We start from the raw sequence: 112667 nt of genomic DNA, 5'->3' as shown, positions 1-112667 counted from the left end.
CTCGCGAGGCACTAGAGGTTTACCCTGAGCCGGTCTGCGCAAAAAGCTCAGTGACAATTCCTTTACACCCCTTCGCAGACAGGTCACGACCGGTTCACAAAGTGGTATGTGACTTGCTCGAAAGCCGGGGCTGGCGATCAACCTTCTTTCAGGAGTCTCCGATGCTGAGAAGAACGGTCCTTTCGAAGAGTCTGCTACTCGCCTTCAGCGGAACAGCGGCCCTGTACGGCACCCCCGGACTTGCACAGGATGCGCCGACAACGGAACTGCAACGCGTCACGGTGACCGGTTCCAACATCAAGCGCACGGATACCGAGACAGCGTCGCCGGTGCAGGTGGTCACTCGCCAGGACATCGAAAAGTCGGGCAAGACCACGGTTGCCGACGTCGTCCTCGGCTTGAATGCCAATAGCAATGGTTCGATCCCGATGTCGTGGAGCGGTTACGGCTTTGCGTCGGGCGCCTCAGGCGTGTCGCTTCGCGGTCTCGGCTCGAACGCCACCTTGGTGTTGCTCAACGGCCGTCGCATGGCGCCCTATGGCTTGGCCGATGACGGACAGCGCACCTTCGTCGACCTGAGCACCATTCCGCTCGAAGCGGTCGATCGCATCGAAGTCGTGAAGGACGGGGCTTCGGCAATCTACGGATCCGACGCGATTGGCGGTGTGGTCAACATCATCACCCGCGTCGACTTCCGCGGTGTCATCGCCAACGTCTCCTACGGCGTCACTCGATACGGCGATGGCCGCACGCCGAAGGCCTCGGTGACTGCCGGCTTCGGCAACCTAGGTAGCGACAAGTACAACGTCTTCTTCACGCTCGAGGCGCAGAAGATCGGCGAAGTCCGGCAGAGTGATCGCGCCGACCGCGGCGACATTGGCAATCCGAACGCACTTGCGCAAGGCTACGGCTTCGAGTCGGGCGAAATCCTGGGCTATGGCCGTCCCCGCGCCGGTGGCCCCACGAGCGTCAGCTCGAGCATCTGGGGCTGGGCCCGTGCCGTCACCGGCCGCAACAGCCCAGATCCCGTGCCCGGGTCGGTGTACAAGCAGATCGCAGTGCCTGCCAGCGGATGTCCGTCGAATTTGCCAATGCCCACTGGCTACACGGGCTGCCCGTGGGACTCGCTGGCCTACCAGCAATTGCAGCCGCAGGAAGAGAAGGTCAATTTCGTCACGCGTGGCACGCTGGAGATCAACCCCAGCCTCACGGCGTTCGGCGAGGTCGGCCTGTTCAGCTCGAAAGTTTTCGCGACGATTACACCGAACAATCCTGCCTTCACATGGCCAGACGCCCAAAACAGCACGATCAAGGACAACACGTTCATCACGATCGGGCCTAATCATCCGGACAACCCGAACCCGGGTAGCTACTCGCGCCTGCGCTATGTCACGGCCGACTTGGGCGGACGGACGACGAAATCCGACACCTTGGTCAGCCGCTTTCTCGGCGGCCTCAAGGGCAATGCAGCCGGATGGGACTGGGAGGCCGGCCTGCTCTACACCAAGAGCAAGACCGATCAGATCAATAACGGACAGTTGCGTGACAGCGTTCTGCAAGACTTCTTGAACGCGACCAACGACAGCGGAATGAACCCGACGCTGACGTACTACCGCCTCGGGGCGAACGCTGGATTGAACAGCCAAGCTACACGCGACGCGATCTCACCATCTTTGAAGGACTCGCCGACAGCGTCGGTCACTTCGCTGGATGTCAAGGCGAACAGGGAGCTGATGCAGTTGAGTGGCGGCCCGTTGCAGTTGGCGCTCGGCGCCGAGTTTCGTCGCGAGAAGGCCGATCGACCGGCAACACCGTTCACCGACACGGCCGACATCATCGGCCTGGGATTTTCTGCCTTCAAAGCGTCGCGAAACATCACGGCGGCATTTGCCGAAGTGTCTGCCCCGGTGCTCAAGAACCTCGAGTTGAGCGCCGCGCTGCGTGTCGACCGCTACTCCGATGTCGGCACATCGACGACGCCGAAGTTTGGATTCAAGTACACGCCGATTCGGGAGGTGGCCGTGCGCGGCACCTATGCGCAAGGATTCCGTGCGCCTGGCCCCGCCGAGAATGGCAACAGCGCCTCGGCGGGCTTCACTTCCTATGTCGATCCGCTTCGCTGCCCGATCACTGGCGCAGACGCGGACTGCGGCTCGGGGTCGGCGGTGATCATCACTTCCGGCAGCCCGAGCGTGAAGCCCGAGAAGTCCAAGAGCTACACGGTTGGCCTGATCATCGAGCCGACGAGGGACACGAGCCTCTCGATCGACCTGTGGGAAATCCGCCGCAAGAACGAAATCCTGCAGGCCGACTTGTCGGCCATTCTCGCGAACCCGAGCGGCTTCCCCGATGCCAAGATCGTTCGTCAGGTCAATGACGATCCGATCGACGCCGTGACCGGACTCCCGGTCGTCGGTGGCCCCGGGACGCTGCTGGCGGTTTCGACGCCCTATGTGAACGGGCCGAGCACGAAGACCAACGGTGTCGACATTGACCTTCGCCAGCGTTTCAACCTCGGCGAGGTTGGCAAACTGACCGGTAGCCTGACTTGGTCGCATGTCAATTCGTTCAAGCGCACGCTGGAGGACGGGTCAGTGCGCGAATACGCTGGGACATACGGGCCGACCTCGCTGAGCAGTTCATCCGGGATGCCCAAGGACAAGGCAACGTTCGGCGTCACGTGGGATCGGGGGCCGCTCTCGGTGACAGGTCTCGTGAACTACGTGTCCGGATTGAAGAACGTCGAATACAAGGACGACCCGCTCGGGTGCTTGCTGACCTTTGACGATGGCACGGACGCCCCGGCGGGTTGCAAGGGCGCTTCGTTCACGACGTTCGATCTGAGCGCGAAGTACGACTTCACCAAGAACTTTCAGCTCTACGGCTCGATTCTCAACGTGTTCGACCGCATCGCTCCCTACGACAAGTCGGCCTTCTACGGTATCACTCACTACAACGCCAGCTACAACCAGATTGGTGCTCTGGGCCGGACGTACAACGTCGGCATGAAATACACGTTCTGATTGAGGGTCGACTGCCTGCCCATGGTGCAAACCAAGATGGAGCCGACCAATTCAATCTGGTCGCTTCTTCCGCGACGGAGCCCATGACGAGCGGCCAAATTGTTGTGCTCTGCCAACAGCGGAAGCCTGAGCGCGAATTCTGACCTCGTCCCGGATCTGATGTCGCGAATGCTCTGAACCCTGATGAATGCTTGCTTTGCGGTCGATCGAGGCGGCCAGGGAACGCGCCGGCATTCGTGGTCAGGAGGAAATCCCTAGCGGGCGCGGTTGTTGCATTCAATGACAATTCCTCGACATGTCTTCGTAGATGAGACATACCCAGTTCACAAAGCTGGTATGTGCCTTGCTGCAGGACTTGGTCTTTACCTCCAGATCAACCTTCCCCCCAACAGGAGTCCCGATGTTGAACAGAACTATGCTGGCCAAGAGCCTGCTCATTGCATTTGGCGGAACCGCCGCTCTTTCCGGAACTGCGGTTTTCGCGCAGCAGGCGCCCGTTCAAGAATTGCAACGCGTCGAAGTGACCGGCTCGAACATCCGGCGAGTTCAGTCGGAGACGGCCGCGCCAGTTCAAACACTGACGCGCGAAGACATCGATCGTTCGGGCAAGGCAAGCGTTGCCGAGTTGCTGCAGACTCTGTCGGTAGACAACCAGGGCTCAGTGCCAACGACCTTCGGCAACGGATTCGCCTCTGGCGCGTCTGGGATCTCACTGCGTGGTCTGGGCACCGCCTCGACCCTGGTGCTGGTGAACGGCCGGCGCGTGGCGCCCTACGGATTGGCCGATGACGGCCAAAAGGTCTTCGTCGACCTGAACATGATTCCGCTGGAAGCGGTCGAGCGCGTTGAAATTCTGAAGGACGGTGGCTCGGCGATCTATGGCTCCGATGCGATCGCCGGCGTGGTCAACATCATCCTGAGGAAGGATTACAAGGGCATCGCCGTCAAGGCCACCTACGGTCGTTCCAGCTATGGCGACGGCATCGAGAAGCGCGGCTCGATCACCGCGGGCTTCGGTGACCTCGACAAGGACCGCTACAACATCCTGTTCAACCTCGAGGTCGCGAGGAAAGGCGAAATTTGGAACCGCGATCGCGCCGGGCGTGACCAAATTGGCCGGGCCGATTTGCGCGACCTCGGTTTCAGCGCGCAGGAAGCCCTGGGTGGCACCGGTGCCATCACCGGCAACAATGCGGCCGGCAGTGCCATCAACGGCAACGTGCGCCAGCCCGGAACCAACAACTACTATGGGCGTGGCAATACAGACCCGCTTGCAGCGTTCACCCGCCCCCAGCCCGGTGCGGCTTGCGCCAACTTCACCAGCCACCAGCAAGGCGACCCTGGATTCGCTGGCGGTACCGGCTGCCTGATCGACGCCCCGCAGGTCTATAGCCAGATTCAGCCCAAGCAGGAATCGGTCAATTTCTTTACCCGCGGCACCTTGCAACTGTCGAGTAATCTGACCGGGTACGCTGAGGTTAACCTCTACAACAACAAGTCGGTCTCGTCGACCACGCCGTCTGGCGTCAGCGCCTCGACCGGGTATCCGGGCGGGCCCGTGGCGAACAACGACATTCGCCTTGGCGGAGCGCACCCTGATAACCCGTACACGTCATCTGCGCGTTTGCGCTATCTGGCTGCGGATGTTGGCCCGCGAGTCAGCAATGTGGATTCGACGTTCACGCGCGTGGTGGCCGGGGTCAAAGGCACCGTCGACGTTTGGGATATCGACAGTGCCTTCCTGTTCTCGCAGAACAAGGTGTCGAACGAGCGCACCGGGTATCTGCAACGCGACGTGACCTTTGCGCTGTTGAATCCGACCGGCTTCAATGTGCCCAATCAGCCGACCGTCTCCAATGCCGCATGGGCAGCGCAAAACAGCGCCGCCTACGCCGCACTTCCGGCCGGCAGTCTCTGGCGCATTGCCGAGAATGCGGGGCTGAATTCGGCCGCGCTGTATGCGGCGCTTTCTCCCATGATCTCGAACGACGCGAAGTCGCAAACCACACAGGTGGATTTCAAGGCTTCGCGCGAGCTCGGCAATCTCGAAGGCGGGCCGTTGGGCCTGGCTTTGGGCACCGAATTCCGGCACGAGTCGGTGAAGCTCGAGCCGACGTCTGGAACCGACAGAGGCAACATCATCGGCTTGGGCTATTCCGCCTACGATGGTCAACGCAACCTGTTCGGTGCCTATGCCGAACTGGCGATGCCGATCACCAAGACTGTCGAACTGAGCACGGCGCTGCGCTATGACTACTACTCGGACGTCGGCTCCTCGGTGACGCCCAAATTCGGCGCCAAGTGGACCCCGTTCAAGGAGTTCGCACTGCGCGGCACGTACTCCCAAGGCTTCCGTGCGCCTAGCCCCGCGGAGAACGGCAAGGGTGGATTGGCGGCCTTCACGACCTCCGACGATCCGGTTCGCTGCGCTCTCGGGATCGCAACGGCCTGCGCCCCGGCCAACGTCGCCATCATCACGTCACCCAATCCTGATCTGGTGCCGGAAAAGTCGCGAACCTACACGCTGGGCCTCGTCTTCGATCCGACGCCGACGACCAGTATTGCCGTGGACCTGTTCCGTATCGTTCGCGAGAACGAAATCAATCAGGAAGAGTCGGGTGCGGCGATCGCGGCCGGCCACGTCGCGCGTGACCCGGGCAGCGCTACGACCACTCCGGGCGATCCGGGGCCGATCGTCGCGATCCTGGCCAAGTACGTCAACTCGACCAAGACCACGGTTCAGGGTTTCGACATCGATGCGAAGCAGAGTTTCGCTCTGGGGTCCGCTGGCAAGCTGACACTGGATGCGAAGTGGACCCACTTGCTCAAGCTGGAACGCCAAGAAACGGACGGGACCCGGCATGACTTCGCTGGTACCCATGGCAACTGCGATGTGACCAACTGCATCGGCACTCCGGCAGATCGCGTGAACCTCGGCGCGACGTGGGAACTCGGCCCGGTGAAGGTCGCTGGCGTGGTGAACTATCGCGCCAGTATCGAGAACCGGAACTTCAAGGGCGAGGAGGGCTGTGCGTCCACGTTTGCCGACGGTACCGATGCGCCGGCCGGTTGCAAGATCGCGTCCTTCACGACGCTGGACCTGACCTTCCGTTGGAAGGCGACCAAGCAGCTCGAGGTGTTCGGCGGTGTTCAGAATGTCCTGAACCGCGTGGCCCCGCTCGACCCGCTGACCTACGGCGCCGTCTCCTACAACCCGCTTGACTACAGCGGTGCGGTCGGTCGCTTTTACAGCCTGGGCGCGAAGTACACGTTCTGATCCGGAGAAACTCCGCAACTAGAAGGTGGCAGCGCAAGCTGCCACTTTTTTTTGCGTGCGCCGCGAGCTGTGTCCTTCGGGTTTTCCTCGGTGTGAGGTGGGTCGGAACGACTCTTGCTCATGGCTAGAATGCGGGCCTGCACAATGGCGCGGTTCTCCAGATGCCGCCGCCACCGGTCACGAGCTGGCAGGTGCTAAGGTTCGCTGTTTTATTTTCTGTCCCCGCTCACCCAATCTGGAGATCCCAGACCATGAATTTTTCTCAGCGACAAGCGGACCCGCGCCGACATCTGGTGGGCCTATCGCTTGTCATCCTGTTCCACGCGTTGATTGTTTACGCGTTGATCACTGGCTTGGCCAAGAAGGTCGTCGATGTGGTGCGGGCACCGATCGAGACCAAGGTGATCGAAGAGATCAAGAAGCCGCCGCCGCCACCCGAAATCGTGCTGCCGCCGCCGCCGAAGCTCGAGGCGCCGCCGCCGCCGTACATCCCGCCGCCGGAAGTGCAGATCGCCACGCCGCCGCCGCCGCAACCGACGATCTCGGTGGCGCCGTCGCCAGTGCCGCCTCCGCCGACACCGATGACGCCGACGCCGCCGGTGGCCGTCGCCCCCGCCCCGCCTGCACCGCGCCCGACGACCGTGGCGATCGGGGTGGCCTGCGCAACGCAGGTTCAACCCATCATGCCGCCCAAGGCTGCCCGCGAGGGAATTACCGGAACCGTGCGAGCCCGCGCCACCATCAAGGGCGGCAAGGTCGTCGCCGTCGAAATCGTGTCTTCGCAGCCGCGCGGCGTCTTCGACTCGGCGGTGCGCAACGCGATGATGCAGTACGGATGCTCCGCCGCTGGCGACGAGGAGCTGAAGGCCGACCAGACCTTCGACTTCAAGCTCGAGTAACCCCTCCGCCGAGCGGATGCTCCCCGCGCAGCGGGGCATCTGCTCTGCTTCTTCAGAACAACCCGAATTGTTTTCAGAATTTTTGCCAGGAGTCCCTCAGATGACCACCCGTCTTCAAGCCCTCGTTGCGGCGATTACCCTCGCTGCCAGCCTCGTTGCCGCTCCGCAGATCGCCAGCGCGCAAGCCTCCGCTCCGGCTGCCGAAGCCTCGGCCGTGACCCCGGCGCCCGCCGCGGCCCCGGCGCCGATCGCCGATGCGGTTACCACGAAGGAAACCGTCGACAACCCTTATGGCCTCGGCGCCTTGTGGGCCCAGGGTGACTTCGTCGCCCGCGGCACCTTGTTCATCCTGGTCGTCATGAGCATGGGCAGCTGGTACATCCTGATCACGAAGCTCTACGAGAGCTTCAAGATCAGCAGCCAGGCCAGGGCGGCCCGGAACGGCTTCTTCAAGGCCGTGACGATCAACGATGCCGTCAAGACCCTCAAGGACGGCAGCGCCTTCCGCTTCATCGCCGAAAGCGGCATTGCCGCCAGCGACCATCATGAAGGCGCACTGACCGAGAACATCGACCGCAACACCTGGGTCACCAGCTCGGTGCAGCGCAGCATCGACGACGTTCAAAGCCGTCTGCAGGATGGGTTGGCCGTGCTCGCGACCGTCGGTTCCACCGCACCGTTCATCGGCCTGTTCGGCACCGTCTGGGGCATCCTGAACGCGCTGACCACGATCGCCGTGGCGGGTCAGGCATCGATCGACAAGGTTGCCGGACCGGTCGGCGAGGCGCTGTACATGACCGCGATCGGTCTGTTCGTCGCGGTGCCGGCGGTGCTCGGCTACAACTGGCTGGTGCGCCGCAACAAGGTCAACATGGAGTCGGTGCGCAACTTCGGCGCCGATCTGCATGGCGTGCTGATGGGCGCGCGCATGAAGGCGACCGCGCGCTGAGCGCGAGCCACTCCTCCATCGAGACAGGAATCCGGCCATGGCAATGAACCTAGGCGGTGGAGGCGACGAAGACGACGTCGTCTCCACCATCAATACCACCCCACTGGTGGACGTGATGCTGGTGCTGCTCATCATCTTCCTGATCACGATTCCCGTGGTCACGCAGACGGTGCAGATGAGCCTGCCCAAAGAGGTCAACATCGCGCGCAAGACCAAGCCCGAGAACATCGAGATCTCGGTCAACAAGGACGGCGACGTGTTCTGGAACGCGCAGCTGCTGCCCGACAACGACGCGCTGTTCAACCGCCTCAAGAAGATCGCGGTGCTCACGCCGCAGCCCGAGGTGCACATCCGCGGCGACGAGCACGCGCGCTACGAGTCGATCGGACGCGTGGTCTTCGCCTGCCAGCGCGCGGCGATTGCCAAGATCAGCTTCGTCACCGAACCTCCACCCAAAGGGTGACCCGTGGCCCTTACGAGGGCTCAAGGAAACATCATGGCAATGAACGTAGGCTCGGGCAGCGGCTCGGGCGAGCCCGAAGTGATGATGGACATCAACACCACGCCGTTGATCGACGTGATGCTGGTGCTGATCATCATGCTGATCATCACGATTCCGGTGCAGCTGCACGCGGTGAACCTGAACATGCCGGCAGGCAGCCCGCCGCCGCCGATCAAGGAGCCGGTGGTCGTGACGATCGACGTCGATTTCGACGGCACGATCCTGTGGAACGGCGAGGCGATGCCAAATCGTCAGGCGCTCGAGGTGAAGCTGCGCGATGCGGCGGCCATGCCCGATCAGCCCGAGGTGCACGTGCGGCCGAACAAGCTGGTCGAATACAAGTTCGTCGCCGAAGTCCTCGCCGAATCGCAGCGTCTGGGCGTGACCAAGCTCGGCATGGTGGGCAACGAGCAGTTCGTGAAGTGAGCGTATGAACAGACTGATGAATCGGCTGATCGTCGCAGTCGGCGCCGCGCTGATCTTCGGCGCTGCGCACGGGCAGGGCGGAATGCGCCCCGAAGTCGGCAAGCCGCTGCAGGCCGCCCAGGACATGATCAAGGCCGGCAAGTTCCGCGAGGCGCTGGCCAAAGTTCGCGAGGCCGACGCGGTGGGCGGCAAGACCGCTGCCGAGTCGACCATGGTCGAGCGCATGCGCCTCGCTGCGGCCTCCGGCGCCGGCGATGCCGACACCGCGGCGCGCGCGTTCGAGGCGGTCAGCGGCAGCGTCGCCGGCCCCGACAAGCTGCGCATGATCGAGTCGATCGCCGGCAGCTACTACCGCGCGAAGGAATACGCGAAGGCGCAGCAATGGTACGCACGCTACTTCAAGGAAGGCGGCACCAGCAGCGCGAACCGCACGCTGATGATCCAGACGCAGTACCTGTCCGGCGACCTGGCGGGGGCTTCGAAGGAACTGATGGCCGAGATCCAGGGCGCCGAACGCAGTGGCGCCGTGCCGGCCGAGGACCGCATCAACCTGCTGATGAACGCGGCGGTCAAGCAGAAGGACGTGAACGGCGAGACCTTCGCGCTCGAACGCCTCGTCACCTACTACCCGAAGAAGGAATACTGGGTCACGCTGATGAGCCGCTTGCAGAGCAAGCCGACCTTCTCGGATCGCCTGTCGCTCGACACCTACCGCCTTTCGCTCGCCACCGGCAGCATGAGCGCGGCAAGCGACTACTCCGAGCTGGCGCAGCTGGCGCTGCAGGCCGGCTCGCGCGCCGAGGCGAAGCAGGTGATCGACAAGGGCTTCGCGGCCGGCGTCCTTGGTGCCGGGCCGCAGGCCGAGCGCGACAAGCGTCTGCGCGACCTGGTCAACAAGCGCATCGACGAAGCGAAGAAGACCGAGGCCGACGATGAGAAGACCGCGCTCGCCGCGAAGGACGGCAACGAGCTGGTGACGATCGGCCTGAACCGGGTCTTCGAGGGCCAGAAGGCCAAGGGCCTGCAACTGATGCAGCAGGGCATCGCCAAGGGCGGCCTGAAGCGCCCCGAGGATGCGAAGCTGCACTTCGCGATCGCGCAGCTCAACGCCGGCGACAACGCCAAGGCGCAGGCCGTATTGAAGACGGTGTCGGGCAACGACGGCACCGGCGATCTGGCGCGCCTCTGGGCGCTGTACGCGCGGCGCGCGAAGGCTTCCTGAGGCGACGAATCGACGCAGGGTATCCCGAGCCCTCAACGAAAAACGCGGCCCTTCGAGGCCGCGTTGTCGTTCAGGCGTCGCCGTTCACTTGGGTGCGAGCCGGATCGCACCATCGAGACGGATCACCTCGCCGTTCAGCATCTCGTTGGTGACGATCTGGTGCACGAGCTTCGCGTAATCGGCCGGCGTGCCCAGGCGGCTTGGGAACGGCACGCTGGCGGCCAGCGCATCCTGCACCTCCTGCGGCATCGTGAACAGCATCGGCGTGCCGAAGATGCCCGGCGCGATCGTCATGTTGCGGATGCCATTGCGCGCCAGGTCGCGCGCGATCGGCAAGGTCATGCCGACGACGCCACCCTTCGACGCCGAATACGCCGCCTGGCCGATCTGGCCGTCGAAGGCGGCGACGCTCGCGGTGGAGATCAGCACGCCGCGCTCGCCGGTGGGCTCGGGGTCGTTCTTGCTCATCGCCTCGGCCGCGAGGCGGATCATATTGAAGCTGCCGACGAGGTTGACAGTGACCACCTTCGCGAAGGTGGTCAGCGCATGCGCGCCTTCCTTGCCGACCGTCTTCGCGGCTGGCGCGATGCCGGCACAGTTGACGAGCCCGACCAGCTTGCCGAGTGCGACTGCCTTCGCGACGACCGCCTGGCCATCGGCCTCCTGGCTCACATCGCACTTCACGAAGGCGCCGCCGAGTTCGGCGGCAAGCGCTTCGCCCTTGTCGACCTGCAGATCCGCGATGACGACCTTCGCGCCGTTCGCGGCGAGCATGCGCGCGGTGCCTTCGCCAAGACCCGACGCGGCGCCGGTGACGATGAAGACCTTGCCTGCGATGTCCATGGATTCGTTCCTCAGGCCAGCGCGGCGAGGGCGCGCGCGGTGATTTCTTCGACGCTGCCGGTGCCGCTGATCTTGCGGTAACGCGGCGCTGCGGGGTCTCCGCCGGCGGCCCAGCTCGAGTAGTAGTCGACCAGCGGGCGCGTCTGGTTCTTGTAGACCGCGAGGCGGTTGCGCACCGTCGCCTCTTCGTCGTCCGCGCGCTGGATCAGGTCTTCGCCGGTCACGTCGTCCTTGCCCGCCACCTTCGGTGGATTGAACTTCAGGTGATAGCTGCGTCCCGATGCCGGATGCACGCGGCGGCCGCTCATGCGCTCGATGATGGCTTCGTTGGGCACGTCGATCTCGAGCACGAGGTCGAGCTTGACGCCGGCTTGCTTCATCGCGTCGGCCTGCGGGATCGTGCGCGGGAAGCCGTCGAACAGGAAGCCGTTCGCGCAGTCGGGCTGCGCGATGCGTTCCTTCACCAGGCCGATGATGATGTCGTCGCTGACGAGCGCGCCCGCGTCCATCACCTTCTTGGCGGCAACCCCCATCGCCGTGCCCGCCTTGACGGCCGCGCGCAGCATGTCGCCGGTCGAGATCTGCGGGATGCCGAATCGCTCGCAGATGAAGGCGGCCTGGGTCCCTTTGCCCGCGCCAGGGGCGCCCAGCAGGATGAGTCTCATGGGTGTCCTCGTTCTCGTGTCTTGTGTACGCAGTGCGCGGCTCGCGCCACGGCGTGAATCGCATCGAGAATAACATGCGACCCCCACGTGACACTGACGCGAGGACCGGGGAAAACGTGTGCTCCGCGGGGCGGGAAATCAGGCGAAAAGTGCGCGCACGCGGGCCAGGTCTTCGGGCGTGTCGACACCCGGCCCGGGCCGCGAATCGCTGACGTGGACCGCGATGCGTTCGCCGTGCCAAAGCACGCGCAACTGTTCGAGCGCCTCGATGTGCTCGAGCGGGCTGGCGGCAAGCCGCGGAAAGCATCGCAGGAATCCCGCCTGGTAAGCGTAGAGCCCGATATGGCGCAGCGGCGCATCGCTCGGGATCGGCGAGGCGCCCGACGCGCGCGCGTCGCGCCACCATGGAATCGGTGCGCGCGAGAAGTACAACGCGCGGCCGGCGGCGTCGAGCACGACCTTCACGACGTTCGGGTTGTCGAGTTCATCGACCGCGTCGATCGGATGCGCGGCCGTGCTCATCACGCAGTCGGGGTGCTGGGCGAGCAGCGCAGCGCAGGCGTCGATCATCTGCGGGTCGAGCAACGGCTCGTCGCCCTGCACGTTGACGACCAGGTCGGCGCCGTCGAGCCCGAGCAGCGTGCAGGCCTCGGCGAGGCGGTCGCTGCCGGTCGCGTGGTCGGTGCGCGTCAGCAAGGCTTCGACGCCGTGTGCGGTGCAGGCTGCAACGATGCTCGCGTCATCGGCGGCAACGACGACGCGGCTGGCGGCCGAGCGCGCCGCGTTGCGCGCGACGCGCACGATCATCGGCAGCCCGGCGATGTCGGCGAGGGGTTTGCCCGGCAGGCGCGTCGACGCCAACCGAGCCGGCACCAACACCGTGAAGTTCATGCGCTGGGCGCGGCCGGCGTCGCGTCGAGCGAACGTGCCTCGGCCTCGAGCATCACCGGGATGCCGTCTCGCACCGGGAACGCCAGGCCATCGGCGTGGCAGACGAGCTCGACCTGCGCCTGCTGCGGCGGCCGCAGGTGTTCGAGCGGGCCCTTGCAGAGCGGGCAGACGAGCAGATTAAGCAGGCGTGTTTCCATGGCGAGGTCCGGGCGGTGGCAGCAGGGCAAGCAGTGCGGTCTCGAAGGCCGCATCGAGTTCGAAGTCTAGCGGCGCGACCCAGATCCGCGTCGTGCCAGCGATGCGCTGCGGGTCGAGCTTGACCGCGTCTTTCTCGGTCAGCACGACATCGGTCGTGTCGTCGGGCCAGGGCAGGGCGGCGTAGTCATGATGGTCGGGCAGCGGCTGCGGCGTGATCGTCAGGCTTTGCCCGCGCAGCATCTCGAAGAAGCGCTGCGGCCGCGCCAGCCCGGCCGCTGCGACGATTGGCCGGGCGCGCAGCGCCACGAGCGCGTCGGCGCTGGCCGGTTGGCCGCGCCACCAGTCGGCCAGTTCGACGACGCCGGCGAACGAGCGCCACGCCGTCGTGCCGGGCAGTGGGGTCGACGGCGTGGCGGCGTTGTACACGACGAGGCTGCGCGCCGGAACCTCGTTCGGCAGGCACTCGCGCAGCGGTCCGGCCGGCAACAGCCAGCCGTTGCCGGCGCCGCGCTCATCGAACACGATCACCTGCGCGTCGCGCGCCAGTGCGAGGTGCTGCAGCCCGTCGTCGCTGACGATCACGTCGGTGTCGGGATGCAACTCCAGCAAGCGACGCGCCGCGGCAACGCGTTTGCGGCCAACGACCAGAGGTGCGCCGGTGCGCAGATGGATCAGCAGCGGCTCGTCGCCACTGCGCGCGGCCGGCACCGCGCGCGTCACGTCGAGCAGGTCGGCATGACTGCCGCCGTAGCCGCGCGAGACGACGCCGGGTGTGTAGCCGCGGCGGCGCAGTGCCGCGACGATCGCGATCACGGTCGGCGTCTTGCCGGCACCGCCGGCGACCAGGTTGCCGACGACGATGACCGGCGCCGGCAGCGCATGCGTGCGCAGCAGGCCGATGCGATACAGCACGCGCCGCAACGCGGTGATCGCGCCGAACGCGGCGGCCAGCGGGAGCATCGCGTGCGCCAGTGCGCCTCGCCCGAGCCACGCCAGCTGCAGACGTTGCCCGAAGCCGGGGGCGGGCGCCGAGGCCAACGCGCTGCGCCGCACCCGACGTCAGCGCGCGTCGCCGCCGGCCGAGGTCTGGGTCGCGAAGGTCAGGCGCGGCAGGTTCGCGCGCCGCGCCGCGTCCATCACGTTGATCACGCTCTGGTGCGCCGCGGTCGCATCGGCCGAGACGATCACGACCGCGTCGGTCGCGCCGGCCGCCGCCGCGCCGAGTTCAGCGGTGAGGGCCTCGACGCTGCGGCCTTCGACCGGCTTGCGGTTCACCGCATAGCGCCCGTCGGCCGACACCGCGACGATCACTTCGCGCTGCCGGTCGCGCAGCTTCTCGGCGTCCGCCGTCGGCAGCGTGATCTGCAGCTCGGTGAACTTCGAGTAGGTCGTCGACAGCATCAGGAAGATGAGCACGACCAGCAGCACGTCGATGAACGGGATCAGGTTGATCTCGGGGTCTTCGGGGCGCGGCTTGCGAAAGTTCATCGCGATCCTCGCCGTTCAGGCGCCCGCACCACGCGGCGCGGCGAAGCGCATCAGGTGCGGCACCAGACGGTCGGCGGCCTGTTCCATGTCGATCGTGTAGGCATCGACCAGGCCGCGGAAATAGCGATAGAACATCAGCGAGGGGATCGCGATCATCAACCCGAACGCGGTGTTGTACAGCGCGACCGAGATGCCGTGCGCCAGCAGCGCCGGGTTGTTGCCGGTCGGTGCCTGCGAGCCGAAGATCTCGATCATGCCGATCACCGTGCCCATCAGGCCCAGCAGCGGCGCGGCCGAGGCGATCGTGCCGAGCGTGTTCAGGTAGCGCTCGAGCCGGTGCACCGCGGCACGGCCTGCCGACTCGAAGGTGCCGCGCAACTGCGGTTCGGTGATGCGCGGGTCGGCAATCACGGCACGCAGGCCGGTCGCGAGCACGGTGCCGAGCACCGAGTTGTCGGACAGCTTGTTGACGACGTCGGCAGCCGGCAGATGCGCGCGCGTGACCGAGATCACCTCATCGAGCAACCGTGCCGGCGCGACGCGCACGGCACGCAGGCTGGAGAGACGTTCGAGCACCAGGGCGAGTGCGCCAATGGAACACAGGAGCAGTGGCCAGATCGGCCAGCCAGCGGCTTGTATGATCGAAAACAATCGTGCCCTTTCGACGGCGATTCGGTGGCGACCAGGGATTTCGGGACCGGCGATTATGGCCCGAAGGACTCGTCGCCAAGCATCCGTGGCGCCGACGTTGCGGCGGCGCATCCGCCCGGCGTTTTCAGCCATGCCCAGACGCCGCCCGGACATCCACCGCAGGTGTGGACAACTTTGTGGACAAGCCGGTGAGCTTCGCTGCGAAGGCCCGAATTTGCAGGGCTGCGAACACATTGCTTAATGTTTAGGCAGATAAAAAACCTTGAAAATCAATGACTTGGGTAATTGTGACGGGCCTGTGACGGGGGCAACGTCGGTTCGCGCGTTGGCTGGCGCGGTTGTGGAGTTCTCGCCCCGCGCCGGCATTGGGTTTGCGGGTGTTTGAGTCCTTCGGCGCGATCCCGGCGCGCGCCGCGTGGGGTGTCGCCGCGCTGCTGCGCGAGGTCGGCGACCTGCTCGTCGGACGCTTCAGCGCCTGCGCGGTGCGTGGCGAGGTATCGGGCTTCTCGCGCGCGGCCAGCGGTCACTGCTACTTCAACCTGAAGGACGCCGATGGTGGCGGCGCGCTGCTGCGCTGTGCGATGTTCCGGCGCGCCGCGAGCCTGCTCGCATTCGCGCCGGCAGACGGGCAACTCGTCGAGGTTCGCGGCCGGCTCGGCGTGTACGAACCGCGCGGCGAGCTGCAGCTGGTCGTCGAGGGGATGCAAGCGGCGGGCGCGGGCGCGCTGTACGAGCAGTTTCTGCGGATCAAGGCGAGGCTCGAGGCGCAAGGCCTCTTCGATGCCGCGCGCAAGCGCGAACTGCCGCGCTATCCGCGTGCAATCGGTGTCGTTACCTCGCTCAGTGCCGCAGCGTTGCGCGACGTGCTGACGGCGCTGGCGCGGCGCGCGCCGCAGGTGCGCGTGGTCGTCTACCCGAGTGCAGTCCAAGGGCCGGGCGCGCCGGCCGCATTGGCCGACGCGATCGGGCTCGCCTCGCGCCGGGGCGAAGTCGAGACGTTGATCGTGTGCCGCGGCGGCGGCTCGCTCGAAGACCTCTGGGCGTTCAACGACGAGCAGGTCGTGCGCGCGATCGTCGCGGCTTCGATGCCGGTCGTCTGCGGCGTTGGCCACGAGACCGACGTGACGCTGGCCGATCTCGCCGCCGATCTGCGTGGGCCGACCCCGACCGCGGCCGCTGAACTCGCCGCGCCGACCCGCGAAGCCTGCCTGAGCGTGCTCGATGCCTTCGCTGCGCTGCTGCTGCGGCGTGTCCACGACGCGCTCGACACCCAGGCGCAGCGCCTCGACCGATGCGCGCTGCGGCTCGCGCGGCCGGGCCAGCTGCTGCGGCGGCAGGGCGAGCGGCTGGCGCTGCTGTCGCATCGGCTCGGCGGGCACCTGCCGCGCGTGACCCTCGCGCAGCAGACGCGGCTGGCGAAGCTCGATGGCGAACTGCGGCGCGGCGTTGTGCGGCGCCTGGTCGGCGACGCACAACGCCTCGACGCTCTCGCGGCACGGTTGCGCGCGCTCGATCCGCAGCAGGTGCTGGCGCGTGGGTACGCATGGCTGAGCAATGCCGGTGGTCGCCCGGTGACTTCGGTGCAGCAGGTCTCGACCGGCGCCGCGCTGCAGGCCGTGCTGCACGACGGCGCGGCCGATGTCGTGGTGACGGCCGTCCGAGGTCGGACGGCCGATTGATGCGTTGTGGTCGACGCCGCATGCGACGACAGCGCCGCGGCAAGCTGCCTACAATGATCCAACCCCGCAACTACCCGGAAGAGGTTCACGATGGAACACACCTTGCCTGCACTGCCCTACGCCCTCGACGCGCTCGCGCCCGCGACCAGCAAGGAGACGCTCGAATACCACCATGGCAAGCACCACAACGCGTACGTGGTGAACCTGAACAACCTGCAAAAGGGCACCGAGTTCGAATCGATGACCCTCGAAGAGATCATCAAGAAGGCGACCGGCGGCGTCTACAACAACGCAGCGCAGATCTGGAACCACACCTTCTTCTGGAACTGCATGAAACCGGCCGGCGGCGGCGAGCCGAAGGGCGCGCTGGCCGCGGCGATCACCGCGAAGTGGGGCAACTACGCCGCATTCAAGGATGCGTTCACGAAGAGCGCGGTCGGCAATTTCGGCTCCGGCTGGACCTGGCTCGTGAAGAAGGCCGATGGCAGCGTCGACATCGTCAACATGGGCGCCGCCGGCACACCGCTGACCACCGCCGACAAGGCGCTGCTGACGATCGACGTCTGGGAGCACGCCTACTACATCGACTATCGCAACCTGCGCCCGAAATTCGTCGAGACCTTCCTGAACTCGCTGGTGAACTGGGAGTTCGCCGAGAAGAATTTCGCGTAAGCGCTGAACCCAACGAAGAAGGCCGGTCATCGACCGGCCTTCTTGCTTTGCGCGTCGCTACTGCCTGAACGGCGCGCCCTGGATTCTCATGCCCGGCTTGAGGCCGCGCTTCGCGAACCAGCCTTCGTTCATCTCGAGCACGAAGCGCACTTCCTTCGTCGAGCAGTGGCTGTCGAGTGTCTGCGGCTTCATCGCCTCGATGTTCGTGATGCTGCCGTCGTCGCCGACGAACGCGACCGACAGCGGCAACAGCGTGTTCTTCATCCAGAAGCACTGCTGGCCCGGGCGTTCGAAGATGAACAGCATGCCGTCGTTCGTTGGCATCGTCGGGCGAAACATCAGGCCGATGCTGTGCTCCTGCGGTGACTGCGCGACCTCGGCCTGGATCACGTGCATGCCGGCACTCAGCTTGATCGACGGGAGCTTCTGCGGGGCGTCCTGCGCGGTCGCGGCACTGGCCAGCAGCGCGAGGGTGGTCGAGGCGAGGAGGGCTCGCAAGGTGGCAAGACGGGTCATGGCAGCGGCTCGAAGTGATGCTCGGATTATCAACGCCTGCCCCGCCGCGCCCGGCCGACAAAGGGGCTGGCATAGAATCAAAAATTCACCCTGACCTCACCGATTCATCACCTCAGCGAGCGGAGCCTCATCCCCATGTACCAGCACATCAAGGTGCCCGAAGGCGGGCAGAAGATCAGCGTCAATGCCGATTTTTCGCTCAACGTTCCCGACCAGCCGATCATCCCGTTCATCGAGGGCGACGGTACGGGCGCCGACATCACGCCGGTGATGATCAAGGTGGTCGATGCGGCGGTGGCCAAGGCCTACGGTGGCAAGAAGAAGATCCACTGGATGGAGGTCTACGCCGGTGAGAAATCGACCAAGGTCTACGGCCCGGATGTCTGGATGCCGGGTGAGACGCTGGAGGCGGTGAAGGAGTACGTCGTCTCGATCAAGGGCCCGCTGACGACGCCGGTCGGCGGCGGCATCCGCTCGCTGAACGTCGCACTGCGCCAGGAACTCGATCTCTATGTCTGCTTGCGGCCGATCCAGTATTTCACCGGCGTGCCGTCGCCCGTGAAGGCGCCCGAGAAGACCAACATGGTGATCTTCCGCGAGAACTCCGAAGACATCTACGCCGGCATCGAATTCGAGTCGGGCAGCGACAAGGCCAAGAAGCTGATCGACTTCCTGATCAAGGAAATGGGCGTCAAGAAGATCCGCTTCCCGAACACCTCGGGCATCGGCATCAAGCCGGTCTCGAGCGAAGGCACCGAGCGCCTGGTGCGCAAGGCGATCCAGTACGCGATCGACAACGACAAGTCGTCGGTGACGCTGGTGCACAAGGGCAACATCATGAAGTTCACCGAAGGTGGCTTCCGTGACTGGGGCTACGCGCTGGCCCAGAAGGAATTCGGTGCCGAGCTGATCGACGGCGGCCCGTGGATGAAGTTCAAGAACCCGAAGAGCGGCAAGGAGATCGTCGTCAAGGACGTGATCGCCGACGCGTTCCTGCAGCAGATCCTGCTGCGCCCGGCCGAATACTCGGTGATCGCCACGCTGAACCTGAACGGCGACTACGTCTCGGACGCGCTGGCTGCGCAGGTCGGCGGCATCGGCATCGCGCCGGGCGCGAATCTCTCGGACTCGATCGCGATGTTCGAGGCGACGCACGGCACCGCGCCGAAGTACGCCGGCAAGGACTACGTCAATCCGGGCTCTGAAATCCTCTCGGCCGAGATGATGCTGCGCCACATGGGCTGGACTGCCGCTGCCGACCTGATCATCAGCTCGATGGAGAAGGCGATCCTGTCGAAGAAGGTGACCTACGATTTCGCGCGCCTGATGGAGGGTGCGACCCAGGTGTCGTGCTCCGGCTTCGGGCAGGTGATGATCGACCAGATGTGAGGTTGGCGGCGCCGCCCTCGCGCGGCACTGCCGATCAAAAAGCCCGCCCGCTCGGCGGGCTTTCTTGTTGGCGCCGGCCGATTCACTCGGCGCCGGGCAGCGGGCTCGCCGGCGCGCTGTCGGGCGCATCGATCGCCGCAATGTTCTGCGCCAGCTGGCCCTTCGGCCCCTGGACGATCTCGAATCGCACGCGCCCGCCTTGCTTCAAGGTGCGGAAGCCCTCCATCTGGATCGCCGAGAAGTGCGCGAAGATGTCCTCGCCGCCGGCCTCCGGTTCGATGAACCCGAAGCCCTTCGCGTCGTTGAACCACTTGACAGTGCCTGTGGCCATGCTTGTGCTCCCCCAGCGCGGCAGCGTACGTGACGCGCGTCACATTTTCCCGCCGCTGGAAATTGGCTGTCAAGAACGGGAACACCCCCGGATAAGAACGGCCGGCGTGACGCAATTCGGCCCTTGCAGATCAGGGCACGGGTGCAATATGGGATCGAGTGAAACGCCCGCGCGTCAACTCGATAGAATGAATCCATGCCCGACGAATCGACCCCTCCCGCGCCTCCGGTGGCGCGACCCCAGCCCGACGACGGCCAGGGCGCGGTCGTTGTCGAGCGCAAGGTTGCAAAGACGGAACCACCCCGCATGTACCAGGTGGTCCTGCTCAACGACGACTACACGCCGATGGAGTTCGTCGTGATGGTGCTGCAGGAATATTTCAAACACGACCTCGAAACAGCGACCCAGATCATGCTGAAGATTCACCATGACGGGCGAGGCGTTTGCGGCGTCTACACGAAGGACGTCGCAGCGACGAAGGTTGAATTGGTGCTGGCCGCCGCTCGCCGTGGCGGCCACCCGTTGCAATGCATTATGGAGGCCGCATGATCGCCCAAGAACTTGAAGTCAGCCTGCACATGGCATTCGTCGAGGCGCGCCAGCAGCGCCACGAGTTCATCACGGTCGAACACCTGCTGATGGCGCTGCTCGACAACCCGTCGGCGGCCGAAGTGCTGCGCGCCTGCTCGGCAAACGCCGATGACCTGCGCAAGAGCCTGCTCGGCTTCATCAAGGAGAACACGCCCACGGTCGGCGGCACCGACGAGGTCGACACGCAGCCGACGCTGGGTTTCCAGCGCGTGATCCAGCGCGCGATCATGCACGTGCAGTCGACCGGCAGCGGCAAGAAGGAAGTGACCGGCGCGAACGTGCTGGTCGCGATCTTCGGCGAGAAGGATTCGCACGCGGTCTACTACCTGCACCAGCAGGGCGTGACGCGGCTCGATGTGGTCAACTTCATCGCGCACGGCATCCGCAAGAGCGACCCGCCGGAGCCTGCGAAGCCCAGCGAGAGTGGCTCGAGCGCCAGCGACAGCGAGAAGGAAGAGGGCGATGGCAAGGGCTCGCCGCTGGATCAGTTCACGCAGAACCTGAACCAGCTGGCACGCGACGGCAAGATCGATCCGCTGATCGGCCGCGAGCACGAGGTCGAGCGCGTGATCCAGATTCTGTGCCGCCGGCGCAAGAACAACCCGCTGCTGGTCGGCGAGGCCGGCGTCGGCAAGACCGCGATCGCCGAGGGCCTGGCCTGGCGCATCACGCAGAAAGACGTGCCCGAGGTTCTGGCCGATTCGGTCGTCTACTCGCTCGACATGGGCGCGCTGCTGGCCGGCACCAAGTACCGCGGCGACTTCGAGCAGCGCCTGAAGGGCGTGCTCAAGCAGCTGAAGGACCAGCCGAACGCGGTGCTGTTCATCGACGAGATCCACACGCTGATCGGCGCCGGCGCGGCCTCGGGCGGCACGCTCGATGCGAGCAACCTGCTGAAGCCCGCGCTGAGTTCCGGCGCGATGAAGTGCATCGGCGCGACCACGTTCACCGAGTACCGCGGCATCTTCGAGAAGGATGCGGCGCTGTCGCGGCGCTTCCAGAAGGTCGACGTGATCGAACCCTCGGTGGAGCAGACCGTCGAGATCCTGAAAGGCCTGAAGTCGCGTTTCGAGGAGCACCACAGCGTCAAGTACGCGGTCGGCGCGTTGCAGGCCGCGGCCGAATTGTCGGCCAAGTTCATCAACGACCGGCATCTGCCCGACAAGGCAATCGACGTGATCGACGAGGCCGGGGCGGCGCAGCGCATCCTGCCGAAGAGCAAGCAGAAGAAGACGATCACGCGCAGCGAGGTCGAAGAGATCGTCGCGAAGATTGCGCGCATCCCGCCCGCGGCGGTGTCGAACGATGACCGTTCGAAGCTGAAGACGCTCGACCGCGACCTGAACAGCGTCGTGTTCGGCCAGGAGCCGGCGGTCGAGGCCATCTCTGCCGCCATCAAGATGGCGCGTTCCGGCCTCGGCCGGCCCGACAAGCCGATCGGGTCGTTCCTGTTCAGCGGCCCGACCGGCGTCGGCAAGACCGAGGTCGCGAAGCAGCTCGCCTACATCCTCGGCGTCGAACTGATCCGCTTCGACATGAGCGAGTACATGGAACGCCATGCGGTGAGCCGGTTGATCGGCGCGCCACCGGGCTATGTCGGCTTCGATCAGGGCGGCCTGCTGACCGAGGCGATCTCGAAGAAGCCGCACGCGGTGTTGCTGCTCGACGAGATCGAGAAGGCGCACCCGGATGTCTTCAACGTGCTGCTGCAGGTCATGGACCACGGCACCTTGACCGACAACAACGGGCGCAAGGCCGACTTCCGCAGCGTCATCATCATCATGACGACGAATGCCGGCGCTGAGACGATGAACAAGGCGACGATCGGCTTTACCAACGCGCGCGAGCAGGGCGACGAGATGGCCGACATCAAGCGTCTGTTCACGCCCGAGTTCCGGAATCGGCTCGATGCGACCGTCAGCTTCAAGGCGCTCGACGAAGAGATCATCCTGCGCGTGGTCGACAAGTTCCTGCTGCAGCTCGAGAGCCAGTTGAGCGAGAAGAAGGTCGAGGTCACGTTCACCGACGCGCTGCGCAAGCAGCTCGCCAAGAAGGGCTTCGATCCGCTGATGGGCGCGCGGCCGATGCAGCGCCTGATCCAGGACACGATCCGTCGTGCACTGGCCGACGAGTTGCTGTTCGGGCGCCTGGTCGACGGCGGCCGGCTCACGGTCGATGTCGATGCCGACGGCAAGCCGGTGCTCGACATCCAGCCGGTGAAGAAGATCGACAAGCCGAAGGCGGAAGCCGCGACGGCGTAGCGCGTCGCGATCTGTACGAGAAGGGGCCTGCGGGCCCCTTCTTCATGCGCCGATCCGACCGACCCTCAGCGACAAGCGGCCGGATCCTGCTGGAAGAAGCCGCGCAGCAGTGCATACAGGCGCGGGTGCTCGGCCTGCAGTTCGAGCGGCGCGACGAAGAAGGCCTCGGACGCGACCGCGAAGAACTCTTCGGGCGCCTCGCTCGCGTAGGGATCGAGCAGCGTGTCGTCGTTTGCGTCAACGCGCTCGCAGAACGCGTCGTACTCGCTCGTCAGCACCTCGATCCATGCGGTCCGCGCGGCGCGGTCGGGCAGCGGCGGCACGCCGTCCGCGACGCCGTCGCGCATGTCCATCACGTGCACGAACTCGTGGATCACGACGTTGTAGCCGAGCTCGGCAGAATCGCCGGCCTCGTCGACATCGCGCCAGGCCAGCATCACCGGCCCGCCGTGCATCGCCTCGCCCGACAGTTCTTCCTCGTACGCGTGAACGACGCCGGCGTCGTCGACGAACTCGCGCTGCGCGACCACCGCGTCGGCATGCACGACGATGCCCTTGAAGCCGTCGTACCAGTTCAAGCCCAGCTTCAGCGCCGGCAGGCAGGCCTGCGCGGCGATCGCGACGGCCATCGCGTCGTCGACCTGCAGGCCTTGCGTGCCGGTGAACTCTTTGTCGGCCAGGAACAGCGTCGCCATTTCGTGCAGCTGGGCGATGTCGGCCGCGCTGCGCCAGCCGAGGAACGGAAAGCGGGCCAGCGTCAGCTGCCAGAGCGGATCGGGGATCGCGCGCCGCCGCAGCGTGCGCGACTCGCGCCAGCGTCTCAGCCAGGCCGGCACGCTCAGGCCGCCGCTGCGGCGGCGGCATCGGGCGCCAGGCGCGCCCAGCGGCCGTCCTCCCAACGCAGCACCTCGGCGCGCGGCCCGTGGCCGTGGCCGTGATCGAGAGCCCAGTCACTCAGCACGTGGCGCACGAATCCGGGCGCGAGCGGCTCGGTGGCGGGCCGGTGCGTGTGACCGTGCACCAGTGTCGGCGCGTGGCTGGCGGCCATCTCGCGCAGTGCGGTCGGCGCGTCGACGTCGAACCACTCTCCCTGGTGTGCGGCCGATAGGCGCTCGCTCTCGGAGCGCAGCCCACGCGCCATGGTGCGGCGCTCGGCGAGCGGGCGCGCGAGCACCTGTGCCCGCCATGCCGGGTTGCGCACCTGCGCGCGGAACTGCTGGTAGCCGACATCGGCGATGCACCAGGCATCGCCATGGGTCAGCAGCACGCGCTCGCCGAAAGCGCAGAGCACGGTCGGGTCGGCGAGTCCCTCGACGCCGCACGCGGCGAGCATCTCGGCACCGAGCAGGAAGTCGCGATTGCCGACCATGAAGAACAGGGGGCGCCGTGCGGCCGCTTCGGCCAGCACCGCGGCAGCGCGCGCCTCGAAGCCTTCATGACGTGCGTCATCGCCGATCCAGGCCTCGAAAAGGTCGCCGAGGATGAAGACCGCGTCGGCGCGCGTGTCCCGCAGGTAATCGCGCCAGGCCGCAAACGCGCGCGGCGTGTCCTCGGCCAGGTGCAGGTCGCTGATGAGGTCGATGCACCGCCACTCGGCCGGTGCAACGATCTCGGGCGGCGCGGGCGAACGCGGCACGACGCGACCTGCGTTCGCTCAGGCGACGCGCGAGGCCTTCACAATCAGCACGTCGTCGTGCGGCACGTCGCCGTGGCCGCCCTTGCTGCCGGTCTTGACCTTCTCGATCGCATCGACGACCTCGTTGCCGGAGACGACCTTCGCGAACACCGCGTAGCCCCAGCCCGAAGCGGTCTCGGACGTGAAATTCAGGAAGTTGTTGTCGGTCGCGTTGATGAAGAACTGCGAGCTGGCCGAATGCGGCGCCGAGGTGCGCGCCATCGCAAGCGTGTAGCGATCGTTCTTCAGGCCGTTGTTGGCCTCGTTCGTGATCGTCGCCTTCGTCGCTTTCTGGCGCATGCCGGGCTCGAAGCCGCCGCCCTGGATCATGAAGCCCGGGATCACGCGGTGGAACACGGTGCCGTCGTAGTGGCCGGCGTCGACGTAGTCGAGAAAGTTCTTCGACGAGATCGGCGCTTTCGCTTCGTCGAGTTCGACGCGGATCGTGCCCTTGCTGGTTTCGATATCGACCTGGGTACCCATGCTATTTCTCCAGTGTTGCCTTGTTGATCGTGATCGGCGTGGTCGGCACGTCCTCGTGCGGCCCCTTGCTGCCGGTGGGCACGGCGCGGATCTTGTCGACCACGTCCATGCCCGCGATGACCTTGCCGAACACCGCGTAGCCGTTGCCGTCACGGGCGTTCGCCGCGTCGAGGCGGTCGTTGTCGACGACGTTGATGAAGAACTGCGAGGTCGCCGAGTTCGGGTCGCCGGTGCGCGCCATCGAGACGCTGCCACGAACATTGCTCAGGCCGTTGCGGCTCTCGAGCGGGATCGGCGCGCGCGTCGACTTCTCTTTCATGTCGGCCGTCATGCCGCCGCCCTGGACCATGAAGGTCGGGATCACGCGGTGGAAGATCGTGCCGTTGTAGTGGCCGGCCTTCACGTACGTGACGAAGTTGTCGACCGTCTTCGGCGCCTTCGCGGCATCGAGCTCGACTACGATGTCGCCGGCCGAGGTCGCGAGCTTGACCTTCTGCGCATGGGCCGAGGCGCTGACGCACAGCGCCAGCGCGAGCGCGCCGCAGCCGATCCAGCGTGAACGGGAATGTGTCATGGGCAGGTTCCTCATCGGACGATTGACGATCACTTCGCGGCCGCCGAGGCGGGTGCCTCTGCGGCGCGCGGCTTGTACAGGCCGCGCACCAGCGCCAGCTTCGGCGGCACCGTGGCGTTGGCCGGGTCGAGTTTCAGCGCGCGCGCATAGGACTGCGCGGCCAGCGCGGAATAGACATCGCCGAGGTTCTCGTGCGCGGTCGCGTAGCCGGGGTTGGTGCGCAGCGCCTGCTCGAGCGTTGCCCGGGCCTTCGTATAGTCACCGGTGACCGCGTACAGCGCCGCGAGGTTGTTGTAGGGCTCGGCGAGGTCGGGGTAGTCCTCGGTCAGCTTCTGGAACAGCGCGATCGCCTCGGCATCGCGCTTCGCATCAGCCAGCATCACGCCCTTCATGAAGCGCATCTGCGGATCGCCCGGCCTGGTCGCGAGGAACTGGTCGGCGCGCTGCATCGCCGTGGCGGCCTGGCCCGAGTAGTACAGGCGCTGCACATCGCCGAGATCGTCCGCCGAGACCGCGAACGATGCGCTCGTGCCGGCCAGCGCGAGGAGCAGGCGAAGCAGGAAGACGCGCAGCGGCGGGTTCGGGCAGGGCATCGGCAAAAAGGGGGATGAGTGGCGGTGCAGACGGCCGGCGCGTGATCGGCCGCGGCCGATGCGCGGGACAGCCCGGTATACTGAAATGATTGTAGTGCAGGCCCTTTCGCCAGGACGCTGCCGACGCCAGCCGCAGCCGCGCTGCGGTCCTGTCGCTGGGCCTCACGACACCCCAAGTTTCCCGCCTGCGGGGCCCGGGCATTCGATGCCACGGCTCTGAAATTGCCATCGGCCCATGACGCTTCGAATCCACAACACGCTCTCGAGGCAGATCGAGACCTTCACGCCCATCGAGCCGAACCACGTTCGCATGTACGTGTGCGGCATCACCATCTACGACCTGTGTCACGTGGGCCACGCGCGGATGATGATCGCGTTCGACCTGATCTACCGCTGGCTGCGGGTGCTCGGATATCGCGTCACCTATGTGCGCAACGTCACCGACATCGACGACAAGATCATTCGGCGTGCGCTGGAGCGCAAGATCCCGATCCGGCAGCTGACCGACGAAATGCTCGGCGCGATGCACACCGATCTGGGCGCGCTCGGCATCGATCTGCCGACGCATGAGCCGCGCGCGACCGAGTACGTGCCGCAGATGCTGTCGATGATCGAGGCGCTCGAGACCAAGGGCCTGGCCTACCAGTCGTCGAACGGCGACGTGAACTACGCGGTGCGCAAGTTCCCTGGCTACGGCAAGCTCTCGGGCAAATCGGTCGACGAGTTGCGCTCCGGCGAGCGCGTCGCGGTGCTCGAGGGCAAGGACGACCCGCTCGACTTCGTGCTCTGGAAGGCGGCCAAGCCCGACGAACCCGACGACGCGAAGTACGCGTCGGGCTACGGCAGCGGCCGTCCCGGCTGGCACATCGAATGCTCGGCGATGGCCTGTGCGCTGCTCGGCGAGCAGTTCGACCTGCACGGCGGCGGCGCCGACCTGCAGTTCCCGCACCACGAGAACGAGATCGCTCAGAGCGAAGGCGCGACCGGGCGGCCGCCCGCGACGATCTGGGTCCACAACGGCCTGCTGCAGCTCGACCACGTGAAGATGTCGAAGTCGCTCGGCAACTTCTTCACGATCCGCGAGGTGCTCGAGCGCTACGACGGCGAGACGATCCGCTTCTTCATGCTGCGCACGCACTACCGCAGCCCGTTCAACTTCAGCGATGTCAACCTGGACGACGCGCGGGCATCGCTGCGGCGCCTGTACACGGCGCTCGACGGCCTGGACGTGCCCGAGCGCGCGGTCGACTGGGAGCAGCCGCAGGCCACGGCCTTCCGCACCGCGATGAACGACGACTTCAACACGCCGGTGGCGTTCGCGGTGTTGTTCGAGCTCGCGAACGAGCTGAATCGAACGCGCTCGCTCGACACGGCCGCGTTGCTCAAGGGCCTGGCCGCAACGCTCGGCGTGCTGCAGCAGGCGCCGCGCGGCTTCCTGCAGGGCGGCGGCGCGTTCGACGAAGCCCACATCGCCGAGCGCATTGCGGCACGCGATGCCGCGAAGAAGGCGCGCGATTTCGCGCTCGCGGACCGGATTCGCGCAGAGCTGCTCGCGCAAGGGATCGCGCTGAAGGATTCGGCCAGCGGCACGACCTGGGTGAAGGCCTGATGCCCACGCGCGCCAGCAAGCCGGAGGCTCCGGCGGCCGACGCCGCCGCGGCACTGCTGCACGTGGTGCCGCACGTCACACCGCAATACTGGGACGAAGCCTGCAAGCACCTCGCGAAGCGCGACCGCGTGATGCGCAAGCTGATCCCGCAGTGCGGCGAAGGCCGGCTGCAAAGCCGCGGCGATGCGTTCACGACGCTCGCGCGGTCGATCGTCGGCCAGCAGATTTCGGTAAAGGCCGCGCAGTCGGTATGGGGCCGCTTCGCGGCGCTGATGAGCGAGCCGCCGACCCGGCTCGCGCCGACCTCGGTGCTCGCACTCGAGACCGCAACGATGCGCGCCGCCGGGCTCTCGGCGCGCAAGTGCGAGTACCTTTGCGATCTCGCGGCCCACTTCGAATCGGGCGCGGTGCACGTCGGCCAATGGCAGCAGATGGACGACGAAGCGATCGTCGATGAGCTGATCGCGATCCGCGGCATCGGCCGCTGGACCGCCGAGATGTTCCTGATCTTCCACCTGATGCGCCCGAACGTGCTGCCGCTCGACGACCTTGGCCTGCTCAACGGCATCAGCGTCAACTATTTCAGCGGCGAGCCGGTGTCGCGCGCCGAAGCGCGCGAGGTCGGCGATGCCTGGGCGCCGTTTCGTTCGGTTGCGACCTGGTACATCTGGCGCAGCCTCGACCCGCTGCCGGTAGACTACTGAATACTGCGGTAGCCGCCTTCCCACGAAGGAACCCACGAATGAGCAAACGTCATTTCCTCGAGTTCGAGCAGCCTGTTTCCGAGCTCGAATCGAAGATCGAAGAACTGCGCTATGTGCAGAGTGAATCGGCGGTCGACATCTCCGAAGAGATCGACCGCCTCGGCAAGAAGAGCCTGCAGCTCACCAAAGACATCTACTCGAGCCTGTCGCCCTGGCAGGTGACGCAGATCGCACGACACCCGCAGCGACCCTACACGCTCGACTACGTCAGCGAAATCTTCACCGACTTCCAGGAACTGCACGGCGACCGCGCATTCGCGGATGATCAATCGATCGTCGGTGGCCTCGCGCGTTTCAACGGCCAGGCCTGCATGGTGCTCGGCCACCAGAAGGGCCGCGACACGAAGGAGCGCGGGCTGCGCAACTTCGGCATGTCGCGCCCCGAGGGCTATCGCAAGGCACTGCGCCTGATGAAGCTGGCCGAGAAGTTCGGCCTGCCGGTCTTCACCTTCGTCGACACGCCGGGGGCGTACCCCGGCATTGGTGCCGAAGAACGCGGCCAATCGGAGGCGATCGGCCGCAACATCTTCGAGATGGCACAGCTCGAGGTGCCGATCATCGTGACGATCATCGGCGAGGGCGGCTCGGGCGGCGCGCTCGCGATCAGCGTCGGCGATCAGCTGCTGATGCTGCAGTATTCGATCTATTCGGTGATCTCGCCGGAAGGCTGCGCGTCGATCCTGTGGAAGACCTCGGAGCGCGCTTCCGATGCGGCCGATGCGCTGGGCATCACCGCGCACCGGCTGAAGGCGCTCGGCCTGGTCGACAAGATCATCAACGAGCCGGTCGGCGGCGCGCATCGCGATGCGAAGCAGATGGCCGCGTTCCTGAAGCGGGCGCTGAACGACGCGCTGCGCCAGGTCAACGACCTGAAGCCGAAAGAGCTGCTGCAGCGACGCTACGAGCGCTTGCAGTCGTACGGTCGCTTCAGCGACACCAAAGAACGCTAGATGTCGACCCCTAGGCGCCTGCGGCACCTTCCCCCGCGGGGAGCTCAGGCCGCAGAGGTCCACGAAGCGGGCCTCTTCGTGGCCCACGGCGGCCCGGCGCTGGCCTGAGGATGATGCATCGCATCGCGGTCGCCTACAGCGGCGGGCGCGATTCGACGGCGCTGCTGCATGCGACGCTGGCGGAGGCGAGCGGCCGGGGCGTCGAGGTCGTCGCGTTGCATGTTCACCATGGCCTGAGCCCGAACGCCGACGCATGGCTCGCGCATTGCGAGGCGCAATGCCGGCGCTGGGCGCGGGCCGGCAAGCCGATCGTCTTCGCGTCACAGTGTCTGACCGATCGCCCGGCGCGCGGCGAGAGCGTCGAGGCCTGGGCGCGGCAGGCGCGCTACCAGGCGCTGCGCGCGATGGCGCTCGCCCACGGAAGCTCGATCGTGCTGCTCGCGCACCACCGTCGTGACCAGGCGGAGACCTTCGTGCTGCAGGCGCTGCGCGGCGCCGGCGTCGCTGGGTTGTCCGGCATGCCGCGCAGCGTCGAGCGCGATGGTCTGACCTGGCAACGCCCCTGGCTCGACAGGTCGCGCACCGAGATTGACGCCTATGTGCGCCGCCATCGCCTCAAGCACATCGACGACGAGAGCAACGCCGACCCGCGTTTCGCGCGCAACCGGCTGCGCCTGCAGGCGTGGCCGGCATTGATCGGCGCGTTCGAGAATGCCGAAGCCTCGCTGGCGACCGCCGCCGCGTGGGCGCAGGAGGCCGATGCGGTGCTCGGCGAAGTCGCCGCACTCGATCTGGCGCAAGTGGCCAGCGCCGACGGGCTGCTTGTCACGGCCTGGCTCACGTTGTCGCCGGCGCGGCGCAGCAATGTGCTGCGTGCGTGGATCAAGCAGCAGCGCGGCGACAGAGCACCCGCGAGTCTGATCGCGCGCCTGCTCGATGAACTGCCGGCGCGCCGCAGCGCGCGCTGGCCGTTGGATGGCGGCGAGTTGCTCGTGTACCGCGGCGTACTGCGCTGCGCCGCCGAGTCGGCCCGTGCCAGTGGCGCAGTCGAACGCGAGACGCACCTGAGCATTCGCCGCGCCGGCCTCTACGTGTTGCCGGGATGGTCGGGCGCGCTGCAGGTCGAACGCGTGCGCGAAGCGGGCGTGCCGCTCGCGTGGCTCGCACAACTCGAGCTGCGCGCCCGCCGCGGTGGCGAGCAGTTCCAGGCCGGCCGGGGCCGGCCGCCGCGCAGCCTGAAGAAGCAATACCAGGATGCCGGCATCCCACCCTCTGAACGCGACGGACCGCTGGTCTACAGCGGCGGTCAGCTCGTCTTCGTTCCCGGGCTGGGCCTGGACGCGCGGATGCTCGGTCTGCCGGGCCAGCTGCTGGCCGGCCTGCGCTGGGTGGCGCACGCCGACAACGGCTGACGCCGGTCCGCTGAACCACCGAAGTTAGAATCGCGGGCTCGCCCTCGTGCGGGCATTTCGACTCCCTCTGCGACCTGATTCACCCCATGGCTCTCACAGTCCACAAGTACGGCGGCACCTCGATGGGCTCGCCGGAGCGTATCCGCAGCGTCGCCAAGCGCGTCGCCAAATGGGCTCGCGCCGGGCACCAGATGGTGGTCGTCCCGTCGGCGATGAGCGGCGAGACGAACCGCCTGCTCGGTCTGGCGAAGGAACTTGCGCCCGAGAGCGTCACGCCTGCGCTGCAACGCGAGCTCGACATGATCGCGTCGACCGGCGAGCAGGTCTCGGTCGGGCTGCTGTCGATTGCGTTGCAGACCGAAGGCATCGAGGCCGTCAGCTACGCCGGCTGGCAGGTGCCGATCCGCACCGACTCGGCCTACACCAAGGCACGCATCCAGAGCATCGACGACCAGCGCGTGCGCGCCGATCTGGCGGCCGGCAAGGTCGTGATCGTCACCGGCTTCCAGGGCGTCGACGAACATGGCCACATCACGACACTGGGCCGGGGCGGCTCGGATACTTCGGCGGTCGCGGTGGCAGCCGCGCTGAAGGCCGACGAGTGCCTGATCTACACCGATGTCGACGGCGTCTACACCACCGATCCGCGCATCGTCGCCGAAGCGCGCCGTTTGAAGACGATCAGCTTCGAAGAGATGCTCGAGATGGCCAGCCTCGGTTCGAAGGTGCTGCAGATTCGCTCGGTCGAATTCGCCGGCAAGTACCGCGTGCCCTTGCGCGTGTTGTCGAGCTTCACGCCCTGGGACATCGACATCGCCGAAGAGGCCAAGTCGGGCACCCTGATCACCTTTGAGGAAGACGTAAAAATGGAACAAGCCGTTGTCTCGGGCATCGCGTTCAATCGCGATGAAGCCAAGATCAGCCTGCTCGGCGTGACCGACAAGCCGGGCATCGCGTTCATGATCCTCGGTCCGGTCGCCGAGGCCAACATCGATGTCGATGTCATCATCCAGAACGTCTCGCACGATGGCCGCACCGACTTCTCGTTCACCGTGCATCGCAACGACTACGCGCGCACGATGGATCTGCTGAAGACCAAGGTGCTGCCGGTCACCGGCGCGACCGATCTGATCGGCGACGCGAAGATCTGCAAGGTCAGCATCGTCGGCATCGGAATGCGCTCGCATGTCGGCGTCGCGAGCCGCATGTTCAGTGTGCTGAGCGAAGAGGGCATCAACATCCAGATGATCACGACGAGCGAGATCAAGACCAGCGTCGTGATCGACGAGAAGTACATGGAGCTCGCGGTGCGCGCGCTGCACAAGGCCTTCGATCTGGAGCAGCCCGCGACCTGAAGACGCGGCCGTTCGCAGGTTAGAATGCGCGCTGTTTACGGAGCTGTGACCGAGTGGCCGAAGGTGCTCCCCTGCTAAGGGAGTATGTGGGCAAAACCTGCATCGAGGGTTCGAATCCCTCCGGCTCCGCCAAGTGATGCCATGAGAAGGCCCCCAAAGGGGCCGCGGTTCATGGCAGCAGGCTAACCTGCAAGCTGCGTTCGATCGTCCACGCCAGCGCCAGCGTCGCGATCGCGGCAGAACCACCTCGCACCGCGGCCAGGCGGTACCAGGGCGCGCTTCGCAGCGCACATGCCAGCGGAAGCAACAGCGCGACCAGGGCTAGTTGGCCGAGCTCGACGCCGAGGTTGAATCCGAGCAGCGGCATCAGGATGTCGCCGTTGCGCAGTCCCAGGTCCTGCAGCGGACCGGCGAAGCCGAAGCCATGCATCAGGCCGAAGAAGGCCACCATCAGCCAGCGTGGACCGCGCGCGAAGGGCCACAGGTTGTCGATGGCGGCCACCAGCACGCTCGCGGCGATCATCGACTCGACCCAACGCGATGGTGGCGCCAGCACGCCCGATGCGGCCAGAGCCAGTGTCAACGAATGGGCCAGCGTGAAGGCCGTCACCAGGCGCAGGGTTTCCTTCCAGGACGAGGCGGCGCTCGACCGCGGCACCCACCGCTTGCCGTCGCGGCGCCAGACCGCGACCAGCAGCAGCGTGACCAGGAACAGGATGTGGTCGAGCCCCGCCGCGATGTGCCGCGTGCCCTCGGTCACGAAGCCGAGAAACGACGGACGACCTTGCGGCGCGGCCTCGCTCACGTCGAAGCGCTGCACCCCGGCGCTCGGCACGAGCACCGCGCTGACCTCGTGTCGTGGCGCGACGATGCGCGCGATGCCACGGTGCGTCGGATCGCTGTCGCCGAACAGGCGGTAGTCGAGTTCAAACCGTTGCACCGGCTGCGAACATTGCAGCGTGCGCTGCAACACCGCGTAGCGGCCGTCGGTGTGCTCGACGATCTGCGGCGCCGACGAACGGATCGGGCGGCATGCGTCGCCGTCCATCGTTACGCGCACGCCATTGGCCGCGAGGCGCTCGATCTCGTCCCAGCGACGCCGGACCTCTCCCCAGCTCAGCGCGCCGTCGTCGTCTGCATCCAGGTTCAGATCGCGATCGAGGTCGCGCAACGCGATGTCCGTCCGCTGCTCGACCGTCGCACCGTCGATGCGCCAGCTCAGGTAGGCGTCGCTCGCCTTGTGCGCCTGCGCGGTTCCGGCCAAGGCGAGGGCGAATATCAGGCCTGCGGCACGCCGATGATTCGTTCTCATGGTCGACCGCCCGTGGTGTCGGCCAGACGGACATCGATTCGGCCGGCATTCCCGGCCCAGGCGCGCACCGGATCGGCGGCCGAGGGCTGCCCCGCGGCGTGCGCGGCGCGCCACAGCAGCACCGCGTCGGCCGGCTCCTTCTGGCGGCCCCAGTTCTCGCGCGCCAACACGAGCGCCCGGGCTGGGTCGGCGAACACGTCGAGCGCGAGCCGCGCCTCTTCACGGGCGTGCAGGCTCTCACCGCGCAGGCGTGCACTTGCAAAGCGCGCGTTCATCGCGCTTGCGGTCTGCGCCGCCAGCGGGTCGTGCAGACGGTGCAGCGCAATGGCACGACGCAGCAGCAGCGCGTCGGCGTCGCGGTCGGCCGTTTGCGTCAACGCCAGCGCGTCAGCATTGCGCCCCCGCTCCAAGAGCCAGTCGGCATACGCTGCCAGGGTGTAGACGTCGGCGTCCGTGGCGGCCGCCTCCGCGAAGCGGGCCTGGGCAGCGGCGTGGTCGCCCATGCGCTGCGCCAGTTCGCCCCGCACCAACGACAGCCACCGGTCATGCGGCGCTTCGCGCGCCAGCGCCGCAAGTCCGGCCGCCGCTTCGTGCGGATGCCCGGTCAGGCCGCGCAGCTCCGCAGAGCAGGCGCGCGCGGGGATCGACAGAGCCTGGCCCAGCGCTTCGAAACGCGCGGTGCGCAAGGACGCGCAGGCTTGTTCCGCGTCGGTCAGACGGCCCGTCACCTGCAGCACCGCGGCACGGGTCAGGCCGGCTTGTGCCTGCAGGGCCAACGGCGCCGCCGGGTCGTTCGTCAGCGCTTCCAGGTCGACCAGCGCCGCCTCGAATCGATGCTCGCTTTGCCGGACCGTCGCGCGCAGCAGCCGCACCGGGTGCGGAGGGTTGGGCAGTGCCCACCAGGGTGCCAGCGCGGCCTGCGCCACGCCGAGCTCGCGCGGATCGCCCTCGTGGCGCGCGCGCTCCAGCGCGGCGCGTGCGGTGGCCAACGCGAGCGGCAGGTTGCGGGGTTCACGCGCCAGTTCGGCCCGCTGCGCACGCGCGGCGCTGTCCCAGCGGGTCGGCAGTCGCTGGACGATCTCCTGATCGTTCGCCGGCGTGAAAGGCGCAGCCCACAGTGGCGCGCCGGCGACCGCCAACAGCGCCACGGCGGCTCGGCTCCAAAGCGTCTTCATGGATCGCTCCTGCGATGCCGGGCGACGCAGGCGCCGCCCGGCAGAACGGTCGAGTCGAGGGTCGACTTGACCCGGCCCCGCTCAATTCACGTCGATCGGCTCGGTGGTCTCCGACGTCGGCCGAACCACCTTGTCGATGTCGAGCGGCAGCGCCCGATCGTCGGCCAGCAGCGATCCGACGTAGGTCGTGTAGGCCTGCGACGATGCGCTTGCGTTGGCCGGGACCTCGCCGCTGAACGCCGGGTCGTTGCCGAACGAATCGTCGGCGTGGCCGCCCCCGCAGCCGGTCAGGACCGCGACGGCACTGATGAACACCCAGGATGTGCGTTTCATGGTCGGCCTCACTTGCTGCCGGGAATCGGCGTGTTCAGGTACGGAAAGCCGGCCAACAGCGGCACGACCGCCTGATCGACCGCGTCGTGCAATTTCAACGATGTCGCGCCCAGCGGCACCGCCGACGGCTTGCAGGCCGCGCCGAAGCCGAGCGCATCGTTGTTGCCGTTGGCGACGCACAGACCGCCCATCATCGCGACCAGCGAGACGTCGACGACGTCGTCCTTCGGCCGGCGGCCGTTCGGAAAGCCGGCGTTGTCGCTGCCGCCGGCCAGGATGTTGCCGACGATCCCGAGACGGTTCTGCTGCGCGAAGGGCACCGGCAGGATCGCGGTGTTCAAGCGCAGCATCTCGGATGGAATGACGTTGATCGGCTGGTTCACGCCCTTGATGCCGGTCAGGAACGTGGTGACCAGGTCGTTGCGTGGAAAGTTCGTCGGCGCGGTGTTGGGCAGGTTCAGCGCGATCTCCAGCAACGCGGGCAGCGTCGGGTTGGTCACGTAGTCGGCAAACTGCGCGTCACCCGAGGGCTTCGAGGCGTTGAACTTGTCCTTGTCCTTCAGGCCGATAACGACCTCGTTGACCAGCGGCATGCCCAGGCGCGACACCTGGACCCAGGCACCACCCGGCTTCTCGCTGGCATGGTGTCCCGACGGCGGCTTGCCATTGAGCAAACGGGCCTGGCGCAGACTGGCCGTCGTCCAGCCCCCGATGACATCGTCGCCACGGATCAGGCAACTCTTGTGCACCTCCAGCGCGAGCGTGGTGATGTTCTTGTCGCCGATGGTGTTGGGTACGGCGCCGATCAGAGCCGGATCGGTGAGCACGGACACCGGCGCGTTGACCAGGTCGAAGATGGTGCCGAGGTTGACGGCGAACGGATCCTGTCGTTGCCCGACGAAGACGCGGCCGGGCAGATTGCAGCCGGGAATGTTGACGTTGTACAGGTGCTTGGCGGCGTACGCAGCGTAGTCGGCAATCGTCTTCACGCCGATGTTGTCTACCGGCTTGGCGAACGTGGCGCTGTTGTTGGCCGCGTTCGTGACCGCTTGTGCGCTGCCGGCGCGTCGATCACCGCGAACGACGCTCACGGTGTAGCTCTCGGCGACTTGCAGGTTCGCGTCGTTCACGTTGGCCACCGGGCCAGCCTGGATCAGCGGGATGGCGACCGACTTGCCGCCGATGTTCAGATTGACGCCGGCGCCGCCACCCGCGAGCGTGTTCTTGAAGCGGAACTGGAACGTCAGGTCTTCCTTGGCGTCGCCGTTGTTGTCGATGTGGATTTCGTACAGCGCGTTGGGGTCGAGCGAGAAGTAGTTCGGGCCGCCGTACGCGTCCTGCAGCGGCAAGTAGTTGGCGATCAGCGTCACGTAGTCCGCGCGGCCGGATTCGTAGCTGCGGAACATGTAGAAGTCGGTCGCGTCGACCTTCGGCACGGTCGTGATGAAGGGCGCTTCGCGGTGACTCGAGGCGCAGACGCTGCCCGCCATCACGGCGAGGGCCAGCGGGACGGCGGCAAGCCCGCTGTAGCGGTTCGGTAGTTTCACGATGGGTCTCCTTCGAGCAGTGGGCAGCGCAGGGTTGCGCTGATGAACGACGCCGCACTGACGGCGTCTGGTCCCACTTACGCAAGCGTGGCCCGATCGGATGCGCTCGGGTCGACCCAAGCGCAGCTTCAGGTCTGCAGCTTGCCGACCGCGACGATGGGCCCGGTGGGCGCGCCGGTCGTCGAGCCGCCGGCGGGCTCGACGCTGACCGCGAAGGCCGCCGTGTCGCGCAGCAGCTGCGAGCGCAGCAGCGTAGTTGCCCCGGTTGCCTGCACCAGGCCCAGCGAGCGCGGCGCGCCTTGTGCAGGCACGGCCCAAAGTTCGAGCGTGCGACCCGGCGTCATCGCGATCTCTTTGAGCGGCTTCAGCACCAGCGCCCGTCCGTCTGCGCTGACGCTGGCGACGAAGCTCGTGTTCAGGACCTCGGCGGCCTCGGGATTCGCGCCCAGCACGATGACGATCGGGGCCTGCGGAGAAGGCGCCTGCCCCGCGATCAGAAACATCGCCAGGGCCGCTGCGCCGGCGACGCCGCTGACGGTGCGCCAGACCCCCAGGCGCTGCCACCAGCGCGGCGCCGCGTCGTGCGGCGTCGAGTGGACGAACAGCCGATTTTCGATGCCGTGCCAGACCCGGTCTGGCGGCGTCACGGCCGGCACGCTGGCCGTCAGCGGTGCCAACCGCTGTTGCCACTGCGTCACCGCGTCGCGCATCCCGGGGTGGGCTCCGAGCAGCGCGTCGAAACGCCGTCGTGCCGGGCCTTGCAGCGTGCCCAGCACGTACTCCGCCGCCAGGCGGTCCGCGAGTTCTCGGCGGCCGTAGTCCATCTCAATTCCTATGCACGGCGGCAGCCAGCCTGAAAGGGGCGTGCTTCATGCTAGGGTCTGTTTGCTGAGTCACGCGAGCCCTCCCATGGCGTTAACAGGCCCTAGACCGGCGCCGAGCCATGCGCCGGCGGACGCCCGAGACATTCCTTCAGCGCGATCAGTGCGCGGCGCACCCAGCTCTTCACGGTGCCCAGCGGCTGGGCCAGCAGTTGAGCGACCTCGGAATGCGACAGTCCCTGGTAGTACGCCATCGCGACGCATTGCTGCTGCTCCGGCGACAACTCGCCGATGCAATGCGATACCTCACGCATGCGCGCCGCTTGCAGCAACAGTTCGAGCGGGCCCTTGTCCTCGCTCGGCATCGTGTCCAGCAGGTCGCTCGTCGCATCGCCGTCGCCGGCGCCCGACCGCACCGTGACGGTCGCGATCTGGGTCTTGCGCCGGCGCAGGCTGTCGATCGCGCGGTTGCGCGCGATGCTCGTGAGCCAGGTCATCGGCTGGGCGCGTGCCGGGTCGAATCCCTGTGCGGCATGCCAGATGTTCACAAAGATGTCCTGCAAGATGTCCTCGGCATGGCCTCGATCCGGGTTGATACGCAGGATCACGCCGAAGAGATGCGCGCTGGTCGCCTTGTAGAGCGTGGCAAAGGCCGCACGATCGCTGAGCGCGACGCGAGCGAGCGTCTCGCCCAGCACTTCGGTGCGGTCCGACCACTGATTTTGGGGAGAAGCCATGCTGCCTCGCGAGTTCCGGGGCAGTATGCCGCAGCAAGGTGCTGGACCCCCTTTACCTGCGTGGCACCGCGTGCGAGCCCGGACGAACATGAACACAGGCCCCTCGGGGTCCGTTCCTCATTCTGAATCGCGCCCGCCCGCTTCGAGGAAAGCCTTCAGCGGGGTTGCGCCGCGCCGAGCGTCGACTCGCGTCGCGTGGCGGCGCGGGCCTTGTCGATCAGGCTGACGAGCGCCGATCCTTCGATCAAGCGGATGCCGCAGGTCGCCGCGAAGATCGTGGCCTCGCGGCTGAAGCGGCCGATCGTGAGCGCGAAGCCGCCCTCCGCACCGTGCGCGGTCATCGTCCGGTGCAAGGCTTGAACCGCATCGATACCGACCTTGGCCACCTGCCAATGCTTTGAAAGCACGATGAAGGTCTGGCGCTCGCGACGCAGCATCAGGGCGGCCGAGCGGTCGCGGCCAGCTTCGATGATCTGGTAGCCCTGCAGCTTGAACGCCTCGCCGACCAGGGCTTCGAATTCACGCGCGTCCATGCCGTCGAGCGAGGTCGCGGCGCGGCCTGGCGTTGCCGGCAGGTCAGCGCCGTCGCGCGCGCGGCGCCGAAGCGTCCAGACCGCCCCGATCGCGACGAGCACCGCGGCGAGCAGCGACAGGCCGACGCCGATCAGCGCGTTCAGCATCGGGTGCCTTCGCGGCGCGTTGCCGGGTGCGATCGGTGGTGTCTGCAGGGGAAGGTCATCGGTGCGGTTCGGGTGGCGGACGGAATGCGCCCGCGATCACTCTAGCGCTGCTGTTCAGGGCCGTGGCTGCGCGGCGCGTGCACTTCATCACGCGCGCGCGGCGCGAGCGTGATGACCGGCAGCTCAGCGCGCGCTGAGCAGGTGCTTCATCCGGTTCAACGCCTGCTTCGGCGTCATCTCGTACTTGATCCCGGTCGCCTTCTCGCGCCGTTCCATGGCCATCCTGAGTGCATCGAGCCTGCCATGGCGCTCGGCCGAGTAGCTGGTCGAGCGCGGCTTGCCGTTGACGCTCCAGGAGGCGACGAAATACAGGTAGGGGTGCTCCGAAAACCGCACGAGGCGCGGCCGGATGCCGATCACACCGCTGGTGTTGTTCGTCTGGGCGACGACGCGCGCACCCTTTCGCGGTGTGGTCGGCGGTGCGAGTTTCTTCAGTTCGGCCTCGGCGGCTCGCGCCTGCGCGAGCGCCTTGCGCACGCCGCCGTACTTGCGCACCGCGAAGAACTTCGTCATCGAGGCGTGTCGCGGGCCGACGCGGACTTGATAGCCCTGCGTCGATCCGGAGTTGATGTGTTGGATTGACATTCGATTGACCTTTGGTGCGAAGAATAGCCCCTGCAAGACCTGCGCGTGCGACCTCGGGGCAGCGCTCGCTTGCGGACGCGTCGAGACTGTGTATATTCACAGTATGAAAGGAAGCCGACGAATCGATGCATCGGAGCGGGACGATCCCGCGGCGAACGCGCGGGAACCCCAAAAGGGCCGCGGCACGGTTTGGGCGATCGAGCATCGGTTCACGCATCGGCTCGGCGAGGCCTACGACGACGGCTGGGGCACGCTGGATCAGCAGGCCACCGAGGAAAAGCTCGCGCCAACGACGACGATCATCGAAGAGCACGCCAAGTCGATCCTGTCGCGCAACGATTCGCCCGACATCTCGTTCGACCTGTCGGTGAACCCGTACCGCGGCTGCGAGCACGGCTGCATCTACTGTTTCGCGCGGCCGACGCACAGCTACCTGAACATGTCGCCCGGGCTCGACTTCGAGACCCGCATCGTCGCGAAGGTGAACGCCGCGGAACGCCTGCGCGAAGCCTTCGCGAGCCGCAGCTACCGGCCATCGTTGCTGAACCTCGGCTCCGCGACCGACGCCTACCAGCCCATCGAACGCAAGCTGTGCATCACGCGCGCGCTGATCGAACTGCTGGCCGAGTGCGCGCACCCGTTCTCGCTGGTCAGCAAGTCGTCGGGCGTCGAGCGCGACCTGGATCTGATCGCGCCGATGGCGCAGCGCGGGCTGGCGGCGGTCTACATCTCGGTGACCTCGCTCGACCCGGCGCTCGCGCGCATCCTGGAGCCGCGCGCGGCATCGCCGCAGCGGCGGCTGCGCACGATCGAGGCGCTGGCGAAGGCCGGTGTGCCGGTCGGGGTCAGCGTGTCACCGGTCATCCCGTTCATCAACGAGCCCGAGCTCGAGCACATCCTCGAAGCGGCGGCCGAGGCGGGCGCCAGCTCGGCGTTCAGCATCGTGCTGCGGCTGCCCTGGGAGGTGAACCCACTGTTCCAGCAGTGGCTGGAACAGCACTTTCCGCAGCGCGCGGCGCGCGTGATGGCGCGCGTGCGCGAGATGCGCGGCGGGCGCGACTACGACGCGAGCTTCGGCACACGGATGAAAGGCGAGGGCGTCTGGGCCCAGCTGCTCGAGCAGCGCTTCCGGAAGACGGCGGCGCGGCTCGGCCTGAACCGCACGCGCATCGAGCTCGACCTGACGCAGTTCAAGCGGCCGCTGGCACCGCGCCGCGACGGGCAGATCGATCTGTTCGGCTGAGCGGCGTGCCGGCTCGCGGCGTCAGTCGCGCAGATCGGGCTCGAAGAAGACCCAGCGCACCTGCGGGAACGCGACATGAAGCCCGCGCTCGACGATGTTGACTGCGCCGATCAAAGCGACATCCGAGGCCTGCGGGCGCATCCTGGCCTTCACTGCGACCATGACCTCGCCGCCCAGCTGCTGCGTGATCAGGCTGTAGACCTGTTCGACCTGCGCCTCGGCTTCGAGATGCGCGCGCATCCGCGCGACCACCCGCGGCTCCGCGCTCTGGCCGACGAGCAGGGCCTTGACCTCGACGCCGACCAGGATCGCCACCAGCACCAGCAGCACGCCGATGCAGATCGAGCCGATCGCATCCCACATCGGGTTGCCGGTGACCATCGCGAGCAGAACAAAGGCCAGCGCCAGCAGCAGTCCGCCGAGTGCGGCGAGGTCTTCGCCGAAGATCACCAGGAGCTCGCTCTGGCGCGATGTGCGGAACCATTGCCACAGGCCTTGCGCGCCGCGCTCCTTGTTGATCTCGCGCAGCGCGCCCCACAGCGAGACCGACTCGGCCGCGACGCCGAACGCGAGGATGCCGACTGCCACCCACGCATACTGGATCGGCTCGGTCGCGTGCAGCTTGTGCACGCCTTCGTAGATCGAGAAGAGCCCGCCCATGCTGAACAGCATCAGCGCGACGATGAAGCTCCAGAAGTAGATCGCGCGGCCGTAACCCAGCGGATGGTCGGCCGAGGCGCTGCGCTTCGCCTCCTTCAGGCCCCAGAGCAGCAAGGCCTGATTGGCGCAATCGGCGAACGAATGGATCGCCTCGGCCAGCATCGAGGCCGACCCGGTGAAGACCGCGCCGGCACTCTTCGCGAGGGCGATCGCGAAGTTGGCGCCGAGCGCGAACAGGATCGACTTGAGCGAGTCGGCTTGAGCGGACATGGTTCTCCCCGGGATTTTTTGGCCGGCCCGAACGCCCCGCGTTCAGGGTGCGCGGCAGGGCGCGAAAAAATCGAGCTGCGGCTTGTACTCGGCAGCGCGCACGCCCAGCAGCCCGAGCGTCGAGTGGAACAGGTTGTCGTGCGTCAGCGCGGCGTCACGCTGGGCACGCAGGCAGGCTGGCTGCAAGCGCGCATCGGCTTGCGCTCCCGCGCCGAGCCACAGCAGCATCGGCACGTGCTTCTGCTCGACCGGCGCCACCGCGTAGGGCAGGCCGTGCAGGTAGAGGTTGTTTTCGCCCAGCGATTCGCCATGGTCCGAGACGTAGAGCATCGCGGTGTCGTAGCGCGGCTGCTGCAGCGTCAGCCAGCGGATCGTCTGCGCCAGCATGTGGTCGGTGTAGGCGATCGAGTTGTCGTAGGCGTTGATCAGCGCCTGGTGCTCGCACTGCTGCAGCACGTTGGTCGTGCACTCGGGTTGGAACGGCTTGCGCGCGGGCGGGCTGCGCTTGAAATAGGCCGGTCCGTGACTGCCCATCTGGTGCAGTACCAGCAGCACCCCGCGCTCGCGGGCCGCATCGGGCAGCGCGGCGAGGCGTGCGTCGATGCCGTGCAGCAGCGCTTCGTCGAGGCACTCGTCGCCATCGCACAGCGCGGCGGGCAACGCCGGCCCGCCGGCGACCGGCTCCCGCGCATAGGCATGCGGTACGCGTTCGCACAGGCCCTTGCAGCCGGCCTGGTTGTCGAGCCACAGCACCGCGAGCCCGGCGCGCTGAACGAGGTCGAGCAGGTTCTCGTGATCCTGGTCGCGCGACTCGAACGTGCGCTTGCCGAGGTGCGAAAACATGCAGGGCAACGACGCCGCGGTGTTCGTGCCGCAGGACATCACCTGGCGAAAACTCAGCACGTCGAGGCTCGATAGCTCCGGGTCCGTCGGCCGCGCATAGCCGTTCAACGCGAAGTGGTCGGCGCGCGCGGTTTCGCCGACAACGAGCACCAGCAGCGGCGATTTTGCGCCCGCCGGGCGTGGCAGCACGCGTGCGTCGGCGCCGATCGGCAGCGGCGGCCCGCTCGGCCGGGCGCGCGACTGCAGGCCCAGATCGACCAGCGCATACAGCGAGTTCAGCGGGTTGATCAGGTAGCGCACCGTGCGGTGGTTGCGCATCGTCGCCGAGAGATCGGCGAACAGCGCGAACATCAGTGCCGCGAGCACGAGCGCCAGCGCAACGATCCCGAGCAGGTTGCGTCCGCCCTGACGCCAGAAGCTCAAGGCCCGCACCGGAACGCGCCAGAGCAGCAGCAGCGGCAGGCCGGCGAGCAGCGCGAGGCTGCCGAGCAGCCGCGGGTTCAGCAGATCGCGCACCTCGCGCGGGTCGGTCTGCACGACATTGGTCATCATCGTCGTGTCGATCACGACGCCGTAGTTGCCCATGAAGTGCGCGCCCAGCGCCGCGGCGATCAGCAGCAGCGCGATCGCCGGCTTGATCGTTCGGCGCCATGCGAGCAGCGCCAGCAGCAGCGCGCTGAGCGCCGCGATCATCGCGCCGAAGCCGGCGATGAACAGCAGGCCGCGCGGCGACGCGCTCTCGGGCAGCGCGAGCAATGTGCGCCACAGCGGCCAGTTCGGCAGCGCGGCAATCCACACGCCAGCGAGCACGGCCAGCGTCAGCGGGTTCCAGCCCGCGTGCGCATCGGAGAGGCCGGCGAATGTCCTGCGCTGCATCATCATGTGCGGCATTGTCGGCGCAGGTGAGGCCGCAGCCGCCGGCCCGGGCTCACTTGAAGATGTCTTTGACCCGATCGGTCCAGGTCTTGGCGTTCGGCGAATGCCGGTCACCCGACTTGCGGAACGCGTCGTCGAGTTCCTTCAGCAGCTTGCGCTGGTGCTCGGTGAGCTTGATCGGCGTCTCGACGCTGACATGGCAATACAGATCGCCCGGGTAGCTCGAGCGCACGCCCTTGATGCCCTTGCCGCGCAGGCGGAAGGTCTTGCCGTGCTGCGTGCCTTCGGGCAGTTCGATCTCGGCCTTGCCGCCGAGCGTAGGCACCTCGATGCTGCCGCCGAGCGCGGCGCTCGTCAGCCCGACCGGCACCGTGCAGTGCAGGTCGTCGCCGTCGCGCTCGAAGATTTCGTGTTGCTTGATGCGGATCTCGATGTAGAGGTCGCCGGCCGGGCCGCCGTTCGTGCCCGGCTCGCCGTTGCCGCTCGAGCGGATGCGCATGCCTTCGTTGATGCCGGCGGGGATCTTGACCTCGAGCGTCTTGTTCTTCTTGATCCGCCCCTGGCCGGCGCAGGTCGTGCATGGCTCGGGGATGATCTTGCCGGTGCCGTGGCAGTGCGGGCAGGTCTGCTGGATGCTGAAGAAGCCCTGGCGCATGTGCACCGTGCCCTGGCCACTGCATGTGCTGCAGACCTTCGGGCTCGTACCCGGCTTCGCGCCGCTGCCCTTGCAGGTCTCGCAGGTCTCGTACGACGGGATGCGGATCTGCGTTTCCTTGCCGTGTGCGGCCTCTTCGAGCGTGATCTCCATCGCGTAGCTCAGGTCGCTGCCGCGGAACACCTGCTGACCGCTGGCGCGGCGCTGGCCGCCGGCCGCACCGCCGAAGATGTCGCCGAAGATGTCGCCGAACGCCTCGGCGAAACCGCCGAAGCCCTCGGCACCCGGGCCGCCGCCGCGGCTCATGTTCGGATCGACGCCGGCGTGCCCGTACTGGTCGTACGCGGCACGCTTTTGCGCGTCGGTCAGCATCTCGTAGGCCTCCTTGGCCTCCTTGAACTTCTCTTCCGACTTCTTCGCATCGTCACCCTGGTTGCGATCGGGGTGATGCTTCATCGCGAGCTTGCGATAGGCCTTCTTGATGTCGTCTTCGCTGGCGTTCTTCGGGACGCCGAGTGTGTCGTAGTAGTCGCGTTTGGCCATGAAATCCAGGCTCCGGTCGAATCGATCTCTCGTCTGCTTCAAACACCAACGCCGGTTTCAGCCGGAGCCTGCCTCGCGCAAGGCAACTCCGTCCGAAACCGGCGATGGTCGGGGGAAGGGAATCAGCCCTTCTTGACTTCCTTGAACTCGGCGTCGACGACGTTTTCGTCGTCGGCCGCGGACTTGGCCGAAGCGGCTTCCGATTGCGGCTGTTCGGCGCCCGTGCCCGCTGCCGCCGCGGCGGCCTGCGACTCGGCGTAGATTTTCTCGCCAAGCTTCTGGCTCGCCGTCATCAGCGCCTCGGTCTTGGCTTCGATCTCGGCCTTGTCCTCGCTCTTCAGCGATTCTTCGGATTCCTTGATCGCCGCTTCGACCTTCTCCTTCTCGCCGGCTTCGAGCTTGTCGCCGTGCTCGGTCAGGCTCTTCTTGACGCTGTGGATCATCGCGTCGGCCGAGTTGCGGGCCTGGATCAGCTCGAGTTTCTTCTTGTCCTCGGCCGCGTTCATTTCGGCGTCCTTGACCATCTGTTCGATCTCGGCCTCGGTCAGGCCCGAGTTGGCCTTGATCGTGATCTTGTTTTCCTTGCCGGTGCCCTTGTCTTTCGCGCCGACGTGCAGGATGCCGTTCGCGTCGATGTCGAAGCTGACCTCGATCTGCGGCATGCCGCGCGGCGACGGCGGGATGCCTTCGAGGTTGAACTCGCCCAGGCTCTTGTTGCCCGAGGCCATCTCGCGCTCGCCCTGGTAGACCTTGATCGTCACGGCCGGCTGGTTGTCGTCGGCGGTCGAGAACACCTGCGCGAACTTGGTCGGGATCGTCGTGTTCTTCTTGATCATCTTGGTCATCACGCCGCCGAGCGTCTCGATGCCCAGCGACAGCGGGGTCACGTCGAGCAGCAGCACGTCCTTGCGATCGCCGGCCAGTACCTGGCCCTGGATCGCGGCGCCGACCGCGACCGCCTCATCGGGGTTCACGTCCTTGCGCGGCTCCTTGCCGAACAGCTCCTTGACCTTCTCCTGCACCTTCGGCATGCGCGTCATGCCGCCGACCAGGATCACGTCGTTGATCGCGCCGACAGCGACGCCGGCATCCTTGATCGCGGTGCGGCACGGTGCGATCGTGCGCTCGATCAGGTCTTCGACCAGCGCCTCGAGCTTGGCGCGCGTGAGCTTGATGTTCAGGTGCTTCGGACCCGAGGCATCCGCGGTTACGTAGGGCAGGTTGATGTCGGTCTGCGTGCTGCTCGAGAGTTCGATCTTCGCCTTCTCGGCGGCCTCCTTCAGGCGCTGCAGCGCGAGCACGTCCTTCGTCAGATCGACGCCCTGGTCCTTCTTGAACTCGGTGACGATGTAATCGATGATGCGCTGGTCGAAGTCTTCGCCGCCCAGGAAGGTGTCGCCGTTGGTCGACAGCACCTCGAACTGCTTCTCGCCGTCGACATCGGCGATCTCGATGATCGAGATGTCGAAGGTGCCGCCGCCCAGGTCGTAGACGGCGATCTTGCGGTCGCCCTTCTCGGTCTTGTCGAGGCCGAACGCGAGCGCGGCCGCGGTCGGCTCGTTGATGATGCGCTTGACGTCGAGGCCGGCGATGCGGCCGGCGTCTTTGGTGGCCTGGCGCTGTGCGTCGTTGAAGTAGGCCGGCACCGTGATCACCGCTTCGGTGACGGTCTCGCCGAGGTAGTCTTCGGCGGTGCGCTTCATCTTGCGCAGCGTCTCGGCGCTGACCTGCTGCGGCGCGAGCTTGTTGCCGCGCACCTCGACCCAGGCGTCGCCGTTGTCGGCCGCGACGATCTTGTAGGGCATCAGGTCGATGTCCTTCTGCACTTCCTTCTCGGTGAACTTGCGGCCGATCAGGCGCTTCACCGCGTACAGCGTGTTCTTCGGGTTCGTGACGGCCTGGCGTTTCGCCGAGGCGCCGACGAGGATCTCGCCGTCTTCCTGGTAGGCCACGATCGACGGCGTGGTGCGTGCCCCTTCGCTGTTCTCGATCACCTTGGTGGTGTTGCCTTCCATGATCGACACGCACGAGTTCGTGGTGCCGAGGTCGATGCCGATGATTTTGGCCATGTGGTGTGCTCCTGAGACTGGGATTGGGTTGTTCTTAACGTGTGGATAAGGTGTGGGCTTTCAAGCCTGAACCTGTGGAGTACTTCAGGACGCCGCCGCCACCGTGACCAGCGCCGGGCGCAGCACCCGGTCGGCGATCAGGTAGCCCTTTTGCAGCACCGCGACGACGGTGTTCGGCTCCTGCGCCGCCGGCACGACGCTGATCGCCTGGTGCTGGTGCGGGTCGAACTTGGTGCCGGCGTTCGGGTTGATCTCGACGACCTTGTTGCGCTCGAGCGCCGAGACCAGCTGGCGCAACGTGGCATGCACGCCTTCGAGCATCTGCTCGGGCGAGGCCTCGGGCAGTGCGATCGCGGCTTCAAGGCTGTCCTTGACCGGCAGCAAGCTGTCGGCGAAGCCTTCGACCGCGTACTTGCGGGCCTTCGCGATCTCGTCCTCGGCGCGACGCCGGGTGTTCTCGGCCTCGGCCTTGGCGCGCAGGTAGGCGTCCGAGACCTCGGCGTGCTTGGCTTCGAGTTCCTGCAGTTTTGCTTCGGCGTTGAAGGTCGCGGCGGTCTCCTGGGCGGCGCTCGCGGCGTCGCCTGGCTCCGGGTTCGGTTGGGTCGGGTCGATGTTCGTCATGGCGTTGGATGTTTTCCGTAGCGCCCCATGTGAGGCGATTGCCCTCAGGTTCAAGAGGGGATTGGAAGAATTTTTCCGGGCCGGTCGCTCGGCCGGACCGGGCTATTCGGGCTCGACCGACGCGCTCCAGCGGTTCCAGTCGGCCAGCTGGCGCCGGTCGCGCTTGGTCGGGCGGCCCTGCTCGATGGCCAGCGACGGCTCGGCGTTCATGCGCCGCTCCAGCGCCTGCTTCGTGCGTTGCTCGATGCTCTCGGGCGTTTCCTCGAACATCGTCGCCGCGTGCGTCGCTGGGCCGCGCTGTTCGCCGGCGGCGGTGACGACGACGGTACGGGCGACGTGACCTTGCCGGAGCTCGATCCTGTCGCCGACGCGCACTTCACGCGAGGGCTTTGCGGCCTGGCCATTGACCTGCACCCGGCCGCGCCCGATCTCGTCGGCGCTCAGGCTGCGGGTCTTGAAGAAGCGGGCGGCCCAGAGCCATTTGTCGAGCCGGACCTTGCTGTCGGTCGGCTTGGTCGAGATTTCCTTCATCAGGGCGGATTGTCGGTCAAGGGCAGCCGAACCGTGGCATCGAGACCCTGCACATGGGCGCGCAACACGCGATTCTCAAGCGCGATGCTGCCGCCAAGCGACGCGACGATCTCGTGGCAGATCGCCAGACCGAGTCCGGCGCCGCGCTGCAGGTCGCTCGCCGGCGCACCGGCCGCGAAGGGCTGGAACAGGCGCCCGCGCTGCTCGGCCGGGATGCCCGGGCCGCCGTCGGCGATCGTCAGCGCGACGTGGTGCGAATCGCGCGCCATCGTCACCGCGAGCGACGAATCGTCCGGCGAGTTCTTGACCGCGTTGTGCAACAGGTTGCGCACCAGCTCGCGCAGCGCCCATTCGTGGGCCCGCACGGGCGCTCGCACCACGTCGAGCGAGAAATCGAGCCGGTGCTCGGCGATCAGCGGCGCGACGTCGAGTGCGACGGCGCGAACGGTCTCGGCCCAGTCGACGACCGGGGCGTCGCCCTGCTGGCGCAGCTGTTCGACCTTCGCGAGCGCGAGCATCTGGTTCGCGAGTTCGGTCGCACGCCGTACCGTGTGGTCGATCTCGAGCAGCGCCTGCCCGGGTTCCACGTCGCCGCGCAGCGCCGACTGGACCTGGGTCTTCAGCACCGCCAGCGGCGTGCGCAGCTGGTGCGAGGTGTCGCGCACAAAGCGCTTCTGGTGTTCGAGCAGGTGGCCGAGGCGCTCCATCACCTGGTTGGTGGCGGCCACCAGTGGCGCCAGTTCGCGCGGTGCGCCGCTGAGCTCGATCGGCTTCAGGTCGTTCGCGCTGCGCGCGTTGATGCGCGCGCTCAGCGCGCGCACCGGCCGGGTCGCGCGCTGCACGACGACGACCACGACGCCGGCGATCAGCGCCAGCAGCGCCACCTGGCGCCAGACCGTGTCGATCAGGATCTGGCGCGCGAGCGTCTCGCGCAATTCCAGGGTCTCGGCCACCTGGATCGTCGCGACGCCGAGCCCGGCGGCTCCCGACACCGGCTGCAGCAGCACCGCGACACGCACCGGCTGGCCCTGGTACGCGTCGTCGTAGAAGTCGACCAGCGCGGCATATGGCCCCTTGTCGGGCACCTTGCCGTGCCAGGTCGGCAGGTCCTGGAACCCCGACACCATCTCGCCGCGGAAGCCGCTGACCTTGTAGAACATGCGGCTTCGGTTGTCGGCCTCGAAGGGTTCGAGCGCCGAGTAGGGCACGGTCGCCCCGAGGTGGGCGCCGGCGTCGCCACCGATCACCTCGAGGTCTTCGCCGATCGACTTGGCCGACGCGAGCAAGGTGCGGTCATAGGCCGTGTCGACCGAGCGCAGCGCCTGCCTGTACAGGCTCACGGCGTTGACCAGCACGAAGCCGAGCACCGGCAACAGGATGCCGAGCAGCAGCCGGCTGCGCAGCGACAAGCGCTCGCCGATCTTCAAGCCGACGCCTTCAGCAGGTAGCCCAGTCCGCGCAAGGTGACGAGCTGCGCGCCGGTGTGTGCCAGCTTCTTGCGCAGGCGGTAGGCGACGACCTCGATCGCATCGGACTGCACCTGCGACTCGCCGGGGAACACCAGCTCCGACAGTCGCTCCTTCGCGACCGCCTGGCCGGCCTTGGCGAGCACCGCCCGCAGCAGTGCGGTCTCGCGCGGCGCGAGTTCGAGGGGCTCGCCGCGAAAGTAGATCGCGCCGCTGTCGGTATCGCAGCGCAGGCCGCTGAACTCGTTGGCGGGGTCGGCCGCGGCGTCGGCCGGCGGCGCAAAGCGGCGCGCCAGCGCGCGCACGCGGGCTTCGAGCTCGTCGAGGTCGAAGGGCTTCGGCAGGTAGTCGTCGGCGCCGCTGTTCAGGCCGAGGATGCGGTCGCCGACGGTGCCGCGCGCCGTCAGGATCAGCACCGGCGTCTTCAGCCCGGCCGCACGTGCCTGGGCCAGCACCTGCAGGCCGTCGAGGCCCGGAAGGCTCAGGTCGAGCAGCACCACGTCGGGCACGCTCGCCTGCCAGCGGTCCAGCGCCCGCGCGCCGTCGGCGCAGGTGACGACCTGCATGCCGCGGCGCTGGAACGTGCGCTGCAAAGTCGTCTGCATCGCGAGGTTGTCTTCGACCAGCAGAATCTTCATGCGGCAACGGTAGCAGGCTCGGGCTTCGTGTTTCCCCTAGGCGGGTCGACAGCCGATTGACAGGCTGGCGCGCCAGCATCGACCATCGTGCCATTCCAGAATCACGGAGATCGAACCATGCGTCGCGATGCCTTCCTCAAGTCTCTCGCCGCGCTCGCCGCCGCGAGCGCGCTGCCGCTTCCGGCCTGGGCCGTGGCGAGCCTGAAGATGATGATCCCGGCGAATCCCGGCGGCGGCTGGGACACGACCGGCCGGGCGCTCGGCAAGGCGCTGATGGATTCCGGCGCCGCGAGCACGGTCAGCTACGACAACAAGGGTGGCGCCGCCGGCACGATCGGCCTGGCGCAGTTCGTCAACAGCAACAAGGGCGACGGCAACGCGCTGATGGTGATGGGGGCGGTGATGCTCGGCGGCATCATCACCGGCAAGCCGCCGGTGCAGCTTTCGCAGGCGACGCCGATCGCGCGCCTGTCGAGCGAGTACAACGTGTTCGTGCTGCCGGCGAGTTCGCCGCTGAAGACGATGAAGGACGTCGTCGACCAGCTGAAGAAGGATCCGGGCAGTGTCAAGTGGGGCGGCGGCTCGCGCGGATCGACCGAGCACATCGCCGCGGCGATGCTGGCGCGCGAGGTCGGCGTCGACCCGGCGAAGATCAACTACGTGGCGTTCCGCGGCGGCGGTGAAGCCATCGCGGCGATCCTCGGCGGCAACGTCACGGTCGGCGGCAGCGGCCTGTCGGAATTCTCCGAATACATCAAGACCGGCAAGATGCGCGCGATCGCGATGACCTCGGAGACGCGCCTGAAGGGCGTCGAAATTCCGACGATGAAGGAACAGGGCTACAACGTCGTGATCGGCAACTGGCGCGGCGTGTACGGCGCCGCCGGCATCACGCCGGAACAGCGCAAGGTGCTCACCGAGCTGATCGTCACGGCGTCGAAGCACAAGTCCTGGGCCGAGGCGATCGAGCGCAACGGCTGGACGCCCGCGCTGCTGACCGGCCCGGCCTTCGACAAGTTCGTCGACGACGAGTTCGCCTCGCTGCGCGCGGTGATGGTCAAGTCGGGCATGGTTTGATCGTGGCGAAGCTGCCGCAGACGCTGATCGGCGTCGGGACCATCGTGCTCGCGGTCGTGATGGCGGTCGGCGCCGTGCAGATCAGTTCCGAGGCCGGCTACGGCGGCGTCGGGCCGAACTTCGTGCCGTGGGTGGTCGCGGTCGCGCTCGCGCTGTGCGGCGGCTTTCTGACCTGGGAATCGGTCAGCGGCGGCTTCCGCGAAATGGAAGAACCTTCCGGCGACGCGCGCGGCTACTGGCCGGGCTTCGGCTGGGTCACGGCCGGCATGCTGCTCAACGCGCTGCTGATCACCCACATCGGCTTCATCCTGAGCTGCACGCTGTGCTTCGTGCTCGCGGTGCGTGGCTACAAGGCCTCGCAGGGCGCGCCCGACTGGTCGCCGAAGGCGTTCGCGAAGGATGCGCTGGTCGGCGCCTGCATCGCCGCGCCGGTGTACTGGATGTTCACCAAGCTGCTTGCGATCAACCTGCCGGGCCTGACCGCCGGCGGCTGGCTTTGACGGAACCGCGATGGACATCTGGGACCAACTGATCCAGGGCTTCCTCACCGCCGGCACGCCGGTCAACCTGCTGTGGGCACTGGCCGGCTGCACGATCGGCACCGCGATCGGCGTGCTGCCCGGCATCGGGCCGGCGACCGCGGTCGCGATGCTGCTGCCGATCACCTTGCAGGTCGAACCGACCGGCTCGATGATCTTCTTCGCCGGCATCTACTACGGGGCGATGTACGGCGGCTCGACGACTTCCATCCTGCTGAACACGCCCGGCGAGGCCGGCTCGATGGTCACGGCGATGGAAGGCAACAAGATGGCGAAGAACGGCCGCGCCGGCGCGGCGCTGGCCACGGCCGCGATCGGCTCGTTCGTCGCCGGCACGATCGGCACCGTGGTCGTCACGATCGCCGCACCGGTCGTCGCGAAATACGCCGTGCTGCTCGGGCCGCCCGAGTACTTCATGCTGATGATGCTGGCCTTCGTGACGGTCAGCGCGGTGCTGGGCAAGAGCACGCTGCGCGGGCTCACGTCGCTGTTCATCGGCCTGGCGATCGGCCTGATCGGTCTGGACCAGATCAGCGGCCAGGCGCGCTACACGCTCGGCGTGCCCGAGATGATGGACGGGATCGAGGTCGTGCTGATCGCGGTCGGGCTGTTCGCGGTCGCCGAGGCGCTGTATGTGATGCTCTACGAAGGGCGCGCCGTCGAGACGCAGAACAAGCTGTCGAAGGTCCACATGACGCGCGCGGAATGGAAGCGCTCGTGGCCGGCCTGGCTGCGCGCGACCGCGATCGGGATCCCCTTCGGCACGATCCCGGCCGGCGGCAGCGAGATCCCGACCTTCCTGAGCTACGCGGTCGAGAAGAAGCTGTCCCGGCACCAGGAAGAGTTCGGCACCATCGGCGCGATCGAGGGCGTCGCCGGCCCCGAGGCGGCCAACAACGCGGCGATCACCGCGACGCTGATCCCGCTGCTGACGCTCGGCATCCCGACCTCGAACACCGCGGCGATCCTGCTCGGTGCGTTCCAGAACTACGGCATCCAGCCGGGCCCGCAGCTGCTCGACAAGAACTCGGCGCTGGTCTGGGCGCTGATCGCGTCGCTCTACATCGGCAACGTGATGCTGCTGGTGCTGAACCTGCCGCTGGTCGGCATGTGGGTCAAACTGTTGAAGGTGCCGAAGGCGCAGCTCTATGCGGGCATCCTGATCTTCGCGACCGTCGGCGTCTACGGCATGCGCCAGTCGGCGTTCGACCTGGTCCTGCTGTACGCGATCGGCCTGCTCGGCCTGGTGATGCGGCGCTTCGACTTCCCGGCCGCCCCGGTCGTGATCGGCATGATCCTCGGGCCGCTGGCCGAGGCGCAGATGCGCAACGCGATGTCGATCGGCGAAGGCAAGTGGGGCGTGTTCGTCGAGCGGCCCGGCTCGCTGGGCTTGATGGTCGCCGTGCTCGCGGTGCTGGTGCTGCCGCGCGTGCTGAAGATCTGGCGTGGGCGCGGGCTGCGCGCCGAAGCCTAGGCGCGCCTAGACTCGCGCGCCGGCCGCCAGCGCACGCTGGCGCTGCGCTTCGAGCGCCGCGGCATCGTCGGCTCGCGTCGCGGTCGGCCAGCCCTGCATATGCCTGATCGCGAGCGTCGACAGCGCGGCGATCCACTCATGCTGATCGTTCAGGCACGGCAGGTAATGGAACTCCTGGCCACCGGCCTGCAGGAACGCTTCGCGCACCTCTTGGTCGATCTCTTCGAGCGTCTCGAGGCAGTCGGACGTGAAGCCGGGGCACAGCACATCGACCCGCTTGACGCCGCGCTTCGCCAGGCCGACGACGGTGGGTTCGGTGTACGGCTGCAACCACTCGGCGCGGCCGAGGCGGCTCTGGAAGGTGACCAGGATGTTGTCGTCATGCGCGAGGCCGAGCCGCGCACCGAGCAGGCGCGCGGTCGCGAGGCATTCGCAGTGGTACGGGTCGCCGCGCGTCAGCGTGCGCCGCGGCACGCCGTGGAAGCTCAGCACCAGCTTGTCGGGGCGACCGTATGACTGCCAGTGGTCGTTGACGCGCTTCGCGAGCGCGGCAATGTAGCCCGGGTCGTCGTGGTAGCGGTTGACGAAGCGCAGCTCCGGCAGGCTGCGGACGTTCCGCGCCCACTCGCAGACGGCATCGACGACGCTCGCGGTCGTCGTGCCGGAGTACTGCGGGTACAACGGCAGCACGAGCACACGCGTGACGCCTTGCGCCTTCAGCGCGTCGAGCACCGAAGCGATCGAAGGTCGACCGTAGCGCATCGCGCAGCGCACCGTCACTGCGTGGCCGCGCTCGCCCAGATAGCCGCCGAGCAGCTTGGCCTGCTTCTCGGTCCAGAGGCGCAGCGGCGAGCCTTCGCTGGTCCAGATGCTCGCGTACTTCCTTGCCGACTTCGCCGGCCGGGTGCGCAGGATCACACCGTGCAGGATCATGAGCCAGAGCAGGCGGGGAATCTCGACGACCCGGCGGTCGCTCAGGAACTCCGCGAGGTAGCGGCGCACGGCCGATGGCGTCGGCGCGTCGGGCGTGCCGAGGTTGCACAGCAGCACCGCGGTGCGCGCCGGGTTGCCATGCTTGAATTCGGGCTCGGGCGCGAAGCTCATCCGAACTCGGGTGGCGGCTGGCGATGGGTGTCGGCGAACTTCAGGATTTCGAAGCGCACGCACGGGCTCGCGGGATCCGAAGGCGGCGCGCCGAGCCCGATCGTGCCGTTGCCATGCAGCGTGCAGCTGCCGCGGCGCAGCCCGATGATCTCGGGGTCGTGATCGAAGCGCACATAGGTGCCGTTGTAGCTGAGGTCGGTGAGCTGGAACGTGCCGCCATGCCAGACGATGCGCGCATGCGAGCGCGAGACGCGCGTGTCGTCGATGATGTAGGTCGCCTGCGGGCTGCGGCCGAGGATCAGCGGCAGGCTGGTGCCGGCATAGATGCGGTTCTGGTCGAGCCAGACGAGGCGGATGCCTTCGGGCTCCGGGCTTGGCGCGGCGATGTCGCCGAACGCGGTCGCCGCGGTGTCTCCGAAGCGGCGCGCCGCTTCGAGCAGGTAGACGTGCACCGGCTCGACGCGACCACGCAGCTGCATCCGGTCGAGGCTGCGAAAGCGCGTCTGGCCGGCGCGGTCGAGGCCTTCGAGAACGGTCGAGGTGACCAGCGTTTCGTTGTCGCCCGCGTGATCGATCAGGCGCGCCGCGACGTTGACCGCATCGCCGAACACGTCGCCCGACATCTCGACCACTTCGCCGTGTGCGAGGCCGACCTGCAGCTTCAGCGGCACGGCACGCGCATGCACCGCGAGCCCGCGATCGCCCGGCGCGCCGATGCGCTCGAGCGACTCGTGCATCTCGTCGGACGCGGCGACCGCTGCTTCGGGCGTCACGAACATCGCCATCAACCCGTCGCCCAGCGTCTTCACGACGCGCCCGGCGTGGTTGACGACGATGCGCGCGAGCAGCGCGACGCTCTGCGTGACGACCGCCGTCGCATCGGTGTTGCCGAGCGTCTCGTACATCGAGGTGCTGCCGCGCAGGTCGGCGAACAGCACCGTACGCTCGACGACGCGGGTCATGGCCGGTGCCGGGTCAGAGCGTGTCGAGGTAGGTGCGCAGCTTGTCGGAGCGGCTCGGGTGCTTGAGCTTGCGGATCGCCTTGGCTTCGATCTGGCGGATACGCTCGCGCGTCACGTCGAACTGCTTGCCGACTTCTTCGAGCGTGTGGTCGGTCGACATCTCGATGCCGAAGCGCATGCGCAGCACCTTGGCCTCGCGCGGCGTCAGGCTGTCGAGGATGTCTTTGACGACATCGCGCAGGCCGGCCTGCATCGCGGCCTCGATCGGCGCGGTGTTGTTGGTGTCCTCGATGAAATCGCCCAGATGCGAATCGTCGTCGTCGCCGATCGGCGTTTCCATCGAGATCGGCTCCTTCGCGATCTTCATGATCTTGCGGATCTTGTCTTCCGGGATCTCCATCTTCTCGGCCAGCGTGGGCGCGTCGGGCTCGAAGCCGAACTCCTGCAGGTGCTGGCGCGACAACCGGTTCATCTTGTTGATCGTCTCGATCATGTGCACCGGGATGCGGATCGTGCGCGCCTGATCGGCGATCGAACGCGTGATCGCCTGGCGGATCCACCAGGTCGCATAGGTCGAGAACTTGTAGCCGCGGCGGTATTCGAACTTGTCGACCGCCTTCATCAGGCCGATGTTGCCCTCCTGGATCAGGTCGAGGAACTGCAGGCCGCGGTTGGTGTACTTCTTGGCGATCGAGATCACGAGACGCAGGTTGGCCTCGATCATCTCCTTCTTCGCATCGCGCGAGGCCTTCTCGCCTTCGTTCATGCGCTTGTTGATGCGCTTCAGGTCATCGAGCGGCACGACGGCGCGCGCCTGCTGGTCGGTCAGCTTCTTCTGCAGTTCCTGCACCGGCGGCAGGTTGCGCGCGAGGATCGCGCTGTACGGCTTGTTCGCCGCCACTTCCTTCTCGGCCCACTTCAGGTTCAGCAGGTTCGGCGGGAAATGCTTGATGAAGTATTCCTGCGGCATGCCGCACTTGTCGACCAGGATCTTGCGCAGCTCGCGTTCGTAGCGTCGCACGTCATCGACCTGCGAGCGCAGGATGCCGCACAGCTTCTCGATCGTCTTGACCGTGAAGCGGATCGTCATCAGCTCGGCGCTGATCGCCTGCTGGGCCTTGTTGTACGAGGGCGACTGGTAGCCATCCTTCTCGAAGGCCTTGCGCATCTTGTCGAAGTTGATGCGCAGGTTTTCGAACTTTGCAAGTGCCGAGACCTTCAGCTCCTCGAGCTTTTTCGTCAGCGCCTTGCTGCCGCCCTGGCCGTCGTCGTCGTCTTCCTCGTCGAAGAAGTCGACGTCTTCCTCGGCGACGTAGTCGTCGGCCTCGTCTTCGGAGACGAAACCGTCGACCGCCTCGGAGATCTTCATGTCGCCCGAGCCGATCCGGTCGGCGTAGCTCAAGATCTCGGCGATCGTCGTCGGCGACGCGCTGATCGCGTACATCATCGCCTGCAAGCCGCCTTCGATGCGCTTTGCAATCTCGATCTCGCCCTCGCGTGTCAGCAGCTCGACGGTGCCCATCTCGCGCATGTACATGCGCACCGGATCGGTCGTGCGGCCGAACTCGGAGTCGACGGTCGACAGCGCCGCTTCGGCGGCTTCTTCAGCCTCTTCCTCGGTCGCGGTGGTCGTGCCGCCGCCGGCGATCAGCAGCGTGGCGGCATCCGGCGCCTGCTCGTAGACCGCGATGCCCATGTCGTTGAGCATCGAGACGATCGCCTCGAGGATTTCGGCGTCGACGAGCTTCTCGGGCAGATGGTCGTTGATCTCCTGGTGCGTCAGGAAACCGCGCGTCTTGCCCATCTTGATCAGGGTCTTCAGCTCGGTGCGGCGCTTCGTCGCTTCCTCTTCGGTCAGCGCCGTCTCTTCGAGGCCGAATTCGCGCATCAGCGCGCGCTCCTTCGCGCGCGAGACCTTCATGCGCAGCGGCTTGGCCTTGACCTTGGTTTCGTCCGCGGCCGCTTCGACCTCGGGTTCGCCTTCGAGATCGGCCTCGAGGTCGGACAGGTCGACGTCGTTGTCTTCCGACTTCTTCGCCTTCTCGTCGATCTTGGGCTTGCGCCCCGGCTTGCCCTTCGGCGCCACCTCGACGGCCTTGGCCGCGGGCTTCGCGGCCTTCTTGCTCGTGTCGTCGGCCTTCGCCTTGGCGGTGGCCTTGGCCGTCTTCGCCTCGGCGACTGGCGCGGCCTTGGTGGCCGTGGCGGGGGCGCTTTTCTTCGCGGTCATGCAAATCCTCGGATGGTGATGGGCCAGCTTGCCGGCGGCCCGGCCTTCGCGCTGCGCATGGCGCAGCACAATTCAACACAAGCCAATGCGGAATTCGGCCGACTCGCGCCGAAATTCAGCACCGGATCGGCTGCGGGCGGGCAAGCTGAGGGTGAACATTTTTCCGATGGACTCGGGGCGCAGCCCTTGCGGGAAAGGGTGGCCTGTAACCCGCAATGGGGACCCTGGGTCAGAGGGTGGCCGGGGCCCGGAGGTGCTGCTGTCACTCTTGCCGCGCTAACGTCAGCCGAGGATTATAGCGTCTGGGGCGCCAAGACGCCAGCCATCATGGGGCTTTGAGGCGCTTTCTGGCTTCCATCAATTCCCGACCGCGCCGGTGGGCATCGGGCGACTGGGCGCCGGCATCGAACAGCAGCTTCAGCTCCTCGTCGACCGCGTTCAGGCGCAGCTTCAGCACGACCAGCGACAGCTCGTGCGCGATGTCGGAATCCGGCTCCGGGTCGTGAAAGGCGGCGATGCGCGCCAGCACCGCGCCGCCCTCGTTGTCGGACTGCGCCTTCCGACGCAGCTCGTCGAGCATCGCCGCCGGCGCGAGCGGCCCGTGCTCGTGAACGCAGCGCTCGATGCAACCGAAGAACGCGTCGTACGGCGCCGGCTGGGCCGCCAGCAGGTCGTGGGTCTCGCCGTCGAGTTGGGCCCACAGCTCGCTGCGATGCAGCAGCAGCCAGATCGCGCGATCCAGCAGGTTGGCGGCACCCTTGCTGACGCGGCCGGCGCGCCGTGGCGGCGGCCGCACCGGTGGAGATTCGCGCGCTGCCGTGCGCGCCGGCGCGTGACCCCACTGACGCAGCAACTGGTCGGCGTCGTCGCGCGCCGCGGCGGCGAGCTCGACCAGCAACTGCCGCTTCAATGCGCCGTCGGGCAGGGCGCTCCACAGCGGCTTCGCGTTCGCGAGCAGGTGCGCGCGACCTTCGGCGGCCGCCAGGTCGCAGCCTTCGCCGGCGGCCTCGACCAGCTGGCGCGACAAGGGCACCGCATTCGCGACGCAGGCCTCGAACGCCGCCGCACCGAATTCGCGCACATACGAATCGGGATCGTGCTCGGCCGGCAGGAACAGGAAGCGGATCGTGCGCGTGTCGCTCGCATGCGGCAGGCTCGCTTCCAGCGCGCGACGCGCGGCCCGGCGGCCGGCGGCGTCCCCGTCGAAGCTGAACACGACCGACTCGGTGAAGCGGAACAGCTTCTGCAGGTGATCCGGTGTGCAGGCGGTGCCTAGCGTCGCGACGGCGTTGCCGAAGCCGGATTGCGCCAGCGCAACCACGTCCATGTAGCCTTCGACGACCAGCGCATAGCCGCGCTGACGCACCGCGGCGCGGCCTTCGAACAGGCCGTACAACTCGCGGCCCTTGCTGAACACCGGCGTCTCGGGCGAGTTCAGGTACTTCGGCTCGCCGCGGTCGAGCACACGACCGCCGAAGCCGATCACGTCGCCCTGCACCGACCGGATCGGAAACATGATCCGGTCGCGAAAACGGTCGTATCGCTTCCGGTCTGCCTCGTCGGCCGAACCGTCGTCGGCGTCTTTCGCGATCACCATCCCGCTCTCTTCGAGCAGCGGATCGTCGTAGCTCGGGAACACGCTCGCGAGGCTGCGCCAGCCTTCGGGCGCATAGCCGAGGCCGAACTGTGCGGCGATCTCGCCGCTCAGGCCGCGGCCCTTGAGGTAGTCGATCGCGCGCGGGCTCTGCTTGAGCTGCTTGCGATACGCGTCGGCCGCCTTCGCGAGCACGTCGGTCAGGGTCGAGCGGCGCTGCTTCTGCGCGGCGGCCTGCTCGCGCTCGGCGGGCGAGCTGTCTTCCTCCGGCACCTGCAGGCCGACCTGCTGGGCCAGATCCTTGACCGCGTCGATGAAGGTCATGCCGCTGTACTCGGTCAGGAAGCGAATCGCATCGCCGTTCGCCCCGCAGCCGAAGCAGTGATAGAACTGCTTGCTCGGGCTGACCGTGAAGCTCGGCGACTTCTCGGCATGGAACGGACACAGTCCGCTCAGGTTCGCGCCGCCCTTCTTCAGCTGCACGTGCCGACCGACCACATCGACGATGTCGACACGCGAGAGCAGGTCCTGGATGAAGTTCGGCGGAATCACCCGATGAGTCTAACTTCGCACATTCGGCCGCGTTTCAGCGGCCGGCGCCGGCACGGCACCCGCTTAGACTTTCGTGCGCCGACGGCCACGAACCGGCGGTGAAAAGAAGCAGGCGGCCCTGAACCTCGGCGCGACGGCGGATCGCGATGTGTCGACTTCGGCGGCCCGCGTGACCACGAGGACGTTCGGGGGAACACCGATGTTTCTGGATCGACTGCGGGCGACCGGCGCCCGCACGGCACTGTGTTGCGCCGTCGCGAGCCTGTGGGTGGCGGCGGCAGCACGGGCCCAGTCGGGGCCGGCTGGCGCTGCGTCGGCGGCCGAGATGACACCGGCAGAGCGCGCGCAGCGCGATGCCAACACGGTCTTCAAGTGGATCCTGATTCACTCCGACAAGCCGCGCAAGGCGGGCGCGAGCCGCGAGGAGAAGCACGAGGAGAGGCGCGAAGACAAGCCGGCGGCCGCAGCGCGTGCGAAGCCGGCACCACGCGCCGCCGACGCGCCGGTCGTCGCGAGCCCGGCCGCGCGGTCCGCCGCGGGTGGTGCGGTCCCCGCGGCCCTGCCGGGCTCGGCATCGACCTCGAACGCAAGCATCGCCGTGCCATCGGTCGAGACCGCGCTCGCGCCGGCCGCCGCGATCGACACGCGCGCCGTTCGAGGCGACTCGGCACCGGCTGCCGCGACTGCCGAAACGCCGAACGACACCCTGACGCTGGTGCACCGTACCGATCCGCAGTTCCCGATCGGCGTGCTGCGCGACCTGCGCAGGGGCGGGGTCCAGGTTCGGTTCACGGTGCTGCCGGACGGCAGCGTCGCCGAACCCGCGGTGGTCACGAGCACCCATCCCCGGCTCAACGCCTCGGCGCTGGCCGCGGTGGCGCAATGGCGCTTCGCGCCGGTCCATCGGCCGCAGGCCGGGACGGTCGAACTCGCTTTCGACCTCGACTGACACGGCCGGCCGCGGGCCCGGCCGTCAGGCGGTCGCGAGCACCTCGGACGGGGTCGGCATGCCCTTGTAGTCACGCACCCAGTCGGCGACTTCCTCGGTCGGCATGGCCGCCGCGATGCCGTTGCCCTGGCCGACGTCGCAGCCAATCTCGATCAGCCGTTGCGCCTGCGCACGCGTCTCGACGCCTTCGGCAACGACGGTACAGCCGAAGGTCTGCGACAGGCCGATGACGCCTTCGACGATCGCCAGATCCTGGCGGTCGCCGAGCATGTTGATGACGAACGAACGGTCGATCTTGAGCATGTCGATCGGCAGCTGCTTCAGGTAGGTGAAGGTCGAGTAGCCGGTGCCGAAATCGTCGAGCGCGAAGCGCACGCCCAGCGCACGGCACTCTTCCATCAGTCCGCAGGTGTAGTCGACATCGGCCAGTGCCGCGGTCTCGAGCACCTCGATGATCAGGCGGTGCGCGACCGGCGCCTGGTGGCGCGAGAGCAGCCCCGCGAGGTGCTGCGCGAACAGCGGCTCCTGCAGGTGACGCGCCGAGACGTTGATGCTGACGGTGATGTCCAGCCCGAGCCGCAGCCAGCGCGCGAGCTGGTCGATGCCGTGCTGCAGCACCCAGTTGCCGACGCTGATGGACAGGCCGGTGTTCTCGATCAGCGGCAGGAACTGCGCCGGCGAGATCACGCCCTGCTCGGGGTGCTTCCAGCGCAGCAGCGCCTCGACGCCCAGCACCTTGGCGTTGCGCATGTCGACCTTGGGCTGGAAGTACAGGCGGAACTCGTTCGCGTCGAGCGCCTCCTGGACGCGGCCGAGCGCGACGAAGCGGGCTTCGGCACGGCGGTCGTGCTCCGCGTCGAAGAAGAGGTAGCCGTTGCGGCCGGCCTGCTTCGCGCCGTACATCGCATGGTCGGCGTGGCGCAGCAGCGTCTCGGCGTCGGCGCCATCGAGCGGGAACACGGTCGCGCCGATGCTCGCCGTCACGATCACCGGACCGGCGCCGACGCCCAGCGCGTACGGTTGGCAGATCTGGTTCAGCACGCGTTCGACCGCGTGGCGGCTCTCCTCGAGCGTGGCGGTGCGCAGCAGCAGCACGAACTCGTCGCCGCCGATGCGCGCGACGACGTCGTCGCCGCCGGCCCACGAGCGCAGCGAGCGGCGCATGCGGCCGGCGAGTTCCAGCAGCAGCCGATCGCCCGCCTCGTGGCCGAAGCGATCGTTGACCGGCTTGAAGTGATCGAGGTCGAGGTAGCAGACGGTCAGCAGCGAGCCTTCGCGGCGGCTCGTCTGCATCGCCGTCTGCAGCATCTGCGCGAGTCGCACACGGTTCGGCAGCCGGGTGAGTTCGTCGAAGTGGGCCTGGCGCTGCAGCTGCTCGAACTGGGCGCGGGCATTCGTCACGTCGGCGATCGCCAGCACGTGATTGCGCACGCTTCCGTTCACATTGCGCACCGCAGTGGCGGTCAGCTGCAGCACACAGGGCTCGCCGTTGCGGCGGTGATGGCGCAGCTCACCGCGCCACATGCCTTCGCTTTCCAGGCCGAGTCGCATCGCGTCCAGCTGGCGGGCCAGTTCGCTGTCCGGCGCGCGGGCTTGCAGCAGCGACGGCACCGATCCGAGCAACTCCTCGCGCGAGTCGCCGGTCATCTCGACGAAGGTCGGGTTGACCTCGAGCACGCGATGCTGCGGGTCGGTGATCAGCAGGCCTTCGTGCAGATGCTGGAAGACGCTTTGCGACAGGTCCTGCCGTTCGCGCGCGGTCTGCATGTCGCTGATGTCGCGTGCGGTGTTGATGATGCGCAGCGGCTCGCCGGTCGGGCCGCGTTCGGCGACCAGTGCGTGCAGCTCGAACAGGCGCCAGCTGCCGTCACGACACTGCATGCGGCATTCGGCGCGGCAGTCGATTGCGCCGTCGGTGCGCAGCGGCTCGAACGCGCGCCGTACCTCGGCCGCATCGTCGGGGTGGATCAGCGCCCAGAACGCATGCAGCGTGTCGCCGAAGGCCTGCGACGAGTGGCCGAGCAACGCCAGCCAGCGCTTCGAGAACTCGATGCGGCCGGCACGCAGATCCCACTCGCCGATACCGATCTGCGCGACATCGAGCGCGAGCTGCCAGCGCCGTTCGTTGGCCGCGATCTCGCCGGTCAGCGCGGTGGTCAGCAAAGGCATCGCGAGCAGGCTGCAGACATAGCCGACCAGCAGCAAGACGCCCTGGCTGCTGTCCGCCTGATGGAACGGGCCGAGGCCCTGCAGCGTCGCCAGCACGCTGCCGACGGTGAGCAGCAGCGCCGTCGACGATGCGGCGAACAGTCCGCTGCGCGCAGCCAGCCAGCACAGCAGCAGGTGCGGCAGAAAGAACAGCGGCGACTGCAGTGCATGCTCGCCGCCGCCGACCTGCGCGGCGAGCGCGGCACTGGCGAACGTGCCGAGCGCGAGCAGGATCGAGGGCAGCCAGCGCCAGTCGCCGGCCGCCTGCAGCCACGATGTGCGCGACAGCGTCAGCAGCGGGATGCCGACGACGAGCGCGCCCATCGCGTCGCCCAACCACCAGTACGTCCAGGCCCTCGGCACATCGGCCCATGCGACCAGCCCGGCTGCGGCGAGCCAGAACGTGCCGTTGCAGGCGGTGATCGCCATCGACAGGCCGACGCCGATCACGCCGAACAACCACAGATCACGGCGCCGATCGAGCTCGGCATGCAGACCGTCGCGCTGCAGCACCCAGGCGCCGATCAGCGGGCCCAGCGTATTGCCGAACGCAATCAGCACGGCAAGCCAGGTCGGCGTGTCGACCGACAACGCGACCGCCAGCGCGCCCAGCCACACGCCAGGCCAGACACCCAGGCCGAAGCGCAGCAGCGCGGCCAGCGCGATGCCGCTCGGCGGCCACAACAAGGTCACCTGTGCGCCGAACTGCGGTGCCGACAGGCCGATCCGTCCGCTCAGGTAGTACGCCGCGAACAGCAGCGCGGTGCGCAGCGCCCAGTCACGAGAACCGACGGCCGTGACGAGGGCGAACGAGAACCGGGGGAACCGAAGGAAGCGGGCTGCGGACACGGGTCGGTGGGCGGGAAAATTGTGCGTAAATGTAAAGGAGGCGCGCTGGGAAATCAGCCGAATTTTTGTGTCGGACACCCCCTCAACAGGGGCTTGAAGCGGCTGCGACGATGCGGCGAGCTAGCCAAAAAAAAGCCACCGGTCAAGGTGGCTTCGCGGATGGATCGGGGCACCGGGGGCCCGGATCAGAGCGTGAACTCGGAGAGCTTGCGGCCGGACGCGAGCGCCGCCTTCAGCCACTTGGGCTGCAGCCCGCGCCCGCTCCAGGTTTCGCCGGTGGCCGCGTTGCGGTATTTGGCTGCAACCTTGTTGCCTTTGCCGGCGCGGGGTTTGCCGGCGCCCTTTGCGGAGAGCTTTGCGGAAAGATCCGCGAGGGTCAGGCCATATTGATCCATCAACGCACGGACCTTTGCGATCGCCTGGCCTCGATCCTGATCTCGAGTTCGCTCGATTTCGCGTTCGAGGGCTTCCTTCTGGGCGATCAATTCTTGGAGCGAGGCCATCCTGAATCCCTTTCTTGAAATCGAACGAGCGGTACCGCAGCTATTCTATTCAAGTATCGGCAAGATATTCAAGCCCCCGTTGGTGGAACGTAGCCCGCCGGCTGCTCGGCCCCGGTGCCGAAGAAGAAATTCTCCATTTGCCGCGCCAGATACTGACGCGCGCGCTGATCGGCGAGATTCAAGCGATTCTCGTTCACCAGCATGGTCTGGTGTTTCATCCAGAGTTGCCAAGCTTCCTTGCTGACCTGGTTGTAGATTTTCTTGCCGAGTTCGCCGGGGTAGGGTGCGAAATCCAGCCCCTCGGCTTCCTTCTTCAGATAGATGCATTGAACGCTGCGGGCCATATGGGTATCCTTTCGATTCAGCCGAGTTTCTTGACCAGCACCTGCGAGCGCCGATCCCAGTTGTATTTTCGCTTGCGTGCGTCGGGCAGCCAGTCGGGGTCGACCTGAACGAATCCGCGCTTGATGAACCAGTGCATCGTGCGCGTCGTCAGCACGAAGATGCTGTCCAGCCCCATCGCCTTCGCTCGTTGCTCGACACGCTTCAGGATGCGCTCGCCGTCGCCCTGGCTCTGGACCTGCGGCGACACCGTCAGCGCGGCCATCTCGGCGGTCCTGGCCTCGGGGTACGGGTACAGCGCGGCACAGCCGAAGATCACGCCATCGTGCTCGATCACGGTGTAGTGGCCGATGTCGCGTTCGATCTCGGTGCGGCTGCGCTTGACCAGCGTGCCGTCCTGCTCGAACGGCTCGATCAGCTGCAGCACGCCGCCGATGTCGTCGGATGTCGCCTCGCGCAGGCTCTCGAGCTTTTCGTCGACGACCATCGTGCCGATGCCGTCGTGCGTGAACACCTCCATCAGCAGCGCGCCGTCCATGGCGAACGGCAGGATGTGCGAGCGCTCGACGCCGCCGCGGCATGCGCGCACGCAGTGCTGCAGGTAGAAGGCCGGATCGGTCGGTTGGGTGGGCCGCGGCAAGGCTGTGAGCAGGCGCTCGGCGTCGGCGAGCGCGAGCTCGGTGTCGATCGGGCTCTCGGGATCGCTCAGATCCTCGTGAATGCCGGGGACCTCGGTGATGAACAACAGCTTGTCGGCCTGCAGCGCGATCGCGGTGCTGGTCGCGACGTCTTCCATCGTCAGGTTGAAAGCCTCGCCGGTCGGCGAAAAGCCGAACGGCGACAGCAGCACCATCGCGCCGATGTCGATCGCGCTGCGGATCGCTGCGCCGTCGACCTTGCGCACGACGCCGCTGTGGATGAAATCGATCCCGTCGACGATGCCGACCGGCCGCGCGGTGAGAAAGTTGCCCGACACGACGCGCACGATCGCGTTCGCCATCGGCGTGTTCGGCAGACCTTGCGAAAACGCCGCCTCGATCTCGAAGCGCAGCTGGCCTGCGGCCTCCTGGGCAGAGTCGAGCGCGACCGCATCGGTGATGCGCAGCCCGTGGCTGTAGCGTGCCGCGTGGCCCTTCGAGCGCAGCTGTTCGTTGACCTGCGGCCGAAAGCCGTGCACCAGCACCAGCTTGATGCCCATCGCATGCAGGATCGCGAGATCCTGCGCGAACGAGCTGAGCTTGCCGGCCGCGATCAGCTCACCGGTGATCGCGACGACGAAGGTCTTGCCGTGATACGCGTGGATGTGCGGCGCCACGGTGCGAAACCAGGGCACGAAGGTGTGGGGAAAGACGAGGCTCACGGCGCGTTGCACTCACTCGTTGGCGGTGGAAAACCCAATGGGAAGGCGAGCGCGATTCTGGCACGCGCACCGCGCCACGATGGGCTGCAGGGCCGGTCAGCGCGTCGGCCAGGCGAGCGGATGCGTGCCTGGCGGCGCCGAGGGCCGAGCCCAGCGCGCCGGCGTGTGCGAGAGCTCGGCCGCGTGGCGCATCGCGGTCAGCGCGCCGTAGCCTGAAGGCGTCGTCTCCAGCAGCCCCTCGAACCCGGCCGGCGGCGCGTCGAAGCCATGCTCGACACGGCCGAGCTCGCGCAGCCACTGCGCCGTGCGGGCGAGCGAAATGCGCACCTGCCAGCTGCCACCTTCGACCTGCTGGCGCAGCAGCGCGGCCTGCGCGCCGAACGCGATCAGGAAGCCACTGGCCATGTCGAGGATCTGCATCGGCAAGGCCTTCGGCTGCGCTGCGCCGGCGGCCTGCGCCTCGGCAAGGTTGAAGCCGGTCGCGCTCTGCACCAGCGAATCGAAGCCGCGTCGGCCGGCCCACGGACCGGATTCGCCGTAGGCCGACAGCGAAACCGTCACGACGCCTGGTCGCAGCGCGGCCAGATCGGCTGGAGCGAAATTCAGCGCCGCGAGCGCGCCGGGCCGATAGCCCTGCACGAACACATGCGCGTCGCGCAGCACCGCACCCAACCCGTCGCGGCCGGCGGGTGTGCGCAGGTCGGCCAGCGCCGAGAGCTTGCCGCGGCTCGTGTCGGCGATCGCGTCGATGTTCGGCAGGTGCGGCGAGTTCACCAGCATCACGTCGGCGCCATAGGCCGCGAGCGTGCGGCCGCCGACCGGGCCGGCGAGGATGCGCGTCAGGTCGAGCACGCGCAGCCCGGTCAGCGGGCTCGCATCGCGCGACAGCGCGGGCCAGGCCAGCGGCGGCGCGTCGCCGAGGCGCTCGATCGCGACCAGCGGCAGGCTGGCGACTGCGGCGCTTTGCGGATGGCGATCCCATTCATCGAAGCTGCGCAGCGCCGCGACGACCAGGCCGGCCTCGGCCGCAGCCGCTTCGAAGTCGAGGGCGCGCCAATCGCGCAGCGCTGCGGCGACCGCGTCGCGCGGCGTCTCGGGGCCGGGGGGTAGCCCCAGCAAGCGCAGCACGCCGTCGCGGTGGTGCGCGAAATTGGTGTGCAAGCGAACCCAGCCGCCGCCATCGCCGCCGTCGGCAGCGCAGGCATACAGGCCGGCGAGCTTGTCCCAGGTCGGCGGCGTGCGGCCGTCGATCGCGAAGTGGCCGCAGCATTCGAGCGCCGCGCGGCGCATGTCGACGCGCACTCGCTGGCGCAACCCGTTGCGATGGCAGCCGAGTTCGGCGGCGGCCAGGGCCGCCGCGGCGAGCGTCGCCTGCGCGGCGCTGCCGACGGCGAACGAGGAGGGCAGCGCGGGATCGCTGCCGCTCAGCGTCAGCTGCTCGAGCGCGTCGGGTGCGAGGCCCGCGGCGCGCCAGATCGGTTCCAGCGCGTTCGTCATGCCGACGATGATAGGCCGCGCCCGCCTCGCCCGCTCAGTGGCCGGCGCCCAGGTAGGCGGCCTTCACGGCGGGATCGTCGCGCAGCTGGGCGGCCGGGCCGTGCACCGAGATGCGCCCGTTCTCGAGCACATAGCCGTAGTCGGCGACGCCGAGCGCGGCGGCCGCGAACTGCTCGACCAGCAGCATCGTCACGCCCTCGCTCTTCAGGCGCTCGATGATCCTGAAGACCTCGGCGACGAGGATCGGCGCGAGCCCCATCGAGGGCTCGTCGAGCAGCACGACCTCGGGGTTCAGCATCACCGCACGCGCCATCGCGAGCATCTGCTGCTCGCCGCCCGACAACGTGCCCGCAAGCTGCTCGCGCCGCTCCTTCAGACGCGGGAACAGCTCGAGCGCGCGCTCGAGATCGGCCTTGACATCGCCCTTGGGACGGCTGCCGGTCAGGCGTGGAAACGCGCCGAGGATCAGGTTGTCGGTGACGGTCATCGTCGCGAACACGCGCCGGCCCTCGGGCGAGTGCGCGAGGCCGAGCTTGGCGATGTGGTACGACTCGAGGCCCTCGATGCGCTTGCCGTTCAGCGTGATGTCGCCGGCACTCGGCGCGATCATCCCGGAGACCGCGCGCATCGTCGTCGTCTTGCCGGCGCCGTTGCTCCCGATCAGCGTGACGACCTTGCCCTTCGGCACCTCGATCGAGATGCCGTGCAGGACCTGCACCTTGCCATAGCCGGCGTGGAGATTGTTGATGGTCAGCATCTTGGGATCCTCAGGCGGCTTGGCCGCCGAGATACGCCTCGACGACCTTCTCGTCGGCCTGCACCGCGGCCGGCACGCCCTCGGCGATCTTCTGGCCGAAGTCGAGCACCGAGACGGTGTCGCACATGCTCATCACGACGTCCATGTGGTGCTCGATCAGGATCACGGTGATGCCGTGGTCGCGGATCTTGCGGATGAACGTGATCAGCTCCTTGATGTCGGGCGCGGTCAGGCCGGCCGCGGGCTCGTCGAGCAGCAGCAACTGCGGGTCGAGTGCGAGTGCGCGCGCGATCTCGAGCAGGCGCTGCTTGCCGTAGGGCAGGTTGCGCGCCTCCTCGAACGCAAGATCGGCGAGGCCGACGAACTGCAGCAGGCCGAGCGCGCGCTCGGTCGCGGCCTTGTTCTCGCGCACGTAGCGCGGCGTGTGCACGGCGACATCGAGCAGGTTGCTCGCGAAGCTGTGGTGCAGGCCGACCTGCACGTTCTGCAGCGCCGTCATCTCGCCGAACAACTGCACGTTCTGGAAGGTGCGCGCGATGCCCGAGAGCGCGATGTCGGACGAGGTGCGCCCGACCACCGATCTGCCGCCGAACGAGATCGCGCCGGCGGTCGGCACGTAGATGCCGGTCAGCACGTTCATCATCGTGCTCTTGCCCGAACCGTTCGGCCCGATCAGGCCGTGGATCGTGCCGCGCCGGATGCTCAAGGAGACGTTGTTCAGCGCCTTCAGGCCGCCGAACTGCATCAGCACGCCGGTCGCGTTCAGGATCTCGCCGTCGGCGCCGCCGGCGGCCGCGGTGGCAACCGCGTCGCCGCGCGGCAATCCTGCGCCGGCGATCTGCGCATCGGCCTTCGGCCGCTGCAGGTTCAGCGCGTTGCGCGCGAAGCCGACGATGCCGTCCTGCAGGTAGTAGACGACGAACAGCATGATCACGCCGAAGATCGACAGCCGCCAGTCGGTCATCGTCTGCAGCCAGAACGACAGCCCCGCGAGCGCGACGCTGCCGACGACCGGGATCGCCATCTGCCGGGACGTCGCGCGGCCCGCACGGATGCCCAGCACCGCGGTGATCGCCACCAGCACCGCGAGCCCGACCGAGACATAGCGGAACAGCTCGACGTCGTCGAGCAGCTTGGGCAGCAGCACGATGATCGCGGCGCCGAGCATCGAGCCGATGCGGCTCTTGCGCCCGCCCATGATCACCGCGAGCAGGAACAGCACGGTCAGCTCGAAGTTGTACGAGTTCGGCGAGATGTACTGCTCGGAGTACGCGTACAGGCAGCCGGCCAGGCCCGCGAAGCCGGCGCTGATCACGAACGCGTAGACCTTGTAGCGGTAGACCGAGACGCCCATGCAGTCGGAGGCGACCGGGCTGCCGCGCAGGGCCTCGAAGGCGCGCCCGAGGTGCGAGCGCAGGATGCGGTGAACGACGATCAGCGACAGCACCAGCAGCACCGCGACGAGCCAGAAGAACTCGCGCTCGTCGAGCTTGTGGCCGAACAGCGGCGGCTTGGTCAGCGTGATGCCCATCGGCCCGCCGGTCAGAAAGGTCATTTCGTTGATCAGGATCTGCACGATCGTGCCGAACGCCAGCGTGACCATCGCCAGATACGGCCCGCTCACGCGCAGCGCCGGCAGCGCGAGCAGCGCGCCGAAGACCGCCGTGACGCCGATCGATGCGATCAGCGCCACCATCAGCGGCGCGCCGAGCTTCGTCACCAGCACGCCGGCCGTGTAGGCGCCGACGCCGAACAGACCGGCGTGACCGAGCGACACCTGCCCGGTGTAGCCGACCACAATGTCGAGACCGAACAGCAAGATCGCGTAGATCATGATGGTCTCGAGCAGGTGGATGTAGTACGGATTCGCGATGCCGATCGGGAACAGCAGCAGCAGCGCGACGGCGACGATCGAGACCAGAAGGTGAATGCGCTTCATCGTCAGACCTTCTTGATGGCGCTCTTGCCGAACAGGCCTTGCGGGCGCACCGCGAGCACGATCAGCAGCAGCACGAGGCCGGGCACGTCCTTGTAGCCGGTGCTGATGTAGAAGCCGGTCGTCGTCTCGGCGATGCCCAGGATGATGCCGCCGACGATGATGCCCATGCCGCTGGTCAAGCCGCCGATGATCGCGACCGCGAAGGCCTTCAGGCCCAGCACCGCGCCCATCGTCGCGCCGGTCAGCGTCAGCGGTGCGATCAGCACGCCGGCGAAGCCCGCGGTCAGCGACGACAGCGCATACGAGAACGTGATCACGAGACCGGTGTTGATGCCCATCAGCTTGGCCGCGTCGCGGTCATTGAAGGTCGCGACGACGGCCTTGCCGTAGATCGTCTTGCGGTTGAAGAACTCGACCGCGAGCATCATCAGGATCGCGCCGACGACGACCAGGATCTCCATCGGCAGCACGTTGGCGCCGAGGAACTTCAGCGGCGCCTCGGGCAGGGGCGACGGGAACTTCAGGTCGTCGCGGCCCCACACGTTCTCCGCGACGTTCTTGAAGATGATGCCCAGCGCGATCGTCGACATGATCCAGCCGAACTCCGACTTGATCTTGATCGCCGGGCGCACGCCGATGCGTTCGACCACCGCGCCCTGGAACGCGCCGAACAGGCACACCAGCGGGATCATCAGCCAGTAGTTCACGCCGAGGCCGACGAGCGTCAGGCCGACGAGCGCGCCGAGCATCAGCGCGTCGCCCTGGCCGAAGTTCAGCGTGTCGGAGGTCGCGAAGGTCAGCTGGTAGCCGAACGCGATCACCGCGTAGATCATGCCCAGCGCGATGCCGCTGAACACGAGTTGGGTTAGGATTTGCATGGAGGCTCCGCGCGCAAGAACAGAAGAAGACGCCGCCGCGGGCCAACGAGCCCGGGGCGGCGCAGGCTCGATGGAACCCTACTTCTTCACGCGAACTTCGGAAGCCTTCTTCTGGTCGTCCGGGTACGCGTAGACCACCTTGCCGCTCTTGACCTCGCCGAACACCGGGATGTTCGCGGTGATCGCGTCATGGTCGGTCTTCGAGAACGGCTTGTTGTAGGTCGTCACGACACCTTCGATCGGCGCCTTCAGGTCCTCGAGCGCAGCCTTGACCTTCGGGCCTTCGGTGCTGCCGGCCTGCTTGATCGCCGCGGCGAGCAGGTAGATCGAGTCGTAGCCCTGCGCGGCCGAGACCGGTGAATCCATGCGCGCGTTCTTCGGGTTGAAGGTCTTCAGGTAGCTGATGATGAAGGACTGGCGCTTCGGCGTCGTCGGCTCCTGGATGAAGGTCTGCGGCATGCGCGCACCTTCGCCGCCGGGGCCGGCGTTGTCGATGTAGTTCGCCATCGACAGCGTCCAGCTGCCGATCAGCGGCACCTTCCAGCCCAGCTTGGTCATGCCGTTGGCGATCTGCGCGAGCTCGGGGCCGATGCCGTAGGTCAGCACCGCCTCGGCGCCGGCCTCCTTGGCCTTCAGCAGCTGCGCGGTCATGTCCACATCCTTGATGTTGAACTTTTCGACCGCGACCGGCGTGATGCCCTTGGCCTTCAGCGCCTTCTCGAGGTCTTCACGGCCGAGCTGGCCGTAGTTGGTCGAGTCGGCCAGGATCGCGACCTTCTTGAAGTGGCGCCGCACGATCGCCTCTTCGACGATCATCGGCGCCTGGATGCTGTCGTGCGCGGCATTGCGGAACACGTAGTTGTCGGCTTCCTTGTCGAACTGGTGCGTGATGATCGAACCGGTCGCGACGTTGTTCAGCACCGGGATCTTGGCTTCCTGGAAGAAGCGCTGCGAGGCCAGCGCGACACCGGTGTTGATGTAGCCGACGACCGCGGTGACCTTCTCCTTGTTGACGAGTTCCTGGGCGATCTGCACGCCGCGTTCGTTCTTCGCTTCGTCGTCGCGTTCGACGGCGAGGAACTGGCGGCCGAGCACGCCACCCGACTTGTTGATCTCGTCGATCGCGAGGCGCACGCCGTCGCGCATGCTGACGCCCATCGACGACGAGCCGCCGGTGAACGGCCCGTCGACGCCGATCTTGATCGGGTCCGCGGCGAACGACAGCGTGGTCACGCCGGCCAGGGCGAGGGCCGCGGCCGTCGGGGTGAAACGGATCATCGAATGTCTCCTGCTGTTGATGTGGACGAGCCGTGCGAACCGGGCGCACCCGGGTCGCAACGCGATGCAATTGTCCGGACCGCGCCGGCGCTCGCCCATGCGCATCACTGCCGGGTCCGGCTGCGTAGTTCTGCATAAGGGAAAACGCGGCCCCGCCGCGCGCGCGCCCCGCGCCGCGTGTCGGCGCCGCGAAGGCTTCACAATCTCGCCCATGAAACTGAAGGCCAAGATCCTGCTGCTCGCGGTCGCGCCGCTGCTGCTCGCGATCGCGGCGATCGGCGGCCTGCTCGTGATCGAAACCCAGCGGCTCGAACGCCAGCAGGCGCAGTTGCTGGAAGACGTGCTGATCGGCGCCAAGCGCGAGGAGCTGCGCAACTACATCGCACTGGCGCTGACCTCGATCGACCATCTCTACGGCGCGGGTCGCGACGACGAGGCTGCGAAGGAGCAGGCGAAGGCGATCCTGTCGGGCATGAACTTCGGCAGGGACGGCTACTTCTACGTCTACGCCGAGGACGGGTTGAACCTGGTGCATCCGCGCCAGCCGGAGCTCGTCGGCACGAACCTGTGGAACATGCAGGATTCGGACGGCACCTACGTGATCCGCGAGCTGATCGCGCGGGCTCGCGAAGGCGGCGGCTTCCAGCGCTACCTGTGGCCGAAGCCGTCGACGCGCCAGATCGAGCGCAAGCTCGGCTACTCGGTCGAGCTGCCGCGCTGGGGCTGGATGCTCGGCACCGGCATCTACCTCGACGACGTCGATGCGGCGGCCGCGCGCCTGCGCGGCAACATGCTGCAAAGCGTGCGCCAGACGCTGGTCGGCCTCGCGGCGGTGGCGGTCGTCGCGGCGCTCGCGGTGTTCTCCGGCGGGCTGGCGCTCAACATCAGCGAGCAGCGCCACGCCGACCGCAAGCTCAAGGCGCTGGCGCACCGCGTCGTCAGCTCGCAGGAGGAGGAGCGCGCCCGTGTCTCGCGCGAACTGCACGACCACATCTGCCAGCTGCTGGTGTCGATCAAGTACCAGTTCGAGCTCGTCGGTCACCGGCTCGCGCACCCGGGCGAGCAGCCGGTCACCGCGATCGACCAGGAGATCAGCGCGCTGTCCAAGGCGATCAGCGAAGTGCGCCGCATCTCGCACGACCTGCGGCCGGCGCTGCTCGACGACCTGGGCCTGCCGGCCGCGCTCGAGCACATCGGCAACGAGCTCGCCGAGCGCAGCGGCCTGAAGGTGCGCGTGTCGCCCCACGTGCAGGAGGAGCGGCTGTCCGAGCTGCAGGCGGTGAGCCTGTTCCGGGTCGCCCAGGAGGCGCTGCGCAATGTCGAGCGGCATGCGCAGGCGACCCACATCGACATTCGCCTCGACGACGCGGGCGACAAGCTCGAGCTGCGCATCACCGACGACGGCTGTGGCTTCGACGTGAAGAACATCGAGCTCAGCAAGGACCGCGGCATCGGGTTGACCAACATGCGCGAGCGGGTCGAGCGCAACGGCGGAACGTTCCAGCTGATCTCGCACCCCGGGCACACGGCGCTGACCGCGAGCTTTCCGCTGACGGGCATGGCATGAGCGCCGTCTCGCCGGCGGCGGCGCTGATCCGTCTCGTCATCGTCGACGATCACGCGCTGGTGCGCGACGGGCTGCGCGCCCGGCTCGCGGTGGTCCCCGGCCTGCAGGTGATCGGCGAGGCCGCCAGCGGCGCCGAGGCGCTGGTGCTCGCCGCCGAACTCGAGCCCGACCTGATGCTGGTCGACGTCGGCATGCGCGGCATGAACGGCATCGAGCTCGCGACGGCGCTGCGCGAGCGCCACCCTTCGATCCGCGTGCTGATGCTGAGCATGTACGACAACCGCGAATACGTGCTCAGCGCGATCCGTGCCGGTGCCCGCGCCTACGTGCTGAAGGAGTCGCCGACCGAGGAGATCCTGGCGGGGATCAGCGCGGTGTGGGCAGGCGGCAACTACTTCAGCGCCCAGGTCTCGAACCTCGTGATGCAACCCGGCGCCCCGGTGCCGCAGCTGACCGCGCGCGAGCACGAGATCCTGCTGCTGCTGGCCCACGGCCGCAGCAACAAGCTGGTCGCGCGGCAGCTCGACATCAGCGTGCGCACCGTCGAGACGCACCGGCTGAGCCTGCGCCGCAAGCTCGGCGTGGATTCGGCCAGCGAGCTGCTGAAGATTGCCGTGACGAACGGCTGGACGACGCTCTGACCGGCGGCGGTATTCAGCCGCTGTAGAGGTATCCCGGCAGCCACAGCGTCAGGCCGGGCCAGAGGTACATGAACACCATGCACAGGATCACGATCAGCATGTAGGGCATCATGCCGGCGAAAATCTGGTTCAAGGTCACATGCGATGGCGACACGCCCTTCAGGTAGAAGGCCGACATCGCCACCGGCGGCGACAGGAACGCAGCCTGCAGGTTGACGAACACCAGCGTGCCGAACAGCAGCGGATCGATCTGGAAGTGCGCCAGGATCGGCAGGAAGATCGGGATGAAGATCACGATGATCTCGGTCCATTCGAGCGGCCAGCCGAGCACGAAGATGATCGCCTGCGACAGCAGCAGGAACTGCAGCGGCGAGAGGTTCATGCCGAGCACCCACTGTTCGACGAGGCGCTGGCCGCCAAGGAGCGCGAACACGGCCGAGAACAGCGCCGAGCCGACGAACAGCCAACACACCATCGCGGTCGTCTTGGCGGTCAGGAACACCGCCTCCTTGGTGCGCTTGAAGTCCAGCGTTCCGGCCTGCCAGGCCATCAGAAAGGCGCCGGCCGCGCCGATCGCGGCCGATTCGGTGGCGGTCGTGATGCCGAACAGGATCACCCCGAGCACGATGAAGGTGAGGATGCCCAGCGGCATCACCGACGAGACCAGCATTCGCAGGATCTCGAACTGCTCGGCGTCCATCTGCCAGTAGTACCAGGCAAGCAGCGCCAGGGCGATCGCGCAGCTCAGCCAGAAGCCGGTATAGAACGCGTCGGGCACCGCGGCTGTGTGCGGTGCCTCGACCGGTTGGCCCAGCGCCTGCAGACCTTGTTCCGCTTGCTTGCGCATCGGCTCTGCGCCAGGCGGCTCCTGCAGGCTCGCGCCCGGTGGCTCCTTCAGGCCCTCGGAGGCCGGGGGTTCCTGCAGCGCGGCGGAGGGCGTAGCCTCCAGCTTGCGCTCGGCCACCACGGGCGCGTCGTTCTTTTGTGAATAGATGGTGACGTACCACCACGCAGAGCTGAGCGTCACCGCGGCCAGCATCAGCGGGCTCAGCACCGTGATCAGGTGGCGCAGCAGCCGCCACCAGCTGGGCTTGACACCCTCGACGCGCGCGCGCAGCGCCCGCGCCGGCGCCAGCACCGCCAGCAGCAGCGCCGGTAGCATGCGCGGCGAATAGCTCGCGGCGATGTGGGCCACCCAGGGCGAGATCGGCGCCCGCTGTTGTTCGGGCGGAAGCTTGGGCGCGACGCTGGGCTGGATCACCGCCCAGCCGACAACGTAGATCAGGTACAGGAACGACAGGAAGAAGCCCGGGAACATCGCCGCCGCGTATAGCTTGACGACCGACTGCCCGGCCACCGCCGCGTAGACGATGATCATCACCGAGGGCGGGATCAGGATGCCCAGCGTACCGCCGGCGGTGATCACGCCGGAGGCCAAGCGCACGTCGTAGCCGGCGTTGAGCATCGGCCGCAGCGCGATCACACCCATCAGCACGACGACCGCGCCGACCAGGCCGCTGGCAATGCCCCAGAAGGTGCAGATGATCAGCGTCGCGACGGCGAGCGAGCCCGGCACGCGGCGGAACGCGAGCTGCACGCTGTGGAACATTCGGTCGACCAGCGCGCCGCGCTCCATCACATAGCCCATCAGCACGAACAGCGGGATCGACAGGAGCGTCTCGTTCGTCATTGCGCCGTAGGCGCGCTGCACCATCAGGTCGAAGATGCGGTTGGAGAGCCAGTGCTGCGACGGGTCGTAGAAGGCGATGAACCCGAAGAACATGCCCAGGCCCATCAGCGTGAACGCGGTCGGGAAGCCGAGCATGATCACGACCACGATCAGGCCCAGCATCGACAGGCCGAGCGCAGCGTCGCTCATGTCGAGCCTCCACCGCCGCGCTGGCGCGCCGCCTCGTCGATGTCCTTGGCCTTCTCGATGATCTCGCGCCGCGCCGCGTCGTCGACATACGTGCTGGCCGCCAATTGCTCCTCGACCACGTCCATCTCCTCGGCGTCCTTCAGGCGCGGCGTCCACGCGCCGGTGCGCAGGCAGACGACGCAGCGGATGATCTCGGCCACGCCCTGCAGCATCACGATCGTGCCGGCGAGCGGGATCACGAACTTGAACGGGTACAGCGGCAGCGGCGTCGCGTTGAAGGTCTGTTCCCGCATCGCCAGCGAATCGTGGAAGTAGTCCAGGCCGGCCCAGGTCAACGCGCTGATGCCGGGCAGGAAGAACGCGATGTACAGCACCAGATCGAGCGCGGCCTGCGTGCGCGGCTTCATGCTGCCGTAGAGGAAGTCGCCGCGCACATGGCCGTCCTGCGACAAGGTGTAGGCGCCGCACATCATGAACAGCGTGCCGTACATCATGTTGTTGACGTCGTAGATCCAGGCGGTTGGCGCGTTGAGCGCATAGCGCTTGAAGACCTCGGCGCAGACCACGATCGTCAGCGCCACGATCAGCCAGGCGAAGGTCTTCCCGACCCATGTGCTCAGGCGGTCGGCGGTGTGCAGCAGTCGTTGCGTGTTCATCGTCAGGTCACGGCCAAGCTGAGCCGGCCCGCCGGGGTCATCCGGCGAGCCGGCGCAGCCATCGGTTCGGTGGCGAGCCTCAGCTCTTCTTCGCGAAGTAGTGGTTCCAGGCCATCTTGAAGTCGACGAGGTAGTCGTTCTGCCACTGCCCGGCGCGTTGTGCGTAGGCGCGCTGCGAATCGAGCACCTTCTTGAACAAGGGGTTCTCGGCCGCCTTCCTGGCCATCACCTTGTCCCACGAGTCGAGCTGGTTGCGCAGGATCGCATCGGGTGTCTTGTAGAAGGCGACCCCGGCCTTCTTCAGCTCGATGTAGTCCTTGCTGTTGCGGTCGATCGCCTTCCAGCTCATGTCGGCGCTGGCGGCCTGCACCGCGTAGTCGATGATGTTCTTCAGCTCCTGCGGCAGCGCGTTGTACTTGGCCTTGCCGAACAGGATCTCGAACTGCTCGGTGCTCTGGTGGAAGCTCTGCAGCATGCAGTTCTTCGCCACGTCGGGGAAACCCAGGGCGCGGTCGGAACTGGCATTGTTGAATTCGGCCGCGTCGATCAGCCCGCGATCGAGCGCCGGCACGATCTCGCTGCCGGGCAGCGGGTTCACCGCCGCACCTTGCTCGGTATAGATGTCCACCGCCAGGCCGACGGTTCGGAACTTGATGCCCTTGAGCTCTTCGACGCGCGCGACCGGCTTCTTGAACCAGCCGAAGGGTTGTGTCGGCATCGGCCCGTACAGGTACGACACGACGTCCATGTTGATCGACTTGTAGATTTCCTCGAGCAGCTCCTTGCCGCCGCCGTAGTAGTGCCAGGCGAGCAGCATGTTCGGATCCATGCCGAACCCGGGGCCGGACCCCCACAGCGCGAGCGCCGAGTTCTTGCCGTAGTGGTAGGCGACGACGCCATGGCCGCCGTCGAGCGTGCCCTTGTTCACCGCCTCGAGCAGCTGGAACGCCGGCACCACCGCGCCCGAAGGCAGGACCTCGATCTTCAGCCGGCCGCCGGCCATGTCGTTGACCTTCTTCGCGAAGTCCAGGGCGTACTCGTGGAAGATGTCCTTGGTGGGCCAGGTGCTCTGGAAGCGCAGGCTGACGGTCTGCGCGCGCGAGACCAGCGGCGCGGCGAGTGCGCCGGTCGTGCCCGCAGCGACGGCGGCATTCCTCAGGAAGCGACGGCGGGGCGCGACGGATGGGGCGAGTGGCTTCTCGGACATGACGACTCCCATTGCGTGTGGACGAAGGGACAGGCGGTCGTTCGCTCGGTAGGGCCGAGCAGCGAAGGTGAGCTCACTGTGTTCCCGTTACAAATACCCAACAACTAGGGGAAGCCCGGCGCCTATTCCAATCCAATGCCCGACCCGCGAGCGCTCGTCACGTTCTCCGAGTGAGGCCACTGGGCTGTTATTGACGCTGCCAGCCCCGCAGGCGCAGCATCAAGCCCCACTTCAGCGGAGCCTTCTCATGGATGCCTTCCAAACCCCTGGTGCCTTCAGCTGGTGCGAGTTGATGACCAGCAACCCCGAAGCCGCCACCGAGTTCTATGGCCAGCTCTTTGGCTGGAAGATCGAAGCGATGAACATGGGCATGCCCTACAACGTCCTCAAGGTCGGGGATGCAGCCATCGGCGGCATCATGGGCATGCCGCCCGGTGCGCCCGCGGGCATGCCGCCGACTTGGGTGCCGTACGTGACCGTGGCGGACGTCGACGCGCTGGTCAAGAAGGTCGTGAGCCTGGGGGGCAAGGTGCACATGCCGCCGACCGACATCCCGACCGTCGGCCGCTTCGCGGTGATTGCCGACCCGCAGGGCGCGACGCTCAACGTCATCACCTACGCGATGCCGGCGAAGTGATGCACGGCGGTTCGCCGGGCGGGTCGCCGTGGGACCGGACGCGGCTCTCGCGCGATCTTCGATAATCCACGACGAGATGTCGAATCACCTGGCCAGCCCAGCGGTCGTCGTTGCCGCCGGGCCTCGCCCGGCGAACGCGCTGCCGCCTATCACCTTCCCCGAGTCGCTGCCCGTTTCTGCGCGGCGCGACGAGATCGCGCAGGTGCTGCAACAGCACCAGGTGGTGATCGTCTGCGGCGAGACCGGCTCGGGCAAGACGACGCAGCTGCCCAAGATCGTGCTGCAACTCGGCCGCGGCAAAGCACACACCGGCAAGCTGATCGGCCACACCCAGCCGCGGCGCATCGCCGCGTCGAGTGTCGCGAAGCGCATTGCCGAGGAACTGAAGACGCCGCTGGGTGAAATCGTCGGCTTCAAGGTGCGCTTCCAGGATCGGCTGCAGCCCGGCGCGAGCGTCAAGCTGATGACCGACGGCATCCTGCTCGCCGAGACGCAGACCGACCCTTTGCTGCGCACCTACGACACGATCATCATCGACGAGGCGCACGAGCGCAGCCTGAACATCGACTTCCTGCTCGGGCACCTGCGGCAGATCCTGCCACGCCGCCCCGATCTGAAGGTCATCGTGACATCGGCGACGATCGATGCCGATCGCTTCGCGCGCCACTTCGCCGCCGGCGACGTGCCCGCGCCGGTGATTCAGGTCTCGGGTCGGCTCTTCCCGGTCGAGCAGCGCTGGCGCCCGTTCGAGGAGAGCCGCGAGTTCGATCTGAACGACGCGATCGGCGCGGCGGTCGACGAGCTCTGGCGCGAAGGCGCGGGCGATGTGCTCGTGTTCCTGCCCGGCGAACGCGAGATCCGCGAGGCCGCAGATCACCTGCGCAAGCACCACCCGCCGGGTGTCGAAGTCGTGCCGCTGTTCGCGCGCCTGAGCCAGCAGGAACAGGACCGCATCTTCGAGGCGCACAGCGCGCGCCGCATCGTGCTCGCGACGAACGTCGCCGAGACCTCGCTGACGGTGCCGGGGATCCAGTTCGTGATCGACGCCGGCACCGCGCGCGTCAAGCGCTACAGCTACCGCAACAAGGTCGAGCAGTTGCTGGTCGAGCCGATCAGCCAGGCCGCGGCGAACCAGCGCGCCGGACGCTGCGGCCGTGTCAGCGACGGCATCTGCATTCGCCTGTACGACGAGAAGGATTTCAACGAGCGGCCGAAATTCAGCGACCCGGAGATCCTGCGCTCGTCGCTGGCCGGCGTGATTCTGCGGATGAAGTCGCTCGGCCTCGGAACCGTCGAAGACTTCCCGTTCCTCGAGCCGCCGCCGAAGCGTGCGATCGCCGATGGCTACCAGCTGCTCGCCGAGCTCGGCGCGGTCGACGAGTTCAATGAACTGACGCCGATCGGCCGCGAGCTCGCGCGGCTGCCGCTGGACCCGCGCGTCGGCCGGATGATTCTCGAAGCGCGCTCGCGCGAGGCGCTGACCGAGGTGCTGATCATCGCGGCCGCGTTCAGCGTGCAGGAGGTGCGCGACCGGCCGCTCGAACACCAGCAGGCGGCCGACGCGGCGCACAAGAAGTTCGACGACGAGAAGAGCGAGTTCATCGGCGACCTGAAGCTCTGGAAGTGGCTCGAGGACGCAAGGGGCGGGCAGGGCAGCGCCGCCCCCGGCGCTCCGAACGTTCACAAGGTCTCGCAGCGCAAGCAGGAGCAGCTGCTGCGCGACAACTTCATCTCGCCGCGTCGCGTGCGCGAATGGCGCGACATCCACTCGCAGCTGCACACCGTCGTGGCCGAGCACAAGTGGCGGCTGAACGGCGCGCCGGCGACCTACGAGCAGATCCATCTGTCGATGCTCGCCGGCCTGCTCGGCAACATCGGCCTGAAGAGCGAGGACGAAGACTGGTACCTCGGCGCGCGCGGCATCCGCTTCTACAAGCACCCGGGCGCCAACCTGTCGAAGAAGCCGGGGCGCTGGATCGTCGCGGCCGAGCTGGTCGAGACGACCCGCCTGTTCGGCCGCAGCATCGCGGCGATCGAGCCGCAGTGGCTCGAGCGCATCGGCGGCCACGTGATCAAGACCCAGCTGCTCGAGCCGCACTGGGAGAAGAAGGCCGCCGAGGTGATCGCGCTGCAGCGCGCGACGCTCTACGGCATCGTGATCTACAGCAACCGGCGCGTGAACTTCGGCAACGTCGACCCGGGCGCGGCGCGCGAGATCTTCATCCGCGAGGCGTTGGTGGGCGGCGAGTGGGAGACATCGTTGCCGTTCGTCGCGGCGAACCGCAAGCTCGTCAGGCAGGTCGAGGAGCTCGAGCACAAGTCGCGCCGGCAAGATGTACTGGTCGACGACGAGCTGATCTACGCGTTCTACGACGCGCAGCTGCCCGCCGACGTGTGCAGCGGCCATTCGCTCGAACGTTGGTATCGCGACGAGGCCAGGCGCCAGCCGCGCGTGCTGATGCTGACGCGCGAGGAGCTGATGCGCCACGAGGCCGCGGGCATCACGACGAGCGCGTTCCCGAAGACGATCCGCCTGGGCGGCATCGACTGCGCCGCGAGCTATCTGCATGCGCCGGGCGACGCGAAGGACGGCGTCACCGTCGCGGTGCCGATCTATGCGCTGAACCAGGTCAATGAAGAGCGCTGCGAATGGCTCGTGCCCGGCATGCTGAAGGACAAGGTGCTCGCGCTCGTCAAGAGCCTGCATCAACGCGCGCGCTCGCGGCTGATGCCGCTGGCGGAGTTCGCCGACGAATTCGCCGCGTCGACCGAGTTCGCGCAGGGCAACCTGATCGACGTGCTGTTGAAGAGCGTGCGCGAACGCAGCCAGCTCGCAGTGCAGCGCAACGACTTCAAGCTCGAGCAGCTCGCACCGCACTTGTCGATGAACTTCCGCATCACCGACGAGAACGGCCGGCAGCTCGGCACCGGCCGCCACCTCGCGGCACTGAAGGCCGAGCTCGGCGGCCAGGCGCGCTCGGCGTTCCAGGCGCTCGCGGCGCTGAAGCTCGACCTGCCGGCGACCGCGCCGTCGGTCGCGCCATCGCGCAACACCGCTGTGATCGTCAAGCCGGCAACGCGGGCGAGTGCCGCGGAAGCAGGCCCGGCCGCACCGGAAAGGTACACCGCATGGACCTTCGGCGAACTGCCCGAGCTGATGGAGATCCGCAAGGGCGGCCAGGCGCTGATCGGCTTTCCGGCGCTGATCGACAAGGGCACGCATGTCGAGATCGAGGTCTTCGACGAGCCCGAGGTCGCCGCGCGCAAGCACCGCGCCGGATTGCGTCGCCTGATCGCGCTGCAGATCCGCGACGCGTTGAAATATCTCGAGAAGAACATTCCCGATCTGCAGAAGATGAGCGTCGCCTACCTGCTCGTCGGCCACGGCAGCGCCGACGAGTTGCGCGACCAGATCATCGACGTCGCGATCGACCGCGCGTTTCTTGCCGACGCGCTGCCGACCGATGCCGCCGCGTTCGCGCGCTGCCTCGAAGGCGGGCGCGGACGGCTGACGCTGATCGCGAACGAGGTCGCGCGCGGCGCCGGCGCGATCCTGCTCGAGCACACGGCCGCGCTGCGCAAGCTGAAAGACGCGCGTGCGCCGAAGGAGGCTGCCGACGACATCGCCGCGCAGCTCGCGCGCCTGGTGCCCAAGCGCTTCGTCGCCGACACGCCGTGGGCGCAGCTCGCGCATCTGCCGCGCTACCTGAAAGCCGTCGTGATGCGGCTCGACAAGCTGCGCGCCGACCCGGCGCGCGACGCGCAGCGACTGGCCGAACTGCGCCCGATCGAGCAGCGCTACTGGCGCCATCTGGCCGAGCGCAAGGGCGTGGCCGACGCGCGCCTGGCGGAGTTCCGCTGGCTGCTCGAGGAGTTGCGCGTCAGCCTGTTCGCGCAGGAGCTGCGCACGCCGCAACCGGTCAGCGTGAAGCGGCTCGAGAAGGTCTGGGCCCAGCTCGCGTCATGACGAGCGCGCCGGCGCTTCCATGCGCTACATTGGTTCTTCCACAACCAAGGAGCGGCACATGGGTTACGTCTGGATGGCGGTCATCGGTTTCGTCGTCGGCCTGATCGCGCGGGCCATCCTGCCAGGCACGCAGAGCCTGGGGATCATCCTGACCGCGGTGCTGGGCATCGCCGGGTCGTTCATCGCGGGCTTCGCCGGTCAGGCCCTGGGGTGGTACGCGGAAGGACAGCCGGCGGGGTTCATCGCGTCGATCATCGGCGCGATCGTGCTGCTGTTCATCGTCGGCAAGCTGAAGGGTCCGTCGACCTGATCGCATGAGGCCGTCGAGATGCACGCGTCGACGGACTGGGTCGTCATGCCGGGCACGCAGCGGCAGGTCGAGGCGGTCGTGCGCCAGTGCCGCCGCCTTGTCACGAAGCGCGCGCTGATCGCGGCCGGCGTCGCGGCCGTGCCGATTCCCGGCGTCGACTGGGTCACCGATGTCGCGGTGCTGATGAAGCTGATCCCCGAGATCAACAGCGCGTTCGGGCTCACGCCCGAGCAGGTCGAACGCCTCGCGCCGGACCGGCGCCTCGTCGTCTACAAGACCATCTCCGCCGGCGGCGGGCTGCTGGTCGGCCGGCTCGTCACGCGCGAGCTGATCATCAAGCTGCTGAAGCTCGTCGGCGTGCGATTGACGACGCAGCAAGCCGCCAAATACGTGCCGATCGCCGGCCAGGCGGTGTCGGCGGCGTTGACATTTTCATCGCTGAAGTTCGTTTGCGAGCAGCACATCCAGCAGTGCGTTGCGGTCTCCGAGCAACTGATGCTGCCCGCGTCGACGCTGACGCCCGCGCACTGAAGAACTCACTCAGACCTTCTGAGTACAATGCGCCGTTCGGGGCGTAGCGCAGCCTGGTAGCGCACCTGGTTTGGGACCAGGTGGTCGTGAGTTCGAATCCCACCGCCCCGACCATTCTTTCTCGGCCTCCCGGCCCTCCACCAGCCCGTAGCTCAACTGGATAGAGCACCGACCTTCTAAGTCGGATGTCGGGGGTTCGAGTCCCTCCGGGCTGGCCACCTCCTAGATGACGGGGTCGGCCACCGCCGCTCCGCTTTCAGGCGCGTGCCAGCTTCGGCCTGGACACCGGGGCCAGCGTGGCGCGCAGTCGTTCGCGGGCGTCGGGTTGGGCGGCAATCGATTCGCCGAGCGCGGACTCGACACTGCCGATGTGCTCGAGCATCAGTCGCTCCGCGCCGGCCGTGTCGCCAGCCTCGAGCATGCCGACGATGCGCGCGTGGTCGGCGCACGACGCGCGCGCATCGTGCGAGCTCTGGTACAGCGTGGCCACGATCGTGGTCCGCGCGGTCAGGTCGCGCAGCACATCGGCCAGCACGCGGTGGCCCAGGCACTCGGCCAGGCAAACGTGAAAGTCGGCGAGCAGAAAGGCGCGTGTCGCGGCGTCGGCGCCATCGAGTGCGCGCCGCTCGTCGGTGATGTGCTGCCGCAGCTTGCGGATGACGGATTGCAGGGGCCGGCCCTCTGTCTGGCGCAGCATGCCGCCCTCGACCGCGCGCCGCGCGGCGAACGCGTCGCGCGCCTCGTCGATCGACGGTTCGACGACGTACCAGCCCTTGCGCGTGCGCACCTCGACGAAGCCGCGCGCCTGGAGCTGCATCAGGGCTTCGCGCACCAGCGTGCGGCTGACCCCGAACAGATCGGCCAGGGCCTGCTCGCCCAGTCGCTCACCGGGTTTGAGGCGTTGGGCCAGGATCGACTCGACGACCCGGTGAGCGATGTCGGACTGGGAGCTCATAGGTGCGTCACTGTAGCGGCTGGGTGGCGCCGGCCTTTCAGACCTGCACCGGCGCCGGCACGCCGGCGACCACGACGTCGGCATCGTCCTCGGTGGTCGGCACCGGTCGGCCGTCGAGCACCGCGTGCGCCCGCTCACGATCGATGTCACCCTCCCAGGCTGCCACCGCGACGGTCGCCACGCAGTTGCCGATCAGGTTGCCCAGGGCGCGGGCGATGCCCATGAACCAGTCGACCGACAGCACCAGGACCAGGCCGATCGCAGGGATGGCGGGAATCGCCTGCAGGGTGGCTGCCAGGACCACGATCGCCGAACCCGGCACGCCATGCGCACCCTTGCTGGTGACCAGCGAGATCGCCAGGATGGTCAACAGGTCGGTCATCGAGATCGGCGTGTTGGTGGCTTGGGCAATGAACACCGCGGCCAGCGTGATGTAGATCGAGAACGCGTCGAGGTTGAACGAATAGCCGGTGGGGATGACCAGGCCGACGGTCGAATCGCGGATGCCCATGCGCTTCAGCTTGCTCATGATCTGCGGCAGCACACTGTCGCTCGAGGTGGTGGCGAAGACCACCATCAGCTCCTCGCGCAGGTAGGCCAGCAGCTTGAAGATCGAGAACCCCGCGATGTGCATGATCGCGCCGAGCACGACGACCACGAAGATGATCACCGCGGCGTAGAACAGCACCACCAGCATGCCGAGTTGCTTGAGCGAGCCGATGCCGTACTTGCTCACCGTGAAGGCGATCGCCCCCAGCACGCCCAGCGGGGCGAGCTTGATGATGATGCCCATGATCTTGAACAGCACGTGGCTGAGCGTGTCGATGAAGTCGGCGACCGGCGCACCACGCTGGCCGAGCATCGCCAGCGCGCAGCCGAACAGCACCGCGAACAGCAGCACCTGCAGCACATCGCCGGTGCCGAAGGCGTTGACCACCGTGGTCGGGATCAGCTTCATCAGGAAGTCGACCGTGCCGCCGCTCGTGAGCTTGCTGGCGTTGTCGACATACGCGCTCATGGCCGTGGCGTCGAGCGCCTTCGGGTCGACGTTCATGCCGGCGCCGGGCTTGAAGATGAACGCCAGTGCCAGGCCCAGACCCAGGGCGACGGTGGTCACGACCTCGAAGTAGATCAGCGCCTTCACGCCGACGCGGCCGACGCGCTTCAGGTCACCGGCGCCGGCGATGCCGTGCACGACGACGCAGAAGACCAGCACCGGGATGATCATCTTGATCAGCTTGATGAAGCCGTCGCCGAGCGGCTTCAACTTGACACCGAACTCGGGCCAGACGAAGCCGATGACGACGCCGACCACGAGGGCCAGCAGCACTTGGCCGAACAGGGAACGCAGGAAACGGGGCATCAGGATCTCCACGGAGCTTGGGCACAAGCTTGTATGCAAGAAGTGTAGGCAACAGATGGACCGCCGTCATGGGGGATTGCCCGGGGGTGGCGGCGTGTGCCGCGCGGCACGCGCCAGCGATTCGCAGCTCAGGGGCTTGCGCCCGACGGAGGCGTGCCGCTCCGATTATTAGTTGACACCTAAAGCTATGAAAAGTAATGTACGCCGGTCCGCTGCATTGCCAGCGCTGTCGGGTCCACGGGTACTCCTTCCATGAAGATTGCTGTTCTCGGAGGCGGCCACGGCTGCTACGCGGCTGCCGCCGACCTGTCGGAATCGGGGCACGAGGTCCGCCTGTGGCGGCGCGACGCTGCCGCGCTGCAGCCGGTGATCGCCAGCGGCGCGATCGTGCTGAAAGACAGCGACGGCTCGCGCGAGGTTCGGCTCGCGCTCGCCACCGCCGACATCGCGCTGGCGCTGAAGGACGCGGCGCTGATCGTCATCCCCAGCCCGGCGATCGCGCAGGCCGACATCGCCCGCGCGATGGCGCCGCACCTGACGAACGGGCAGATCGTCTTCCTCGCGCCCGGCACGTTCGGCAGCTACGTGATGGCGCAGGGCGTGCGCGCTGCGGGCAGTCGCGCCGACGTGGCGTGGGCGGAGACCGGCACCTTGCCGTACCTGGCGCGCAAACACGGCGAACGCGAGGTCAATGTGACCATTCGCGCGGTGCGCCTGCCCACCGGCGTGTACCCGGCGCGCCGCGAAGCGGAGGCGATCGCGGTCATCCGCGCTGCGTACCCGAGCGTGCATGGCTGCGGCGACGCGCTGTCTGGCGCGCTGATGAACGCCGGCCCGATCATCCATCCGCCGCTGATGGTGATGAACGCGGCGCCGCTGCAGCACTTCGAGCGCTGGGACATCCACGACGAGGGCACGCAGCCGGCGGTGCGCGCGGTCACCGACAGGCTGGATCAGGAGCGCATCGCGGTGCGCGAAGCGCTCGGCTACGGCGGCCCGCACTATCCGTTGGCCGACCACTACCTGAACGACCGCTGGATGTACGGCGACGCGCACAGGAAGCTCGTCAAGTCGGGCGACTGGCGCGAGCACATCGACCTGCACACGCACCGCTACATCGTCGAAGACACCGAGCTCGGGCTCGCCTTGCTCGCATCGGTGGCGCGCTGGAGCGGCTGCGACGCGCCGATCGCGCACGGCCTGCTCGCGATCGTCGGCGGCTTCCTCGGGCGCGACCTGCGCCGCGGACCGCGCAGCTTCGAAGCCCTCGGCCTGGCGGCACTCGACCGCGACACGTTGCAGCAGCGCCTGCACGAGGGCGCCTGATCATGGCCCGCTTCGTTGCCGTGGGCGCCGGCCGCATGGGGCGCGGCATCGCGATCGCGTTTGCGTATGCCGGCCACTGCATCGCGCTGGTCGACCTGCGGCAGCGCTCGCGCGACGGCTGGCAGCGTCTGAGCGGCGACGTGCGAGACGAGATCCGCGCCAGCCTGAACGGGCTCGCGCAGCTGGGGGCGATGCCCGCAGCGCAGATCGATGCGATCGCCGAGCGCGTGGAGTTGGTCGACGCGGCGGGCGCTCCGGCCACGCTGGCACGCGCCGAGCTCGTGTTCGAAGGCGTCCCCGAAACCCTGGCGGCCAAGCGCGAGGCCTTCGAGCAGATCAACCGCCATTGCCGCGACGACGCGATCCTCACGTCGACCACCAGCAGCATCCTCGTGACGCAGCTGGCCGAACTGGTGCGCCGCCCGCAGCGCTTCCTGAACATGCACTGGCTGAACCCGGCCTACCTGATTCCCGTGGTCGAGTTGAGCACGCATGCCGCCACCGATCTCGCGGTCGTGGCGCGCACACGCGAGCTGATGGAGTCGATCGGCAAGCTGCCGGTGCTGTGCGGGCCGACGCCGGGCTATATCGTGCCGCGGCTGCAGGCGCTGATCATGAACGAGGCGGCGCGCATGATCGAGGAGGGCGCGGCCACCGCCGAGGAGATCGACAAGGCGACGCGCTACGGCCTCGGCCTGCGCTTCGCCGCGCTCGGCGTCGTCGAGTTCATCGACTTCGGCGGCAGCGACATCCTGCACCATGCGAGCCGCGAGATGTCGGCCTCGATCGATGCGCAGCGCTACGCGGCGCCGGCCATCGTCGGGCAGATGGTCGAGCAGGGTCGGCTCGGCGTCAAAAGCGGCAGCGGCTTCTACGACTACAGCGATCGCGACATCGTCGACTACCGGCGCGACGTGCTGGCGCGCACGCTGGGCATGCTGCGGCACGCGGGCCTGTGGCGCGCGCCGGCCGAGACGACGCAGCCCTGATTCGGCCACCATGACGCCGATCCGCCGCGCCTTTGCCGAGCTGTCCGTCGGGCAGGTCCACTTCGCGAGCTGCGGCGACCCGGCGGCGCCCGCCGTGCTGCTGCTGCACCAGACGCCGCGCAGCTGGCTCGAGTACCGCGAGGTGCTGCCGCTGCTCGGCGCGCGCTTTCGCATCATCGCGATGGACACGCCCGGCTTCGGCGATTCGGCCGCGTTGCCCGGGCCGGCCAGCATCGAAGGCTGGGCGGCGGTGGCGGCCGAGCTGCTCGACGCGTTGTCGATCGCGCGGGCGCACGTGGTCGGCCACCACACCGGCGGCGCGATCGCGTTGCACCTCGCTGCTGCCTACGCGCCGCGCGTCGCATCGCTGGTGCTGTCGTCGACGCCGTTCACCGGCGCGGCGTTCCGGCGCGCACGCCGCGAGCGCCCGCCCATCGACGAAGTCGAGCCCAGCGGCGACGGCAGCCACCTCGCTGCGCTGTGGCAGCGCCGCCAGTCGTTCTATCCGCCGGGGCGAGCGGACCTGCTCGAAGCCTTCGTGCGTGATGCGCTCAAGGTGTCGGGCGATGTGGAGGGCGGGCATCGCGCCGTCGCGTCGTACCGGATGGAGGACCACATCGCCAGCGTGACCCAGCCGACGCTGCTGATCCGCGCCAGCGACGACCCCTTCGCGGCGCCGCATCTGCCCGAGCTGCAGGCGCAGATTCCTCAGGCAGGGGTTGCCGAGATCGCCGGCGGGACGGTGCCGCTGCCGGACCAGCTGCCGCAGGCTTTTGCACGCACGGTGCTCAGCTTTCTGGACGGGCTGGCCTGACGGTCACGCGTCTTCTTCTTCCGAGCCTTCGGGGGCCGATCCGCGATGCAGTTCGACGATGCTGCGCAAGGTCGACTTGAGGTCTTCCGCCCGCTGCAGGCCGAAGGGCTCGAGCACGCGCTGCTCGTGCTCGCGCGCCAGCGGGATCAGGCGGGACACCATCCGGGTGCCGGTCGGCGTGATGCGCACCAGCGTGATGCGCCGGTCGCCGTCGTTTTCGACCCGCTGCACATGCCCCTTCGTCTCCATGCGGTCGAGCAGCCGCGTCACGGTGGGCTGCTTGATCGTCGTGATCTGCGCGAGGCGGCCGATGCTCATCGGCTCGTTGCCGGCCAGCGTCGCGAGTACCCGCCATTCGGAGACGGTGAAGCCGTGCGCCGTGACCACCCGGTGGAACTCGCCGGAGATCAGCTGGCTGGCCTGCGCCAGCAGCGCCGGCAGGTAGTCGTCGACGAAGTGGGCCGCATCCCGCCGTGCTTTTTGCATCGCAGCATTGTGCCGCGGGTCCTGGCCCGTAAGTTGCAACCCTGTTGACGCATTACTTTTCATATGTTCAACTCTAAACCATTCCGGTGCGGTCCGCGCGGCAAGTCAGACGAGAAGCACGATGGCTGAACGTTCATTCGTCGAGGAAGTGAAGAAGCTGCGGCTCGGCGCCGGTGCCGTGTTCCGCGGCGAGGGCATCCTCGCCGTGACCAAGGCGCTGCTCGAGTCGGGCGTGGCCTACGTGGCCGGCTACCAAGGCGCGCCGATCTCGCACCTGATGGACGTGCTGGCCGATGCGCAGGACATCCTCGCCGAGCACGGCATCCGCTTCGAGAACAGCGCCAGCGAAGCCACCGCCGCGGCCACGCTCGCGGCTTCGGTGAACTACCCGCTGCGCGGCGCGGCGATCTTCAAGTCCACCGTCGGCACCAACGTGGCGTCGGATGCGCTCGCCAACCTTGCGTCCGGCGGCGTCGTCGGCGGCGCGCTGGTCGTCGTCGGCGAAGACTACGGCGAAGGCTCGTCGATCATGCAGGAGCGCAGCCACGCGTTCGCGATGAAATCGCAGATCTGGCTGCTCGACCCGCGGCCCAACCTGCCGGCGATCGTGAAGGCCGTGAAGGTCGGCTTCGCGCTCTCGGAAGCAAGCCACACGCCGGTGATGCTGCAGCTGCGCATCCGCGCCTGCCACGTGCACGGCGAGTTCGTCGCGGCCGACAACGTGACCCCCGCCTTCACCGTGCGCGACGCGCTGGACAACCCGCAGCGCGACGTCAGCCGCATCGTGCTGCCGCCGGCGAGCTTCGAGCACGAGCAGGAGAAGGTGAAGCAGCGCTGGCCGGCCGCGGTGCGCTTCATCGAGGAACAGCGGCTGAACGAATTCTTCGCCGAGGGCACCGATGACATCGGCATCGTCGCGCAGGGCGGCAGCTACAACACGCTGCTGCGCGCACTGCTGCGTCTCGGCGTGGCCGACGTGTACGGCAACAGCCGCGTGCCGCTGTACGTGATGAACGTCGCCTACCCGGTCATCGACAGCGAGGTGCTGCGCTTCTGCGAGGGCAAACGCGCGGTGCTGATGGTCGAGGAGGGGCAGCCGAACTTCATCGAGCAGAACATCGCGACGATCCTGCGCCGGGCGGGTTCGACGACTGCGCTGCACGGCAAGGACATGCTGGCGGCGGCGGGCGAATACACGGCCGCCGAACTGCTCGCGGGCGCGCGCGCCTTCCTCGAGCGCTACGGCCGCATCGAGCCGGCCGCGCCGCGCGCGGCGGCCAAGGCTGCGGTGATCCCGCTCAAGCCGATCACCGACAGCGTCAACGCCCGCCCGCCCGGCTTCTGCACCGGCTGCCCGGAGCGCCCGATCTTCACGGCGATGAAACTGGTCGAGCGCGAGCTCGGTCCGCACCACGTCAGTGCCGACATCGGCTGCCACCTGTTCTCGATCCTGCCGCCGTTCAACCTCGGCAACACGACGATGGGCTACGGCCTCGGCGGGGCCGGCGCCGCGGCGCTCAACGCACCCGACGGTACGAGCCAGGGCAAGCGCGCGATCAGCGTGATGGGCGACGGCGGCTTCTGGCACAACGGCCTGACGAGCGGCATCGCGAACGCGGTCTTCAACCGCAGCGACAACCTCACGATCGTCGTCGACAACAGCTACACCTCGGCCACCGGCGGCCAGGACATCCTGTCGTCGACCGCGCACAACGCGACCCGCAGCACCGGCCATGCGATCGAGTCCGCGGTGCGCGGCGTCGGCGTCAAGTGGATCCGCACGATGCGCCGCACCTACGACGTCGCCGGCATGCGCGACCTGCTGAAGGAGGCGCTGACCACGTCGGAGAAGGGTCCGAAGGTCCTGATCGCGCAGAGCGAGTGCATGCTGAACAAGCAGCGCCGCGAGAAGCCGCTGGTGCGCAAGGCGATCGCGGCCGGCGAGCGGGTCGTGCGCGAGCGTTTCGGCGTCGACGCCGACACCTGCACCGGTGACCACTCGTGCATCCGGCTGTCGGGCTGCCCGTCGCTGTCGATCAAGCCGAACCCCGACCCGCTGCGCACCGACCCGGTCGCGACCGTGCTCGATTCCTGCGTCGGTTGCGGCGTGTGCGGCGAGGTGTCGCATGCGGCGGTGCTGTGCCCGTCGTTCTACAAGGCGCAGATCGTCAGCAACCCGACGCGGTGGGATCGGCTGCGGCAGCGCGTGCGGCAGGCGGTGATCGGGTGGCTGCAGCAACGCGATGCGCGTGTTCGCCAGCGCTACGCGTTCTGACATTGGCAAAACGATGTCCGGCACGCAACCCATCAAGATTGCCATCCTCGCCATGGGCGGCGAGGGCGGCGGCGTGCTGGCCGACTGGATCGTCGACCTCGGCGAGCACAACGGCTACATCGCGCAGACCACCTCGGTGCCCGGCGTCGCCCAGCGCACCGGCGCGACGATCTACTACGTCGAGCTGTACCCGAAGGCGCAGGCCGAACGCGACGGCGGAACGCCGGTGCTGGCGCTGATGCCGCTGGCCGGCGACGTCGACGTGGTGCTGGCGTCCGAGCTGATGGAGGCCGGCCGGGCCGTGCAGCGCGGTCTGGTCACGCCCGACCGGACGACACTGATCGCCTCCACGCACCGCGTCTATTCGATCGCCGAGAAGACGGCCATGGGCGACGGCCGCGTCGACAGCGACCAGCTGCTCGCGCACGCGCAGGCCGCGGCCAGGCGCTTCGTGCGTTTCGACATGGCGCAGGCCGCCGAGGACGCCGGCAGCGTGATCAGCGCGATTTTGTTCGGCGCGCTCGCCGGCACCGACGTGCTGCCGTTCTCGCGCGCCCAGTTCGAGGCGACCATCGCGCGTGGCGGGGTCGGCGTGAAGCCCAGCCTGAAGGCCTTCGCATCCGGCCATGCGCGCGCCGGCGCCGGGCCCGGCGCGGTGAGCACCGCAGTACCTCTGCCGCCGAGCATTCGCGAGCCTCGCGACGAACGCGTGCGCGCCTTGCTCGAACGCATCGCCAGCGGTTTTCCGGCCAGCGCGAGGATTGTGCTCGTCGAAGGCGTGCGCCGCCTGATCGACTACCAGGATCCGGAGTACGCCGAGCTGTACCTCGACCGCCTGGCGCGCATCGCGCAGCTGCCGGCCGACGCCGAGCCGCTGCTGCTGCAGGAAACCGCGCGCCATCTCGCACTGTGGATGAGCTACGAGGACACGGTCCGCGTCGCCGAGCTGAAGACCCGCGCGACGCGCTTCGAACGCGTGCGCGACGAGGTGCGCGTGGCCGACGGCCAGCTGCTCGCGATCAACGAGTACATGCACCCGCGCCTGCAGGAGATCTGCGAGACGCTGCCCGCCGGTCTCGGCCGCTGGCTCGAAGGCTCGAGCTGGCCGCGCCGGCTGGTCGAGCGCTTCACGCGCAAGGGCCGCGTGATCACGACCAGCTCGCTGCGCGGCTTCCTGATGCTTTACCTGCTGGCCGCCATGAAGCGTTGGCGCCGCAGCAGTCTGCGCTTCGCGGCGGAGACGCAGCGCATCGAGCAGTGGCTCGAGCGGATCGCGCAGGCCGCGGCGATCAACCCGCGGCTCGCCGTCGAGGTGGCGCAGTGCCAGCGCCTCGTCAAGGGCTACAGCGACACGCACGCGCGCGGCCTGCGCAACTTCGAGACGTTGATGGCCGCGGTGCAGCGCGCCGGCGCGGCGCTCGCGCCGGCCACGCTGCGCGAACTTCGCGACGCGGCGCTCGCCGACGAGCACGGCGACAAGCTGCGCGCGACGCTGGCTCGCCACGCGCTCGCCTGATACGAACACCGCGTTCACCATGTCGACCCTCAGCCCCGCCATCCTGCAGCTCCGTGTCGCCGAAGCGCGCGAGCTGAATCCGTTGATCCGCCTGGTCCGCCTGCAGGCCGACGACGGCGCCGCACTGCCCGGCTTCACGGCCGGCGCTCATCTGCGTGTGCAGGTCGAGCTGCCCGACGGCAGCCGCGACTGGCGGCACTACTCGCTGATCAACCTGTCGACGCGCGCCGACGCCTGCGGTGCGCCCACGGAATACGTGATCGCGGTGCGCAGGGAGGACGAGGGGCGCGGCGGCTCGCGCTTCATGCACCAGCGTGTGCTGCCGGGCCAGCTGCTCACGATCGAAGCGCCGAAGAACGAGTTTGCGCTGCGCGAGCACAGCGGCTGCGCCGTGCTGGTGGCCGGCGGCATCGGCGTCACGCCGCTCGTCAGCATGGCCGCGCAGCGCGTCGCGCAGCGCGCGCCGGTGCGCATGCACTATGCCGGCCGAAGCCGCGCGCTGATGGCCTTCCTGCCCGAGCTGCAAGCCCTGCTCGACGACTCGCTGCACGTGCACGCCGATGCCGAGGCCGGTGCGCCGCTCGACGTCGAGGCCCTGCTCGATGCCTGCGGCGCCGACGACCAGCTCTACGTCTGCGGCCCGAAGCCGATGCTCGACACGCTGCTCGCGAAGACCCAGGCCCGCGGATGGACGCGTGAACGGGTGCACTTCGAGGTCTTCACCGCGCCGACGGTGGACGCCGGCGACCACGCGTTCGAGGTCGTGCTGGCGCAAAGCGGCCGCAGCTTGACGGTGCCGGCCGACAAGTCGATCCTCGACTGCCTGATCGACGCCGGCTGCGACCCGATGTTCGACTGCAAGCGCGGCGAGTGCGGTGTCTGCGCGACGCCGGTCGTCGAGGGCGAGATCGAGCACCGCGACTACGTGCTGAGCGAACGCGAGCGGCGCGAGGGCAACGTGATGCAGATCTGCATTTCGCGCTGCAAGGGCCGGCGGCTCGTGCTCGACCTGTAGCCGGCGCAGGAAAGGAGATGCCATGACGAAGTACGAAGGGCGACCCGATGCGGTGAGTGCGCTGGTGCGGGACACCGAGGTGCACAAGGATCTCTACATCGATCAGGAGCTGTTCGAGCTCGAGATGGCGCACCTGTTCGCGAACACCTGGGTCTACGTGGGCCATGCGAGCCAGGTGCCGAACAAGGGCGACTACTACACGACCAGCGTCGGCATCGAGCCGGTCGTGATGGTGCGCCACAGCGACGACAGCGTGAAGGTGCTCTACAACCGCTGCCCGCACAAGGGCACGAAGGTGGCCGGCGAGGTCTGCGGCAACACCGGCAAGTTCTTCCGCTGCCCGTACCACGCCTGGACCTTCAGGACCGACGGCAGCCTGCTGTCGGTGCCGCTGAAGAAGGGCTACGACGACACCGGCTTCGAGTCCTGCGAGGCCAGCCGCGGCATGGCGCCGGTGGCGGCGGTGCACACGTATCGCGACTTCGTGTTCTGCCGGCTCAACCCCGAGGGCGTCGGCTTCGACGAGTTCTTCGGTCAGTCGCTCTCGACCCTCGACAACATGGTCGAGCGCTCGCCCGAAGGCAAGCTCGAAGTGGCCGGCGGCGTGCTGCGCTACATGCACCACTGCAACTGGAAGATGCTGGTCGACAACCAGACCGACACCTGCCACCCGATGGTCGCGCACGAGTCGTCGGCCGGCACCGCGGTGCGCGTCTGGAAGGAGGCGCCCAATGGCACGCCGAAGCCGATGGCGGTGGAGCTGTTCGCGCCCTTCGTCAACTCGTACGAGTTCTTCGAGGGCATGGGCATCCGCGTCTGGGACAACGGTCACGGCCACACCGGCGTGGCCGACTCGATCCACGCCGCCTATTCGCCGGTGCCCGGCTACTTCGAGCAGATGGTCGCCGCCTACGGCGAGCAGCGCGCGAAGCAGATCCTCGGCGAGGTGCGCCACAACACCGTGTACTTCCCGAACATCATGGTGAAGGGGCCGATCCAGACCTTGCGGCGCTTCCTGCCGATCGCGGCCGACAAGACGCTGGTCGAGTCGTGGACCTTCCGCCTCGTCGGCGCGCCCGACCTGCTGCTCGAGCGCACGCTGATGTACAACCGCCTCGTCAATGCGCCGACCTCGGTGGTCGGGCACGACGACCTCGAGGTGTACGAGCGCGCGCAGGAAGGGCTGCATGCGCGCGGGCGCGACTGGATCAACGTCGGCCGCCTGTACGACCCGGCCGAGCGCGGGCAGGTCAACGTCGCGACCAACGGCACCAACGAATGGCAGATGCGCAACCAGTTCCGCGCGTGGGCCCGGTACATGACGGCGTCGATGGAAGAGGGACGCGCATGAGTGCCTTCAACGACAGGCAACTGATCGACTTCGTCTACGCCGAAGCGCGCCTGCTCGACGAGCAGCGCTTCGACGACTGGCTGAACCTCTTCACCGAAGATGCCCACTACTGGATGCCGCTCGCGCCCGGCCAGCAGGACCCGCGCCTGCACGCCTCGCTGCTCTACGAAGACAAGCTGCTGCTGCGCGTTCGCGTGGAGCGGCTGGCCGGTGCACGCACGTACTCGCAGCAACCGCGCAGCCGCAGCCACCACCTGCTGCAGCAGCCGAGCATCGAGCGCGTCGACCGCGATGCCGGAACCTGCACGCTGCGCACGGCGTTCCACTATCTCGAGACGCGCCTGGACACGCAGACCCTCTTCGCAGGCTGGGCCACGCACGAGCTGGTGACCGAGAACGACGCGCTGCGCATCTACCTCAAGCGCGTCGACCTCGTCAACTGCGACGCGGCTTTCGGCAGCATCAACCTGTTCATGTAGGCGCGTGCAAGCGAACACGATGAATCCGCTCCCGAACACCGTCGCCGACACCTTCGCGCAAGCCGCTGCGCAGTTCGGCGCCCGGCCCTTCCTGTGCGTGCTGCCGGAAACGGCGGGCCTCTACGGCGTGCCCGCGGGCCAGACGAGTTATGCGAAGGCGCAGATGCAGGTCGAGCGGCTGCGCGTGCTCTATGCGGCCGCCGGCTACGGTCACGGACACCGCGTCGGCCTGCTGCTGGAGAACCGGCCGGCGTTCTTCCTGCACTGGTTTGCGCTCAACGGACTGGGCGTCTCGGTGGTGCCGATCAATCCCGACCTGCGCTCGGCCGAGCTCGAATACCTGATCGGGCACTCCGAGATCGCGCTGGCCGTCGCACTGCCGGCACGCCACGATGCCTTGCGCAGCGCGGCGCAGGCCGCAGGCCGCGAAGTGCCGGTGACCGGCGCCGACGACGTGCCGCCCGCCGCCCCGTTCGCCGCGCCGCTCTCGCACGCGGCGATCGGCGAGCGCAGCGAATGCGCGCTGCTCTACACCTCCGGAACGACCGGCCGCCCGAAGGGCTGCATCCTGCCGAACCGCTACTTCGTGCACGCGGGCGAGTGGTATGCCGGCATCGGCGGGTCGGCGCAACTGCGCCTCGGCGAGGAACGCATGCTGACGCCGCTGCCGCTGGTGCACATGAACGCGATGGCGTACTCCACGATGGCGATGGTGGTGACCGGCGGTTGCCTGATCCCGCTCGACCGCTTCCATCCGGGCACCTGGTGGGACAGCGTGCGCGATTCGCGCGCCACGGTCGTGCACTACCTGGGCGTGATGCCGGCGATGCTGATGAAGGCTGCCGCCGCGCCGCAGGACCGGCAGCATCGTGTGCGCTTCGGCTTCGGGGCGGGAGTCGACCGCAGCCTGCATGCGCCGTTCGAGGAGCGCTTCGGCTTTCCGCTGCTCGAGGCCTGGGCGATGACCGAGACCGGTGCCGGTGCCGTGATCATCGCGAACCAGGAGCCGCGCGGGGTCGGCACGAGCTGCTTCGGCCGCGAGGGCGATGACGTCGAGGTGACGATCGTCGCCGACAGCGGCATGCCGGCAGGCGTCGACGAGCCCGGCGAGCTGCTGGTGCGCCACGCCGGCGCGGACCCCCGCGATGGTTTTTTCGCCGGCTACCTGAAAGACGAGGCGGCCACCGACGAGGCCTGGGCCGACGGCTGGTTCCACACCGGCGACATCGTGAAGCGCGGTGCCGACGGCCAGCTCCACTTCATCGACCGGCGCAAGAACGTGATCCGCCGCAGCGGCGAGAACATCTCGGCCGTCGAGGTGGAGAGCGTGCTGCTGCAGCACCCGCGCGTGAAGGCGGCGGCTGTCGCGGCGGTGCCCGACGCGGTGCGCGGCGACGAGGTGCTGGCCTGCATCGTGAGCGACGGTATCGCCGACGACTCGCGTCACGAAGCCGCGACCGACATCGTCGACTGGTGCCTGGCGCGCCTCGCGTACTACAAGGCGCCGGGCTATGTCGCCTTCGTCGACGCGCTGCCGCTGACGAGCTCGCAGAAGGTCCAGCGCGGCGAGCTGCGCACGATGGCCGCCGCGCTCGTCGGGCAGGCGAACTGTGTCGCCACGGCCGCGTTGAAGAAGAGGCCCGCGCAATGAGCCGCCGCAGCTCCCGGGCTTCGTACGAAGGCGTCGCCGTCGCGGTGCCGGTGACGGTTCCCTACCTGCGCTACTCGACGCACGACGCGCACTGGTTCATCGGCCAGGCGCTGCGCGCGCTGGTCGAGGCATCGGGGCTCGCGAAGGAGCAGATCGACGGGCTCACGATCAGCAGCTTCTCGCTGTCGCCCGACACCGCGGTCGGCGTCACGCAGCACCTGGGCCTGTCGCCGCGCTGGCTCGACCACATCCCGACCGGCGGCGCGTCGGGTGTGATGTCGCTGCGGCGCGCCGCGCGCGCGGTGCAGGCGGGCGATGCCGACGTCGTGGCCTGCGTCGCAGCCGACACCAACCACGTCGACTCGTTCCGCCAGACGCTCGGCAGCTTCAGCCACTTCGCGCGCGATGCGAGCTACCCGTACGGCTCGGGCGGCCCGAACTCGATCTTCGCGTTCATCACCGCGAACTACATGCGCACCTACGGCGCGACGCGCGAGGACTTCGGCCGCATTGCGGTCGACCAGCGCAGCAATGCGCTGAAGAACCCGAACGCGCTGTTCAAGAAGGCGCTCACGCTCGACGAGTACATCGCGGCGCGGCCCATCTCCGACCCGATCCATCTGTTCGACTGCGTCATGCCCTGCGCCGGCGCCGAGGCGTTCCTCGTGATGCGCGAGGAGCGGGCGCGCGAGCTCGGCCTCGCCCACGTGCTGGTGCGCGGCGCGATCGAGCGCCACAACGCCTACAGCGACGACCCGGTGATGGTGCGCGGCGGCTGGCGCATCGACCGCGACGATCTCTACGCGCAGGCCGGCGCCGCGCCGGCCGACATCGACTTCGTGCAGACCTACGACGACTACCCGGTGATCGTGATGCTGCAGTTCGAGGACCTGGGCTTCTGCGAGAAGGGCGGCGGCCCGGCCTTCGTGCGCGCGAACACGCTGACGCACGACGGCAGCTTCCCCAACAACACCAGCGGCGGCCAGCTCTCGGCCGGGCAGGCGGGTGCGGCGGGTGGCTTCCTCGGCATGACCGAGGCGATCCGACAGCTCACGGGCCAGGCCGGCGAACGCGCCGTGGCCGACGCGAAGCTGGGCCTGGTCACCGGCTTCGGCATGGTCACGTATGACCGCTGCCTCTGCACCGGCGCGGTGGTTCTGGGAACTTCAGCATGACGATGCCGCTGATGAAGCCCAAGCGCAAGAACCCGGTTCTGCGCACACGGCAGATGAACCTGCCGCCGTGGGCGCGCGGCCGCGTCGCGCTCGGCATGACGGCCGCTGCGGCCGAAGGCCGCTTCGAGCTGCAGGTCTGCAAGGACTGCAGCGCGGTGCAATACCCGCCGCGCGAGGCCTGCCATCGCTGCCTGTCGGCGCGGCTGCAATGGCGCGCGCAGTCGGGCGAGGGCACCTTGCTCGGCACGACCACGCTGCATCACAGCAACGATCCGTTCTTCCGCGAGCGCCTGCCGTGGCGGCTCGGGCTCGTGCAGCTCGCGGCCGGCCCCTCGCTGATCGTGCACCTGCACGGCGAGGTCGGCGATGCGCCGGCGCCAGTCAAGGTTGGTGCGCGGCTCGACCGCGCCGGCCAGGCGGTGCTGATTGGATTTCCCCCCGAAGGGAGCGAACACATGGCTGACGACAAGATGCTGCGCGAGATGACCAGCGACCCGAAGTTCCGCAAGGTGCTGGTGACCGACGGCAAGACCGCGGTCGGGCAGGCGATCGTTCACGCGCTCGTGAAAGCCGGCGCCGAGATCGTCTGGGTCGGCCACGCCGAGCCGTGGAAGAAGCTGCCCGGCTTCGACGACATCACGGCGCTGCCGCAGGTCACGCTGGTGCCGCTGGACCTGACCAACGGCCGCTCGGTGAGCGAGCTGGCCGGCGAGATCGGCGGCAAGGTCGACATCGTGATCAACAACGCCGAAGTGCACCGCGCGTTCGGCATCGCGGCGCGGCGTGGCACCGACGTGGCGAAGGCCGAGATGGACATCAACTACTTCGGTCTGCTGCGTCTCGCGCAGGAGTTCGGCCCGGCGCTGAAGGGCCGCTCGGCCGATGGCGTGACGCACGCGGCCGCGTGGGTCAACCTGCTGTCGATCTACGCGCTCTCGAACTACCCGCCGCACGGCACGTTCTCGGCCTCGAAGGCGGCAGCGCATTCGCTTGCGCAATGCCTGCGCGCCGAGATGCGGCCAGCGGGCATTCGCGTGATCAACCTGTTCCCGGGGCCGATCGACGACGAATGGAATCAGAACCTGCCGCCGCCGAAGGTTGCACCTTCAGCCATCGCCAGCGCGATCGTCAAGGCGTTGCGCGACGGCGTGGAAGACGTGTACCCCGGCGACGTGGCGCAGGAGTGGCTGGAGCGCTGGCGCGACAACCCGAAGGTGCTCGAACGCGAGCTGGCAGCGGGAGGCAACTGATGACTCAATCGACCACCACGGTGCTGGGCGCACTGGTCAGCGCGCTCACGAGCAGCCGCATCCGCGTCGTCGACCTGACGCAGACGCTGACGCCCGACTTCCCGCAGATCGCGCTGCCGCCCGAGATGGGACAGTGCTGGCCGTTCCGGATCGAAGAGGTCTCGGCCTACGACGAGCGCGGCCCGGGCTGGTACTGGAACAACTTCTCGTGCGGCGAGCACACCGGCACGCACTTCGATGCACCGATCCACTGGATCTCGGGGCGCGACCTGCCGAACAACGCGGTCGACACGATTCCGGTGCAGCACTTCGTCGCGCCGGCCTGCGTGATCGATTGCGCCGAGCAGGTGAAGGCCGATCCCGACTATCTGCTCACGGTTGCCGACATCGAGCGCTTCGAGGCTGCGCACGGCCGCATCCCGGCCGGCGCCTGGGTGCTGATGCGCACCGACTGGTCGAAGCGCCTGGATCCCGAGGCCTACCAGAACTTCGACGAGACAGGGCAGCACACGCCGGGGCCGAGCTCCGAGGCAGTGCAGTTCCTCGTCGAGCAGCGCGACGTGCTCGGCTTCGGTTCGGAGGCCATCGGCACCGACGCCGGCCAGGGCTACCACCTGCGGCCGCCGTATCCGTGCCACTACTACATGCACGGGGCGGGGCGCTACGGGTTGCAGTGCCTGTCCAACCTCGACCTGCTGCCGCCGATCGGCGCGGTGCTGATCTGTCCGCCGCTGAAGATCCAGAAGGGGAGTGGCAGCCCGCTGCGGGTGCTGGCGCTGGTGGAGGAGCGCGCATGAGCGACGCTGCTGGAGTTGCCGTGGTGACCGGTGGCAGTGCCGGCATCGGCCGCGCGATCTGCGAAGACCTGCTCGCGCGTGGCTACGAGGTCGTGTCGCTCGCGCGCCGGCGCACCGAGATCGACCACCCGAAGCTGCACAGCATCGAGGTCGATCTCGCCGACCGCACGGCCACCGCCGAAGCGGCCCGCGAACTGGTGCGCCGCTTCGAGGTCACGACCGTCGTGCACAACGCCGGCGTGATCCGTCCCGCACTGTTGCCCGAGGTGAAGCTCGACGACCTCGATGCGCTCGTCGACCTGCACCTGGGCTGCGCGATCCAGCTCGTGCAGGCCGCGCTGCCCGCGATGCGCGCGCGCCGCTTCGGCCGCGTGATCCTGCTGTCGTCGCGCGCCGCGCTCGGCGCGCAGACGCGCACTGCCTACTCCGCCACCAAGGCCGGCATGCTCGGCATGGCGCGCACCTGGGCGCTCGAGCTGGCGGCCGACGGCATCACCGTCAACGTCGTCGCGCCGGGGCCGATCCACACCGACATGTTCTACGACGTGATCCCCGCCGGCAGCGAGAAGGAGCGGCAGCTCGCGGCGTCGATTCCGGTCAAGCGCGTCGGTGAGCCTGCCGATGTCGCACGCGCCGTGTCGTTCTTCGCCGACCCGGGCAGCGGCTTCATCACCGGCCAGGTTCTCTACGTCTGCGGCGGCGCAAGCCTCGGCAGCCTTGCACTTTGACTTTGAACCGAGACAGCAGCATGACGATGAAGAACTCGATGCGTATTGCCGCCACTGCTGTAGCCACCGTCATCGGTGCCGGCGTCACCGCGCACGCGCTGGCCGCCGATCTCAAGGTCGGCGTCATCACCTCGCTGTCGGGCCCTGTTGCGGCGCTCGGCGTTCCCTATGGCAAGGGCATCCAGGCCGCGCAGGCGTGGAAGCCGACGATCGGCGGGCACAAGGTGCAGGTGATCGTGCTCGACGACCAGTCCGATCCGGCAGTCGCCGCGCGCAATGCGCGCAAGCTCGTCACCGAGGACAAGGTCGACGTGCTGATCGGCACATCCGGCGTGCCGGGAGCATTGGCAATCGCCGCCGTGGCGCGCGAGACGAAGACGCCGCTGATCTCGCCCACGCCGGTGAGCGTGCCGGCCGACGATGGCGGCTGGACGGTCACGGTTTCGCAGCCCTTCCCGCTGATGGTCGCGGCCGTGGTCGACAAGATGAAAGCGAGCGGCGTGAAGACGGTCGCCTACATCGGCTTCTCCGATGCGCTGGGTGATCTCGCATACGACTCGCTCGTGAAGGCGGCCGAGCCGGCCGGCATCAAGATCGTTGCCAACGAGCGCTACGCACGCGCCGATGCGTCGGTGGCAGGCCAGGTGCTGAAGATCGTCGCCGCGCGGCCCGACGCGGTGTTCGCCGGCAACTCCGGCACGCCCGGCGCACTGCCGTACCTGGGCCTCGCCGAGCGCGGCTACAAGGGCGCGATCTACGGCACACACGGCCTCATCAACGCCGACTTCGTGCGCGTGGGCGGCAGCGCCGTCGACGGCCTGATGGTGCCCAGCGGCCCGGTGATGGTGGCCGACCAGCTGCCGGCCGACAGCCCGGTCCGCAAGGTCGCGCTCGACTTCCGCGCCGCGTACCAGAAGACCCACGGCGCGCTGCCGGCCGATGCGTTCTCGGCCTACACCTTCGACGCCTACCTCGTGCTCGACGACGCGGCGGCGCGCGCGATGGCAAAGGCCGAGCCCGGCACGCCGCAGTTCCGCCAGGCGCTGCACGACGCGATCGCGGCGACCAAGGAGCTGCCCGGCACGCACGGCGTGTTCACGTTCAAGCCGAACGAGCCGTACGGGCTCGACAAGCGCTCGGCGGTCGTGATCAAGCTCGACAAAGGCCAGTGGAAGCTCGTGCCGTGACACGCAACGACATCCTCGCCCTGGTCCAGGACGATCGCGTGCACCGCGATCTGTACCTGAGCCCCGCGCTGTTCGCGCTCGAGCAGCGGCACTTCTTCGCGAACACGTGGAACTACATCGGCCACGCGAGCCAGGTGCCGGCGGCGGGTGACTACGTCGCGGTCGAGATCGCCGGCCGGCCGCTGCTGATGGTGCGCCAGGGCGACGGCAGCATCCGCGTGCTGAACAACCGCTGCGCGCACAAGGGCACGCAGCTGGTGACCGATGCGTGCGGCAGCGTCGGCAAGTTCTTCCGCTGCCCGTACCACGCGTGGACCTACAAGCTCGACGGCGCGCCGCTCGCGGTGCCGCTGAAGGCGGGCTACGAGGGCACACGCTTGCAGCAGTGCGAATCGGGGCAGGGCATGGGCGCGCTGAAGAACGTGGCCGTCTATCGCGACTTCGTGTTCGCGAAGCTGAACGACGGCGGGCCCGATTTCCACGCGTACTTCGACGAGGTGCTGGGCGCGATCGACAACCTGGTCGACCGCTCGCCGGTCGGCCGCCTGCGCATCGAGGGCGGCGTGCTGCGCAACGTCGTGCACTGCAACTGGAAGATGTACCTCGAGAACATCAACGACACGGTGCATCCGCTGTCGACGCACGAGTCGGCCACCGCCGCCGCGAATGTGCTGTGGCAGGGCCAGCCGGCCGATGCCCCCAAGCCGATGGCGATGGAGCAGATCCTGCCGTTCGGCGCGGGCTACGACTTCTTCGACCGCATGGGCGGGCGCGTGTACCCGAACGGGCACAGCATGCTGGGCGTCAACTTCAGCATCCACTCTGGCTACGCGCAGGTGCCGGAGTACGAAGCGGCCCTGCGCGAGGCGCACGGCGAGGCGCGTGCCACGGAGATCCTCCAGCGCTCGCCGCAGAACTCGGTGTGTTTTCCGAGCCTCGCGGTGAAGGGCTCGCCGCAGGCGATCCGCGTGATCCGGCCGCTCGCGGTCGACCGCACGCTGGTCGAGGCGTGGAGCTTTCGGGTCGAGGGCGCGCCGGAGCTGCTGTTCGAGCGCTCGATGACCTACAACCGGCTGGTGTTCTCGCCGATGTCGGTGGTGGCGCACGACGACGTGCATCTGTTCGAGAGCATCCAGCAGGGGTTGCGCGGGAGCAGCAACGACTGGGTGAGCCTGCACCGAGATTTCGACCCGGCCGAGCTGGAAGGCGGCCCGCGCGAGGTCAATGGCACGAACGAGCTGCTGATGCGCAACCAGTTCCGCGCGTGGGCCACGTTCATGACGCAGGACATGGAGAGCTGACGATGGACGCCGTCTCGTTCGTCGCCCACGAAGCGCGCCTGCTCGACGAGCGCCGCTATGACGAATGGCTCGCGCTGTTCGCCGACGATGGCCGCTACTGGGTGCCGCTGCAAGGCGCGGCGCAGCAGGAGGGCGCGCCGCACAACGCGCTCGCCGACGAAGACCGCCTGCTGCTGCAGCTGCGCATCGAGCGGCTGAAGAACCCGCGCGCCCATTCGCAGCATCCGGCGAGCCGCTGCCAGCATGTGCTGCAGACCTCGACCGTGACGCTGGACGAGCCCGAGCGCTGCGAGCTGCGCACGCCCTTCGTCTACATCGAGTCGCGCGGCGAGCGCCAGCTGATGCTCGCGGGCACCTGCTTGCACCGCCTCGCGAAGGTTGGCGGCGCCTGGCGCATCCGCCTCAAGCGGGTCGATCTTCTCGATGCCGGTGCGGCGCTGCCGGCGATCCAGCTGTTTCCCTAGTCCCTCCGCTCCACACCTTCCCACTCACCAGGAGTCCCGAACCATGAAACGTCTCGTCCGCTGCGCGCTCGGTGCCGCCATCGCACTCGCCTTCACCGCCGGCGCGATCGCCGCAGACCTCAAGGTCGGGCTCAGCGTGTCACTGTCGGGCCCGAACTCGTCGCTCGGCGTGCCGTATGCGAAGGGCATGCAGGCGGCAATCGCCTACAAGCCGGAGATCAACGGGCGCAAGGTCCATCTCGTCGTGCTCGACGACGCGTCCGACCCGAGCAACGCGGGCCGCAACGCGCGCAAGCTGGTCGAGGAGGAGAAGGTCGACGTGCTGATGGGATCGTCGGGCGTGCCGGCCACGATCGCGATCTCGCAGGTCGGCCGCGAGACCAAGACGCCGATGATCGGCCTGTCGCCGATCTCGCTCGCGCCGGCCGAGAGCGACTGGACCGTCACGGTCGCGCAGCCGCCGCAGCTGATGATCGACGCGGTGGTGCAGCGCATGAAGCGCGACGGTGTGAAGACCGTCGGCTACATCGGCTTCACCGACGCGTGGGGCGACCTCGTCTACAACTCGCTGATGAAGGCGGCCGAGCCAGCCGGCATCAAGGTCGTGACGAACGAGCGTTACGCGCGTGCCGATCAATCGGTGACCGGCCAGGTGCTGAAGATCATCGCCGCGCGTCCCGATGCGGTGATGACCGGCGGCTCCGGAACGCCGGGCGCGCTGCCGTACCTCGCGCTCGCCGAGCGCGGCTTCAAGGGCAACATCTACGGCCAGCACGGGCTGATCAACCCCGACTTCGTGCGTGTCGCCGGCGCGGCCGCGAACGGCAGCTTCATGCCGACCGGCCCGGTGATCGTCGCCGAGCAGCTGCCCAACGAGTACCCGACGAAGAAGCTCGCGCTCGACTTCCGCGCTGCCTTCCAGAAGGCCAACAACGCACCGAGCACCGATGCGTTCTCGGCCTACTCGTTCGACGCCTACATGGTGTTCGCCGATGCCGCGGCACGCGCGAAGGGCGAACCCGGCACGCCGGCCTTCCGCCAGGCACTGCGCGACGCGATCTTCAGCTCGAAGGAGGTGGCGGGCACGCACGGCGTCTACAACTTCAAGCCGGGCGATCTGTACGGCGTGGACGAGCGTGCGCGGGTGATCGTCAAGCTCGACAACGGGCTGTGGAAACTGGTGCCCTGAGGAGCCTGTCATGACCTGGGACGTCGCCCTCATTCTCGGCATCGACGGCCTGGCCAACGGGGCGGTGTACCTGCTCGCCGGCCTCGGCCTGGTGCTGATCTTCTCGGTCACGCGGGTGGTGTTCGTCCCGTTCGGCGACGTCGCCGCGTTTGCGGCATTGAGCCTCGCGGCCTTCGAGGCCGGCCGCCTGCCGCCGACCGTGGGGCTGGTCGCGATGCTGGCGCTGCTGGCCGTCGCCGCCGAGGTGTGGACCCTCGCGCGCCGCGGCGAGATGCGGCGCATCCCGCGCGCCGTGCTCGGCTGGGGCGTGCTGCCGCTGATCCCCTGCGCGCTGGCCTGGGCCTTCGCCGGGCGCGCGGTGCCGCAGCTGGTGTTCATCGTGCTCGCGATCCTGCTCGTCGTGCCGATCACGCCGCTGATCGCACGCGTGGCGCTGCAGCCGATCGCCGATGCGTCGGTGCTGGTGCTGCTGATCGCCTCGCTCGCGCTGCACTTCCTGCTGTCGGGGCTCGGGCTGCTGTTCTTCGGGCCCGAGGGCTTTCGCACCGCGCCGCTCGCGAGCGGCGCATTGACACTGCCCGGCGGCTTGCCGGTGAGCGGCCAGGTGATGCTGATGCTGGCCTCGGCGGTGGTGCTGAGCGGGCTGTTCTTCCTCGCGTTCGAACGCACCGTGGCCGGCAAGGCACTGCGCGCGACGGCGGTGAACCGCATCGGCGCACGGCTGGTCGGCATCCGGCCGGCACGCACGGCGCTGCTCGCGTACACCTTCGCGTCGCTGCTGGCCGGGCTGATCGGCGTGCTGGTCGCACCGGTCACGACCATGTACTACGACTCCGGTTTCCTGATCGGATTGAAGGCGTTCGTCGCCGCGATCATCGGCGGCCTGGTGAGCTATCCGCTCACGGCGGTCGGCGCGCTCGCGGTCGGCGTGGTCGAGAGCTTCGGCTCGTTCTGGAGCGGGGCGTTGAAGGACGTGATCGTGTTCAGCCTGCTGATCCCGGTGCTGCTGCTGCGCTCCGCGCTCGCCAGGCATGCGGAAGAAGAGACCGAGGAGATCGACGCATGAAGGCGCGCACGATCCTGGTCCTGGCCGTGATGGCGCTGATCGCTGCGGCGCCTGCGGTGCTCGGCAAGTTCGGCGTCTCGCTGCTCAACGATATCGGCATCGGCGCGCTGGTCGCGCTGGGCTTGGTGATGCTCACCGGCGTCGGCGGTGCCACCTCGTTCGGGCAGGCGGCGTTCGTCGGCATCGCAGCCTATGCGACCGCGTGGCTCACGAGCGTGCAGGGCCTGTCGCCGTGGCTCGGGCTGTTGTTCGCGCTGCTGCTGACCGGTGTCGCCGCGTTCCTGATCGGCGCACTGACGCTGCGCCTGGGCGGTCACTTCCTGCCGCTGTCGACGATCGCATGGGGCTTGTCGATCGCACTGCTGTTCGGCAACGTCGAGGCGCTCGGGCGCCACACCGGTTTGTCGAACATCCCGGCGATCGGCGTCTTCGGCGTCTCGCTGGCCGACCCGCGCGCGGTGTACTACCTGATCTGGACGCTGGTGGGCGCAAGCGTGCTGTTCTGCCACAACGTGCTGCAGTCGCGCTCGGGCCGTGCGATCCGCAGTCTGCGCGGCGGCGCGGTTCTGCTTGCGAGTGTCGGTGCCGACGCGTTCCGGGTCCGGCTCACGCTGTTCGTGCTGGCGGCGCTTTTGGCCGGTGTCGCCGGCTGGCTCTATGCGCATGCCAACCGTTTCGTCAGCCCGTCGCCGTTCGACGTGCGCGCGAGCATCGAGTATCTGCTGATGGCGGTGGCCGGTGGCCTCGGGCAGCTCACCGGCGCGCTGGTCGGCGCCGCCGCGGTGCTGGTGATGAAGAACGGCGTGCAGGACGTGCTGCCGCTGCTGACGACGCGCGGCGGCCAGTTCGAGGCGGTCGTGTTCGCGGTGCTCTTCATCCTGCTGCTGCACCATGCGCGCGGCGGCGTGATGGGGCTGGTGACGCGCTGGACCCGCGCCCGCTTCGCCGCGTTGCCCGATGCTGCACCGGCCACAGCGGCTGCATCGGCCGAGCCGCTGCCGCACCGCCGCCTGCCGGCACGCGGCGAGCCGCTGCTGGCGGTGCGCAACGCGGTCAAGCGCTTCGGCGGGCTGGTGGCGGTGAACGATGTGAGCTTCGACGTGCGCGCCGGCGAGATCGTCGGCCTGATCGGCCCGAACGGGGCCGGCAAGTCGACGATGTTCAACCTCGTCACCGGCACCGCGCCGATGACGGGCGGCACGGTCGAATTCCTAGGCCGGGACGTCAGCGGCCTGGCGCAGCGCGCGATCGCGCAGCGCGGTATGGCGCGCACCTTCCAGCACGTGAAGCTGCGCCCGCACATGAGCCTGCTCGACAACGTCGCGCTCGGCGCGCACGGGCGCACCCGCGCCGGCCTGCTTGCCGCCGGATTGCGCCTGGACCGGCGCGAGGAGGCGCAGATCATGGCCGAGGCCCAGCGCCAGCTCGCACGCATCGGCCTGGCCGACCGTGCTCACGAGCTCGCCGGCAGCCTGCCGCTTGGCACGCAGCGCATCCTCGAGATCGCGCGCGCACTCGCCGCCGACCCGGTGCTGCTGGTGCTGGACGAACCGGCCGCCGGCCTGCGCCGCCAGGAGAAGCAGGCGCTCGGCGAGCTGCTGCGCAGGCTGCGCGACGAGGGGGTGACGATCCTGATCGTCGAGCACGACATGGAGTTCGTGATGAAGCTGGTCGACCGGCTGGTCGTGATGACCTTCGGCTCCAAGCTCGTCGAAGGAACGCCTGGCGCGGTGCGCGCCGACCCACGGGTGCAGGCGGCCTACCTCGGCAGCGTGGTCGAGAAGCCGGAGACCGCGGCAGAGGCCACGCCTGTCGAGTTGGTGGGGAACGCGTGATGGGCGCCATGTTGGAGATCGGCGACCTGCACGTGTCGTACGGGCAGGTCGATGCGGTGCGCGGCGTGTCGCTCGCGCTGATGCCGGGGCAGATCGTCTCGGTGATCGGACCGAACGGCGCCGGCAAGACCACGTTGCTCGGCGCCGTGATGGGCTTGCTGCCTTCGCAGGGAACGCTGCGCTTCGAGGGTGCCGACCTGGGCAGCCTCGATGTCGAAGCGCGCGTCGAGCGCGGGCTGTGCCTGGTGCCGGAGAAGCGCGAGCTGTTCGGCGAGCTGAGCGTGCTCGACAACCTGATGCTCGGTGCCTACGCGAAGCGGCTGTCGAGCAGCGTGCTGCGCGGCCGCCTGGATGGCGTCTGCGCGCGCTTCCCGCGCCTGGCCGAGCGCCGCGCGCAGCGTGCCGACACCTTGTCGGGCGGCGAACGCCAGATGCTGGCGCTGGGCCGCGCGCTGATGTCGGCGCCGCGCCTGCTGATGCTCGACGAACCGAGCCTCGGCCTGGCGCCGCTGATCGTGCAGGAGATCCTCGCGATCGTGCGCGTGCTGCGCGATGAAGGCGTGGCCATCCTGCTGGTCGAGCAGAACGCGCGCGCCGCGCTCGAGAGCTCGGACCACGGCTACGTGCTCGAGACCGGCGAGATCGCGCTGAGCGGCGCGTCAAGCGCGCTGGCCGGCGACCCGCGTGTGCAGGCGACCTACCTCGGCGGCGGAACCGATGAAGATTGACGCGTCTTCCCTCGCGTCCTGCGTGGCGCTGCCACCGCGCGAGCGCACGCTGCCGGCGATGCTGCAACGCGGCGCCGAGCGTTTCGGCGACCGGCCACTGGTCACGCTCGCCGGCGTCTCGTGGTCGCATCGCGAGGCGGCCGGCATTGCCGCGCGTCGGGCCGCAGCGTTGCACGCGGCCGGCGTTGCGCGCGCCGAGCGTGTGGCGCTGATGTGCGGCAACCGCGTCGAGTTCCTGGAAGCCTTCCTCGGCTGCGGCTGGCTCGGCGCGGTCTCGGTGCCGATCAACACCGCGTCCATGGGGCCGCAGATCGAGTATTTCCTTGTCGACAGCGGCGCGCGCCTGCTCGTCATCGAAGCCGGCTTCATCGAGCGGCTGGGCACCGCGGACCTCTCGCGCACCGCGTTGCAGATGATCTGGGTGGTCGGCGTGGACGATGCGGTGCAGGGCGAGACCACGCTCGGCGGTGTGCCCTGCGTGGCCTGGCCGGCGACGCGCGAGGCGGCCGAGCCCGCCGCGGTGCAGCCCGGCGAGACACTCGCGATCCTCTACACCTCGGGCACCACCGGGCCGGCCAAGGGCGTGCTGTGCCCGCATGCGCAGTACCACTGGTGGGGCGTCAACACCGCACGTGTGCTCGGCGTGGACGAGGCCGACGTGCTGTGCAGCACGCTGCCGCTGTTCCACATCAATGCGCTGAACACCTTCGCGCAGGCCGCGCTGACCGGTTGCCGCGTGGTGTTCGAGGCGCGCTTTTCGGCGTCGCGTTTCTGGGCCGCGATGCAGGCCGCCGAGGCGACAGTGGTCTATCTGCTCGGTGCGATGGTGCCCATCCTGCTTGCGCAGCCGGGCGGCGAGGGCGAGCGCGCGCACCGCGTGCGGATCGGCCTTGGCCCCGGCGTGCCGGCAGCGGCGGGCGAGGCCTTCGAGGCACGCACCGGTGTGCGGCTGCTCGAAGGGTATGGCTCGACCGAGACCAACTTCGTGATCGCCAGCAAGGATGCATCGCGCCGAGGCGTGATGGGCTGGCTGATGCCGGGCTTCGACGCACGTGTCGTCGACGAGCACGACGTCGAGCTGCCGGCCGGCGAGGCCGGTGAGTTGCTGCTGCGCGCCGACGAGCCGTTTGCGTTCGCGAGCGGCTACTTCGGCATGCCCGAGAAGACCGTCGACGCCTGGCGCAACCTCTGGTTCCACACCGGCGACCGCGTCGTACGCGATGCCGACGGTGCGTTCCGCTTCGTCGACCGAATCAAGGATGCGATCCGGCGGCGCGGCGAGAACATCTCGTCGTTCGAGGTCGAGCAGGTGTTGCAGAGCCACGCGGCGGTTGCCAGCGTCGCGGTCTACCCGGTGCATTCCGAGCTGGCCGAGGACGAGGTCATGGCCGCCCTGGTGCTGCACGTCGGCCAGCGCATCGAGCCGCTGGAACTGGCGCGCTTCTGCGAATCGCGGCTGCCGTACTTCGCGATCCCGCGCTACATCGAGCTGATGGACGAGCTGCCGCGCACCGAGAACGGCAAGGTGCAGAAGTACAAGCTGCGCGAACGCGGCGTCACCGCTGCGACCTGGGAGCGGCCGGCGGGTGCCGCAACGGCACGCACCGGAGTTCGATCGTGAGTACGCTCGCGAGTACCTTGCAAGGCCGTCACGCCGTCGTGACCGGCGCCGCGCGCGGCATTGGCGCGGCGATCGTGCGTGTGCTGGCCGCCGACGGCGCCGCCGTCACGCTGCTCGGGCGCCGGCGCGATGCGCTGCAGCGCGTGGCCGACGAGCTGCCGGGCGGGCCGCACGGTGTGGTCGTGGCCGACGTGAGCGATGCGGCTCAGGTGCAGGCCGCGTTCGACGAAGCGCGCGGCGCACGTGGCCCGATCGCGATCCTCGTCAACAACGCCGGGCAGGCCGAGAGCGCACCCTTCATGAAGACCTCGGCCGGGCTGTGGCAGCGCATGCTGGACGTCAACCTCACGGGCAGCTTCGTGTGCGCGCAGGCGGCACTGCCCGACATGCTGAAGGCAGGAAGCGGCCGCATCGTCAACATCGCGAGCACGGCCGGGCAGAAGGGCTACGCCTACGTCACAGCCTACGCTGCCGCCAAGCACGGCGTGATCGGGCTGACCCGATCGCTGGCGCTGGAGCTGGCCACGAAGGGCGTGACGGTGAACGCCGTCTGCCCCGGCTACACCGAGACCGATATCCTGCGCGACAGCATCGCCAACGTGGTCAGCAAGACCGGCCGCAGCGAATCCCAGGCGCGTGCCGAGTTCGCCGCCGGCAACCCGCAGCAGCGCATCGTGCAGCCCGAGCAGGTGGCCGATGCGGTGCGCTGGCTGTGCGGCGACGCGGCAGCGGCGATCACCGGCCAGTCGATCTCGGTGTCCGGAGGGGAAGTGACGTGAAGCGCGAGCAGGGTTCGCGGCAAGTCCGAATCGCACGCAACGCGCATAGACTCGAACGTGACTTGCGGATGAGGGCTTGCGAATGCGCTCGCTGGAGGCACCGGAACCCGGGACAAGGACGATCCTGATCGTCGACGACGTGCCCGCCAACCTCGAGGTGGTGGGTCGGCATCTGGAGCGGCATGGCTATTGCGCCGTGGTCGCGCAGGGCGGAGAGGAGGGGATCGAGCGCGCCGAGCTGGTCCGGCCGAGCCTGATCCTGCTGGATGTCCTGATGCCGGGGGTCGACGGCTTCGAGACCTGCCGGCGCCTGAAGGAGCGTGAGAGCACGCGCGAGATTCCGGTCATCTTCATGACGGCGCTGACCGACACGGCCGACAAGCTCACGGGCTTCGAGGTCGGCGCGGTCGACTACGTGACCAAGCCGCTCGACGGTGCCGAAGTGCTGGCTCGCATCGGCACCCACCTGACACTCGACTCGTTGCGCCGGCAACTGCAGACGCAGAACGTCCAGCTGCAGCACGAGATCTGCGCGCGCGAAGAGGTTCAGCGGGCCCTCCAACGCTCGAACACCGAGCTCGAGCAGCTGGCCTATGTGGCGTCGCACGACATGCAGGAGCCGCTGCGCATGGTCGCCAGCTACCTCCAGCTGGTGGCGCAGCGCTACCAGGGCAAGCTCGACGCGGATGCCGACGAGTTCATCGGCTTCGCCGTCGATGGCGCCAAGCGCATGCAGGCGCTGATCAACGACCTGCTCTCGTACTCGCGCGTCGGCACCAAGGCACGTCCGTTGGCGTCGACCGATTGCGAGACCCTGATCGCCACGGCGATCTCGAATCTGAGCGTGACGATCAAGGAAACCGGAGCTCGGATCACGCATGGGCCGCTGCCCACCGTGATGGCCGACGCGATGCAGCTGACCCAGCTGTTCCAGAACCTGCTGGGCAACGCGATCAAATACCACGGCGCCGATCCGCCGCTGGTGCACATCGAGGCCGGGCCGGTCGACGCCGACTGGTGCTTCTCGGTCCGCGACAACGGCATCGGCATCGCGCCCGAGTACTTCGAGCGCATCTTCGTGCTGTTCCAGCGGCTGCACGGCCGCCGCGAGTATTCAGGCACCGGCATCGGCCTGGCGCTGTGCAAGAAGATCATCGAGCGCCACGGCGGCCGCATCTGGGTGGAGTCGACACCGGGAGCTGGCTCGGTGTTCAAGTTCACGATTCCGCGTCGTGATGACGGCGGGCCGTGAACCGGACGCGTGAAGGAGTCGATCATGAACAGGCATGC

100 protein-coding genes, 3 tRNA genes and 2 pseudogenes (1 of these 105 only partly in view) are annotated in these 112667 nt (G+C 67.8%); 56 read left to right on the top strand and 49 right to left on the bottom strand.

Annotation, left to right across the window (positions count from 1 at the left end; all coding sequences use genetic code 11):
* Positions 1-161: 161 nt before the first annotated feature.
* The 7 genes from AC1DTW_RS07655 to AC1DTW_RS07625 all read left to right on the top strand — a co-directional run bounded on the left by AC1DTW_RS07655 (position 162) and on the right by AC1DTW_RS07625 (position 10298).
* Positions 162-3023, top strand: a complete 2862-nt coding sequence (locus AC1DTW_RS07655; RefSeq protein WP_477980429.1) for a TonB-dependent receptor — start codon at positions 162-164, stop codon at positions 3021-3023.
* A 400-nt stretch (positions 3024-3423) separates the two neighbouring features.
* Positions 3424-6300: a TonB-dependent receptor gene (locus AC1DTW_RS07650; protein ID WP_477980428.1), complete on the top strand. Its 2877-nt coding sequence runs from the start codon at positions 3424-3426 to the stop codon at positions 6298-6300.
* A gap of 161 nt (positions 6301-6461) precedes the next feature.
* A complete protein-coding gene (locus AC1DTW_RS07645) occupies positions 6462-7199 on the top strand; it encodes an energy transducer TonB (RefSeq protein ID WP_477980427.1) in 738 nt (245 codons plus the stop codon).
* 100 nt (positions 7200-7299) lie between these two features.
* Complete coding sequence (locus AC1DTW_RS07640) at positions 7300-8148, top strand: MotA/TolQ/ExbB proton channel family protein (RefSeq protein ID WP_477980506.1); 849 nt, start codon at positions 7300-7302, stop codon at positions 8146-8148.
* 37 nt (positions 8149-8185) lie between these two features.
* On the top strand, positions 8186-8611 hold the full coding sequence (locus AC1DTW_RS07635) for an ExbD/TolR family protein (RefSeq protein ID WP_477980426.1): 426 nt from the start codon (positions 8186-8188) through the stop codon (positions 8609-8611).
* 33 nt (positions 8612-8644) lie between these two features.
* Complete coding sequence (locus tag AC1DTW_RS07630; protein WP_477980425.1) at positions 8645-9076, top strand: ExbD/TolR family protein; 432 nt, start codon at positions 8645-8647, stop codon at positions 9074-9076.
* 4 nt (positions 9077-9080) lie between these two features.
* The gene (locus AC1DTW_RS07625) at positions 9081-10298 is read left to right on the top strand and encodes a hypothetical protein (RefSeq protein ID WP_477980424.1); all 1218 of its coding nucleotides are present in this window, start codon (positions 9081-9083) and stop codon (positions 10296-10298) included.
* A gap of 84 nt (positions 10299-10382) precedes the next feature.
* Here the strand turns inward: AC1DTW_RS07625 and AC1DTW_RS07620 are convergent, their stop codons facing one another.
* The 7 genes from AC1DTW_RS07620 to AC1DTW_RS07590 all read right to left on the bottom strand — a co-directional run bounded on the left by AC1DTW_RS07620 (position 10383) and on the right by AC1DTW_RS07590 (position 15034).
* Positions 10383-11141, bottom strand: coding sequence for a 3-hydroxyacyl-CoA dehydrogenase (locus tag AC1DTW_RS07620; RefSeq protein WP_477980423.1), 759 nt, complete (start codon positions 11139-11141; stop codon positions 10383-10385).
* Between the two features lie 11 nt (positions 11142-11152).
* Positions 11153-11806, bottom strand: a complete 654-nt coding sequence (gene adk, locus AC1DTW_RS07615) for an adenylate kinase (RefSeq protein ID WP_477980422.1) — start codon at positions 11804-11806, stop codon at positions 11153-11155.
* A 138-nt stretch (positions 11807-11944) separates the two neighbouring features.
* Positions 11945-12697: a 3-deoxy-manno-octulosonate cytidylyltransferase gene (gene kdsB / locus AC1DTW_RS07610; protein WP_477980421.1), complete on the bottom strand. Its 753-nt coding sequence runs from the start codon at positions 12695-12697 to the stop codon at positions 11945-11947.
* Positions 12694-12894, bottom strand: a complete 201-nt coding sequence (locus AC1DTW_RS07605; RefSeq protein WP_477980420.1) for a Trm112 family protein — start codon at positions 12892-12894, stop codon at positions 12694-12696. Before AC1DTW_RS07605 ends, kdsB begins: the two co-directional genes overlap by 4 nt.
* Complete coding sequence (gene lpxK, locus AC1DTW_RS07600; protein WP_477980419.1) at positions 12875-13855, bottom strand: tetraacyldisaccharide 4'-kinase; 981 nt, start codon at positions 13853-13855, stop codon at positions 12875-12877. The genes AC1DTW_RS07605 and lpxK overlap by 20 nt, the downstream gene beginning before the upstream one ends.
* A gap of 99 nt (positions 13856-13954) precedes the next feature.
* The gene (locus AC1DTW_RS07595; protein WP_477980418.1) at positions 13955-14383 is read right to left on the bottom strand and encodes an ExbD/TolR family protein; all 429 of its coding nucleotides are present in this window, start codon (positions 14381-14383) and stop codon (positions 13955-13957) included.
* A 15-nt stretch (positions 14384-14398) separates the two neighbouring features.
* Positions 14399-15034 (bottom strand): MotA/TolQ/ExbB proton channel family protein, encoded by a 636-nt coding sequence (locus AC1DTW_RS07590; protein ID WP_477980417.1) that lies wholly within the window; start codon positions 15032-15034, stop codon positions 14399-14401.
* Between the two features lie 377 nt (positions 15035-15411).
* On the opposite strand from AC1DTW_RS07590, the gene xseA reads away from it, so the two are divergent.
* On the top strand, positions 15412-16713 hold the full coding sequence (gene xseA, locus AC1DTW_RS07585; protein WP_477980416.1) for an exodeoxyribonuclease VII large subunit: 1302 nt from the start codon (positions 15412-15414) through the stop codon (positions 16711-16713).
* Between the two features lie 90 nt (positions 16714-16803).
* On the top strand, positions 16804-17385 hold the full coding sequence (locus AC1DTW_RS07580) for a superoxide dismutase (protein WP_477980415.1): 582 nt from the start codon (positions 16804-16806) through the stop codon (positions 17383-17385).
* Between the two features lie 57 nt (positions 17386-17442).
* Here the strand turns inward: AC1DTW_RS07580 and AC1DTW_RS07575 are convergent, their stop codons facing one another.
* Complete coding sequence (locus tag AC1DTW_RS07575; protein ID WP_477980414.1) at positions 17443-17901, bottom strand: DUF192 domain-containing protein; 459 nt, start codon at positions 17899-17901, stop codon at positions 17443-17445.
* A 135-nt stretch (positions 17902-18036) separates the two neighbouring features.
* On the opposite strand from AC1DTW_RS07575, the gene icd reads away from it, so the two are divergent.
* The gene (gene icd, locus AC1DTW_RS07570; protein ID WP_477980413.1) at positions 18037-19290 is read left to right on the top strand and encodes an NADP-dependent isocitrate dehydrogenase; all 1254 of its coding nucleotides are present in this window, start codon (positions 18037-18039) and stop codon (positions 19288-19290) included.
* An 82-nt stretch (positions 19291-19372) separates the two neighbouring features.
* Here icd and AC1DTW_RS07565 read toward each other — a convergent pair whose 3' ends face one another.
* Positions 19373-19621 carry a cold-shock protein gene (locus AC1DTW_RS07565; RefSeq protein WP_477980412.1) on the bottom strand — a complete coding sequence of 83 codons (249 nt, stop codon included), beginning with the start codon at positions 19619-19621 and terminating at the stop codon, positions 19373-19375.
* Positions 19622-19816: 195 nt separating this feature from the next.
* Between AC1DTW_RS07565 and clpS the strand changes: the two genes are divergently transcribed.
* On the top strand, positions 19817-20170 hold the full coding sequence (gene clpS, locus AC1DTW_RS07560) for an ATP-dependent Clp protease adapter ClpS (RefSeq protein WP_477980411.1): 354 nt from the start codon (positions 19817-19819) through the stop codon (positions 20168-20170).
* Positions 20167-22473: an ATP-dependent Clp protease ATP-binding subunit ClpA gene (gene clpA, locus AC1DTW_RS07555; protein WP_477980410.1), complete on the top strand. Its 2307-nt coding sequence runs from the start codon at positions 20167-20169 to the stop codon at positions 22471-22473. The genes clpS and clpA overlap by 4 nt, the downstream gene beginning before the upstream one ends.
* Before the next feature lie 65 nt (positions 22474-22538).
* Here clpA and AC1DTW_RS07550 read toward each other — a convergent pair whose 3' ends face one another.
* The 5 genes from AC1DTW_RS07550 to AC1DTW_RS07530 are packed head-to-tail and all read right to left on the bottom strand — an operon-like array spanning position 22539 to position 25798.
* A complete protein-coding gene (locus tag AC1DTW_RS07550; RefSeq protein WP_477980409.1) occupies positions 22539-23309 on the bottom strand; it encodes a M90 family metallopeptidase in 771 nt (256 codons plus the stop codon).
* Positions 23310-23311: 2 nt separating this feature from the next.
* Positions 23312-24109 carry a UDP-2,3-diacylglucosamine diphosphatase gene (locus AC1DTW_RS07545; protein WP_477980408.1) on the bottom strand — a complete coding sequence of 266 codons (798 nt, stop codon included), beginning with the start codon at positions 24107-24109 and terminating at the stop codon, positions 23312-23314.
* An 18-nt stretch (positions 24110-24127) separates the two neighbouring features.
* Positions 24128-24631 carry a peptidylprolyl isomerase gene (locus AC1DTW_RS07540; protein ID WP_477980407.1) on the bottom strand — a complete coding sequence of 168 codons (504 nt, stop codon included), beginning with the start codon at positions 24629-24631 and terminating at the stop codon, positions 24128-24130.
* Position 24632: 1 nt separating this feature from the next.
* Positions 24633-25205 carry a peptidylprolyl isomerase gene (locus AC1DTW_RS07535; RefSeq protein ID WP_477980406.1) on the bottom strand — a complete coding sequence of 191 codons (573 nt, stop codon included), beginning with the start codon at positions 25203-25205 and terminating at the stop codon, positions 24633-24635.
* A 29-nt stretch (positions 25206-25234) separates the two neighbouring features.
* Positions 25235-25798 (bottom strand): tetratricopeptide repeat protein, encoded by a 564-nt coding sequence (locus AC1DTW_RS07530; RefSeq protein WP_477980405.1) that lies wholly within the window; start codon positions 25796-25798, stop codon positions 25235-25237.
* Positions 25799-26033: 235 nt separating this feature from the next.
* Here AC1DTW_RS07530 and cysS point away from each other — a divergent pair, with 235 nt between their 5' ends.
* The 6 genes from cysS (at position 26034) to AC1DTW_RS07500 (ending at position 32020) form a co-directional block, all read left to right on the top strand.
* A complete protein-coding gene (gene cysS, locus AC1DTW_RS07525; protein ID WP_477980404.1) occupies positions 26034-27407 on the top strand; it encodes a cysteine--tRNA ligase in 1374 nt (457 codons plus the stop codon).
* On the top strand, positions 27407-28111 hold the full coding sequence (locus tag AC1DTW_RS07520) for a DNA-3-methyladenine glycosylase family protein (protein ID WP_477980403.1): 705 nt from the start codon (positions 27407-27409) through the stop codon (positions 28109-28111). Before cysS ends, AC1DTW_RS07520 begins: the two co-directional genes overlap by 1 nt.
* A 38-nt stretch (positions 28112-28149) precedes the next feature.
* The gene (locus AC1DTW_RS07515; RefSeq protein ID WP_477980402.1) at positions 28150-29121 is read left to right on the top strand and encodes an acetyl-CoA carboxylase carboxyltransferase subunit alpha; all 972 of its coding nucleotides are present in this window, start codon (positions 28150-28152) and stop codon (positions 29119-29121) included.
* 110 nt (positions 29122-29231) lie between these two features.
* A complete protein-coding gene (gene tilS, locus AC1DTW_RS07510) occupies positions 29232-30533 on the top strand; it encodes a tRNA lysidine(34) synthetase TilS (protein WP_477980401.1) in 1302 nt (433 codons plus the stop codon).
* 86 nt (positions 30534-30619) lie between these two features.
* Entirely contained in the window at positions 30620-31888 is a 1269-nt protein-coding gene (locus tag AC1DTW_RS07505; protein ID WP_477980400.1) for an aspartate kinase, read from the top strand.
* A 39-nt stretch (positions 31889-31927) separates the two neighbouring features.
* A tRNA-Ser gene (locus AC1DTW_RS07500) sits at positions 31928-32020 on the top strand.
* Between the two features lie 37 nt (positions 32021-32057).
* Here AC1DTW_RS07500 and AC1DTW_RS07495 read toward each other — a convergent pair.
* From AC1DTW_RS07495 to AC1DTW_RS07460, 8 genes are all read right to left on the bottom strand, one after another.
* A complete protein-coding gene (locus tag AC1DTW_RS07495) occupies positions 32058-33152 on the bottom strand; it encodes a HupE/UreJ family protein (protein WP_477980399.1) in 1095 nt (364 codons plus the stop codon).
* A 44-nt stretch (positions 33153-33196) separates the two neighbouring features.
* A complete protein-coding gene (locus tag AC1DTW_RS07490; RefSeq protein ID WP_477980398.1) occupies positions 33197-34375 on the bottom strand; it encodes a hypothetical protein in 1179 nt (392 codons plus the stop codon).
* Between the two features lie 81 nt (positions 34376-34456).
* Positions 34457-34708 carry a hypothetical protein gene (locus tag AC1DTW_RS07485; protein WP_477980397.1) on the bottom strand — a complete coding sequence of 84 codons (252 nt, stop codon included), beginning with the start codon at positions 34706-34708 and terminating at the stop codon, positions 34457-34459.
* 8 nt (positions 34709-34716) lie between these two features.
* Complete coding sequence (locus tag AC1DTW_RS07480) at positions 34717-36198, bottom strand: DUF4331 domain-containing protein (protein ID WP_477980505.1); 1482 nt, start codon at positions 36196-36198, stop codon at positions 34717-34719.
* Positions 36199-36383: 185 nt separating this feature from the next.
* Positions 36384-37079, bottom strand: coding sequence for an anti-sigma factor (locus AC1DTW_RS07475; RefSeq protein ID WP_477980396.1), 696 nt, complete (start codon positions 37077-37079; stop codon positions 36384-36386).
* Positions 37080-37180: 101 nt separating this feature from the next.
* Positions 37181-37813 (bottom strand): sigma-70 family RNA polymerase sigma factor, encoded by a 633-nt coding sequence (locus AC1DTW_RS07470; RefSeq protein ID WP_477980395.1) that lies wholly within the window; start codon positions 37811-37813, stop codon positions 37181-37183.
* A gap of 155 nt (positions 37814-37968) precedes the next feature.
* On the bottom strand, positions 37969-38493 hold the full coding sequence (locus tag AC1DTW_RS07465; protein ID WP_477980394.1) for a restriction endonuclease: 525 nt from the start codon (positions 38491-38493) through the stop codon (positions 37969-37971).
* A 183-nt stretch (positions 38494-38676) separates the two neighbouring features.
* Positions 38677-39138, bottom strand: coding sequence for a hypothetical protein (locus tag AC1DTW_RS07460; RefSeq protein WP_477980393.1), 462 nt, complete (start codon positions 39136-39138; stop codon positions 38677-38679).
* 103 nt (positions 39139-39241) lie between these two features.
* Here AC1DTW_RS07460 and AC1DTW_RS07455 point away from each other — a divergent pair, with 103 nt between their 5' ends.
* Positions 39242-40381, top strand: a complete 1140-nt coding sequence (locus AC1DTW_RS07455; protein WP_477980392.1) for a PA0069 family radical SAM protein — start codon at positions 39242-39244, stop codon at positions 40379-40381.
* Between the two features lie 21 nt (positions 40382-40402).
* Here AC1DTW_RS07455 and AC1DTW_RS07450 read toward each other — a convergent pair whose 3' ends face one another.
* The 8 genes from AC1DTW_RS07450 to AC1DTW_RS07415 all read right to left on the bottom strand — a co-directional run bounded on the left by AC1DTW_RS07450 (position 40403) and on the right by AC1DTW_RS07415 (position 49553).
* On the bottom strand, positions 40403-41311 hold the full coding sequence (locus AC1DTW_RS07450) for a cation diffusion facilitator family transporter (RefSeq protein WP_477980391.1): 909 nt from the start codon (positions 41309-41311) through the stop codon (positions 40403-40405).
* A gap of 42 nt (positions 41312-41353) precedes the next feature.
* A complete protein-coding gene (locus tag AC1DTW_RS07445) occupies positions 41354-43036 on the bottom strand; it encodes a phosphoethanolamine transferase (RefSeq protein WP_477980390.1) in 1683 nt (560 codons plus the stop codon).
* Between the two features lie 46 nt (positions 43037-43082).
* Positions 43083-44228, bottom strand: a complete 1146-nt coding sequence (dnaJ, locus tag AC1DTW_RS07440) for a molecular chaperone DnaJ (RefSeq protein ID WP_477980389.1) — start codon at positions 44226-44228, stop codon at positions 43083-43085.
* Positions 44229-44350: 122 nt separating this feature from the next.
* On the bottom strand, positions 44351-46297 hold the full coding sequence (dnaK, locus tag AC1DTW_RS07435; RefSeq protein ID WP_477980388.1) for a molecular chaperone DnaK: 1947 nt from the start codon (positions 46295-46297) through the stop codon (positions 44351-44353).
* Between the two features lie 84 nt (positions 46298-46381).
* On the bottom strand, positions 46382-46918 hold the full coding sequence (gene grpE, locus AC1DTW_RS07430; RefSeq protein ID WP_477980387.1) for a nucleotide exchange factor GrpE: 537 nt from the start codon (positions 46916-46918) through the stop codon (positions 46382-46384).
* A 102-nt stretch (positions 46919-47020) separates the two neighbouring features.
* Positions 47021-47449: an RNA-binding S4 domain-containing protein gene (locus AC1DTW_RS07425; protein WP_477980386.1), complete on the bottom strand. Its 429-nt coding sequence runs from the start codon at positions 47447-47449 to the stop codon at positions 47021-47023.
* The gene (locus AC1DTW_RS07420; RefSeq protein ID WP_477980385.1) at positions 47449-48876 is read right to left on the bottom strand and encodes a sensor histidine kinase; all 1428 of its coding nucleotides are present in this window, start codon (positions 48874-48876) and stop codon (positions 47449-47451) included. Before AC1DTW_RS07420 ends, AC1DTW_RS07425 begins: the two co-directional genes overlap by 1 nt.
* Positions 48873-49553: a response regulator transcription factor gene (locus AC1DTW_RS07415; RefSeq protein WP_477980384.1), complete on the bottom strand. Its 681-nt coding sequence runs from the start codon at positions 49551-49553 to the stop codon at positions 48873-48875. The genes AC1DTW_RS07420 and AC1DTW_RS07415 overlap by 4 nt, the downstream gene beginning before the upstream one ends.
* A 117-nt stretch (positions 49554-49670) precedes the next feature.
* Between AC1DTW_RS07415 and AC1DTW_RS07410 the strand changes: the two genes are divergently transcribed.
* From AC1DTW_RS07410 to AC1DTW_RS07400, 3 genes are read left to right on the top strand one after another with little or no spacing between them, the layout of a single operon-like run.
* A complete protein-coding gene (locus tag AC1DTW_RS07410; RefSeq protein ID WP_477980383.1) occupies positions 49671-50630 on the top strand; it encodes a Bug family tripartite tricarboxylate transporter substrate binding protein in 960 nt (319 codons plus the stop codon).
* A gap of 2 nt (positions 50631-50632) precedes the next feature.
* The gene (locus tag AC1DTW_RS07405; RefSeq protein WP_477980382.1) at positions 50633-51130 is read left to right on the top strand and encodes a tripartite tricarboxylate transporter TctB family protein; all 498 of its coding nucleotides are present in this window, start codon (positions 50633-50635) and stop codon (positions 51128-51130) included.
* Between the two features lie 10 nt (positions 51131-51140).
* Positions 51141-52643: a tripartite tricarboxylate transporter permease gene (locus AC1DTW_RS07400; protein WP_477980381.1), complete on the top strand. Its 1503-nt coding sequence runs from the start codon at positions 51141-51143 to the stop codon at positions 52641-52643.
* A gap of 6 nt (positions 52644-52649) precedes the next feature.
* Here the strand turns inward: AC1DTW_RS07400 and hemH are convergent, their stop codons facing one another.
* The 4 genes from hemH to dnaG all read right to left on the bottom strand — a co-directional run bounded on the left by hemH (position 52650) and on the right by dnaG (position 59082).
* Positions 52650-53747 carry a ferrochelatase gene (hemH, locus tag AC1DTW_RS07395; RefSeq protein WP_477980380.1) on the bottom strand — a complete coding sequence of 366 codons (1098 nt, stop codon included), beginning with the start codon at positions 53745-53747 and terminating at the stop codon, positions 52650-52652.
* On the bottom strand, positions 53744-54709 hold the full coding sequence (locus AC1DTW_RS07390) for an adenylate/guanylate cyclase domain-containing protein (protein ID WP_477980379.1): 966 nt from the start codon (positions 54707-54709) through the stop codon (positions 53744-53746). Before AC1DTW_RS07390 ends, hemH begins: the two co-directional genes overlap by 4 nt.
* A 13-nt stretch (positions 54710-54722) precedes the next feature.
* A complete protein-coding gene (rpoD, locus tag AC1DTW_RS07385) occupies positions 54723-56936 on the bottom strand; it encodes an RNA polymerase sigma factor RpoD (RefSeq protein WP_477980378.1) in 2214 nt (737 codons plus the stop codon).
* A gap of 325 nt (positions 56937-57261) precedes the next feature.
* Positions 57262-59082, bottom strand: a complete 1821-nt coding sequence (gene dnaG / locus AC1DTW_RS07380) for a DNA primase (protein WP_477980377.1) — start codon at positions 59080-59082, stop codon at positions 57262-57264.
* 199 nt (positions 59083-59281) lie between these two features.
* Here dnaG and AC1DTW_RS07375 point away from each other — a divergent pair, with 199 nt between their 5' ends.
* Positions 59282-60031, top strand: a complete 750-nt coding sequence (locus AC1DTW_RS07375) for a TonB family protein (RefSeq protein WP_477980376.1) — start codon at positions 59282-59284, stop codon at positions 60029-60031.
* Positions 60032-60055: 24 nt separating this feature from the next.
* Here the strand turns inward: AC1DTW_RS07375 and AC1DTW_RS07370 are convergent, their stop codons facing one another.
* From AC1DTW_RS07370 to AC1DTW_RS07330, 9 genes are all read right to left on the bottom strand, one after another.
* The gene (locus AC1DTW_RS07370) at positions 60056-63088 is read right to left on the bottom strand and encodes a bifunctional diguanylate cyclase/phosphodiesterase (protein ID WP_477980375.1); all 3033 of its coding nucleotides are present in this window, start codon (positions 63086-63088) and stop codon (positions 60056-60058) included.
* Between the two features lie 185 nt (positions 63089-63273).
* A complete protein-coding gene (locus AC1DTW_RS07365; RefSeq protein WP_477980374.1) occupies positions 63274-63591 on the bottom strand; it encodes an H-NS histone family protein in 318 nt (105 codons plus the stop codon).
* Positions 63592-63659: 68 nt separating this feature from the next.
* Complete coding sequence (locus tag AC1DTW_RS07360) at positions 63660-63935, bottom strand: oxidative damage protection protein (RefSeq protein WP_477980373.1); 276 nt, start codon at positions 63933-63935, stop codon at positions 63660-63662.
* Between the two features lie 17 nt (positions 63936-63952).
* Positions 63953-65293, bottom strand: a complete 1341-nt coding sequence (argA, locus tag AC1DTW_RS07355) for an amino-acid N-acetyltransferase (RefSeq protein ID WP_477980504.1) — start codon at positions 65291-65293, stop codon at positions 63953-63955.
* Between the two features lie 96 nt (positions 65294-65389).
* Positions 65390-66790: a CoA transferase gene (locus tag AC1DTW_RS07350; RefSeq protein ID WP_477980372.1), complete on the bottom strand. Its 1401-nt coding sequence runs from the start codon at positions 66788-66790 to the stop codon at positions 65390-65392.
* A 34-nt stretch (positions 66791-66824) separates the two neighbouring features.
* A complete protein-coding gene (locus tag AC1DTW_RS07345) occupies positions 66825-67547 on the bottom strand; it encodes an ABC transporter ATP-binding protein (RefSeq protein ID WP_477980371.1) in 723 nt (240 codons plus the stop codon).
* 10 nt (positions 67548-67557) lie between these two features.
* Positions 67558-69486, bottom strand: coding sequence for a branched-chain amino acid ABC transporter ATP-binding protein/permease (locus tag AC1DTW_RS07340; RefSeq protein WP_477980370.1), 1929 nt, complete (start codon positions 69484-69486; stop codon positions 67558-67560).
* A 2-nt stretch (positions 69487-69488) separates the two neighbouring features.
* A complete protein-coding gene (locus AC1DTW_RS07335; RefSeq protein WP_477980369.1) occupies positions 69489-70364 on the bottom strand; it encodes a branched-chain amino acid ABC transporter permease in 876 nt (291 codons plus the stop codon).
* 78 nt (positions 70365-70442) lie between these two features.
* Positions 70443-71642 carry an ABC transporter substrate-binding protein gene (locus tag AC1DTW_RS07330; RefSeq protein WP_477980368.1) on the bottom strand — a complete coding sequence of 400 codons (1200 nt, stop codon included), beginning with the start codon at positions 71640-71642 and terminating at the stop codon, positions 70443-70445.
* Between the two features lie 211 nt (positions 71643-71853).
* Between AC1DTW_RS07330 and AC1DTW_RS07325 the strand changes: the two genes are divergently transcribed.
* Together AC1DTW_RS07325 and AC1DTW_RS07320 are read left to right on the top strand one after the other, a co-directional pair.
* Positions 71854-73209: a cache domain-containing protein gene (locus AC1DTW_RS07325; protein ID WP_477980367.1), complete on the top strand. Its 1356-nt coding sequence runs from the start codon at positions 71854-71856 to the stop codon at positions 73207-73209.
* A complete protein-coding gene (locus AC1DTW_RS07320; protein WP_477980366.1) occupies positions 73206-73850 on the top strand; it encodes a response regulator in 645 nt (214 codons plus the stop codon). Before AC1DTW_RS07325 ends, AC1DTW_RS07320 begins: the two co-directional genes overlap by 4 nt.
* 13 nt (positions 73851-73863) lie before the next feature.
* Here the strand turns inward: AC1DTW_RS07320 and AC1DTW_RS07315 are convergent, their stop codons facing one another.
* The 3 genes from AC1DTW_RS07315 to AC1DTW_RS07305 all read right to left on the bottom strand — a co-directional run bounded on the left by AC1DTW_RS07315 (position 73864) and on the right by AC1DTW_RS07305 (position 77592).
* Complete coding sequence (locus tag AC1DTW_RS07315) at positions 73864-75729, bottom strand: TRAP transporter large permease (protein ID WP_477980365.1); 1866 nt, start codon at positions 75727-75729, stop codon at positions 73864-73866.
* Positions 75726-76385, bottom strand: a complete 660-nt coding sequence (locus tag AC1DTW_RS07310; RefSeq protein WP_477980364.1) for a TRAP transporter small permease subunit — start codon at positions 76383-76385, stop codon at positions 75726-75728. The genes AC1DTW_RS07315 and AC1DTW_RS07310 overlap by 4 nt, the downstream gene beginning before the upstream one ends.
* A 79-nt stretch (positions 76386-76464) precedes the next feature.
* A complete protein-coding gene (locus AC1DTW_RS07305; RefSeq protein ID WP_477980363.1) occupies positions 76465-77592 on the bottom strand; it encodes a TRAP transporter substrate-binding protein in 1128 nt (375 codons plus the stop codon).
* 247 nt (positions 77593-77839) lie between these two features.
* Here AC1DTW_RS07305 and AC1DTW_RS07300 point away from each other — a divergent pair, with 247 nt between their 5' ends.
* From AC1DTW_RS07300 to AC1DTW_RS07275, 6 genes are all read left to right on the top strand, one after another.
* Positions 77840-78229 (top strand): VOC family protein, encoded by a 390-nt coding sequence (locus tag AC1DTW_RS07300; protein WP_477980362.1) that lies wholly within the window; start codon positions 77840-77842, stop codon positions 78227-78229.
* Between the two features lie 76 nt (positions 78230-78305).
* Positions 78306-82196 carry an ATP-dependent RNA helicase HrpA gene (gene hrpA, locus AC1DTW_RS07295; RefSeq protein ID WP_477980361.1) on the top strand — a complete coding sequence of 1297 codons (3891 nt, stop codon included), beginning with the start codon at positions 78306-78308 and terminating at the stop codon, positions 82194-82196.
* 58 nt (positions 82197-82254) lie between these two features.
* A complete protein-coding gene (locus AC1DTW_RS07290) occupies positions 82255-82506 on the top strand; it encodes a GlsB/YeaQ/YmgE family stress response membrane protein (RefSeq protein WP_477980360.1) in 252 nt (83 codons plus the stop codon).
* 18 nt (positions 82507-82524) lie between these two features.
* Positions 82525-83037 carry a hypothetical protein gene (locus AC1DTW_RS07285; protein ID WP_477980359.1) on the top strand — a complete coding sequence of 171 codons (513 nt, stop codon included), beginning with the start codon at positions 82525-82527 and terminating at the stop codon, positions 83035-83037.
* Positions 83038-83074: 37 nt separating this feature from the next.
* Positions 83075-83151 (top strand) — tRNA-Pro (locus tag AC1DTW_RS07280).
* 27 nt (positions 83152-83178) lie between these two features.
* Positions 83179-83255 (top strand) — tRNA-Arg (locus AC1DTW_RS07275).
* 38 nt (positions 83256-83293) lie between these two features.
* On the opposite strand, the gene AC1DTW_RS07270 is transcribed toward AC1DTW_RS07275, so the two are convergent.
* Both AC1DTW_RS07270 and AC1DTW_RS07265 read right to left on the bottom strand, forming a co-directional pair.
* Positions 83294-83992, bottom strand: a complete 699-nt coding sequence (locus AC1DTW_RS07270; RefSeq protein ID WP_477980358.1) for a GntR family transcriptional regulator — start codon at positions 83990-83992, stop codon at positions 83294-83296.
* Positions 83993-84029: 37 nt separating this feature from the next.
* Entirely contained in the window at positions 84030-85355 is a 1326-nt protein-coding gene (locus AC1DTW_RS07265) for a C4-dicarboxylate transporter DctA (RefSeq protein ID WP_477980357.1), read from the bottom strand.
* 252 nt (positions 85356-85607) lie between these two features.
* On the opposite strand from AC1DTW_RS07265, the gene AC1DTW_RS07260 reads away from it, so the two are divergent.
* The 3 genes from AC1DTW_RS07260 to AC1DTW_RS07250 are packed head-to-tail and all read left to right on the top strand — an operon-like array spanning position 85608 to position 88484.
* Positions 85608-86681, top strand: coding sequence for an NAD/NADP octopine/nopaline dehydrogenase family protein (locus AC1DTW_RS07260; RefSeq protein ID WP_477980356.1), 1074 nt, complete (start codon positions 85608-85610; stop codon positions 86679-86681).
* A gap of 2 nt (positions 86682-86683) precedes the next feature.
* Positions 86684-87670: a 3-hydroxybutyryl-CoA dehydrogenase gene (locus AC1DTW_RS07255; RefSeq protein WP_477980355.1), complete on the top strand. Its 987-nt coding sequence runs from the start codon at positions 86684-86686 to the stop codon at positions 87668-87670.
* 10 nt (positions 87671-87680) lie between these two features.
* Positions 87681-88484 (top strand): alpha/beta fold hydrolase, encoded by an 804-nt coding sequence (locus AC1DTW_RS07250; protein ID WP_477980354.1) that lies wholly within the window; start codon positions 87681-87683, stop codon positions 88482-88484.
* A gap of 3 nt (positions 88485-88487) precedes the next feature.
* Here the strand turns inward: AC1DTW_RS07250 and AC1DTW_RS07245 are convergent, their stop codons facing one another.
* Positions 88488-88970 carry a MarR family winged helix-turn-helix transcriptional regulator gene (locus AC1DTW_RS07245; RefSeq protein ID WP_477980353.1) on the bottom strand — a complete coding sequence of 161 codons (483 nt, stop codon included), beginning with the start codon at positions 88968-88970 and terminating at the stop codon, positions 88488-88490.
* A gap of 121 nt (positions 88971-89091) precedes the next feature.
* Between AC1DTW_RS07245 and AC1DTW_RS07240 the strand changes: the two genes are divergently transcribed.
* From AC1DTW_RS07240 to AC1DTW_RS07135, 22 genes and pseudogenes are all read left to right on the top strand, one after another.
* Positions 89092-91245 carry a thiamine pyrophosphate-dependent enzyme gene (locus AC1DTW_RS07240; protein WP_477980352.1) on the top strand — a complete coding sequence of 718 codons (2154 nt, stop codon included), beginning with the start codon at positions 89092-89094 and terminating at the stop codon, positions 91243-91245.
* A gap of 13 nt (positions 91246-91258) precedes the next feature.
* A complete protein-coding gene (locus AC1DTW_RS07235; protein WP_477980351.1) occupies positions 91259-92761 on the top strand; it encodes an indolepyruvate oxidoreductase subunit beta family protein in 1503 nt (500 codons plus the stop codon).
* 19 nt (positions 92762-92780) lie between these two features.
* Positions 92781-93776: a PDR/VanB family oxidoreductase gene (locus AC1DTW_RS07230; RefSeq protein ID WP_477980350.1), complete on the top strand. Its 996-nt coding sequence runs from the start codon at positions 92781-92783 to the stop codon at positions 93774-93776.
* Positions 93777-93798: 22 nt separating this feature from the next.
* Positions 93799-95127, top strand: coding sequence for an aromatic ring-hydroxylating dioxygenase subunit alpha (locus tag AC1DTW_RS07225; RefSeq protein WP_477980349.1), 1329 nt, complete (start codon positions 93799-93801; stop codon positions 95125-95127).
* Positions 95124-95606 (top strand): aromatic-ring-hydroxylating dioxygenase subunit beta, encoded by a 483-nt coding sequence (locus AC1DTW_RS07220; RefSeq protein WP_477980348.1) that lies wholly within the window; start codon positions 95124-95126, stop codon positions 95604-95606. The genes AC1DTW_RS07225 and AC1DTW_RS07220 overlap by 4 nt, the downstream gene beginning before the upstream one ends.
* 19 nt (positions 95607-95625) lie before the next feature.
* A complete protein-coding gene (locus tag AC1DTW_RS07215) occupies positions 95626-97257 on the top strand; it encodes an AMP-binding protein (protein ID WP_477980347.1) in 1632 nt (543 codons plus the stop codon).
* Positions 97254-98432: a thiolase family protein gene (locus tag AC1DTW_RS07210; RefSeq protein WP_477980346.1), complete on the top strand. Its 1179-nt coding sequence runs from the start codon at positions 97254-97256 to the stop codon at positions 98430-98432. Before AC1DTW_RS07215 ends, AC1DTW_RS07210 begins: the two co-directional genes overlap by 4 nt.
* Entirely contained in the window at positions 98429-99682 is a 1254-nt protein-coding gene (locus AC1DTW_RS07205; RefSeq protein ID WP_477980345.1) for an SDR family NAD(P)-dependent oxidoreductase, read from the top strand. The genes AC1DTW_RS07210 and AC1DTW_RS07205 overlap by 4 nt, the downstream gene beginning before the upstream one ends.
* Positions 99682-100479 carry a cyclase family protein gene (locus AC1DTW_RS07200; RefSeq protein ID WP_477980344.1) on the top strand — a complete coding sequence of 266 codons (798 nt, stop codon included), beginning with the start codon at positions 99682-99684 and terminating at the stop codon, positions 100477-100479. The genes AC1DTW_RS07205 and AC1DTW_RS07200 overlap by 1 nt, the downstream gene beginning before the upstream one ends.
* On the top strand, positions 100476-101207 hold the full coding sequence (locus AC1DTW_RS07195) for an SDR family oxidoreductase (RefSeq protein WP_477980343.1): 732 nt from the start codon (positions 100476-100478) through the stop codon (positions 101205-101207). Before AC1DTW_RS07200 ends, AC1DTW_RS07195 begins: the two co-directional genes overlap by 4 nt.
* Positions 101208-101233: 26 nt before the next feature.
* Positions 101234-102394 carry an ABC transporter substrate-binding protein gene (locus AC1DTW_RS07190; RefSeq protein WP_477980503.1) on the top strand — a complete coding sequence of 387 codons (1161 nt, stop codon included), beginning with the start codon at positions 101234-101236 and terminating at the stop codon, positions 102392-102394.
* Entirely contained in the window at positions 102391-103695 is a 1305-nt protein-coding gene (locus AC1DTW_RS07185; RefSeq protein ID WP_477980342.1) for an aromatic ring-hydroxylating dioxygenase subunit alpha, read from the top strand. The genes AC1DTW_RS07190 and AC1DTW_RS07185 overlap by 4 nt, the downstream gene beginning before the upstream one ends.
* 2 nt (positions 103696-103697) lie before the next feature.
* Positions 103698-104159 carry an aromatic-ring-hydroxylating dioxygenase subunit beta gene (locus AC1DTW_RS07180; RefSeq protein WP_477980341.1) on the top strand — a complete coding sequence of 154 codons (462 nt, stop codon included), beginning with the start codon at positions 103698-103700 and terminating at the stop codon, positions 104157-104159.
* 43 nt (positions 104160-104202) lie between these two features.
* Positions 104203-105348: an ABC transporter substrate-binding protein gene (locus tag AC1DTW_RS07175; RefSeq protein WP_477980340.1), complete on the top strand. Its 1146-nt coding sequence runs from the start codon at positions 104203-104205 to the stop codon at positions 105346-105348.
* A gap of 10 nt (positions 105349-105358) precedes the next feature.
* Positions 105359-106414 carry a branched-chain amino acid ABC transporter permease gene (locus AC1DTW_RS07170; RefSeq protein ID WP_477980339.1) on the top strand — a complete coding sequence of 352 codons (1056 nt, stop codon included), beginning with the start codon at positions 105359-105361 and terminating at the stop codon, positions 106412-106414.
* Complete coding sequence (locus tag AC1DTW_RS07165; protein ID WP_477980338.1) at positions 106411-108249, top strand: branched-chain amino acid ABC transporter ATP-binding protein/permease; 1839 nt, start codon at positions 106411-106413, stop codon at positions 108247-108249. Before AC1DTW_RS07170 ends, AC1DTW_RS07165 begins: the two co-directional genes overlap by 4 nt.
* Positions 108249-108977, top strand: a complete 729-nt coding sequence (locus AC1DTW_RS07160; RefSeq protein ID WP_477980337.1) for an ABC transporter ATP-binding protein — start codon at positions 108249-108251, stop codon at positions 108975-108977. Before AC1DTW_RS07165 ends, AC1DTW_RS07160 begins: the two co-directional genes overlap by 1 nt.
* The gene (locus AC1DTW_RS07155) at positions 108967-110598 is read left to right on the top strand and encodes an ATP-dependent acyl-CoA ligase (protein ID WP_477980336.1); all 1632 of its coding nucleotides are present in this window, start codon (positions 108967-108969) and stop codon (positions 110596-110598) included. Before AC1DTW_RS07160 ends, AC1DTW_RS07155 begins: the two co-directional genes overlap by 11 nt.
* Positions 110595-111377: an SDR family NAD(P)-dependent oxidoreductase gene (locus AC1DTW_RS07150; protein ID WP_477980335.1), complete on the top strand. Its 783-nt coding sequence runs from the start codon at positions 110595-110597 to the stop codon at positions 111375-111377. Before AC1DTW_RS07155 ends, AC1DTW_RS07150 begins: the two co-directional genes overlap by 4 nt.
* Positions 111378-111459: 82 nt before the next feature.
* A pseudogene (locus tag AC1DTW_RS07145) lies at positions 111460-111822 on the top strand (response regulator); the annotation flags it as partial.
* A 111-nt stretch (positions 111823-111933) separates the two neighbouring features.
* Positions 111934-112629 (top strand): annotated as a pseudogene (locus AC1DTW_RS07140) (sensor histidine kinase); the annotation flags it as partial.
* A gap of 24 nt (positions 112630-112653) precedes the next feature.
* Positions 112654-112667, top strand: the start of a protein-coding gene (locus AC1DTW_RS07135) for an ABC transporter substrate-binding protein (protein ID WP_477980334.1). Its footprint extends 1561 nt past the window's final position; the window shows 14 of its 1575 coding nt (coding positions 1-14); the start codon lies at positions 112654-112656; the stop codon falls past the right edge of the window.

The organism is Rhizobacter sp. P5_A1 (assembly GCF_056400745.1).
The sequence above is the reverse complement of the archived record's forward strand: the minus strand, read 5'-3'. Positions and strand labels throughout refer to the sequence as shown.

What these genes read in the sequence shown, in the direction of transcription:
- AC1DTW_RS07350 (WP_477980372.1), bottom strand. Translation starts at nt 66,790, where the DNA reads ATGACGAACGCGCTGGAACCGATCTGGCGCGCCGCGGGCCTCGCACCC.
- AC1DTW_RS07265 (WP_477980357.1), bottom strand. Translation starts at nt 85,355, where the DNA reads ATGCCCCGTTTCCTGCGTTCCCTGTTCGGCCAAGTGCTGCTGGCCCTC.
- AC1DTW_RS07325 (WP_477980367.1), top strand. Translation starts at nt 71,854, where the DNA reads ATGAAACTGAAGGCCAAGATCCTGCTGCTCGCGGTCGCGCCGCTGCTG.
- AC1DTW_RS07240 (WP_477980352.1), top strand. Translation starts at nt 89,092, where the DNA reads ATGGCTGAACGTTCATTCGTCGAGGAAGTGAAGAAGCTGCGGCTCGGC.
- clpS (WP_477980411.1), top strand. Translation starts at nt 19,817, where the DNA reads ATGCCCGACGAATCGACCCCTCCCGCGCCTCCGGTGGCGCGACCCCAG.
- AC1DTW_RS07490 (WP_477980398.1), bottom strand. Translation starts at nt 34,375, where the DNA reads ATGAAGACGCTTTGGAGCCGAGCCGCCGTGGCGCTGTTGGCGGTCGCC.
- AC1DTW_RS07425 (WP_477980386.1), bottom strand. Translation starts at nt 47,449, where the DNA reads ATGAAGGAAATCTCGACCAAGCCGACCGACAGCAAGGTCCGGCTCGAC.
- AC1DTW_RS07290 (WP_477980360.1), top strand. Translation starts at nt 82,255, where the DNA reads ATGGGTTACGTCTGGATGGCGGTCATCGGTTTCGTCGTCGGCCTGATC.
- AC1DTW_RS07470 (WP_477980395.1), bottom strand. Translation starts at nt 37,813, where the DNA reads ATGGCTTCTCCCCAAAATCAGTGGTCGGACCGCACCGAAGTGCTGGGC.
- AC1DTW_RS07595 (WP_477980418.1), bottom strand. Translation starts at nt 14,383, where the DNA reads ATGAACTTTCGCAAGCCGCGCCCCGAAGACCCCGAGATCAACCTGATC.
- dnaJ (WP_477980389.1), bottom strand. Translation starts at nt 44,228, where the DNA reads ATGGCCAAACGCGACTACTACGACACACTCGGCGTCCCGAAGAACGCC.
- AC1DTW_RS07255 (WP_477980355.1), top strand. Translation starts at nt 86,684, where the DNA reads ATGGCCCGCTTCGTTGCCGTGGGCGCCGGCCGCATGGGGCGCGGCATC.
- AC1DTW_RS07580 (WP_477980415.1), top strand. Translation starts at nt 16,804, where the DNA reads ATGGAACACACCTTGCCTGCACTGCCCTACGCCCTCGACGCGCTCGCG.
- AC1DTW_RS07340 (WP_477980370.1), bottom strand. Translation starts at nt 69,486, where the DNA reads ATGAAGCGCATTCACCTTCTGGTCTCGATCGTCGCCGTCGCGCTGCTG.
- AC1DTW_RS07155 (WP_477980336.1), top strand. Translation starts at nt 108,967, where the DNA reads ATGAAGATTGACGCGTCTTCCCTCGCGTCCTGCGTGGCGCTGCCACCG.
- AC1DTW_RS07465 (WP_477980394.1), bottom strand. Translation starts at nt 38,493, where the DNA reads ATGCTGAACGCGCTGATCGGCGTCGGCCTGTCGCTGCTCGCCGCGGTG.
- AC1DTW_RS07205 (WP_477980345.1), top strand. Translation starts at nt 98,429, where the DNA reads ATGACGATGCCGCTGATGAAGCCCAAGCGCAAGAACCCGGTTCTGCGC.
- AC1DTW_RS07215 (WP_477980347.1), top strand. Translation starts at nt 95,626, where the DNA reads ATGAATCCGCTCCCGAACACCGTCGCCGACACCTTCGCGCAAGCCGCT.
- AC1DTW_RS07270 (WP_477980358.1), bottom strand. Translation starts at nt 83,992, where the DNA reads ATGAGCTCCCAGTCCGACATCGCTCACCGGGTCGTCGAGTCGATCCTG.
- AC1DTW_RS07625 (WP_477980424.1), top strand. Translation starts at nt 9,081, where the DNA reads ATGAACAGACTGATGAATCGGCTGATCGTCGCAGTCGGCGCCGCGCTG.
- AC1DTW_RS07620 (WP_477980423.1), bottom strand. Translation starts at nt 11,141, where the DNA reads ATGGACATCGCAGGCAAGGTCTTCATCGTCACCGGCGCCGCGTCGGGT.
- AC1DTW_RS07520 (WP_477980403.1), top strand. Translation starts at nt 27,407, where the DNA reads ATGCCCACGCGCGCCAGCAAGCCGGAGGCTCCGGCGGCCGACGCCGCC.
- AC1DTW_RS07475 (WP_477980396.1), bottom strand. Translation starts at nt 37,079, where the DNA reads ATGGACTACGGCCGCCGAGAACTCGCGGACCGCCTGGCGGCGGAGTAC.
- AC1DTW_RS07535 (WP_477980406.1), bottom strand. Translation starts at nt 25,205, where the DNA reads ATGACACATTCCCGTTCACGCTGGATCGGCTGCGGCGCGCTCGCGCTG.
- grpE (WP_477980387.1), bottom strand. Translation starts at nt 46,918, where the DNA reads ATGACGAACATCGACCCGACCCAACCGAACCCGGAGCCAGGCGACGCC.
- adk (WP_477980422.1), bottom strand. Translation starts at nt 11,806, where the DNA reads ATGAGACTCATCCTGCTGGGCGCCCCTGGCGCGGGCAAAGGGACCCAG.
- AC1DTW_RS07160 (WP_477980337.1), top strand. Translation starts at nt 108,249, where the DNA reads ATGGGCGCCATGTTGGAGATCGGCGACCTGCACGTGTCGTACGGGCAG.
- dnaK (WP_477980388.1), bottom strand. Translation starts at nt 46,297, where the DNA reads ATGGCCAAAATCATCGGCATCGACCTCGGCACCACGAACTCGTGCGTG.
- AC1DTW_RS07450 (WP_477980391.1), bottom strand. Translation starts at nt 41,311, where the DNA reads ATGTCCGCTCAAGCCGACTCGCTCAAGTCGATCCTGTTCGCGCTCGGC.
- AC1DTW_RS07445 (WP_477980390.1), bottom strand. Translation starts at nt 43,036, where the DNA reads ATGATGATGCAGCGCAGGACATTCGCCGGCCTCTCCGATGCGCACGCG.
- AC1DTW_RS07505 (WP_477980400.1), top strand. Translation starts at nt 30,620, where the DNA reads ATGGCTCTCACAGTCCACAAGTACGGCGGCACCTCGATGGGCTCGCCG.
- AC1DTW_RS07320 (WP_477980366.1), top strand. Translation starts at nt 73,206, where the DNA reads ATGAGCGCCGTCTCGCCGGCGGCGGCGCTGATCCGTCTCGTCATCGTC.
- AC1DTW_RS07515 (WP_477980402.1), top strand. Translation starts at nt 28,150, where the DNA reads ATGAGCAAACGTCATTTCCTCGAGTTCGAGCAGCCTGTTTCCGAGCTC.
- AC1DTW_RS07630 (WP_477980425.1), top strand. Translation starts at nt 8,645, where the DNA reads ATGGCAATGAACGTAGGCTCGGGCAGCGGCTCGGGCGAGCCCGAAGTG.
- AC1DTW_RS07235 (WP_477980351.1), top strand. Translation starts at nt 91,259, where the DNA reads ATGTCCGGCACGCAACCCATCAAGATTGCCATCCTCGCCATGGGCGGC.
- AC1DTW_RS07180 (WP_477980341.1), top strand. Translation starts at nt 103,698, where the DNA reads ATGGACGCCGTCTCGTTCGTCGCCCACGAAGCGCGCCTGCTCGACGAG.
- AC1DTW_RS07645 (WP_477980427.1), top strand. Translation starts at nt 6,462, where the DNA reads ATGCCGCCGCCACCGGTCACGAGCTGGCAGGTGCTAAGGTTCGCTGTT.
- kdsB (WP_477980421.1), bottom strand. Translation starts at nt 12,697, where the DNA reads ATGAACTTCACGGTGTTGGTGCCGGCTCGGTTGGCGTCGACGCGCCTG.
- AC1DTW_RS07655 (WP_477980429.1), top strand. Translation starts at nt 162, where the DNA reads ATGCTGAGAAGAACGGTCCTTTCGAAGAGTCTGCTACTCGCCTTCAGC.
- AC1DTW_RS07565 (WP_477980412.1), bottom strand. Translation starts at nt 19,621, where the DNA reads ATGGCCACAGGCACTGTCAAGTGGTTCAACGACGCGAAGGGCTTCGGG.
- AC1DTW_RS07210 (WP_477980346.1), top strand. Translation starts at nt 97,254, where the DNA reads ATGAGCCGCCGCAGCTCCCGGGCTTCGTACGAAGGCGTCGCCGTCGCG.
- AC1DTW_RS07485 (WP_477980397.1), bottom strand. Translation starts at nt 34,708, where the DNA reads ATGAAACGCACATCCTGGGTGTTCATCAGTGCCGTCGCGGTCCTGACC.
- hrpA (WP_477980361.1), top strand. Translation starts at nt 78,306, where the DNA reads ATGTCGAATCACCTGGCCAGCCCAGCGGTCGTCGTTGCCGCCGGGCCT.
- AC1DTW_RS07220 (WP_477980348.1), top strand. Translation starts at nt 95,124, where the DNA reads ATGAGTGCCTTCAACGACAGGCAACTGATCGACTTCGTCTACGCCGAA.
- AC1DTW_RS07335 (WP_477980369.1), bottom strand. Translation starts at nt 70,364, where the DNA reads ATGCAAATCCTAACCCAACTCGTGTTCAGCGGCATCGCGCTGGGCATG.
- AC1DTW_RS07650 (WP_477980428.1), top strand. Translation starts at nt 3,424, where the DNA reads ATGTTGAACAGAACTATGCTGGCCAAGAGCCTGCTCATTGCATTTGGC.
- AC1DTW_RS07225 (WP_477980349.1), top strand. Translation starts at nt 93,799, where the DNA reads ATGACGAAGTACGAAGGGCGACCCGATGCGGTGAGTGCGCTGGTGCGG.
- AC1DTW_RS07310 (WP_477980364.1), bottom strand. Translation starts at nt 76,385, where the DNA reads ATGAACACGCAACGACTGCTGCACACCGCCGACCGCCTGAGCACATGG.
- AC1DTW_RS07540 (WP_477980407.1), bottom strand. Translation starts at nt 24,631, where the DNA reads ATGGGTACCCAGGTCGATATCGAAACCAGCAAGGGCACGATCCGCGTC.
- AC1DTW_RS07245 (WP_477980353.1), bottom strand. Translation starts at nt 88,970, where the DNA reads ATGCAAAAAGCACGGCGGGATGCGGCCCACTTCGTCGACGACTACCTG.
- AC1DTW_RS07375 (WP_477980376.1), top strand. Translation starts at nt 59,282, where the DNA reads ATGTTTCTGGATCGACTGCGGGCGACCGGCGCCCGCACGGCACTGTGT.
- AC1DTW_RS07410 (WP_477980383.1), top strand. Translation starts at nt 49,671, where the DNA reads ATGCGTCGCGATGCCTTCCTCAAGTCTCTCGCCGCGCTCGCCGCCGCG.
- AC1DTW_RS07640 (WP_477980506.1), top strand. Translation starts at nt 7,300, where the DNA reads ATGACCACCCGTCTTCAAGCCCTCGTTGCGGCGATTACCCTCGCTGCC.
- AC1DTW_RS07315 (WP_477980365.1), bottom strand. Translation starts at nt 75,729, where the DNA reads ATGAGCGACGCTGCGCTCGGCCTGTCGATGCTGGGCCTGATCGTGGTC.
- AC1DTW_RS07390 (WP_477980379.1), bottom strand. Translation starts at nt 54,709, where the DNA reads ATGACCCGCGTCGTCGAGCGTACGGTGCTGTTCGCCGACCTGCGCGGC.
- AC1DTW_RS07305 (WP_477980363.1), bottom strand. Translation starts at nt 77,592, where the DNA reads ATGTCCGAGAAGCCACTCGCCCCATCCGTCGCGCCCCGCCGTCGCTTC.
- rpoD (WP_477980378.1), bottom strand. Translation starts at nt 56,936, where the DNA reads ATGACCGCGAAGAAAAGCGCCCCCGCCACGGCCACCAAGGCCGCGCCA.
- AC1DTW_RS07635 (WP_477980426.1), top strand. Translation starts at nt 8,186, where the DNA reads ATGGCAATGAACCTAGGCGGTGGAGGCGACGAAGACGACGTCGTCTCC.
- AC1DTW_RS07230 (WP_477980350.1), top strand. Translation starts at nt 92,781, where the DNA reads ATGTCGACCCTCAGCCCCGCCATCCTGCAGCTCCGTGTCGCCGAAGCG.
- AC1DTW_RS07345 (WP_477980371.1), bottom strand. Translation starts at nt 67,547, where the DNA reads ATGCTGACCATCAACAATCTCCACGCCGGCTATGGCAAGGTGCAGGTC.
- AC1DTW_RS07175 (WP_477980340.1), top strand. Translation starts at nt 104,203, where the DNA reads ATGAAACGTCTCGTCCGCTGCGCGCTCGGTGCCGCCATCGCACTCGCC.
- AC1DTW_RS07400 (WP_477980381.1), top strand. Translation starts at nt 51,141, where the DNA reads ATGGACATCTGGGACCAACTGATCCAGGGCTTCCTCACCGCCGGCACG.
- AC1DTW_RS07575 (WP_477980414.1), bottom strand. Translation starts at nt 17,901, where the DNA reads ATGACCCGTCTTGCCACCTTGCGAGCCCTCCTCGCCTCGACCACCCTC.
- lpxK (WP_477980419.1), bottom strand. Translation starts at nt 13,855, where the DNA reads ATGCTCCCGCTGGCCGCCGCGTTCGGCGCGATCACCGCGTTGCGGCGC.
- AC1DTW_RS07260 (WP_477980356.1), top strand. Translation starts at nt 85,608, where the DNA reads ATGAAGATTGCTGTTCTCGGAGGCGGCCACGGCTGCTACGCGGCTGCC.
- AC1DTW_RS07300 (WP_477980362.1), top strand. Translation starts at nt 77,840, where the DNA reads ATGGATGCCTTCCAAACCCCTGGTGCCTTCAGCTGGTGCGAGTTGATG.
- cysS (WP_477980404.1), top strand. Translation starts at nt 26,034, where the DNA reads ATGACGCTTCGAATCCACAACACGCTCTCGAGGCAGATCGAGACCTTC.
- AC1DTW_RS07330 (WP_477980368.1), bottom strand. Translation starts at nt 71,642, where the DNA reads ATGATCCGTTTCACCCCGACGGCCGCGGCCCTCGCCCTGGCCGGCGTG.
- hemH (WP_477980380.1), bottom strand. Translation starts at nt 53,747, where the DNA reads ATGAGCTTCGCGCCCGAGCCCGAATTCAAGCATGGCAACCCGGCGCGC.
- AC1DTW_RS07360 (WP_477980373.1), bottom strand. Translation starts at nt 63,935, where the DNA reads ATGGCCCGCAGCGTTCAATGCATCTATCTGAAGAAGGAAGCCGAGGGG.
- icd (WP_477980413.1), top strand. Translation starts at nt 18,037, where the DNA reads ATGTACCAGCACATCAAGGTGCCCGAAGGCGGGCAGAAGATCAGCGTC.
- AC1DTW_RS07190 (WP_477980503.1), top strand. Translation starts at nt 101,234, where the DNA reads ATGAAGAACTCGATGCGTATTGCCGCCACTGCTGTAGCCACCGTCATC.
- AC1DTW_RS07250 (WP_477980354.1), top strand. Translation starts at nt 87,681, where the DNA reads ATGACGCCGATCCGCCGCGCCTTTGCCGAGCTGTCCGTCGGGCAGGTC.
- AC1DTW_RS07200 (WP_477980344.1), top strand. Translation starts at nt 99,682, where the DNA reads ATGACTCAATCGACCACCACGGTGCTGGGCGCACTGGTCAGCGCGCTC.
- AC1DTW_RS07165 (WP_477980338.1), top strand. Translation starts at nt 106,411, where the DNA reads ATGAAGGCGCGCACGATCCTGGTCCTGGCCGTGATGGCGCTGATCGCT.
- AC1DTW_RS07480 (WP_477980505.1), bottom strand. Translation starts at nt 36,198, where the DNA reads ATGGCGGGCAGCGTCTGCGCCTCGAGTCACCGCGAAGCGCCCTTCATC.
- AC1DTW_RS07460 (WP_477980393.1), bottom strand. Translation starts at nt 39,138, where the DNA reads ATGTCAATCCAACACATCAACTCCGGATCGACGCAGGGCTATCAAGTC.
- AC1DTW_RS07195 (WP_477980343.1), top strand. Translation starts at nt 100,476, where the DNA reads ATGAGCGACGCTGCTGGAGTTGCCGTGGTGACCGGTGGCAGTGCCGGC.
- AC1DTW_RS07605 (WP_477980420.1), bottom strand. Translation starts at nt 12,894, where the DNA reads ATGGAAACACGCCTGCTTAATCTGCTCGTCTGCCCGCTCTGCAAGGGC.
- tilS (WP_477980401.1), top strand. Translation starts at nt 29,232, where the DNA reads ATGATGCATCGCATCGCGGTCGCCTACAGCGGCGGGCGCGATTCGACG.
- clpA (WP_477980410.1), top strand. Translation starts at nt 20,167, where the DNA reads ATGATCGCCCAAGAACTTGAAGTCAGCCTGCACATGGCATTCGTCGAG.
- AC1DTW_RS07365 (WP_477980374.1), bottom strand. Translation starts at nt 63,591, where the DNA reads ATGGCCTCGCTCCAAGAATTGATCGCCCAGAAGGAAGCCCTCGAACGC.
- AC1DTW_RS07170 (WP_477980339.1), top strand. Translation starts at nt 105,359, where the DNA reads ATGACCTGGGACGTCGCCCTCATTCTCGGCATCGACGGCCTGGCCAAC.
- AC1DTW_RS07285 (WP_477980359.1), top strand. Translation starts at nt 82,525, where the DNA reads ATGCACGCGTCGACGGACTGGGTCGTCATGCCGGGCACGCAGCGGCAG.
- AC1DTW_RS07415 (WP_477980384.1), bottom strand. Translation starts at nt 49,553, where the DNA reads ATGAAGATTCTGCTGGTCGAAGACAACCTCGCGATGCAGACGACTTTG.
- AC1DTW_RS07455 (WP_477980392.1), top strand. Translation starts at nt 39,242, where the DNA reads ATGAAAGGAAGCCGACGAATCGATGCATCGGAGCGGGACGATCCCGCG.
- AC1DTW_RS07530 (WP_477980405.1), bottom strand. Translation starts at nt 25,798, where the DNA reads ATGCCCTGCCCGAACCCGCCGCTGCGCGTCTTCCTGCTTCGCCTGCTC.